This window comes from Liquorilactobacillus sucicola DSM 21376 = JCM 15457, assembly GCF_000612445.1.
GTDB lineage: Bacteria > Bacillota > Bacilli > Lactobacillales > Lactobacillaceae > Liquorilactobacillus > Liquorilactobacillus sucicola.
On record NZ_BALC01000001.1, the window covers coordinates 346,029 to 461,371 of the forward strand.

At 36.5% G+C, this 115,343-nt stretch carries 107 protein-coding genes, 1 tRNA gene, 11 pseudogenes and 1 riboswitch (1 of these 120 only partly in view); of the genes and pseudogenes, 71 read left to right on the forward strand and 48 right to left on the reverse strand.

Annotated features, from left to right (window positions below; translation table 11 throughout):
• Positions 1-381 carry the 3' portion of an ATP-dependent chaperone ClpB gene (clpB, locus tag JCM15457_RS01745; RefSeq protein ID WP_034986928.1) on the forward strand. 2,226 nt of this gene lie to the left of the window's left edge, so 381 of the gene's 2,607 nt are visible here — the last part of the coding sequence; its start codon lies off the left edge, out of view; its stop codon occupies positions 379-381.
• A 45-nt stretch (positions 382-426) separates the two neighbouring features.
• Here clpB and JCM15457_RS01750 read toward each other — a convergent pair whose 3' ends face one another.
• The gene (locus JCM15457_RS01750) at positions 427-612 is read right to left on the reverse strand and encodes a DUF2929 family protein (RefSeq protein ID WP_034986930.1); all 186 of its coding nucleotides are present in this window, start codon (positions 610-612) and stop codon (positions 427-429) included.
• Between the two features lie 153 nt (positions 613-765).
• Between JCM15457_RS01750 and dnaE the strand changes: the two genes are divergently transcribed.
• The 21 genes and pseudogenes from dnaE to JCM15457_RS01850 all read left to right on the forward strand — a co-directional run bounded on the left by dnaE (position 766) and on the right by JCM15457_RS01850 (position 22,425).
• Positions 766-4,110 carry a DNA polymerase III subunit alpha gene (gene dnaE / locus JCM15457_RS01755; protein ID WP_034986931.1) on the forward strand — a complete coding sequence of 1,115 codons (3,345 nt, stop codon included), beginning with the start codon at positions 766-768 and terminating at the stop codon, positions 4,108-4,110.
• A gap of 116 nt (positions 4,111-4,226) precedes the next feature.
• Complete coding sequence (gene pfkA, locus JCM15457_RS01760; RefSeq protein WP_034986932.1) at positions 4,227-5,189, forward strand: 6-phosphofructokinase; 963 nt, start codon at positions 4,227-4,229, stop codon at positions 5,187-5,189.
• 103 nt (positions 5,190-5,292) lie between these two features.
• On the forward strand, positions 5,293-7,053 hold the full coding sequence (gene pyk / locus JCM15457_RS01765) for a pyruvate kinase (protein WP_034986935.1): 1,761 nt from the start codon (positions 5,293-5,295) through the stop codon (positions 7,051-7,053).
• A gap of 394 nt (positions 7,054-7,447) precedes the next feature.
• Positions 7,448-7,900: pseudogene (locus JCM15457_RS01770) on the forward strand (DUF441 domain-containing protein); the annotation flags it as partial.
• 18 nt (positions 7,901-7,918) lie between these two features.
• Positions 7,919-8,794 (forward strand): CvfB family protein, encoded by an 876-nt coding sequence (locus JCM15457_RS01775; protein ID WP_034986942.1) that lies wholly within the window; start codon positions 7,919-7,921, stop codon positions 8,792-8,794.
• Positions 8,795-8,821: 27 nt separating this feature from the next.
• Positions 8,822-9,292 carry a ferric iron uptake transcriptional regulator gene (gene fur, locus JCM15457_RS01780; protein WP_034986945.1) on the forward strand — a complete coding sequence of 157 codons (471 nt, stop codon included), beginning with the start codon at positions 8,822-8,824 and terminating at the stop codon, positions 9,290-9,292.
• Between the two features lie 33 nt (positions 9,293-9,325).
• Positions 9,326-10,213, forward strand: coding sequence for a site-specific tyrosine recombinase XerD (xerD, locus tag JCM15457_RS01785; RefSeq protein ID WP_034987469.1), 888 nt, complete (start codon positions 9,326-9,328; stop codon positions 10,211-10,213).
• 84 nt (positions 10,214-10,297) lie between these two features.
• The gene (locus tag JCM15457_RS01790) at positions 10,298-10,657 is read left to right on the forward strand and encodes a GNAT family N-acetyltransferase (RefSeq protein ID WP_034986946.1); all 360 of its coding nucleotides are present in this window, start codon (positions 10,298-10,300) and stop codon (positions 10,655-10,657) included.
• Positions 10,654-11,205, forward strand: coding sequence for a segregation and condensation protein A (locus tag JCM15457_RS01795; RefSeq protein ID WP_235725504.1), 552 nt, complete (start codon positions 10,654-10,656; stop codon positions 11,203-11,205). Before JCM15457_RS01790 ends, JCM15457_RS01795 begins: the two co-directional genes overlap by 4 nt.
• Positions 11,169-11,405, forward strand: coding sequence for a segregation/condensation protein A (locus JCM15457_RS12270; protein WP_235725507.1), 237 nt, complete (start codon positions 11,169-11,171; stop codon positions 11,403-11,405). Before JCM15457_RS01795 ends, JCM15457_RS12270 begins: the two co-directional genes overlap by 37 nt.
• Position 11,406: 1 nt before the next feature.
• Entirely contained in the window at positions 11,407-12,009 is a 603-nt protein-coding gene (scpB, locus tag JCM15457_RS01800; RefSeq protein ID WP_034986947.1) for an SMC-Scp complex subunit ScpB, read from the forward strand.
• 1 nt (position 12,010) lies between these two features.
• A complete protein-coding gene (locus JCM15457_RS01805) occupies positions 12,011-12,724 on the forward strand; it encodes a pseudouridine synthase (RefSeq protein WP_034986948.1) in 714 nt (237 codons plus the stop codon).
• A gap of 74 nt (positions 12,725-12,798) precedes the next feature.
• Positions 12,799-12,919: riboswitch (FMN riboswitch) on the forward strand.
• A gap of 106 nt (positions 12,920-13,025) precedes the next feature.
• The gene (locus JCM15457_RS01810; RefSeq protein WP_034986949.1) at positions 13,026-13,604 is read left to right on the forward strand and encodes an ECF transporter S component; all 579 of its coding nucleotides are present in this window, start codon (positions 13,026-13,028) and stop codon (positions 13,602-13,604) included.
• A gap of 170 nt (positions 13,605-13,774) precedes the next feature.
• Positions 13,775-14,815 carry a helix-turn-helix domain-containing protein gene (locus JCM15457_RS01815; protein WP_034986950.1) on the forward strand — a complete coding sequence of 347 codons (1,041 nt, stop codon included), beginning with the start codon at positions 13,775-13,777 and terminating at the stop codon, positions 14,813-14,815.
• 44 nt (positions 14,816-14,859) lie between these two features.
• The gene (locus JCM15457_RS01820) at positions 14,860-16,314 is read left to right on the forward strand and encodes a RecQ family ATP-dependent DNA helicase (RefSeq protein ID WP_034986951.1); all 1,455 of its coding nucleotides are present in this window, start codon (positions 14,860-14,862) and stop codon (positions 16,312-16,314) included.
• Positions 16,315-16,410: 96 nt separating this feature from the next.
• Entirely contained in the window at positions 16,411-17,064 is a 654-nt protein-coding gene (locus JCM15457_RS01825; RefSeq protein WP_034986952.1) for a LysM peptidoglycan-binding domain-containing protein, read from the forward strand.
• Between the two features lie 40 nt (positions 17,065-17,104).
• Complete coding sequence (cmk, locus tag JCM15457_RS01830; protein WP_034986953.1) at positions 17,105-17,785, forward strand: (d)CMP kinase; 681 nt, start codon at positions 17,105-17,107, stop codon at positions 17,783-17,785.
• Between the two features lie 81 nt (positions 17,786-17,866).
• On the forward strand, positions 17,867-19,084 hold the full coding sequence (gene rpsA / locus JCM15457_RS01835; protein WP_034986954.1) for a 30S ribosomal protein S1: 1,218 nt from the start codon (positions 17,867-17,869) through the stop codon (positions 19,082-19,084).
• A gap of 107 nt (positions 19,085-19,191) precedes the next feature.
• The gene (gene der / locus JCM15457_RS01840; RefSeq protein ID WP_034986955.1) at positions 19,192-20,502 is read left to right on the forward strand and encodes a ribosome biogenesis GTPase Der; all 1,311 of its coding nucleotides are present in this window, start codon (positions 19,192-19,194) and stop codon (positions 20,500-20,502) included.
• Positions 20,503-20,748: 246 nt separating this feature from the next.
• Positions 20,749-21,024 carry a non-specific DNA-binding protein Hbs gene (gene hbs, locus JCM15457_RS01845; RefSeq protein ID WP_034986956.1) on the forward strand — a complete coding sequence of 92 codons (276 nt, stop codon included), beginning with the start codon at positions 20,749-20,751 and terminating at the stop codon, positions 21,022-21,024.
• Positions 21,025-21,159: 135 nt separating this feature from the next.
• Positions 21,160-22,425 carry a tetratricopeptide repeat protein gene (locus JCM15457_RS01850; RefSeq protein WP_034986957.1) on the forward strand — a complete coding sequence of 422 codons (1,266 nt, stop codon included), beginning with the start codon at positions 21,160-21,162 and terminating at the stop codon, positions 22,423-22,425.
• Between the two features lie 236 nt (positions 22,426-22,661).
• Here the strand turns inward: JCM15457_RS01850 and JCM15457_RS01855 are convergent, their stop codons facing one another.
• Both JCM15457_RS01855 and JCM15457_RS01860 read right to left on the reverse strand, forming a co-directional pair.
• On the reverse strand, positions 22,662-23,504 hold the full coding sequence (locus JCM15457_RS01855) for a site-specific integrase (RefSeq protein ID WP_034986958.1): 843 nt from the start codon (positions 23,502-23,504) through the stop codon (positions 22,662-22,664).
• 95 nt (positions 23,505-23,599) lie between these two features.
• On the reverse strand, positions 23,600-24,493 hold the full coding sequence (locus JCM15457_RS01860; protein WP_034986961.1) for a YitT family protein: 894 nt from the start codon (positions 24,491-24,493) through the stop codon (positions 23,600-23,602).
• A gap of 323 nt (positions 24,494-24,816) precedes the next feature.
• Here JCM15457_RS01860 and dapB point away from each other — a divergent pair, with 323 nt between their 5' ends.
• The 14 genes from dapB to rihC all read left to right on the forward strand — a co-directional run bounded on the left by dapB (position 24,817) and on the right by rihC (position 38,324).
• A complete protein-coding gene (gene dapB / locus JCM15457_RS01865; protein ID WP_034986963.1) occupies positions 24,817-25,605 on the forward strand; it encodes a 4-hydroxy-tetrahydrodipicolinate reductase in 789 nt (262 codons plus the stop codon).
• Positions 25,602-26,807, forward strand: a complete 1,206-nt coding sequence (locus tag JCM15457_RS01870) for a CCA tRNA nucleotidyltransferase (protein ID WP_034986966.1) — start codon at positions 25,602-25,604, stop codon at positions 26,805-26,807. Before dapB ends, JCM15457_RS01870 begins: the two co-directional genes overlap by 4 nt.
• Before the next feature lie 33 nt (positions 26,808-26,840).
• The gene (locus JCM15457_RS01875) at positions 26,841-28,742 is read left to right on the forward strand and encodes an ABC-F family ATP-binding cassette domain-containing protein (protein ID WP_034986969.1); all 1,902 of its coding nucleotides are present in this window, start codon (positions 26,841-26,843) and stop codon (positions 28,740-28,742) included.
• 24 nt (positions 28,743-28,766) lie between these two features.
• Positions 28,767-29,723 carry a thymidylate synthase gene (locus tag JCM15457_RS01880; RefSeq protein ID WP_034986970.1) on the forward strand — a complete coding sequence of 319 codons (957 nt, stop codon included), beginning with the start codon at positions 28,767-28,769 and terminating at the stop codon, positions 29,721-29,723.
• A gap of 29 nt (positions 29,724-29,752) precedes the next feature.
• Positions 29,753-30,259, forward strand: a complete 507-nt coding sequence (locus JCM15457_RS01885; RefSeq protein ID WP_034986971.1) for a dihydrofolate reductase — start codon at positions 29,753-29,755, stop codon at positions 30,257-30,259.
• A gap of 354 nt (positions 30,260-30,613) precedes the next feature.
• Positions 30,614-31,468 carry an SGNH/GDSL hydrolase family protein gene (locus JCM15457_RS01890; protein ID WP_161633652.1) on the forward strand — a complete coding sequence of 285 codons (855 nt, stop codon included), beginning with the start codon at positions 30,614-30,616 and terminating at the stop codon, positions 31,466-31,468.
• A gap of 3 nt (positions 31,469-31,471) precedes the next feature.
• The gene (locus JCM15457_RS01895) at positions 31,472-32,095 is read left to right on the forward strand and encodes a YpmS family protein (RefSeq protein WP_034986975.1); all 624 of its coding nucleotides are present in this window, start codon (positions 31,472-31,474) and stop codon (positions 32,093-32,095) included.
• Positions 32,096-32,121: 26 nt separating this feature from the next.
• Positions 32,122-32,346: a YozE family protein gene (locus JCM15457_RS01900; protein ID WP_034986978.1), complete on the forward strand. Its 225-nt coding sequence runs from the start codon at positions 32,122-32,124 to the stop codon at positions 32,344-32,346.
• A 31-nt stretch (positions 32,347-32,377) separates the two neighbouring features.
• Complete coding sequence (locus JCM15457_RS01905; protein ID WP_034986980.1) at positions 32,378-33,838, forward strand: S41 family peptidase; 1,461 nt, start codon at positions 32,378-32,380, stop codon at positions 33,836-33,838.
• Between the two features lie 230 nt (positions 33,839-34,068).
• Positions 34,069-34,824, forward strand: a complete 756-nt coding sequence (locus tag JCM15457_RS01910; protein WP_034986982.1) for a hypothetical protein — start codon at positions 34,069-34,071, stop codon at positions 34,822-34,824.
• Positions 34,825-34,837: 13 nt separating this feature from the next.
• Positions 34,838-35,542 carry an AAA family ATPase gene (locus tag JCM15457_RS01915; protein WP_051993217.1) on the forward strand — a complete coding sequence of 235 codons (705 nt, stop codon included), beginning with the start codon at positions 34,838-34,840 and terminating at the stop codon, positions 35,540-35,542.
• A gap of 148 nt (positions 35,543-35,690) precedes the next feature.
• Entirely contained in the window at positions 35,691-36,002 is a 312-nt protein-coding gene (locus JCM15457_RS01920; protein WP_034986984.1) for a hypothetical protein, read from the forward strand.
• 154 nt (positions 36,003-36,156) lie between these two features.
• On the forward strand, positions 36,157-37,377 hold the full coding sequence (locus JCM15457_RS01925) for a NupC/NupG family nucleoside CNT transporter (protein WP_034986986.1): 1,221 nt from the start codon (positions 36,157-36,159) through the stop codon (positions 37,375-37,377).
• 26 nt (positions 37,378-37,403) lie between these two features.
• Positions 37,404-38,324 (forward strand): ribonucleoside hydrolase RihC, encoded by a 921-nt coding sequence (gene rihC / locus JCM15457_RS01930; RefSeq protein ID WP_034986988.1) that lies wholly within the window; start codon positions 37,404-37,406, stop codon positions 38,322-38,324.
• A gap of 167 nt (positions 38,325-38,491) precedes the next feature.
• Here rihC and JCM15457_RS01935 read toward each other — a convergent pair whose 3' ends face one another.
• A complete protein-coding gene (locus JCM15457_RS01935; RefSeq protein WP_034986989.1) occupies positions 38,492-39,820 on the reverse strand; it encodes a replication-associated recombination protein A in 1,329 nt (442 codons plus the stop codon).
• Between the two features lie 203 nt (positions 39,821-40,023).
• Between JCM15457_RS01935 and JCM15457_RS01940 the strand changes: the two genes are divergently transcribed.
• The 3 genes from JCM15457_RS01940 to JCM15457_RS01950 all read left to right on the forward strand — a co-directional run bounded on the left by JCM15457_RS01940 (position 40,024) and on the right by JCM15457_RS01950 (position 42,383).
• Positions 40,024-41,211, forward strand: coding sequence for an AbrB/MazE/SpoVT family DNA-binding domain-containing protein (locus JCM15457_RS01940; RefSeq protein ID WP_034986990.1), 1,188 nt, complete (start codon positions 40,024-40,026; stop codon positions 41,209-41,211).
• Between the two features lie 99 nt (positions 41,212-41,310).
• Positions 41,311-41,844 (forward strand): GNAT family N-acetyltransferase, encoded by a 534-nt coding sequence (locus tag JCM15457_RS01945; RefSeq protein ID WP_034986991.1) that lies wholly within the window; start codon positions 41,311-41,313, stop codon positions 41,842-41,844.
• Between the two features lie 56 nt (positions 41,845-41,900).
• Entirely contained in the window at positions 41,901-42,383 is a 483-nt protein-coding gene (locus JCM15457_RS01950) for a GNAT family N-acetyltransferase (protein WP_034986992.1), read from the forward strand.
• A gap of 591 nt (positions 42,384-42,974) precedes the next feature.
• Here the strand turns inward: JCM15457_RS01950 and JCM15457_RS01955 are convergent.
• Positions 42,975-43,047 (reverse strand) — tRNA-Ala (locus tag JCM15457_RS01955).
• A 217-nt stretch (positions 43,048-43,264) separates the two neighbouring features.
• Here JCM15457_RS01955 and JCM15457_RS01960 point away from each other — a divergent pair.
• The 4 genes from JCM15457_RS01960 to JCM15457_RS01975 all read left to right on the forward strand — a co-directional run bounded on the left by JCM15457_RS01960 (position 43,265) and on the right by JCM15457_RS01975 (position 47,364).
• On the forward strand, positions 43,265-44,212 hold the full coding sequence (locus JCM15457_RS01960) for a methyl-accepting chemotaxis protein (protein WP_051993218.1): 948 nt from the start codon (positions 43,265-43,267) through the stop codon (positions 44,210-44,212).
• A gap of 456 nt (positions 44,213-44,668) precedes the next feature.
• Entirely contained in the window at positions 44,669-45,226 is a 558-nt protein-coding gene (locus tag JCM15457_RS01965; RefSeq protein ID WP_034986994.1) for an RBBP9/YdeN family alpha/beta hydrolase, read from the forward strand.
• Positions 45,227-45,469: 243 nt separating this feature from the next.
• The gene (locus JCM15457_RS01970) at positions 45,470-45,898 is read left to right on the forward strand and encodes a universal stress protein (RefSeq protein WP_034986996.1); all 429 of its coding nucleotides are present in this window, start codon (positions 45,470-45,472) and stop codon (positions 45,896-45,898) included.
• A gap of 257 nt (positions 45,899-46,155) precedes the next feature.
• Positions 46,156-47,364 carry an MFS transporter gene (locus JCM15457_RS01975; protein ID WP_034986998.1) on the forward strand — a complete coding sequence of 403 codons (1,209 nt, stop codon included), beginning with the start codon at positions 46,156-46,158 and terminating at the stop codon, positions 47,362-47,364.
• Between the two features lie 106 nt (positions 47,365-47,470).
• On the opposite strand, the gene msrB is transcribed toward JCM15457_RS01975, so the two are convergent.
• The 3 genes from msrB to JCM15457_RS01990 form a co-directional block, all read right to left on the reverse strand.
• On the reverse strand, positions 47,471-47,902 hold the full coding sequence (gene msrB, locus JCM15457_RS01980) for a peptide-methionine (R)-S-oxide reductase MsrB (protein ID WP_034987001.1): 432 nt from the start codon (positions 47,900-47,902) through the stop codon (positions 47,471-47,473).
• Positions 47,903-48,025: 123 nt separating this feature from the next.
• Positions 48,026-49,003: a Gfo/Idh/MocA family protein gene (locus JCM15457_RS01985; protein WP_034987004.1), complete on the reverse strand. Its 978-nt coding sequence runs from the start codon at positions 49,001-49,003 to the stop codon at positions 48,026-48,028.
• Positions 49,000-49,674 (reverse strand): ribose-5-phosphate isomerase A, encoded by a 675-nt coding sequence (locus JCM15457_RS01990; RefSeq protein WP_034987008.1) that lies wholly within the window; start codon positions 49,672-49,674, stop codon positions 49,000-49,002. Before JCM15457_RS01990 ends, JCM15457_RS01985 begins: the two co-directional genes overlap by 4 nt.
• A 212-nt stretch (positions 49,675-49,886) precedes the next feature.
• Here JCM15457_RS01990 and JCM15457_RS01995 point away from each other — a divergent pair.
• The 11 genes and pseudogenes from JCM15457_RS01995 to hslU all read left to right on the forward strand — a co-directional run bounded on the left by JCM15457_RS01995 (position 49,887) and on the right by hslU (position 61,605).
• Positions 49,887-50,728 (forward strand): annotated as a pseudogene (locus JCM15457_RS01995) (MurR/RpiR family transcriptional regulator).
• A gap of 581 nt (positions 50,729-51,309) precedes the next feature.
• Positions 51,310-51,870: a GNAT family N-acetyltransferase gene (locus JCM15457_RS02000; protein ID WP_034987011.1), complete on the forward strand. Its 561-nt coding sequence runs from the start codon at positions 51,310-51,312 to the stop codon at positions 51,868-51,870.
• 317 nt (positions 51,871-52,187) lie between these two features.
• Positions 52,188-53,021, forward strand: coding sequence for a peptide-methionine (S)-S-oxide reductase MsrA (gene msrA / locus JCM15457_RS02005; RefSeq protein ID WP_034987474.1), 834 nt, complete (start codon positions 52,188-52,190; stop codon positions 53,019-53,021).
• 192 nt (positions 53,022-53,213) lie between these two features.
• A complete protein-coding gene (lepB, locus tag JCM15457_RS02010; RefSeq protein ID WP_034987476.1) occupies positions 53,214-53,762 on the forward strand; it encodes a signal peptidase I in 549 nt (182 codons plus the stop codon).
• A gap of 15 nt (positions 53,763-53,777) precedes the next feature.
• Positions 53,778-54,629 carry a ribosome biogenesis GTPase YlqF gene (gene ylqF / locus JCM15457_RS02015; RefSeq protein WP_034987014.1) on the forward strand — a complete coding sequence of 284 codons (852 nt, stop codon included), beginning with the start codon at positions 53,778-53,780 and terminating at the stop codon, positions 54,627-54,629.
• 28 nt (positions 54,630-54,657) lie between these two features.
• Positions 54,658-55,434, forward strand: a complete 777-nt coding sequence (gene rnhB / locus JCM15457_RS02020; protein WP_034987017.1) for a ribonuclease HII — start codon at positions 54,658-54,660, stop codon at positions 55,432-55,434.
• 52 nt (positions 55,435-55,486) lie between these two features.
• Positions 55,487-56,356, forward strand: coding sequence for a DNA-processing protein DprA (gene dprA / locus JCM15457_RS02025; protein ID WP_034987020.1), 870 nt, complete (start codon positions 55,487-55,489; stop codon positions 56,354-56,356).
• Between the two features lie 74 nt (positions 56,357-56,430).
• Positions 56,431-58,529 (forward strand): annotated as a pseudogene (gene topA / locus JCM15457_RS02030) (type I DNA topoisomerase).
• 113 nt (positions 58,530-58,642) lie between these two features.
• Positions 58,643-59,541, forward strand: a pseudogene (locus JCM15457_RS02035) (tyrosine recombinase XerC).
• A gap of 64 nt (positions 59,542-59,605) precedes the next feature.
• Positions 59,606-60,151: an ATP-dependent protease subunit HslV gene (gene hslV, locus JCM15457_RS02040; protein WP_034987023.1), complete on the forward strand. Its 546-nt coding sequence runs from the start codon at positions 59,606-59,608 to the stop codon at positions 60,149-60,151.
• A gap of 32 nt (positions 60,152-60,183) precedes the next feature.
• Positions 60,184-61,605, forward strand: a complete 1,422-nt coding sequence (gene hslU, locus JCM15457_RS02045; protein ID WP_034987026.1) for an ATP-dependent protease ATPase subunit HslU — start codon at positions 60,184-60,186, stop codon at positions 61,603-61,605.
• A 139-nt stretch (positions 61,606-61,744) separates the two neighbouring features.
• Here hslU and plsY read toward each other — a convergent pair whose 3' ends face one another.
• A complete protein-coding gene (gene plsY / locus JCM15457_RS02050) occupies positions 61,745-62,374 on the reverse strand; it encodes a glycerol-3-phosphate 1-O-acyltransferase PlsY (protein WP_034987028.1) in 630 nt (209 codons plus the stop codon).
• Positions 62,375-62,596: 222 nt separating this feature from the next.
• Here plsY and parE point away from each other — a divergent pair.
• Both parE and parC read left to right on the forward strand, forming a co-directional pair.
• Positions 62,597-64,595: pseudogene (gene parE / locus JCM15457_RS02055) on the forward strand (DNA topoisomerase IV subunit B).
• A complete protein-coding gene (gene parC, locus JCM15457_RS02060; RefSeq protein WP_034987030.1) occupies positions 64,595-67,063 on the forward strand; it encodes a DNA topoisomerase IV subunit A in 2,469 nt (822 codons plus the stop codon). The pseudogene parE and the gene parC overlap by 1 nt, the downstream one beginning before the upstream one ends.
• A gap of 145 nt (positions 67,064-67,208) precedes the next feature.
• On the opposite strand, the gene JCM15457_RS02065 is transcribed toward parC, so the two are convergent.
• Positions 67,209-68,909, reverse strand: coding sequence for an Rqc2 family fibronectin-binding protein (locus JCM15457_RS02065; protein WP_034987032.1), 1,701 nt, complete (start codon positions 68,907-68,909; stop codon positions 67,209-67,211).
• 229 nt (positions 68,910-69,138) lie between these two features.
• Here JCM15457_RS02065 and JCM15457_RS02070 point away from each other — a divergent pair, with 229 nt between their 5' ends.
• From JCM15457_RS02070 to lepB (JCM15457_RS02090), 4 genes and pseudogenes are all read left to right on the forward strand, one after another.
• The gene (locus JCM15457_RS02070; protein WP_034987033.1) at positions 69,139-69,561 is read left to right on the forward strand and encodes a MarR family winged helix-turn-helix transcriptional regulator; all 423 of its coding nucleotides are present in this window, start codon (positions 69,139-69,141) and stop codon (positions 69,559-69,561) included.
• Positions 69,562-69,670: 109 nt separating this feature from the next.
• Complete coding sequence (locus tag JCM15457_RS02075; RefSeq protein WP_034987034.1) at positions 69,671-70,537, forward strand: DegV family protein; 867 nt, start codon at positions 69,671-69,673, stop codon at positions 70,535-70,537.
• Positions 70,538-70,622: 85 nt separating this feature from the next.
• Positions 70,623-71,489, forward strand: coding sequence for a sugar phosphate isomerase/epimerase family protein (locus JCM15457_RS02080; RefSeq protein WP_187325783.1), 867 nt, complete (start codon positions 70,623-70,625; stop codon positions 71,487-71,489).
• 659 nt (positions 71,490-72,148) lie between these two features.
• Positions 72,149-72,746 (forward strand): annotated as a pseudogene (gene lepB / locus JCM15457_RS02090) (signal peptidase I).
• Positions 72,747-73,351: 605 nt separating this feature from the next.
• On the opposite strand, the gene JCM15457_RS02100 reads toward lepB (JCM15457_RS02090), so the two are convergent.
• From JCM15457_RS02100 to JCM15457_RS02110, 3 genes are all read right to left on the reverse strand, one after another.
• Positions 73,352-74,503, reverse strand: coding sequence for an IS30 family transposase (locus JCM15457_RS02100; protein ID WP_034987040.1), 1,152 nt, complete (start codon positions 74,501-74,503; stop codon positions 73,352-73,354).
• A gap of 330 nt (positions 74,504-74,833) precedes the next feature.
• Positions 74,834-75,421, reverse strand: coding sequence for a site-specific integrase (locus tag JCM15457_RS02105; protein WP_034987042.1), 588 nt, complete (start codon positions 75,419-75,421; stop codon positions 74,834-74,836).
• Positions 75,422-75,470: 49 nt separating this feature from the next.
• Complete coding sequence (locus JCM15457_RS02110) at positions 75,471-75,860, reverse strand: MerR family transcriptional regulator (protein WP_034987046.1); 390 nt, start codon at positions 75,858-75,860, stop codon at positions 75,471-75,473.
• A gap of 123 nt (positions 75,861-75,983) precedes the next feature.
• Between JCM15457_RS02110 and JCM15457_RS02115 the strand changes: the two genes are divergently transcribed.
• On the forward strand, positions 75,984-76,649 hold the full coding sequence (locus JCM15457_RS02115) for a YczE/YyaS/YitT family protein (protein ID WP_051993219.1): 666 nt from the start codon (positions 75,984-75,986) through the stop codon (positions 76,647-76,649).
• 382 nt (positions 76,650-77,031) lie between these two features.
• Here the strand turns inward: JCM15457_RS02115 and JCM15457_RS12275 are convergent.
• Both JCM15457_RS12275 and JCM15457_RS02120 read right to left on the reverse strand, forming a co-directional pair.
• Positions 77,032-77,343, reverse strand: a pseudogene (locus JCM15457_RS12275) (hypothetical protein).
• Between the two features lie 261 nt (positions 77,344-77,604).
• Positions 77,605-78,795, reverse strand: a complete 1,191-nt coding sequence (locus tag JCM15457_RS02120; RefSeq protein WP_034987049.1) for an MFS transporter — start codon at positions 78,793-78,795, stop codon at positions 77,605-77,607.
• Between the two features lie 164 nt (positions 78,796-78,959).
• Between JCM15457_RS02120 and JCM15457_RS02125 the strand changes: the two genes are divergently transcribed.
• Entirely contained in the window at positions 78,960-79,796 is an 837-nt protein-coding gene (locus tag JCM15457_RS02125; protein ID WP_034987052.1) for a helix-turn-helix transcriptional regulator, read from the forward strand.
• Between the two features lie 652 nt (positions 79,797-80,448).
• Here the strand turns inward: JCM15457_RS02125 and JCM15457_RS12280 are convergent.
• Genes JCM15457_RS12280 through JCM15457_RS02140 form a run of 3 tightly spaced genes read right to left on the reverse strand, consistent with a single transcriptional unit; the run spans position 80,449 to position 82,418 of the window.
• On the reverse strand, positions 80,449-80,763 hold the full coding sequence (locus JCM15457_RS12280) for a hypothetical protein (RefSeq protein ID WP_051993220.1): 315 nt from the start codon (positions 80,761-80,763) through the stop codon (positions 80,449-80,451).
• Positions 80,764-80,785: 22 nt separating this feature from the next.
• The gene (locus JCM15457_RS02135) at positions 80,786-81,226 is read right to left on the reverse strand and encodes a very short patch repair endonuclease (RefSeq protein WP_034987055.1); all 441 of its coding nucleotides are present in this window, start codon (positions 81,224-81,226) and stop codon (positions 80,786-80,788) included.
• A gap of 49 nt (positions 81,227-81,275) precedes the next feature.
• Positions 81,276-82,418: a DNA cytosine methyltransferase gene (locus JCM15457_RS02140; RefSeq protein ID WP_034987058.1), complete on the reverse strand. Its 1,143-nt coding sequence runs from the start codon at positions 82,416-82,418 to the stop codon at positions 81,276-81,278.
• Positions 82,419-82,582: 164 nt separating this feature from the next.
• On the opposite strand from JCM15457_RS02140, the gene JCM15457_RS11550 reads away from it, so the two are divergent.
• From JCM15457_RS11550 to JCM15457_RS02150, 4 genes and pseudogenes are all read left to right on the forward strand, one after another.
• A complete protein-coding gene (locus tag JCM15457_RS11550) occupies positions 82,583-83,320 on the forward strand; it encodes a restriction endonuclease PLD domain-containing protein (protein ID WP_051993221.1) in 738 nt (245 codons plus the stop codon).
• Positions 83,292-83,543: pseudogene (locus tag JCM15457_RS12555) on the forward strand (restriction endonuclease PLD domain-containing protein); the annotation flags it as partial. The gene JCM15457_RS11550 and the pseudogene JCM15457_RS12555, both read left to right, overlap by 29 nt.
• A gap of 111 nt (positions 83,544-83,654) precedes the next feature.
• Entirely contained in the window at positions 83,655-83,816 is a 162-nt protein-coding gene (locus JCM15457_RS12285; RefSeq protein WP_235725510.1) for a hypothetical protein, read from the forward strand.
• 2 nt (positions 83,817-83,818) lie between these two features.
• A complete protein-coding gene (locus JCM15457_RS02150; protein WP_034987060.1) occupies positions 83,819-85,666 on the forward strand; it encodes a Z1 domain-containing protein in 1,848 nt (615 codons plus the stop codon).
• Between the two features lie 186 nt (positions 85,667-85,852).
• Here JCM15457_RS02150 and JCM15457_RS02155 read toward each other — a convergent pair whose 3' ends face one another.
• From JCM15457_RS02155 to JCM15457_RS02220, 15 genes are all read right to left on the reverse strand, one after another.
• Positions 85,853-86,434, reverse strand: a complete 582-nt coding sequence (locus JCM15457_RS02155) for a hypothetical protein (RefSeq protein ID WP_034987063.1) — start codon at positions 86,432-86,434, stop codon at positions 85,853-85,855.
• A gap of 10 nt (positions 86,435-86,444) precedes the next feature.
• Positions 86,445-87,596 carry a phage tail tip lysozyme gene (locus JCM15457_RS02160; RefSeq protein ID WP_034987066.1) on the reverse strand — a complete coding sequence of 384 codons (1,152 nt, stop codon included), beginning with the start codon at positions 87,594-87,596 and terminating at the stop codon, positions 86,445-86,447.
• Positions 87,597-87,657: 61 nt separating this feature from the next.
• Complete coding sequence (locus tag JCM15457_RS12105; RefSeq protein WP_156406586.1) at positions 87,658-87,828, reverse strand: hypothetical protein; 171 nt, start codon at positions 87,826-87,828, stop codon at positions 87,658-87,660.
• A gap of 128 nt (positions 87,829-87,956) precedes the next feature.
• On the reverse strand, positions 87,957-89,681 hold the full coding sequence (locus JCM15457_RS02165) for a CD3337/EF1877 family mobilome membrane protein (RefSeq protein ID WP_034987069.1): 1,725 nt from the start codon (positions 89,679-89,681) through the stop codon (positions 87,957-87,959).
• A gap of 17 nt (positions 89,682-89,698) precedes the next feature.
• The gene (locus JCM15457_RS02170) at positions 89,699-92,194 is read right to left on the reverse strand and encodes an ATP-binding protein (protein ID WP_034987072.1); all 2,496 of its coding nucleotides are present in this window, start codon (positions 92,192-92,194) and stop codon (positions 89,699-89,701) included.
• Between the two features lie 13 nt (positions 92,195-92,207).
• Complete coding sequence (locus JCM15457_RS02175) at positions 92,208-92,507, reverse strand: hypothetical protein (protein ID WP_034987075.1); 300 nt, start codon at positions 92,505-92,507, stop codon at positions 92,208-92,210.
• The gene (locus JCM15457_RS11560) at positions 92,504-93,004 is read right to left on the reverse strand and encodes an antirestriction protein ArdA (protein WP_051993223.1); all 501 of its coding nucleotides are present in this window, start codon (positions 93,002-93,004) and stop codon (positions 92,504-92,506) included. The genes JCM15457_RS02175 and JCM15457_RS11560 overlap by 4 nt, the downstream gene beginning before the upstream one ends.
• The gene (locus JCM15457_RS12560) at positions 93,004-93,414 is read right to left on the reverse strand and encodes a TcpE family conjugal transfer membrane protein (RefSeq protein ID WP_034987078.1); all 411 of its coding nucleotides are present in this window, start codon (positions 93,412-93,414) and stop codon (positions 93,004-93,006) included. Before JCM15457_RS12560 ends, JCM15457_RS11560 begins: the two co-directional genes overlap by 1 nt.
• 6 nt (positions 93,415-93,420) lie before the next feature.
• On the reverse strand, positions 93,421-93,669 hold the full coding sequence (locus JCM15457_RS02190) for a TcpD family membrane protein (protein ID WP_034987080.1): 249 nt from the start codon (positions 93,667-93,669) through the stop codon (positions 93,421-93,423).
• A gap of 1 nt (position 93,670) precedes the next feature.
• Positions 93,671-94,690 carry a conjugal transfer protein gene (locus JCM15457_RS02195; RefSeq protein WP_034987083.1) on the reverse strand — a complete coding sequence of 340 codons (1,020 nt, stop codon included), beginning with the start codon at positions 94,688-94,690 and terminating at the stop codon, positions 93,671-93,673.
• A gap of 11 nt (positions 94,691-94,701) precedes the next feature.
• Positions 94,702-95,919 carry an XRE family transcriptional regulator gene (locus tag JCM15457_RS02200; protein ID WP_034987086.1) on the reverse strand — a complete coding sequence of 406 codons (1,218 nt, stop codon included), beginning with the start codon at positions 95,917-95,919 and terminating at the stop codon, positions 94,702-94,704.
• A gap of 167 nt (positions 95,920-96,086) precedes the next feature.
• On the reverse strand, positions 96,087-97,487 hold the full coding sequence (locus tag JCM15457_RS02205) for an FtsK/SpoIIIE domain-containing protein (RefSeq protein ID WP_051993224.1): 1,401 nt from the start codon (positions 97,485-97,487) through the stop codon (positions 96,087-96,089).
• 10 nt (positions 97,488-97,497) lie between these two features.
• Entirely contained in the window at positions 97,498-97,893 is a 396-nt protein-coding gene (locus tag JCM15457_RS02210; RefSeq protein ID WP_051993225.1) for a DUF961 family protein, read from the reverse strand.
• A 1-nt stretch (position 97,894) separates the two neighbouring features.
• On the reverse strand, positions 97,895-98,206 hold the full coding sequence (locus JCM15457_RS02215) for a DUF961 family protein (protein ID WP_051993226.1): 312 nt from the start codon (positions 98,204-98,206) through the stop codon (positions 97,895-97,897).
• Positions 98,207-98,275: 69 nt separating this feature from the next.
• On the reverse strand, positions 98,276-98,743 hold the full coding sequence (locus JCM15457_RS02220; RefSeq protein WP_034987088.1) for a GNAT family N-acetyltransferase: 468 nt from the start codon (positions 98,741-98,743) through the stop codon (positions 98,276-98,278).
• Positions 98,744-99,179: 436 nt separating this feature from the next.
• Here JCM15457_RS02220 and JCM15457_RS12565 point away from each other — a divergent pair, with 436 nt between their 5' ends.
• Positions 99,180-99,257 carry a putative holin-like toxin gene (locus tag JCM15457_RS12565; protein WP_152537261.1) on the forward strand — a complete coding sequence of 26 codons (78 nt, stop codon included), beginning with the start codon at positions 99,180-99,182 and terminating at the stop codon, positions 99,255-99,257.
• Positions 99,258-100,175: 918 nt separating this feature from the next.
• Here the strand turns inward: JCM15457_RS12565 and JCM15457_RS12710 are convergent.
• Both JCM15457_RS12710 and JCM15457_RS02235 read right to left on the reverse strand, forming a co-directional pair.
• A pseudogene (locus JCM15457_RS12710) lies at positions 100,176-101,139 on the reverse strand (IS30 family transposase); the annotation flags it as partial.
• 331 nt (positions 101,140-101,470) lie between these two features.
• Entirely contained in the window at positions 101,471-102,352 is an 882-nt protein-coding gene (locus tag JCM15457_RS02235; RefSeq protein WP_034987095.1) for an alpha/beta hydrolase, read from the reverse strand.
• A gap of 315 nt (positions 102,353-102,667) precedes the next feature.
• Here JCM15457_RS02235 and JCM15457_RS12570 point away from each other — a divergent pair.
• Positions 102,668-102,850: pseudogene (locus tag JCM15457_RS12570) on the forward strand (winged helix-turn-helix transcriptional regulator); the annotation flags it as partial.
• 230 nt (positions 102,851-103,080) lie between these two features.
• A complete protein-coding gene (locus tag JCM15457_RS02245; RefSeq protein WP_051993227.1) occupies positions 103,081-103,350 on the forward strand; it encodes a DUF4865 family protein in 270 nt (89 codons plus the stop codon).
• Between the two features lie 38 nt (positions 103,351-103,388).
• On the opposite strand, the gene JCM15457_RS12490 is transcribed toward JCM15457_RS02245, so the two are convergent.
• The 5 genes from JCM15457_RS12490 to JCM15457_RS02260 all read right to left on the reverse strand — a co-directional run bounded on the left by JCM15457_RS12490 (position 103,389) and on the right by JCM15457_RS02260 (position 106,536).
• Positions 103,389-103,514 (reverse strand): hypothetical protein, encoded by a 126-nt coding sequence (locus JCM15457_RS12490; RefSeq protein ID WP_268870091.1) that lies wholly within the window; start codon positions 103,512-103,514, stop codon positions 103,389-103,391.
• Complete coding sequence (locus tag JCM15457_RS02250) at positions 103,511-103,780, reverse strand: DUF961 family protein (RefSeq protein ID WP_051993228.1); 270 nt, start codon at positions 103,778-103,780, stop codon at positions 103,511-103,513. Before JCM15457_RS02250 ends, JCM15457_RS12490 begins: the two co-directional genes overlap by 4 nt.
• Positions 103,781-103,864: 84 nt before the next feature.
• Complete coding sequence (locus JCM15457_RS02255) at positions 103,865-105,034, reverse strand: cation:proton antiporter (protein ID WP_034987096.1); 1,170 nt, start codon at positions 105,032-105,034, stop codon at positions 103,865-103,867.
• A 457-nt stretch (positions 105,035-105,491) separates the two neighbouring features.
• A complete protein-coding gene (locus tag JCM15457_RS12110) occupies positions 105,492-105,647 on the reverse strand; it encodes a hypothetical protein (protein ID WP_156406588.1) in 156 nt (51 codons plus the stop codon).
• 514 nt (positions 105,648-106,161) lie between these two features.
• Positions 106,162-106,536, reverse strand: a complete 375-nt coding sequence (locus JCM15457_RS02260; protein ID WP_034987098.1) for a carboxymuconolactone decarboxylase family protein — start codon at positions 106,534-106,536, stop codon at positions 106,162-106,164.
• 70 nt (positions 106,537-106,606) lie between these two features.
• Between JCM15457_RS02260 and JCM15457_RS02265 the strand changes: the two genes are divergently transcribed.
• Entirely contained in the window at positions 106,607-106,981 is a 375-nt protein-coding gene (locus tag JCM15457_RS02265) for a MerR family transcriptional regulator (RefSeq protein WP_034987099.1), read from the forward strand.
• Positions 106,982-107,185: 204 nt separating this feature from the next.
• On the opposite strand, the pseudogene JCM15457_RS02270 reads toward JCM15457_RS02265, so the two are convergent.
• From JCM15457_RS02270 to JCM15457_RS02305, 7 genes and pseudogenes are all read right to left on the reverse strand, one after another.
• Positions 107,186-107,589: pseudogene (locus JCM15457_RS02270) on the reverse strand (HIT family protein).
• Between the two features lie 365 nt (positions 107,590-107,954).
• Positions 107,955-108,431: a GNAT family N-acetyltransferase gene (locus JCM15457_RS02275; RefSeq protein ID WP_034987102.1), complete on the reverse strand. Its 477-nt coding sequence runs from the start codon at positions 108,429-108,431 to the stop codon at positions 107,955-107,957.
• Positions 108,432-108,569: 138 nt separating this feature from the next.
• Positions 108,570-108,977 carry a hypothetical protein gene (locus JCM15457_RS02280; protein ID WP_034987104.1) on the reverse strand — a complete coding sequence of 136 codons (408 nt, stop codon included), beginning with the start codon at positions 108,975-108,977 and terminating at the stop codon, positions 108,570-108,572.
• On the reverse strand, positions 108,958-109,185 hold the full coding sequence (locus tag JCM15457_RS02285; RefSeq protein ID WP_034987106.1) for a helix-turn-helix transcriptional regulator: 228 nt from the start codon (positions 109,183-109,185) through the stop codon (positions 108,958-108,960). The genes JCM15457_RS02280 and JCM15457_RS02285 overlap by 20 nt, the downstream gene beginning before the upstream one ends.
• Before the next feature lie 1,084 nt (positions 109,186-110,269).
• Positions 110,270-112,555, reverse strand: a complete 2,286-nt coding sequence (locus JCM15457_RS02290; RefSeq protein WP_034987107.1) for an ATP-binding cassette domain-containing protein — start codon at positions 112,553-112,555, stop codon at positions 110,270-110,272.
• Entirely contained in the window at positions 112,548-112,979 is a 432-nt protein-coding gene (locus JCM15457_RS02295) for a MarR family winged helix-turn-helix transcriptional regulator (protein ID WP_338040126.1), read from the reverse strand. Before JCM15457_RS02295 ends, JCM15457_RS02290 begins: the two co-directional genes overlap by 8 nt.
• Before the next feature lie 883 nt (positions 112,980-113,862).
• Entirely contained in the window at positions 113,863-114,195 is a 333-nt protein-coding gene (locus JCM15457_RS02305) for a TetR/AcrR family transcriptional regulator (protein WP_034987112.1), read from the reverse strand.
• A gap of 100 nt (positions 114,196-114,295) precedes the next feature.
• Between JCM15457_RS02305 and JCM15457_RS02310 the strand changes: the two genes are divergently transcribed.
• On the forward strand, positions 114,296-114,589 hold the full coding sequence (locus JCM15457_RS02310; RefSeq protein ID WP_034987113.1) for a YciI family protein: 294 nt from the start codon (positions 114,296-114,298) through the stop codon (positions 114,587-114,589).
• Positions 114,590-114,728: 139 nt separating this feature from the next.
• Here the strand turns inward: JCM15457_RS02310 and JCM15457_RS02315 are convergent, their stop codons facing one another.
• The gene (locus JCM15457_RS02315) at positions 114,729-115,166 is read right to left on the reverse strand and encodes a GyrI-like domain-containing protein (protein WP_034987114.1); all 438 of its coding nucleotides are present in this window, start codon (positions 115,164-115,166) and stop codon (positions 114,729-114,731) included.
• Between the last annotated feature and the right edge of the window lie 177 nt (positions 115,167-115,343).

Genomic DNA, 115,343 nt, shown 5'->3' on the forward strand with positions numbered 1-115,343 from the left:
CAGGTCATGAAATTAGCGCAGACTCATTTTAAACCCGAATTTTTGAATCGTATTGACGATATTATTATGTTTGCGCCTTTGAGCATACAAGCTATAACTCAAATCGTCGATAAGTTTATTGAATTACTTTCGCAACGATTATCTGAACAAGAGATCAAGCTTAAGATTGGTGCGGCTGCCAAAGAATGGATTGCACATGAAGGTTATGATCCGGCATATGGTGCGCGCCCATTGCAGCGTTTTATTACAAGTCATGTTGAAACTCCACTAGCTAAACAGATTATTGCGGGGAAAATCATGCCTCACTCGATAGTAACGATTGATCTCGGAGGACATGATGAACTTGTTTTCAAAGCTGAGGAAAGTAATGGATTAGTTTAAAAAGTGATGAAAAAAGCGGCTAGTCAAAAACTAGCCGCTTTTTTGCTATTTGTTTGTTTTGGGTGTTTTTACGAAGAAGCTAAGGGCATTTATAGCGATAAAACCAACGATCATTGCAGTAAGACCGCTAGATAATGCGGAAAAAGTTGTGCCTGACAAGGCCGAACTTATATAGCCGATAACTTCACCGTAAACAAAGCCCCAAAACAATATGGTCAATTGTTTTGACATATGAACAACACCTCGCAATACAACAGTAGTTTAGCATATTTTGGACGGCTTTTGAATTTTTTTTAAATCTGGCTGAATAGATTACTGTTTTTTAATAGGAAAGTGTTGCTATAATGTAGGTAGTATAAGAGAAGCAGGAAGGTGGGGGCAGTAGTGTTTGGAGTTTTGCAGATTATCAGCAGTTATAGTTTGCTTCAAAGTACGATAAAAATCCCACAGTTGGTAAGAGAAGCAAAAAAGAAGGGTTATCAGGCATTGGCATTGACGGATGTTAATGTTATGTATGGAGTGATTGAATTTTATCATGAATGTTTAGCTGCTGGTATTAAGCCGATCTTGGGTTTAACTTTAGATCTTGGTCCTAAAGACCAGCTCTTACTGCTCGCACAGAATGAACGTGGTTATCAAAATCTGATGCATATTTCAACGCGGAAAATGCGCTCGCTCGCAGAAGGAGAGGAATTTTTCAAGCTGGATAAGGAAGACGAGTTGCAGGAATTGTCAATCATCACTCCGCCGCAAAATAGTTATGTTGAAAATTCAGTTTCACATGGGAAGTTGACAAATGCCAAGAATTATCTTGAGAAGCTGTCAGCGTTAGTTGGCACTTCTAAAAATATTTACATTGGAATTTCTTTGGCGATGGAAACTGCTCTACAGACAACACTTGGACAGTTGGCAGAACAATTAAAAATCGCAACGGTTGCAGTTGAGCCGGTAAATTATTTAGAACAAAGCGACTTGTTTGAGTTGCAAGTGCTTGAGGCACTTAAAGATGGTAAGCAGCTGAGTGCAGAACAATTAAGTGTAGCGGGCAAAGCTAAGGGCAATGCTTGGCTTCGGCCTGTACAAGAAATCCAAGCCGAGTATTTACGGCGCGGTCTGCAGGCTCCTTTGACTGCAATGCAGAAGCTGTGCCGAGAGAATAAACTGCAACTGCATTTTTCTGCGCCTCGCTTACCGCATTTTAAGACGCCTGGAAATGAGACTGCGCAAGATTTTCTACGTAAATTATGTGAGAATGGTTTAGAAAGAAGACTAAAAAAAATGTCAGTGGCCGATGTTTCGGCCTACGAAGAGAGATTGGATTATGAATTAGCTGTGATCCATCGCATGGGTTTTGATGATTATTTCTTGATTGTGTGGGATGTTACTAATTATGCACATCAAGCTCAGATTATGATTGGACCGGGTCGTGGATCGGCAGCAGGGTCACTCGTAGCATACGCCCTGTTTATTACAGATGTTGATCCGCTACGCTATGAGCTGTTATTTGAACGCTTTTTGAACGAAGAACGCGCTCAAATGCCTGATATTGATCTGGACATTCCAGACAATCGCCGGCAGCAGATTATTCGCTACGTGCATCAAAGATATGGGGCCGAACATGTAGCTCAAATCATTACCTTTGGCACTTTGGGAGCTAAGCAGGTTTTACGCGATGTTGGACGTGTTTTCGGGATGCCGCAGTTTGAGATGAATGTATGGAGTAAGACAGTTCCTAGTGTTTTGCATGTTACGCTAAAAGAGGCTTATAAGAATTCTCCGAGCTTGCGTGACCTAGTTGCGGATAGCGAAAAAAATAAGCTGCTTTTTAAAACAGCACTTGCTCTTGAAGGCTTGCCACGTCACTTTTCAATCCATGCTGCTGGAATTATTTTAAGCGATAAGAATTTAGCTGATGTTGTTCCCTTACAAGTGGGCAATGATGAAACCCTTCTGACACAGTATACTAAGGATACTGTTGAAGAAGTCGGTTTGCTGAAAATTGATTTTTTAGGTTTGCGGAATTTAAGCATTTTAGCCAATGCAGTTAAATGGATACAGAGTGGATATCAACAAAAACTTGATGTGCATAATATATCCTTGGATGATGAAGCCACCTTAAACCTTTTTCAGTTGGCTGATACGACAGGTGTTTTTCAATTTGAGTCTGCTGGCATAAAAAATGTTTTAAGGCATCTGCGACCCAATTCATTTGAAGATATAGCAGCAGTTAATGCTTTGTACCGACCAGGCCCGATGGAAAATATTGATCACTTTATTCGTCGACGCCACGGTATCGAAGAAACGACGTATCCCGCAGAGATTTTGAAACCGATTCTGAAAAAAACATACGGAATACTTGTATATCAAGAACAAGTTATGCAGGTAGCATCCGCGATGGGTGGCTTTACACTTGGGCAGGCTGATTTGCTACGTCGCGCAATGAGCAAGAAAAAGGGCGCCGTTATCGAACAGATGAAAAGCCGTTTCGTTGTAGGAGCTCAAAAAAAGGGCTTTACAGTTGAAGTGGCAAACCAAGTATATGCATATATTGAAAAATTCGCTAATTATGGGTTCAACCGTTCACATGCTGTGGCGTATACTAAAATGGCTTTTCAGCTTGCCTACATCAAACAGCATTACCCAGCTGCTTTTTTTGCATCCTTGCTTAATGCAGTAATTGGTAATAGCAGCAAGATGAAGGATTATCTACTTGAAGCAAAGCAGCACCACATAAAGATTCACGCTCCTGATGTAAATGAGAGTCAGTTGCTCTTTATTTTGCATAAGCGCAGCATATATTTCGGATTGCAGAATGTCAAAACGATTAGAAGTGACTTTGCCAAACATATTATTGCTGAAAGACGACTGCATGGTAATTTCCGTGATTTTCAATCCTTTTTGCAAAGAATTGATAACCGCTATTTGAAAAAAGACCCGCTAGAGGCACTGATTTATGCTGGTGCATTTGATGAGTTAGGGCAAAATCGGGCAACTTTAGTGAAAAATCTTCCTAAAATGCTGAGTAATATTGAATTGAGCGGCAGCAACGTCGAATTGTTTGAAGCCTTGGCACCACGGTACGAGACTTTCACTGAGATAGGTTTAGAAGAGCGCTTGCAAAACGAAGAAAAATATTTAGGTGTTTATCTTTCCGTTCATCCAGTTGAACAGTTTAGTGAGGTGGCACGGCAGCAAAATACGACTGTGATTTCGAGAATACCGGAGCAAAAAGAAACGTTGCGGTTTTTAGCCTACATTAAAAAGGTAAAAGTTATCCGCACTAAAAATGGACAACAGATGGCGTTTGCAACTGGTGAAGACCAAACTGGTCAAATAGATATTACGATTTTTTCGGACTTATACAAGAAAGTTGCGGATGTACTAGCAGAAAAGGTGGTAATGCTTGTCAGTGGTAAAGCGGAACAGTCTAAAAGAGGCTTGCAGGTAGTAGCTCGCCAAATGATCCCTGCAAGCGAAGTGAAGCTGGAGCAGAAAGCTATATACTATATTCGGCTAACTAATAAAATTAGCAAAGATACACAGAAGCAAATGCTCAAACTGATGATGCAAAATCACGGACGAACTCCAGTTATTTTATTTGAAGAGGTCACAGCAAAAAAAGTGATGCTCGACAAGCGTTATTGGTTGCAAAATGAACAAAGGGTCGTTGTAGCGTTATCAAAATTGCTAGGGCAAGAAAATGTAGTTTTACGAAATGAAAACAAATGAAAACATATTGTGATAAAGTGAATTAATTTGTATTTTTGCAAGACATATACTTATAAAAGTGATAAGATAGGCAATGGAGAATGTGTTGTTCCATAATATTTACTTGAGGTGAAAAAATGAAACGCATAGGTATTTTAACAAGTGGTGGCGATGCAGCAGGAATGAATGCATCAGTACGTGCAATTGCGCGCTCCGCAATCTCAGCCGGGCTCGAAGCTTATGGCATTAATTATGGCTTTGCCGGTTTGGTTGCTGGAGACATCCATAAATTAGAGTCTATTGATATGGACGGGATCATTTCACGTGGTGGTACGATATTGTACTCTGCACGTTTCCCAGAATTTGCGGAAGAAAAAACACAGCTCAAAGGTATTGAACAACTCAAGAAATTTGGAATTGATGCTTTAGTTGTTATTGGTGGGGATGGCTCATATCACGGGGCAGAACGATTGACACAACATGGTTTCAATTCTATTGGTATGCCTGGAACTATTGATAACGATATTCCAGGGACTGATTTCACCGTAGGTTTTGATACGGCTGTCAGTGTTGCACTTGACGCACTTGATCGTGTTAACGATACGGCAACATCTCATCAAAGAACTTTCATTGTTGAGCTAATGGGTCGCGGCGCCGGTGATATTGCTTTATGGGCCGGTGTAGCTGCTGATGCCGATGCAATTGTTATCCCTGAACGGGAATATGATATTGAGGCAATTGCTGAGAAGATTAAGCAGAACCGTAAAAACGGTAAGGATCATAATCTTATCGTTTTGGCTGAGGGCGTAATGTCTGCTGCCGAATTTAAAGAAAAGTTGGATAAATTCGGAACACTTCACACACGTGCTATTACGTTAGGACATATCCAACGCGGTGGTAGTCCAACTGCACGAGATCGTGTTTTGGCCAGTCGTTTTGGTGATTTTGCAGTTAAGCTTTTGCTTGAGGGCAAGGGTGGACTTGCAATTGGTATCAGAGATAACAAGCTTGTTGCTTCTGACATCATTGATACATTGGAAAATCACAAGCACATAACAGATGTTTCACTGCAGGATTTGAACGACAGGTTGCGTTTCTAATCCACGAAATATTTTAGACAGGAAACATTTCGCACCAATTAATTTAGGTAAAGATTAGACATTAAAGTCATCTTTAAAATTATTCAAAGGGGAGATTTTACTCATGAAGAAAACCAAGATTGTAAGCACACTTGGTCCAGCTAGTTCAGATCTAGATACAATTGTAAAATTAATCGAGGCAGGAGCTAACGTATTTCGCTTTAACTTTTCTCATGGCGACCATGAAGAACATTTAGAACGGTTAAATATCGTCCATGAAGCAGAAAAAGTTACCGGCAAGATGGTTGGTATCATGTTGGATACTAAGGGTGCCGAAATCCGTACTACGGTTCAAAAGGAAGGTAAAATCCAGTATGAAATCGGCGATGAAATCCGTATTTCAATGGATGCTTCAATTGAGGGAACTCATGATAAAATTGCCGTTACTTATCCAGGATTGATCGATGACGTTCATGAAGGCGGACATGTTTTGTTTGATGATGGATTGATCGACATGCAAGTCGAGAAAATCGATCGTGAAAACAACGAATTAGTATGTAAGGTATTGAATGCTGGTGTTCTTGGATCACGTAAGGGTGTTAATGCACCTGGTGTTTCAATCAACTTGCCAGGGATCACAGAGAAAGACTCAGACGATATTCGTTTTGGATTGGATCATGAAATCAACTTTATCGCTGCAAGTTTTGTACGTAAACCAGAAGATGTTTTAGATATTCGTGAACTTCTTGAAGAGAAACATATGGAACACGTACAAATCTTTCCTAAGATTGAATCACAAGAAGGAATTGATAACTTCGATGAAATTATCAAAGTTTCTGACGGTTTGATGGTTGCCCGTGGTGATATGGGTGTTGAAATTCCGGCTGAAAATGTTCCTTTGGTTCAAAAAACTTTGATTAAGAAATGTAACGCCTTAGGCAAGCCCGTTATCACAGCTACTCAAATGCTTGATTCGATGCAGGAGAATCCACGTCCTACACGTGCTGAAGCATCTGATGTTGCTAACGCTGTTTTTGATGGAACAGATGCAACCATGCTTTCAGGTGAAAGTGCTAATGGCGATTACCCTGTTGAATCAGTTGCAACAATGGCTCGTATTGATATTAAGGCTGAAAATGCTTTACGTCAGCATAAGACATTCTCAATCAATGACTTCGACAAGACGGATGTTACAGAAGCTATTGGTCGTGCTGTTGCCGAAACAGCTGATAACTTGGGTATCAAGACAATTGTTGCAGCTACTAAGTCTGGTCATACTGCTCGTATGATTTCTAAGTACCGCCCAGATGCAGATATTTTGGCTGTTACATTTGATGATCGGACACGCCGCGGCTTAGCAGTTAACTGGGGTGTATATCCTGTCCAAGCAGAAGCACCTGCTTCAACGGATGATATGTTCACACTTGCAACAGAAAAAGCTAAGGAAGCTGGATTTGCTAAGGAAGGCGATTTGATTCTGATTACAGCTGGTGTTCCTGTTGGCGAAAAGGGTACAACTAATGTTATGAAGATTCAACTTATTGGTTCAAAATTAGTTTCTGGCCAAGGCGTTGGTGACGAAACAGTTATTGGTAAAGCAGTTGTTGCAACATCAGCTGAAGAAGCTAATAAGAAAGCCATTGAAGGCGGAGTTTTGGTAACAAAGACAACTGACAAGGAATATCTTCCAGCTATTGAAAAATCAAGCGCATTGATTGTTGAAAATGGTGGTTTGACATCGCATGCTGCTGTTGTCGGTATTTCGATGGGAATTCCTGTTATTGTTGGTGCACAAGATGCAACAACTTCGGTTTCAGATGGTGAAGTTGTTACAGTTGATTCACGTCGTGGAATTGTTTACCGTGGTGCATCAAACGCACTTTAATATTTAATTAGTGGAAAATAGTTAGTTTTCTAATTGAATGAGGAAGAGAGTGTGACATAAGTCGGGAAAATTTGAGTAATAACTCGAAATTACGCACATAGCGAGTACTTTGTTATGAGTAATTCGAAGCTAGACAGAGAATTTTGACTTATGGAACACGTTTATACGGAATAAAAGAGGGGCTGTGCCAAAATTTCACTTTTGGCACAGCTCCTTTTTGTTTTAAGTTCTATTTTAGTAATTAATCTGTTTTAGTAGTTTTGCTACAGACGGTAACGTTGAATAGCTATAAGAAAACAATGCATATTTACAGCTTAATGAGAGAAGTTAGCATTTTGAAACACTTTCAGTTAGAATAAGAAGGTATACAGAGTAATGGAGTGGGAAAAATGGAAGTTGGCTTTTTTTAGGATTAATATTGTTAGTAGCGTTAATAGTTAAGAATGCTTCACTGTCATTTGCGGCAGCTGCTGTATTGTTGATCAAGTTGATTCCATATACCAGCAAATGGCTGCCGGTCATTCAAAGCCGTGGCATAAATTGGGGTGTGACTGTCATTTCAGTTGCAATTTTGGTGCCAATTGCGACTGGTGAAATCGGTTTTCGTGAATTAATCGGTGTTTTCAAATCACCAGTCGGAGTGATTGCGGTTGCATGTGGCATTCTAGTCGCAATTTTATCGCGAAATGGGGTTTCGTTGTTGGCAAGTTCGCCGCAAGTTACCGTAGCCTTGGTTATTGGGACTATCATAGGTGTGGTTTTCCTTCATGGTGTAGCTGCGGGACCGGTTATCGCTTCAGGAATTGCATACTGTATTATCAGTTTATTACATATCAGTTTTAATTAATCACAGAGGAGAAACAAGATGGAGAATGAATTGAAAGAACTGCTTGGCAAAACGATAAAAGTAGTTGTAACAGATGAGAACGATGTTTTTTATTTTGCCCAACAAAAGGGTTTGACGTTCAAAATTGACAAGAGTGAATTTGAGCATGCTGTCGAAAAGGGAACGGAAGTTACAGGTTTTGCCTATGAAAATGCCGATCATGAGTTACAGGTCACCCAAAACATACCTAAAAGTGGAATCGATCAATATGGATTTGGGGAAGTTGTTGCTGTGCGCCGTAATTTAGGCGTTTTCGTCGATATTGGTCTGCCTAATAAGGATATTGTTGTATCATTGGATGACTTGCCGGAAGTTACCAGAATATGGCCTAAAAAGGGTGATAAATTGCTGGTTGGCTTGAAGAGCGATAATAAGAATCGCTTGTGGGGAGACTTGGCATCAGAGGACATTTTTCGCGGTCTGGCAGCTAAAGCGGATGCTAAGATGCAGAATCAAGATGTTTTTGCGACTACCTATCGAATGAAGATGGCTGGAACGCATGTGTTGACAGATGATTATTACTTAGGTTTTATTCATCCAAGCGAGCGAGATGAAGAACCACGTTTGGGTCAAAGACTAAAAGCACGAGTTATTGGTGTTAGACCAGATGGTATTTTAAACCTCTCCTTGCGTCCGAGAGCTTATGAGGCCATTAGCGATGATGCACAAATGATATTGGCTGCTTTAGAACATCAAGGGGGGCAGCTAAGTTATACTGATAAGAGCTCTCCTGAGGATATCAAAACCTTTTTTGGTATCAGCAAGGGGCAATTTAAAAGAGCTGTTGGACATTTGATGAAAGCAGGCTTGGTCAGACAGGAGAATGGCAAGCTGATTTTGAATAAACAACAATAGAATTTAGAATAAAAGAGGTTATGCTGTATGGTCTTTCAAGAGGAACATATTACTGAAATCGGTAAAAAATTGCACCAAGCAGGAATGAAATTAACACCTCAGCGACGAGCGACAGTCAATACACTTTTGAAATATCAAACAAAGCATCTCTCAGCAGAAGAATTGTTTACGCTGATTAAATTGGAAGAACCAGAGATTGGTTTGGCAACTGTTTATCGGACGTTGGACTTGTTGACAGAGTTGCAAATCGTTGAACGGGTTACCTTTGACGATGGAGTTGCACGCTATGATCTACGCCGTGCCGATCAGCAGCATTTTCATCATCATTTATTGTGCAGTGTTTGTGGCAAGGTTGAGGAAATACATGAAGATCTGCTTGGTGAAGTTGAAAACGAAGTACTACGCAAATACGGTTTTACAGTTCAAGATCATCGTTTGACTTTCCATGGTGTCTGTGAGGCCTGCAGCAGAAAAGAAAGGTATCAAGATCAGGGTTAACTAATACGCTGAATGTTTTAGGAGGTGAGCGTAATTAATAATCTCATCGAAGATTACCTACATTACCTAACAGTTGAACGCGGTTTATCGAAAAATACTGTAATGAGTTATCGCAATGATTTAATACAATTTGCGTCCTTTTTGCAAAAACAGCAAATTAGCAGTTTTAACAACGTTAAGCGTCAAACGGTTATTGACTTCATGCAGCAGGAAACGACCCAAAAAAAGGCCACAAGTTCGATTGTGCGCTCAGTAACGAGTCTGCGCAAATTTTTTCAATACCTGATGGAGGAAGAAAGAATTTTGCAAGATCCAATGCAGCTTATTGATGCCCCGAAGCGTAAAGAACATTTACCAGAAGTTCTTTCAACAAAAGAAGTTGAGAAACTACTTAATTCACCAGATACGGAAAAAAAACTTGGATTACGCAACCGAGCGATTCTGGAAGTTATGTATGCAACAGGACTGCGCGTGAGTGAGATCGTTAATTTGCAACTTGCTAATTTGCATTTGAGCATGGGGTTAATTCAAACCCTAGGTAAGGGCAGTAAAGAAAGGATTGTTCCCATCGGTGATCAGGCGATCAAGTGGGTGGAACGTTACTTGCAAACTGCTCGGCCAGAGCTACTGGGCAGGCAAAGAAGCTCATATCTTTTCTTGAATAATCATGGACATCAGTTAACGCGACAAGGTATTTGGAAAAATTTAAAAGCAGAAGTAAAAAAAGCCGGAATCAATAAAAATGTGACACCACATACTTTAAGGCATTCATTTGCAACACATATTTTGGAAAATGGAGCGGATTTGCGAATTGTCCAAGAGTTGCTGGGACATGCTGACATAGCTACTACACAGATTTATACACACTTGTCCAAAAAAAGATTGGCTGATATTTATCAACGTTATCATCCTCGAGCATAGGCTATTTGTGTAATAGTTTGAATTATGGTAAAGTAAGTGCAAGTTTAGCAAGCGATAATTTGTTGGGACCACAGGAGGTCGAACATGCTTTACAAGTATAAAAATGATTATGAAAAAATCACGATGGGTTTGCTGTCATTCATACCTGATTTAAAAGAAATTTCTCATCTGAAAGCTGAGCTTAAATGGTACGCCAGCGAAGAAGAGAGAAGTTTATTTTTATGGAAAAATGACGACGGTGATTTTATTGGTGTTATTGGAGTCGAGATTAGCGATAGTATCTTGATGGTGCGCCACATCTCAGTAACGCCAACTGAAAGAAATGAAGGGGTCAGTTTCCAAATGCTGGATGCACTTGCGGAATTGTTTAAAAACTGCAAAATTATGGGTAGTTTTGATACCTCTAAGATAATTGCCAAATGGGAGCGAAAAAATGACAAATGAAACCTGAAGAAGGGCGCCAGTTGGATTCTTCAAAGCTGACGTTTAAATTAGCTGCATTTGAAGGTCCACTTGATTTATTGCTTCACCTTATTAAACAAAATAAAATGGATATCTATGATATCCCAATGGTTGAAATTACTTCTCAGTATATTGAGTATCTGCATAAAATGCGGGTCATGTCACTTGACATTGCTGGGGAGTATTTAGTTATGGCTGCAACACTAATAAATATTAAAAGTAAAATGCTTTTGCCACAGCATCCTGTAGTAGTTGAACCAGAACAGCAGGAAGATCCACGCGCTGAACTTGTGCAGCAGCTATTGACGCATCAATGTTTTCAGGAAGTTTCTAAGCAGCTTGATGAACTTGCACAACAACGGGCCAAACATTACACTCGTGATCAGGAGGAGGCCCCGCCTGGATTGCAGGATCACCTGGTGGGCACGGGGACCCCGTTAAAATGCAACAGGCTTTGCTTCGTTTGTTCAGCAGACATCGGCTGCACAAAACCGTGGCTCGGCGCGTTGGTAAAGAAAGATATACGCTAAGGGAAGAAATTACTAAATTAGAGGGAAAATTACAAAAAGCAAAAGAACCTATTAATTTTGAACAGTTGTTTGATGAACAAGCCGAGCTTGAACATGTTGTGACAACATTCTTAGCTTTATTAGAGTTAATGAAGCGTGGAGCGGCGACTATTGTTCAAACAGAAGTTTTAGGTCCGATCTGGGTAAGAGGTGTTGCGTAAGATGTTAGCAAATTTAGCCAAAGTTGAAAGTTTATTATTTGTAAGTGGAGCTGAGGGGATTTCACTGCAGCAGCTCACAGACTGTACAGGAATGATGAAGCCGGCTGTTAAAGAGCAGATATTACTTTTGCAGAAGAAATATGAGAATGACGACGAATGCAGCCTAGAAATAATCTCAACAAAAGAACGGTATCGTATTGCAACCAAGAAAAAGTTTGCAACGTTGTTGCAACATTTTTTTGAGGAGCCGAACATAACCGCTCTGTCGCGAGCATCTCTTGAAACACTAGCGATCATAGCTTACTATCAGCCTGTGACACGAATTAGAATTGAAGAAGTCAGAGGTGTTCAGTCTAGTGGACCGTTACACAAACTTTTGGCTTTTAATCTAATCAGTGAAAAAGGGCGATTGGACGCTCCTGGGAAGCCAATTTTATATGAAACAACTGAAACATTCTTGGACTATTTTAATTTGAAGAGTCTAGCAGACCTGCCGCAATTACCAGAAAAAAATGAAGTGCAATTGGAAACTGATGACCAAAATTTAATGGAGCTCTTTGATGAAGCATTGCAGGATGAAGACCAAAAGAAAGAGGGAGCCTAGGATGGAAACCGAACGTTTACAAAAGGTTATGGCAAACGCAGGTGTCGCTTCACGGCGAGCCTCTGAAAGACTGATAACAGAAGGAAAAGTTCAGGTCAATGGCAAGACCGTTAAGGAACTTGGCACTAAGGTGGAGCACCAGGATATTATCACGGTTTCAGGACGAGTGGTCGAACGTGAAAAAAAAGTTTATTATTTGTTCTACAAACCGCGCGGAGTTATTTCAGCAGTATCTGATGACAAAGGGCGAAAGGTCGTGACTGATTATTTTACCAGCATTTCAGAACGTCTCTATCCAGTGGGGCGCTTGGATTATGACACCTCAGGACTACTGATCATGACTAATGATGGCGAGTTGGCAAATAAGCTAATGCATCCGCGATATAAAATCGATAAAACATATCTTGCCAAAGTAAGTGGAATTCCTGGTAATGAGGCTTTAAAGAAGTTGCGTCTAGGTGTCAGAATAGATAAATATAAAACAGCTCCAGCAAAAAGTAAAATTATTTCAACTGATCAGAAAAAGAAAAAAGCACTGGTTTCTTTGACGATCCATGAAGGTCATAATCATCAAGTCAAAAAAATGCTAGCTGCAGTTGGGTACCCAGTTGAAAAATTACGTCGTGATTCTTATGGCTTTTTAACGCTGCAAGGGCTGACATCTGGTGATTATCGGCCACTGACACGTGACGAAATTGAGCAGTTGAAGAAATGAGTAAGTTGTAAGCAAAACTGATTTCTTGCAATATGGTGTTCAATATGGTAAATTCAATATGTTAAAAAATAATAGTTTGTCTTCAGGGGCAGGGTGAAACTCCCGACCGGCGGTAACAGGCCGCGACCTACAGTGATGTAGTTGAACTGGTGTGATTCCAGTGCCGACAGTATAGTCTGGATAAAGAAGATAGGGCTTATTTGATGGTATAATACAAATAAACTCTGTTGGTCCTCTGATCAGCAGAGTTTTTAATTTTCAATAAGCACCGTGAAGATGAACATCAATGGAGGTTTTTTTGATGTCATATTCTGGTTCACGCAGATATATTATTGCTGCTTGTCTGGCGGGAATTTCGTATTTGTTAATGTTTGTTTCTTTTGCTGTTATCCCAATTGTACCGTACATGAAAATTGATTTCTCTGATTTGCCAATTATTTTTGGAATGCTGGTACTTGGACCGCTAGGCGGAATAGAGATAGCTCTGTTGCGTTCTGTACTTTACTTTCTCATTTCAGGGCCTTCAATTGCAAACTTAATAGGAGTCTCGACCAATCTCATTGCATCGCTAGCTTTTACGCTGCCGCTGTTCTATATTTTAAAGAGAGACCAGCAGGTAACCTCGTTGAACATCGTCAAGTCGACGGCTCTAGCTACAGTAAGTCTGACAGTGCTGCTCTCACTTGCTAACTGGTTAGTAATCACACCGCTTTATATGTCAGTCTTAGGGATGAAACTCTCACTGCCGTTAGCTGAGATTGTTTTGTTTGGAGTGGTACCATTCAATCTGATTAAGGGCGTGCTGGTTAGTGGGGTTTTCTGGATTGCTTTTGCTAAAATGCGTTCATGGTTAAAAAAAAGGTCAGTTGTATTTCGCTGACTCTGCGAAAAGATTATGCAAATAAAGTAATAAAAAGCGAGTGTATTGCTATGCGTTTTTCAAAGTTATGACTTTGAATTTATGCACGCAATGACTCGCTTTTTGAGTGAGAACGATTTTTTTACGTATTTATTTTGAGTCACCATTACACCAAGAGGAGGGATAAAACGATGGATGAGTTACTCTATTTTTTTTCAAAGACTCAGCCTAGAAGACCAACAGTAGTTCGACAAGTGCTTTCAAATAAACGAACAGTATCAAATCTTTTTTGGGGGATGCGCTATGGGATTATCGACTGGCTTGCGGTTTGTCCGCGATTTGAGCGGGCAAAATTCGACGGTGAGATCAAGGAACTGATTAGGAGAGGACGACTCATTGAGACTGGGGATAGAGAGGTTCTACTAACGGAAACAGGGGTAAAACAGTGTACTGCTTTTGAAAGTCAGCATTACAGAATCAAAAAACCAGCCATATTTGGCGCTCTTAAAACACAACTCTGGCAAGAGCTTTTGCGCCTTTTGGTTCAAGTGATCTCTGAAGCAAGTTATCATAACAGGAGGTATTTTGTTGTTGCCTCTTCATTTCAAGCGCAGACAATTATTAAGCGGTGGTATAAAGAAAATCGGCAATACGATTTAGGCCGAGTTTTGGGAGAACAATTACTCTTGTTTTTGGAAAATGTGGATAGACAGCATGCCGATATTTTTATGCAGCTTTTTTCCGGGCATGATGTCATTGCTAAAACGATAGAACAAGTAGCCGCTGACACTAATTATTCAGCATGTGATGTACAATTTCTGTGGGAGGATTTAAGTGCAAGTTTAGCAGCATTTTTGTATAATGGATCCAGTATCTTTAAAAGCCTAGTGGCACCACTTATGGCTTCAAGTCGGCTTTCAAAAAGTGCGGCTGCAACATACGGCTTGTATGAGAGTGGCTTGCCGCTTTCTACAATTAAAACTAAGCGCAGGTTGAAAGAAAGTACAGTAATTGAACATCTCCTTGAGGCAGCTATCTTTGTACCAACTTTTGATTTTAAACGACTGCTTTCAGTAAAAGATTATTATGTGTTAAGACAGCTTTTTCAGGGGAATATTGACAATTGGAGTTATAAAAAACTTGAAAGTGTTGAGCCTACTGTTTCGTTTGCCAAGTTTCGATTATATCAGATCGAACAAACTAGGTTGAACGCGGACAATATTTCAGATTAAGCAAGCCGTTGTTAATATAGGTTCGGAGTGAGGTGGTGAAAAAAATGAAAAATTCTGATGAAAGATTGAAAGCAGCTTTAAAAAAATATTTTGGCTTTTCTGAATTCAGAAGTGGACAAAAGGAAATTATAGATAATCTGTTAGCGCACAAGTCAACGCTTGCGATTCTGCCAACGGGTACAGGAAAATCTTTATGCTATCAATTGGTGGGAAAAATAAGCAGGAAACCAGTAGTTATTATCTCACCTTTAATCTCCTTAATGCAGGATCAAGTTGAACAATTGCGATTTGCCGGTGAAAAAAAGGTAGTGGCATTGACATCTGCTTTGCCATTCACGCATAAGCAATATGTGGTCAATCACTTGGCTCAGTTTGATTTTATTTATCTTGCGCCTGAAATGCTGAACAAAGAAGAACTTGTTGCAGCCTTGCTAAAATTAGACCTGGCCTTACTTGTTGTAGATGAGGCACACTGTATTTCAAAATGGGGACCAGATTTTCGGCCGGACTATCTTGCACTGGGTGCATTACGCAAGTACTTACATTTCCCAGTGACGCTGGCACTGACGGCAACAGCAACCAAAAAGGTCGCAGATGATATCAGGAAAAGCCTTTTTGAAACGGAAAAAATCAGCGTAATCAGGCACTCGGTAGATCGACCAAATATTTTTCTGGCTGTTGAAAAGGTGACAAGTCAAAATGCAAAAAATCTGAAATTGATTCAGTTGGTGAAACGCCTGAAAACACCTGGACTGATCTATTTTTCAAGCAAGAAAAAAGCTGATGAAATTGCGGATTTACTTCGGCAAAAAACTAGATTGAATGTTAGTTCATACCATGCTGGGCTGAGTGGAATTGACCGCTATGCCATCCAACAGCAATTCATGCGGGGAAAATTGGATATAGTTTGTGCCACCAGTGCTTTTGGCATGGGTGTTAATAAGAAAGACATCCGTTATGTGATTCATTATCATTTGCCAGCGGATCTTGAGAGTTATCTGCAAGAAATAGGACGAGCCGGACGAGATGGTGGACAAAGTATTGCTGTTCTTTTGTATCAAAAGAGTGATGCAGACCTTCAGCGTAGTTTGATAGAGAAGACTTTGCCTGAAAATGAAATGATCCAATATTACATGGATAACGCGCAAAGGTTGACGGGACGTGTTGGCGAGCAAGGCGAGTTGTTGGACTATTACCGTAAACAGGGGTTGTCTAGTGAAAAAATCAAGCAACTATTTTCAGAACGGCGGCGTGATAGGAAAAGCAACTTGAGTGAGATTTTAGCCTATATCAATACCGTTGGTTGCCGGCGTGACTACATAAAGAAGTATTTTGGAGAAAAAAGCAAAAGCCAGCACAACGCTTTGTGTTGCCAGTTGATCGGGGATCAAATCCCATTTGAACAATTAGCGTTGACCAATAGTGAAGTCCTGACTGGCAGCAAAGTCTCCCAAAATGGTGGATACAATAGAATTATTAAAAAACTTTTTAATTTGTAAAAAATATAAAAGGAATTAATGGTTATCAGCAACTCTGCTATCTGGATAATTGTACTTATGGTAAAATAAATTATAATAGTTTGGGGAGGGACAGGCATGAGTCATAAAAATGAAGAGCAAAAAGGTGAGCAGCCTTGGGCAAAAACGTTTGAAGATGAACGTGATGACAGTGGAAATTATTCACGAACGGCTAATCGGAAGAAAACACGTACTAACACAGTACTGACAACATCATTATTGATAATCTTTATTGCAATCATAATTGGTACTGTGGCAGCGTATTTTTTTTCGCAACGAAGTTCGATGCAACCATCGTCTGAAGGGGATAATGTTAATGTGGTTGCTTCAACTTCAAAGAAAAAAGCAAAGAAAAGCAGTTCGAGTTCACAGGCAAGTCGAAAAAAATCGGGGTCAGCTGTTTCTAAAGCGAGTACGGGTGCCTCCAGTACAAACTCTAGTATAGAAAGCTCAAGTGCTGCAAGCAGCGTAGCGGAAAGTCAGCCAGCTAGCTCAGACACGAGCTCACAAGTTGCTGAATCCAGTTCCAGTACACAAGCTGAGTCTTCGTCTTCAGCCGCAGCTAACAGTTCAAGTGACGGTGGTGGCAGCTATGTTACAGTTGGTGCTGGTCAAGGAATATACCGTGTTGCGGTTAATAATGGTTTGACCGTGGATGAGTTGCTACAGCTGAATCCATCTTTGGGTAGCGGATCAACTTTGACTCCGGGTCAATCTGTACGTGTTAAGTAAAAAAAGAATTTTATTCATATGTTGTTAGGAGAGTTTTGTCATGAATGATTTATTGCAAATTGCAATTGATGGCCCAGCTTCTGCAGGGAAAAGTACCGTTGCCAAAATGGTTGCACATGAGTTAGGATACATCTATTGTGACACTGGTGCGATGTACCGTGCGGTTACATGGGCAGCCATTAAAAGGGGGATAAAGCTGGATGATAATTTGGCTCTGGAGCACATGCTTTCGCAAATAAAAATTAGTTTCGCACCTTCTGTAAAAGGGCAACGAGTTTTTGTTGACCAAGATGAAGTTACAGACGATATTCGACTGCCTGAGATAGCCAATAATGTTTCAACAGTGGCGGCCCAGCTCAGTGTACGAGAAGCATTAACCAAACGTCAGCAGGAAATTGCAATTAATGGCGGAATTGTAATGGATGGGCGTGATATTGGGACGACTGTGCTGCCTGACGCGCAAGTTAAGATTTTTTTGGTGGCGAGCGTCAAGGAAAGGGCTTTGCGCCGTTTCAAGGAAAATAAAGCCAAGGGAATAAAGGTGAATTTAGAAACATTGGAACAAGAAATAGCAGAACGTGATCGCAAAGACTCAACACGGGCTGTCTCGCCACTTGTGCAGGCAGCCGATGCAATTAAAGTCGATACGACTATATTATCAGTTGAACAAGTTGTTGCAAAAATTATGAAAATAATACAAAAAAAGGCAAAAAATGGCTAAAAGTGCATTTTCACTGGAATTTATTGTTAATTTCGGCTAAAATGGTACTTAGAGTTATAGTCGTTAAGGAGGACATAGTCCATGAGTGAAGCAGATGCAAATAAGGATTTATTAGAAGCGTTAGATAGCGTCAGTGAGGTTAAGATTGGCAATGTTGTCAAAGGAGAAGTTTTGGCACTTGATGATTCCAAACAGGTTATTGTTGGAATTGAGGGAACTGGTGTTGAAGGTGTAGTACCCTTTAAAGAATTAGTTACTAAACCTGGTGAAGAAATTGAAGATACGGTTAAAGTCGGAGATGTTCTTGATCTTGTTGTTATCTCAAAGATTGGTTCAGATAAAGAAGGCGGCAGTTACCTTTTGTCGCAGCGCCGTCTGGAAGCAAGAAAAGTTTGGGATGAGATTGAGAAGGAATTTGAGGCTGGTGAAACAATTACGGCCCCTGTAACGCAGGTTGTTAAGGGTGGTTTAGTTGTTGATGCCGGTGTCAGAGGTTTCATTCCTGCTTCAATGGTTGATGATCGTTTTGTTGAAGATTTGAACCAATATAAGGGTCAAACACTTGAATTGAAGATCATTGAGATTGAACCAAGTGAAAATAGATTAATTTTATCGCATAAGGAAATTGTTAAAAAAGCACGTGAGGCTAAGAAGGCTGAGACATTATCTAAGTTGGTCGTTGGTGATGTTATTGAAGGCAAGATTGCTCGTTTAACAAGTTTTGGTGCGTTCATTGATCTTGGCGGTGTTGATGGTTTAGTTCATGTTTCAGAAATTGCTTATGAACGTGTTGAGAAACCTTCTGATGTACTAAAAGTTGGAGAAACCGTTAAGGTTAAGGTTTTAGCAGTCGATCCTGAAAAAGAAAGAATTTCACTTTCGATCAAGCAGACATTGCCGCAACCTTGGGATGATCTTGATCAAAAAGTTGCCGAAGGAGATGTTCTTGAGGGAACTGTAAAAAGGTTAACAAGTTTTGGTGCGTTCGTTGAAGTCTTCCCAGGTGTTGAAGGTTTGGTTCATATTTCACAAATTTCACACAAACATATTGCTACACCAAACGAGGTGTTAACTTCAGGCGAAAAAGTTAAGGTCAAAGTTCTTAACGTACACCCTGAAGAACATCGTTTAGCTTTGTCAATCAAAGCACTTGAAGAAAAGCCAAGTCCTGCTTCAAGTGAAACAGAGGAAAAGCACACTGAAAACAATAGTGCTAAGGCGGAAGCCCCAGAAGAAAATACTGGATTTACGCTTGGTGATCTTGTAGGTGACCTCAAGGATGACGAAGAAGAAAAATAGTTTCTGATTGAAATCAATCTGGCTGGCTCAAAAGAAAAAACTTTTGGGTCAGTTTTTTGCTGAAATACTATTGGAATTAATGATTTTTTGAAAGCGAGGTGTTTTAATTGTCCAATCCTGTAGTTGCAATTGTAGGTCGACCTAATGTAGGTAAATCAACAGTTTTCAACCGAATAGCTGGTGAGCGTATTTCAATTGTTGAGGATATTGCTGGGGTAACACGTGATCGTATTTATACACACAGCGAGTGGCTAGGTCAAAAATTTGATTTAATTGATACTGGCGGTATTGATATTGGTGATGAACCTTTTTTAACCCAGATAACAGAACAAGCTGAGATCGCAATTAACGAAGCAGATGTTATCGTGTTTGTCGTTAGTGTTAAGGAAGGTGTTACGGATGCTGACGAAAAAGTTGCTCATATTTTATATCGTTCAGATAAACCAGTAATAGTGGCTGTAAATAAAGTGGATAATCCCGAGCTAAAGGGAGATATATATGATTTTTATTCCCTAGGCTTTGGAGAACCTGTTGCCATTTCAAGTACGCACGGAATTGGAATAGGAGATTTATTAGATCAAGTTTGTCGTTCTTTCCCTGAAATGAATGAGCAAGAAGAAGACAATGAAATTAAATTTAGTTTGATTGGCCGTCCGAATGTAGGAAAGTCTTCCTTGGTTAATGCCATTCTGGGTGAGAATCGAGTAATTGTTTCCAATATTGAAGGAACAACACGAGATGCGATTGATACCCCATTTGTTACGGAGTCGGGTGATGAGTTTAGTGTAATTGATACAGCTGGTATTCGCAAAAAAGGAAAAGTGTACGAGAATACAGAAAAATATGCAGTACTTCGTGCTATGCGTGCGATTGACCGCTCAGATGTCGTGCTTGTTGTGTTGAATGCAGAAGAAGGAATTAGAGAACAAGATAAGCGTGTCGCGGGTTATGCTCATGAAGCTGGCCGCGGTATGATTATTCTGGTCAATAAATGGGATACGGTCAAGAAAGATAATCGGACGATGCAAGAATTTGAAGATTTGATTCGCCGTGAGTTCCAATACTTGAGTTATGCACCGATTATCTTTGTTTCTGCTGTGACAAAGCAACGCCTAGATAAGCTGCCTGCTTTGATTAAACGCATTAATGAGAATCATGAACGTAGAATCAGTTCATCTGTGCTCAATGATGTTATCATGGACGCAATCGCGCGGAACCCTACACCGACCGACAATGGTAAAAGACTGCGTATCTATTACACAACGCAGGTTGCTGTTAAGCCGCCAACGTTTGTTATCTTTGTTAATGATACTGAACTAATGCACTTTTCATATGAAAGATTTATTGAGAATCAAATAAGAGAAGCTTTTGATTTTGTGGGAACTCCAGTACACATTATTGAAAGAAGACGCAAATAATGTTCAATTTGAAGTTAAGATAGTTACTCTTTTTTGAGTTTTAAAGTGCAATGAACTTGAGAGATTTTTTCGCTTCTTTAGAGTTTAAAAAAAAGCGAAAAACCTTGTTATATTGGGCTTTATATGCTATCTTAGTAGGAGAGATAATGATTTGTTAGTCATTGTTTCATCATTTTGATTCATTCAAAATGGAAGCTCGCAGATTAAATATCTGTGTATATATCTTCGTATGAGGAGGTGAAACACATGGCAAACAAAGCACAATTGATCGAAACAGTTGCAACTAAGACTGGTTTGACTAAGAAAGATGCAACTTCAGCTGTTGATGCTGTTTTTGAAACAATTCAAGACACATTAGCAGAAGGCGAAAAGGTTCAATTAATCGGGTTTGGTAACTTTGAAGTACGCCAACGCGCAGCTCGTAAAGGTCGTAACCCACAGACAGGTAAGGAAATTCAAATTCCTGCAAGCAAAGTACCTGCTTTTAAACCAGGTAAGGCTTTAAAGGATTCTGTTAAATAGATAGTGAATTACTATTCGTCTGAATGAAGTCGGGACTTTAGTCCTGACTTTTTTGTTGCAGGTGTGAAAATTAGCCATGTTTTTCATCAAAAAATACTATTTTTATAACAATGATTAACAAAAAAGGATGATTTTATGAGCTATTCAGCTAAAATAATTTCGATGATCGAAATGGGAAAGTTTGACGATGTTCAGTCAGAATTTGAAAAAGCTTTGCAAAACGACAGTGTTGATCTGATATATAGTTTAGCAGAAGAGCTCTATTCGATGGGCTTTTCAGAATTAGCTCAACGTGCATACCAATTTCTTTTGAATAAGTATCCGCAAGAGGATCAATTACGGACAGCTTTGGCTGATATTGCGATAAGTGAGGGGAACAATGATCAGGCGCTTAACTATCTAGCAGCAGTAAAACCTGATTCTGATGCGTATTTGAACTCGTTGCTAGTAGCAGCGGATCTATATCAGACACAGGGATTATTTGAAGTTAGTGAACAGAAGTTATTGGACGCAATTAGAATTGCCCCAGAAGAACCTGTTGTTATTTTTGCTTTAGCCGAGTTTTATTTTGATGTAAAAAAATATCATCAAGCTATTCCGCTTTATTTAAAACTGGTCAAATTGGGCATTGCTGAATTTTCACAGGTAAAGTTGGCACAACGGTTAGGTTTCTCATATGCGGTCAGCGGAAAATTTGAACAGGCACTTGGATATTTGGAACAGGTTCATGAGGATAATATTGATCTTGATACACGATTTCAATTGGCTTTCACAGCGCTTCAGCTCAAACAATATGATGAGGCTATTAAAAACTTTACAAAGTTAAAAGAAAGTAGTTCTGACTATACAACTGTTTATCCGTATCTTGCTGAAGCATATGAGCAGCAAGGTCTGCTGCAAAAGGCATTAGAGGTTCTTCAAGAAGGTCTGCGTGTCGATCAATATAATATTAAATTATATCAATTGGCTAGCTCAACGGCGCTTAAACTGCAGCAGCCTAAGTTAGCGGAACAGTATCTTCGTTCAGCCCTTGACTTGGATCCCGATAATGCGACACTGCTTATTCAGCTTAGTAATCTGTTAGTTGAACTAAAAAGATATCATGAGAATATAGATTTGTTGACGGATTATCTTGAAAAAGGTGAAATTGATCCGCAATTGAATTGGAATTTGGGTAGGTCATATGCCAAAATTGAGGATGATAAAAATGCACTTGCAAACTATCAGCTTGCAGAGCAGACCTTCAATAATCAGCCCGATTTTTTGCGCGAAATAAGTTTCTTCTTCCGTAAGATCGGCAAGTTGTCAGCTGCTGAGAAGAGCGTGACAGCATACTTGAATATTGTTCCTGAAGACTTGGAAATGCTTGATTTACAAGATGAGTTACGAGATTTAAACTAGACTTAATAAATTAGTTATAACTATGATTATTTTTAGTAAATGCAGAATTAAAGCACCTTGCAAGAGTGGAATATAAGTCAGTAAATTTGAGTACTAACGCGGAATTACGAACAAAGCAAGTGCTTTGCTATAAGTAATTCGGATAGACAAAAATTTTGTCTTGTGGCCTACGATTACATGAAATAAATAGCGGAGCTAGGTTAAAAGCAATTTTTAACCTAGCTCCTTTCCTACGTTTAGTCAAATTTTTCTTTAGAGTCCTTAAAACGCCAATTGAGCTGGCGATAATAATTAAGTGATGGGGGAGTCAAACGCAATTTCAGTATAAGCTCGTTATCACTAGCATGTTGATGATTAGCTAAATATTGACAAACTGCATTTTGATAAAGTTTTTGTGGGCCGAGTAAAAAATCGCATTTAGGTTCGTCACTTTTCAAATACTTATGCAGAGCCGGTGAAGTTAGCTGAGGGCTAAGGGGGTCAAAACGCTGTTTAAGAAAAATATCGGCTGTATTTTGTTTTTGTTGCAAAGGTTGAATAAAAGTGTGGAATTGAAGCATGAAGTTGCTTTCAAAATTATTCAACTTCTCTTTTTTTAGAACTGTATAAAAATTCGGCTGTAAGAATTCGTTAATAGGATAAAAGTGCGCACAAAGAAGCAATGTTAATCTTGTATAAAAACTCAAATCATTATTAGCGAGTAAAGATTCGAGTTTATCTGACCAGTTTAGTGAGTCAATGAGCGGCTTAAAATTTTGTTTGCCCGTTAAAGTGAGCGTTGGCAATGATCGAATTAAGTTTTCATGAAATAGATATTCAAAGTAACGGTTAAGATGGGATAGAACTTTATTATAAGTTGAATATTTAGCTGAACGTTTTATGAGCAGCATCGAGAGATAATCACGAATATCACTTTCTTGCAGAAGGTTAACAGATGGTTTTTCTTGATAATTAAAATTGAAGTGTCGTAAATAATTAAAAAAATCATTTAAATCGTGGCGATAGCTAGTGATAGTCGTTAAAGCCAACATTTTTCTGACTAAATATTGTTCGAAACGATCCTGATATGGATAACTCATTTTTTTATCCTCCATTTGAAAAATGTAAAATCTTACTTTAACTTATTATAAACAAAAAATTGACGCTGCACAAACCGCAGCGTCAAAAACAATATCTAAAGTCGCCGTCTGAAAAATGATTTTTGGGGTTGAGCGTAGGTAAAGCCTTCACCAATTGCTTCATTTACAGTTAGCACTGATACAAATGCACGTTCGTCGATGGATTCGACTATCCTTTTAAGCGATGTTAATTCACTCGGGCTGACAACACAGTAAATCGCTTGTCCTTTTTCTTTGGAAAATGCACCAGTTGTTTGAATATGACTTACACCGCGACCAAGGCGGTTAATTATTTGCTGAGTGATTTCTGGATAAGCACTGCTAAAAATGATGACTCCCCGAGCGGCATATGCGCCTTCTTGAGTAAAACTAATTATCCTTGAAAAAACATAAGAAGCCAAAAGGGTATACATCATTTGCCGAATACTAATGTAGCTCAAAGAAAGACCCAGTACCACGCAGTCCAGTGCTAAAAGAGTTTTCCCCATGGCAACTCCTCGTTTCTTTTCAAAAATACGCGCGACGATATCGGTTCCGCCTGTTGTTCCGCCGAAACGGTATATTAGACCGGAACCGACGCCACCAAAAAAGCCGGCCAGCAAACCAGCAATGAACATATCGTGGCTTATATTAATAGTTACAGGAACACGCTGCCACAGCCAAATAAAAAATGACAACGAAATAGTTCCATGGACGGTATAGACAAGGGCATTTTTTCCTAAATAACGCAGAGCGATAATAATCAATGGAACATTTATGATAAGTGTGGAATAAGCGGGATCAATATGCAGCCAGTATCTAATAATAAGAGTGATTCCAGTAATACCACCTTCGGCCAAGCTATTGGCTATGTTAACCTTAACTAAACCAAAAGCATAAAAAGCACACCCGAGAGCGATCATAGTAAAGTCGACCAAGCGCATCTGTAACTTATTTTTTGTTTGGTACATTTTTTCATCTCCTATTATAATATTATTCGAATAATGGCGAAAATTTTGTCAGAAACAAATGCTGTGTTATTGTTTCTGTGTAAGCTCAAGCGAAAAGCATTCGATTTTAGAGCTTAAGTAAAAGTGATTTTTAACACGGATCCGTGACAGATCCTAGAAAATAATAACACAAGTTGAAGCGTGAAGTCAGTAATTGAATTCTTTATTTTAATAAAGTCATTAAAGACGGTTTATAATAATAAAGCTCACCTAGAAGAGGTGCAAGAAAATAAACAATCTGTTAGAATAAATTAGTATAGACTCGAATGAAAAGGATGATATAAATGGTAAAGGTTATCGTGGCAGGTTTTAAGGGACGTATGGGAAATACAACTACGCATATGGTCATTGAGCACAAGAATTTTGAACTTGTTGGTGTATTCGATCCAAGAGCCACTGAAAAGCTTTTGAGTGAAAGTAATGAGTTCTCAGGTTTGGATGTCCCAGTAGCTTCTAAATTAGAAGATATCGACACAAACAGTGCTGATGTTTGGGTTGATTTTACGTCTCCTTCATCAGTTTATGGGAACGTTAAATTCGCAATTGAACATGGTATTTCACCTGTTGTTGGTACTACGGGAATGACCGATGACCAAGTTGCTGAGCTGCAAAAGATTGCACTGACTAAGAAAATAGGCGGTTTAATTGCACCAAACTTTGGTATTTCAGCAGTTCTTTTGATGCAGTTCGCGCAACAAGCTGCTAAATATTTTCCAAATGTTGAGATAATTGAAATGCATCATGATAATAAATTGGACGCTCCAAGCGGAACAGCGATCAATACGGCCAAATTAATTGCAGAAGTTCGTACTCCAAAAGAGCAAGGAAACCCAGAAGAAAAAGAAACATTAGCTGGGGCTCGTGGCGCTAATTATGAAGGGATGCATATTCACAGTGTTCGGTTACCTGGATATGTTGCGCATGAACAAGTTTTGTTTGGCAGTGAAGGGGAAGCTTTGACGATCCGGCAAGATTCGTTTGATCGCAGTTCATTCATGTCTGGTGTGGCAGTAGCCATTGAAAAAATTCAAGATCACGATGAGTTACTGGTTGGGCTTGAGCATATTTTATGATAATCAAAAATTTACCTGTTGAATTTGAAGAAGCAAAGGAAGTTTTAGGAGCTATCCAGCAGGCTGGTTTTGAGGCTTATTTTGTTGGCGGCAGTGTCCGCGATACGATTTTAGGCCTTAAGATTCATGATGTTGATATCGCAACAAGCGCTTATCCCTCCGAAGTTAAGAAAATCTTCAAAAAGACAGTCGATACTGGTATTGAGCATGGAACGGTCACAGTTCTTGACCATGGGCGTGCATACGAGATAACGACTTTTCGTACTGAATCGACATATCAGGATTTTCGTCGTCCGGATCATGTTGAATTTGTGCGGTCACTTAGAGATGATTTGAAACGGCGTGACTTGACGATAAATGCACTCGCGATGAAGCCCAACGGTGAGATCATTGACTTATTCGATGGTCTTGATGACTTAAAAAGGGGAAGAATACGTGCTGTCGGTGTGGCTGAGGAAAGATTTCATGAAGATGCTTTGCGAATGATGCGCGCTGTTCGTTTCGCTAGTCAGCTTGATTTTATAATTGAAGAAAATACACTTAACGCAATTCAGCATCACGCTCCTTTGCTTGCAAAAGTTGCTGTCGAGCGAATTCACGTTGAGTGGGTAAAATTACTATTAGGCAGAAATCCTCAAGCCGGTCTAACAGACTTTTTAGCGACGGACTTGTATCTCTACTGTCCACTTTTTGATGATAAAGAAGCAGTCTTCAGGAAAATTTTGCAGCTTAAAACGCTTCAGATCAGGAATGAAGAGTCAGCTTGGACATTATTGTGCTATTTAAGTAGCTTATCTTCCAGTTCAGTTAAGAAGTTGCTGCGTGCATGGAAAAGTTCTAATGGTTTAATTGATAATGTCATAGTCGCAACGAGATTAGTTCCTATGATAAAACAGCAAAGGCTGGATACTTGGACTTATTATAAAAGTGGTCTTCTATGCTTGAAAATTGCCAATGACGTAGCTACGATTCTAGGTTTTGGCATCAACCAAGCTATTTTAGAAAAAAAATATGCAGCTTTGCCGATTAAGAATAAACATGAGTTAAAAGTTAACGGCGGAATCTTGATAAGAAGTTTAAAAATAAAACCAGGGCCACAACTAGGTGAAATCTTAAGAAAACTTGAATTTAAAGTTGTTGTCGGCGAGATTGAAAATCAGCAGGAAGTACTGTTGGCAGCGGCTGCTGAATGGGTAAAATGAGTAAAAGCAATTTGAAGATGAGAGTGTGGATTTATGCAAACCTTACGCGTTGAGAACTTATCCAAAACATACGGTGAAAAAACACTGTTCGCAGATATCGAGTTTATGATAAATGAAAATGACCGAATTGGGCTGATAGGTACTAATGGATCCGGCAAGACATCCTTACTGAACGTTCTGACAGGTTTAGATGCAGCTGATAATGGGGAAATAATTAAGCCTAATCAATATCGAATCAGTTATCTAAAACAAATTCCTGAGCTTGATCCTGCAGCAACAATCATGAATGCTGTTTTTGAGGGATCTGCTCCTATTTTTCAAACGATTCATGAGTATGAACAGGCACTCACGTTGTATGGGCAGAATCCTGAGAATGCAAAATATCAACAGCGTTATGTTACTGCTGAAAACAAAATGAACCAAGAAGATGCTTGGAGTGCTGAGAGCGATGTCAAGACGATTTTAACCCAACTGCATATACGCGATTTGAACCAAAAAATCGACAGCTTGTCAGGAGGACAGAAGAAACGTGTAGGGCTAGCACAAGTCCTTATTCAAGCTCCAGATTTGTTGGTATTGGACGAACCCACTAATCATCTTGATTTTGATTCAATCAAGTGGTTAGAAAAGTATCTTGCAGGTTATAAGGGTGCCTTACTGGTAGTGACACATGACCGGTACTTTTTGGATCAGGTAGCAACAAGAATCATTGAGCTCTCTTTTGGTAAAATTTACACATATCAAGGCAACTATCAGGCTTTTGTCAGTCAAAAGGCGGATAGAGTTGAACAAGAAATTAGTGCGGAACATAAACAACAGCAGTTGTATAAGAAAGAATTAGCTTGGATGCGTACTGGTGCTAAGGCAAGAACGACAAAGCAGCAGGCACGAATCAACAAATTCAATGACCTCAAGAAAAACTTAAACAAACTGCAAGTTGATGATGATATTGATATTTCATTAGGACAACAGCGGTTAGGCAAAAAAGTTCTTGAAATTAAAGAGGGCACATTGGATATTGCAGACCACCACATACTTAAGAATTTTAGCATGTTGGTTCAGGCTCACGACCGAATTGGTATTACAGGTGTCAATGGTGCCGGTAAGTCATCACTTCTGAATGTATTAGCTGGTGAACTTCCATTGGATAAGGGAAATGTTGTTATTGGAGATACTGTTAAGCTAGCTTATTATCGCCAACAAACCGAAGATATCCCTGAAGATGAACGGATGATTAGTTATCTTAACAAAATTGGTCAGAATGTTGTCGATAAAAACGGTCAGCGTATCAGCACTACACAATTATTGGAACAGTTTTTGTTTCCCCGTTCCATGCATGGTGTTCTTATCAGAAAACTTTCTGGCGGTGAAAAACGCAGGCTGTATCTTTTGAAACTGCTAATGTCTCAACCGAATGTTTTGCTGCTTGATGAACCAACTAATGATTTAGATATTGGTACTTTGACCGTTTTGGAAGACTATTTAGACAATTTTGCAGGCACAGTCATAACTGTTTCCCATGATCGCTACTTCTTGGATAAAGTTGCGGATAAGCTGCTTATTTTTTCAGGTAACTCACATATAGATAGGTATGCAGGTGTTTTTACCGACTATCTGAAAGAAAATGAAGCACATAACAAACAGAGCCAAAAGACTGTTAAGAAAAATAAGGTTCGGGCTAAGAATGAAGAAAAAGAGGTTCAAAGCAAGAAAAAAACTAAATTAACTTATGCTGAAAAAATTGAATTTGGCAAAATTGAAGATGAGATTGATCAACTAGAGAAGGAAAAGGCTTCATTTCAGAAGCAACTAACGCAAGTCGATGGTGCAGATTACGAAAAACTAGCTGAATTGCAGCAGAACATTGATGTAGAAGACAAGAAAATAGAAGAAAAAATGAAGCGTTGGGAATATCTGAGTCAGTATAATCAATAATTTTAAAATGGAGCAGTGGTACTCATGGCAATTTTAGAACAACCATATTTGCAGTTGATAAATGATATTTTGGAAAAAGGGCATTTAAAAGGTGATCGAACGGGGACAGGAACTCATAGTTTGTTCGGGTATCAGATGCGTTTTGATTTAAGTAAAGGGTTCCCACTGCTGACCACTAAAAAGGTTGCATTTGGACTAATAAAGAGTGAGCTACTGTGGTTTTTGCGCGGTGATACTAATATTAGATTTTTGCTGCAGCATAAAAACCACATTTGGGATGAATGGGCCTTTAAAAAATGGGTCGAAAGCTCAGAGTATACTGGGCCGGATATGGCGGATTTCGGACACAGAGCCTTAAATGATCCTGCTTTTAAAAAGGTTTATTTGAAAGAGAAAAAACGTTTTTGCCAAAGAATTTTAGCAGATGATACTTTTTCACAAAAGTATGGCAATTTGGGCGATGTGTACGGCGCGCAATGGCGGCATTGGAAAACACGTGATGGACAGGTAATTGATCAAATCCAAAACGTAATTGATGATATAAAAAACAAGCCTAACTCACGTCGCTTGATTGTTACTGCCTGGAATCCAGAGGATGTTCCACAAAGCGCATTACCGCCTTGCCACACATTATTCCAATTTTATGTTATTGATGGGAAATTGAGTTGTCAACTTTATCAACGAAGTGCAGATGTTTTTCTAGGTGTGCCTTTTAACATTGCAAGCTATGCCTTGTTAGTTCATCTGATTGCACGTGAGACGGGGTTAGAGGTAGGCGAATTTGTCCATACTTTAGGTGATGCTCACATTTATAACAATCATATCGAACAGGTTAAAACACAGCTGGCGCGTGAGCCTAAGGATGCACCGACGATATGGCTTAATCCTGAAAAAAAGAGTGTTTTTGATTTTGAGATGGAAGACATTAAAATTCAGGGTTACGATCCGGCACCTTCAATTAAGGCACCAGTAGCAGTTTAACTTTTTGAATAATAGAGGGGTGAAGGCTAATGTTGGCATATATTTGGGCGGAGGATGCGGAACAGCATATTGGGTATCAAGGACATCTTCCTTGGAAACTACCTTCAGATTTAGCTTATTTTAAAAAAAAGACGGCCCATCATCCAATTGTGATGGGCAGAAAAACTTTTGAAAGTTTTAAGGGCTTTTTACCACAGCGGCAGCATATTGTACTAACTACATCGACTGAATTTGCAAAAAAATACAACTATGATGAGCGTCTGACAGTTGTTCATTCGATAACCGAATTGCGCAAAATGATAAGTGACAAAGATGAAGTGTTTTTTGTTATTGGTGGGGCTGCGTTATTTGAACAGTTGATGGACGACGTCGACTACTTATATGTTACTAAGATTAAAGCTGTTTTTAAAGCAGATACGAGTATGCCGCCAGTAGATTATGGTGATTTTGAGCTAGTTGCCAAAAGTGATGGACCGCGAGATCAAAAGAACTTGTACGATCATGAGTTTAGGGTGTATCGCCGCAAGCAATCTTAAGAAAAGTCCCAACGATTTATGCGGCAGCGATCGTTTGGGGCTTTTTGTTTTTGACTGGTAAGACTTGGATCAAGGTAACAAAAAATATCTGTAGCAGATATGAGATTTACTTAATCGTAATTATTCACTAAATTATGATTAAGTAAAGATTAAAAGAATGAATAAAGGAATTTTCTTTGCTATACTAGTGTCGTTTATAGTTATTTTGATTGAATAATAATTTTCTTTTAGTGATAATGTCGTTAATTTAATTCAAGGCGGAGGGAAAATAAATTGCTATATTTAAAAAAAACTCTTACCATTGTAGCAGTTTTTGCTATACTAACCTGTTTTTTTTACGTTGGATTAAATAAATTGGCCAGTAAATCACTACCGCATTCTGATGTCGGAACAACAAAAAAGACTCAGACAGATAAGAAACTTGAACAACCAAAGGTCAATTTGGTTGCTTTGGGGGATTCACTCACACAAGGTGTTGGGGATACTACTCAGAATGGCGGGTATGTATACCTGATTAAGCAGGTATTAGAGAAGCGTTTAGACGCTGCAGTTGTGACGAGAAATTACGGCAAAGCAGGAGACCGAAGTGATCAAATTCTGAAAAGACTGCAACAGCAAGAAAAAATGCAACAGGATTTGAAAAAAGCAAACGTTATCACAATGACGGTTGGCGGCAATGATCTGATGCAGACTTTACAGAAAAATTTTAATTCGTTATCGGCAAACCAGTTAGCTGAATTTATGCCGACAGCACAAAAAACTTATGCGCGTAAACTGGATGAGCTGTTGAGGACTGTGCGGTCATATAATCCAAATGCCCCCATTTTTTTGTATACAGTATATAATCCATTTTATGTCTATTTCCCAGCTTTAACACAGTTACAACAATACACTACCCAATGGAATACAGTTGTACGCCAAAAGGCTGCAGAGGACAAGAATATCTATATTGTTAATGTGGAAAGAAGGCTTTCGGAGGGGCAATATTATGATCATGGCAGTAACCTTAAGAAAACAACGGTTACTGATTATAATGAACTTTCTGGTGACAAATTGGCTAAAGTATTAAATAATCAAAAGGAAAAGAATGCGTATTTGTCACCAAATGATCATTTTCATCCTAACTTAAAAGGGTATAAGTTTATGGCGGCTAAATTATATCAGGTTATGATAGAGCATAAGAAAACATGGCTCAAGATGGGAGGCTAGTTTATGCAACGTTCAGATGCTAGCAATAACAAGCAGAAGAAGAAAATAAATTATTGGAAATGGGCTTGTATAGTATTAATTGCCTTTTTAGCAAGTTTCGCTCTTTTTATTTTTAAACAGACAACAACGCAAAGTCCAGTTCAAAGAAATGTTAGTAAAGCAGCAGATGAAGTTACAAGCAATCATACTTCAATTGATGTAAGAATGAACAAAAAGCAATTAAACGGCACAATCAATTATTACCTGAAGCAGCAGCAAAAGGGGCAAAAAATAAAATATCGTTTCTATGTAGGTGATGCAGCAATTTTAATGGGCACAACTAAGATTTTAGGGCAGAATGTTTCGTTCTCACTGTATACGGAGCCAACGGTAACAAGTGAAGGAAATATCAGGCTGCACGCAAAATCTGTGGCAATAGGATCCTTAAGTGCACCTACTTCTTTTATCCTAAGTTATGTTAGAAACAATTATAGTTTGGGCAACGGAGTGACTATCAACAGCAAAAAGGAAACAATAACTTTAAATCTAAGCAAATTGACTAATAAACAAAAAATAACGGTTAAAGCCCAAAAAATAGATTTGAAAAAAGATGATTTTCGCTTTAAAGTTGATGTACCATTAGATTGATATTAGGAATGCAAGAGGTGAGGAAGATGTATCGTAAAAGCTTTTATCAGTATTTAATGACTGAACGAAATCCAGACAATACTGACGAAGTTGCACAGTTTGCGAATAACGCTTTTTATGATCAAAGTTTTCCCAAACATTCGCAGAGTTATGAAGAAATCTCGCAATACCTTGAATTAAGTGGTGAGTATCTGCCAAGCATGACAATCTTTGATCAAGCTTGGCAGATGTACCTTGAAAAAATGAGTTAGAAAATTAAAAATAGTTAGAGGGAAAGAGCCTATGGTAAAGAAGAAGGAAAGAGAAGAGACAGTACCCGAAAAAAAGAACGGAAGGTTTAAAAAAAGATATAGCATACTGACAGTGTTCATTGTCGGTTTGCTGGCTTTGCTGATAGGCAGCGGTTCAGTTTTTTTCATTATGGATCAAAAATTAACAGCTGCACGTCAAACTAGCAGGTCGATGGCCAAAATAGAGGCAGTGTACTCGACCTTATATAATAACTATTATCGCCACGTGAGCCGTCAAAAATTAGAAAATGGTGCGTTAAGTGGCATGGTGAACTCTTTAGGAGATCCGTTTTCTGAATACATGTCAAAAACAGAAACACAATCCCTGAATGATACTATTTCTAGCAGTTTTACTGGAATCGGAGCAGAAGTTAGAAAAAATGGGGATAAAATTCAAATTGTTTCACCCATTGATGGAACCCCAGCTGCTAAGGCTGGTCTGAAAGCTAACGACGTGATAGAAAAAATTGATGGAAAATCAATGTCAGGTGTTTCTTTAAGCAAGGCTGTTTCCAACATTAGGGGTAAAAAAGGTACCAAAGTAACATTAACCATCAAACGTGATTCTGAAACCTTTACAAAGACCTTGGTTCGAGACACGATACCTGTTAAAACTGTAACGGGAAGATTGGATAAGGATCATAAGAGTGTTGGTTATATCAGAGTTTCAACTTTCTCTGAAAAAACAGCTACAGAGTTTAAAAATGAAGTGAAAAAACTGCGTAAGCAAGGGGCAAAATCCTTTGTGATTGATATGCGTGATAATCCTGGTGGCTTAATGGATCAGGCGTTAGCAATGTCCTCAATGTTCCTTGAGAATGGCAAGACGATTATGCAGGTCCAAGCACGTGATCAAGCACCACAAGTCTTTAAAGCTGGCAAGAAGTATGATGATGGCTTCAAAATCAAAGAAAAGACGGCTGTTTTAATTAATGGCGGTAGTGCCAGTGCGGCAGAAATTTTTTCAGCGGCTCTTCACCAATCAGCTAATATCAAGCTGATCGGGACAAAGTCGTATGGGAAAGGGACTGTTCAAAACACTGTTCCCTTTAATGACAAAACAGAGCTCAAAGTTACAATTGCAAAATGGCTGACACCTGATGGCTCGTGGATACATCATAAAGGAATTCAGCCAACTGTGAAGAAGGATTTCCCTAGCTATGCATATCAAACAGCAATTGATACGAAGAAAACTTATCAAAAGGGTGAGGTTTCTGACCAAATCAAAAAAGTCCAGACGCTCTTAAAAGCGTTAGGTTATGGCCCAGCAAATGCTAACGGTTATTTCGACACAGATACACAAGATGCTCTTAAAAAATTCCAGGCGGATAATAAGCTGCAAGAAACAGGTTCGGCTGACAAAGCAACGATTGAAAAGCTTGAAGATAAGATCACTGCGAAGGTTGCTGCTAGTGATGATGCTTACAAAACAGCGATTGAGTATGTTAAGTAGTAATGTTAGTAAAACCGGATTGTGTTTTTAGGTAGCGGATTTAAAAATGCAATTAGATAATTCAAGGATCTAGATCAAAATAACTTTTGATCTAGATCCTTTTCTATATGAAGAACATTTTTTTGTTTTTAACTCATGCAAACTATCCAATAAGTCAGGATAATTTATGTTAAATGATATGCTATAATTAATTCGAATTACATTTTAGCAGAAAAGAAAGAAGGTATTTCGTGGGAAAGTTGAAAGCATTGGGTAAAGTCTATATTATAGACGCATTTGATAATAAATTTGTCTTTATTTACACGTTATTATTTCCGGCTCTTTATTTTATATATGTGAATTTTGAACAAATAATACAGCGTAATCAGTATTCAGCAAGTACGATCGTTGCAACATTCCGTCCATTCTGGGCTTATATTGTTTTTATTGCATTGCTTAATATGGTAATCATAACAACTATTGATCAGAGAGAGTCAGGGTACTACAAGGAATTTTACTTTATTGTAGGTTCCAAATGGTTGATTTTTATTGCAAATTTCATTGTGCAGAGCATTTTTATTATATGTGAGCTGACAGTGTTTACTATTTTTGGGATGATAGCATTGCGTAGTTGGTACTTCAGTATTTTGATAAGCGGTCTTTTAACCGGTATTTTGGCAGTTATTCCTGTAACAATGTTTTTAAGCGTACTTTTTATTTTTAAAGTTAAGCAACAATCGTTATCTATTATAGGAACACTGCTTGTCTGTGTTCTTATTTATTTAGCGGGACTACCCAGCAGAACATGGCTGACAGATTTGATCTTGCTATTAAATCCGTATAAGTACATTCTAGTACTGTCAAATTGGATAACTAGTTTTACCGTTGATGGGAGTTATGATTTCAAATCGTTATTTCAATTATTGTTTGTGACACTATTTTTTTGCCTGAGCGGAGTGAAAGGTTTTTCAAAACTAGACATTCTCCCACTGCTAGATCGAGTCTGAGGAGGAAGCTTTAATGGAAATTAAACATTTATCTTTTTCGTATAAAGAACGGTCAATCTATGATGATTTGAATATTAAATTCAGGGCAGGAATACCTAATATTATCATAGGACCTAACGGGGTTGGTAAAACAACGCTGCTAGATACACTTGCACACCTGAATTCACCAGCTACATATGCTGCTTTGATTGATGTTCCTAACGCAAACGATGTTGGTTATCAGTTACAGCGGACATTTTTTTATCCGACATTGACTGTAAAACAGACATTAACCATGTATAGAAAAATAGATCACGCAGGCGGAACGGCTCCAACAGAACTAATGAATAAGGTCTACACAGCTGTATTGAAACCAATCGAAACAATTAAAATGGGGCAGTTATCTGGTGGTGAAAGGCGAATAGTGTTGACGTATGGTACATGCCTACTCGAAAGGAAGATGTATCTTTTTGACGAACCTCTGAGTGGAGTTGATCCAAGTAACGCAGCTTTGATCATGGATATTATTTGTTCACTTGCTGCGGAAAAACAAGTAGTGGTGACAACGCATCAGTTGGGACAGTTGAAAAACAAGAAAGCTCAAATTATATGTGTTAACCAAGGTAAATGTGTATTTAACGGTACCTTTTCAGATCTGTTAGAATTAGGGAAAACTAAAGATATAGATGAAGCGTACAGTAAGTTGATAAACAGCACTAGAGGCGCGATTAATTATTAGTGTGGAAGACAATAATAAGAAATTGGCTTAAAATTAACTAAATGTTTAATACATATTATCTGGATAAAGCATCTTTTTACTAAATAAAGAGCTTACAGAATGCTATAATCAAGAGGATAATAAATTGGTCCATTAAGGAGGGGAAGTCATGAGCAATGAGAGCAGCAGGGCAAGTCTTATTCAGCAAACAAAGGTGTTGCAGCGGGAAATAAAAATACAGCAAAACGAGATCTTAAAAAAATATAATGAACTAAACAAGTTGTATCAAAAGCTAGAAACCGAACAAGTTTCAGTCTCAAATGATACAGAAAGCTTGAGTGGTCATCCCTATGAAGAAAATAGAAAAAAGACGAGTCTTGAAAACACAAATACAAACGCTTTCTCCCAAAAAACGATAGACGGATTAAAAAAGTATAAGGCTCCTGAGCGAGTAAAGTGGTGGCGTTTTTTCTGGAAGTGAATTTTATGGCTGACAATTTCCACAACTCAGTGTGTTAGCTTTTTGAGCAGTTACATTTTAATTTTTTAATGATAGAAAAGAAAAAATATAATGTTGGAGCTAAACTTGTTATACTGATAAAGGATCTTATTCTTAGATAGAGGAGATTAAAACAGTGTTTTTAATAGTTAATATTTTAGGATTTTTTGTTTTCTTGGGCATAGCTTTTTTGTTTTCTAATGACCGCAGATCCATTGATTGGAAGTCGGTTTTGATTGTGATTTTTCTAGAAATCTTCCTTGCATGGTTTTTCATGAAATTCAGCATTGGACGGGAAGTGGTTCGTGCGGCAGCTGATGGTTTTAACTGGTTGGTAGCTGTGGCAAACAAGGGGATCGCATTTGCTTTACCTGACTGGCTGAAACCTACGACCGGTTCGCCAAACTTTGTGACTAGTGCGCTCTTGCCTATTTTGCTTGTTGTACCGCTGTTTGACATTTTGACATACATAGGTTTACTTCCTTGGCTTGTAAAATGGATCGGACGCGGGTTGTCATTCATCACACATCAACCGCGTTTTGAAGCGTTTTTTTCAGTAGAAATGATGTTTCTCGGCAATACGGAGGTATTAGCGGTTTCTAGGGATCAACTGCAACAAATGAGTGCTAAGCGTAATTTTACATTAGCAATGATGTCTATGAGTTGTGTTACATCAGCAATTATTGGTGCTTATATCAAAATGGTACCAGGACAGTATGTTTTGACGGCAATTCCGTTGAATATACTGGGTTCAATCGCAATTGCAGCCATCTTGAATCCTGTTAGTCTCACGCAAGAAGAAGATGTTATAGTTTCTGGCAACAAGGGTGAAAAACGCGAACCATTCTTTTCATTTCTAGGGGATTCGATTTTGAATGCAGGGAAGTTGATTTTGATTATTACTGCAACCGTAATCGCGTATGTTTCGCTTGCTGCCTTAATAAACCAATTGTTTAGTTTGACTGGATTGAGTTGGCTGACGCTCGAAAATATTTTCGGTATTATTTTATTTCCGTTTGCTTGGTTGCTAGGTTTTGATGTTCATCAAGCATTTCAAATCGCTCAGTATATGGGAACTAAGCTAGTTACTAATGAGTTTGTCGTTATGGGTGAAATTACCAAAAATATAATGACACAAAAGGGTTTGTTTGCAAATGAACATGCACGGGTCGTTTTGACGGTCTTTCTGACAAGTTTTGCCAATTTTGGAACTTTGGGGATGATTATCGGGGCGTTCAAAGGGCTAGTATCGAAGGAAAAGACAGATTTTATTTCGAGTAGAGTACCGCAAATGCTCTTGGCAGGCGTTTTAGTTTCATTGCTGTCAGCTGCCAGTGCAGGATTGTTTGCATGGTAGGAACAAAAGTTTAAGGAGGTTTTTATATGGCACGTTCGGTTATATTGGATATGGATCCAGGAATAGATGATGCGGCAGCGATTGCTGTTGCACTCAACAATCCAGGACTTGATGTTAAACTGATCACGACTGTGGCAGGCAATGTCAGTGTTGACAAGACGACAGTGAATGCGCTGAAGCTAGTAAATTTCTTTAATAAAAATGTTCCGGTTGCACGTGGGGCAGCAGCACCACTCAAAAAAAGATTTGAAGATGCCGGCGCAATCCATGGGGAATCCGGCTTACCGGGATATGATTTTCCAGAACCTAAAAGTCAGATCAGTAAGTTAACGGCGATTGACGCCATTGCGCATGCACTAACCCAAAGTGAAAAGCAGTTAACACTCATTGCCACAGGTGCTTATACAAACATTGCACAGTTTATTCTGCAATATCCCGAATTACTATCAAAAATTGATGAATTGATTTTGATGGGCGGGTCAATTTCGGGTGGTAATGCTACTTCTGTTGCTGAATTTAATGTTTTTACTGACCCTGATGCGGCTAAGATTGTTTTTGAGAGTGGACTGAACATCACAATGATCGGACTTGATGTTACACTCAAGGCGTTAATAAGCAAACAGACGTCAGACAGACTTGCTGAATTTGGAGAAGCGGGGCGCATGCTTCATGGTATTATCAATGCGTATGGGGACGTTCATGAAGGCGGCAAGCCGATGCATGATGTTATTACTGTCTTATATGCGTTGCATCCAGAAGTTATCAAACTGCAAAAGGAGCATATTGATGCCGTTACTGATGGACCAGCCATTGGGGCAACGGTAGCAGATGTTTTGCATCGTTGGTACGAAAAAAATGATTATAATGCTGAAGTTGGTGTTGATATTGATGCTGCCTTTTTCAATGATTGGTTTCTTAAACAGGTCAGCCGGATGAGTAATAGATAAGTAGTTTGTAGCTGAATAGAAAAACTATATTAGAAATAAGCAGGGTTGAGTACTTGTGACAAAGAATTTTTGTTGCAGATCCTCAAACCTGTTTTTTTTACAGCAAGGAAGATGTACCAACTTAACAATTTTTGTACAAATGGGAAATTAATGGAAAATTAAAATAGTCAAATATCATCATGCTTGGTGTGCCATGATCTGATATACTCTAAGCGCTTTTTAAAGCGATCTTCATGTCCTTGTTCACTTGGAAAGTAATATTCATGATTTCGAAGAGAAGGGGGCATAGTTTTCATGGTCGTGAGTTTATCTTCCTTTTTATGTGCATATTGGTAATCGGCTCCGTAACCAAGGTCACTCATTAACTTTGTTGGTGCATTCCTGATTTGAAGAGGAACCGGTTCATTACGTGAAGTTTTAACATCTTGAGCCGCTTTAAGCCGCGCCTTATAAACAGCATTTGATTTTGGGGCCAGTGATAGATAGATGACAGCTTCAGTTAAGTGAACGTCACATTCAGGCATTCCGAGGTAACGGCATGCCTGAAAAACATCAATAGCCAGATTTAAAGCTTTTGTGTCCGCAAGTCCAATATCTTCACTGGCAAAACGGACTAAACGGCGTGCAATGTAGACGGGATCCTCGCCGCCATCAAGCATACGGCTAAGCCAATAAATAGCTGCATTTACATCACTATTGCGCATTGATTTATGAAGGGCGGAAATAATATTGTAGTGTTCCTCACCTTTTTTGTCATACAGAAGAGATGTACGGTTGATTAGCTGTTTCAGGCTGCTGGGGGTGACAGTTATTTTATTACCGCTTTTATCTCCATTTAAAACTGCCATTTCAAGGGTATTAAGTGCAATTCTAGCATCCCCATTTGAAAAAGTCGCGATGGCATCTAAAGTGGTATCCGCAATCTTGAGATCTAAATCTCCAAAGCCATCCGAGCTGTTGATAGCATTTTTTAGAAGAGTATTAATATCATCATTTGTTAATGGTTTTAAGACAAAGACTTTACAACGTGACAAAAGAGCTGAATTAATTTCAAAGGATGGATTTTCGGTGGTTGCACCGATAAGAATAATGCTTCCTTGTTCAACATAAGGTAAAAAGACATCCTGTTGGGCTTTGTTAAAACGATGAATCTCATCAATAAAGACAATTGTTTTTTGACCTAAATCTTGATCTAGTTCTGCTTGTTTCATTATCTCACGTATTTTACGAATACTGCTTGAGACAGCGCTGAATTGGACAAAGTGTGCCTGTGAAAGTTTAGCAATTATTTTTGCTAAGGTTGTTTTGCCAACCCCTGGAGGTCCCCAAAAAATGAGCGATGTTATTTGATCACTCGCAATCAATTCTCGTAAGATTTTGCCCTTTCCAAGAAGCTGTGGCTGACCAACGAATGTGTCTAGGTTTTTAGGACGCATCCTGCTGGCTAGCGGCTGACCGCTTTTTTTATTGTCCGCGAATAAAGATTCTTGTTTCATTTTTTACCTCCTAGTATATAGTTAGCTGACGTTATTGCCTAGTCTCATAATAGAGCATTTATGTAAAAAAAGCAGCGGAATTGTTTGTTCCAGCGTTATAAATCAGTATTTGTGTATCGCATATAAAATAATGTATAGTAAAATATAAGGTGTTGCAAAATAATAAACTAGTACATTAAAGAATATATGAAAAAGGTGTCTATATGGAACAAGATCAAAGTGGTTCAAGAATAGTGTTACCTACACAGGTCGTAGAAAAGCTGCATTTAAAAAGAGGTGATAAAGTAGAGATTGCTTTTTCAGATAAAGCTGAGAACCAAGTGGTGGTGCGCTCCGTAAAAGAGACACAAACAGGTGGTAAACAGTCAGTTCCTATTTTGCGATTTTTTATTCCGTCTGTTTTATCGACGATTGCCTTTTTTCTTTATTTTTTTTGGGACAAAAAACAGCAAATTTCACTTGCGGGTGATGAATCAATTGCTACCTTAACGATTATTTTAGGAATTTTTAGCGGTTCTTTATCCTTTGTCTTTTTTTACCTTAAAGATCGCAAAAATATTCAAAACTGGTTCGGAAAGAAATTATATTGGCGCAGTTTTTTGACTATTTGGTTGTCATTTACGACTATTTTGGCGATTAGTTTGCTCGCATTTTTTTGGTTGATAGAGATACTTTTTAAAGGTTCGTCATTTGATTTGTTCACTTCTTCTTACATGTTTTTGCTATTCAGCAGCATTATCAACTATCTGATGATTTATTCAGCAACTAATATGTCTTCCACTGTAATTTTTAAAATACTGATTCTTGTAATTGTCGGTGGTGCGTTGGCATCAATGATTACTAACAGTAACAAGAGATGGTGGGAACACAATATAAGCTTTCTTGGAACAGATCAAGCAAGTAATAGTTGGCAATTTAATTTAACACTGGTTGTGTCGGCATTACTCCTTATGGCCTTGGTAGACTTTATTTTTGCGTCGTTGAAAGAACAATACGACAATAGTATTCGGTTGCTTATTCTTAAATTTCTTCTGCTCTTTTTTTCTATTTTTTTAGCTGGTGTCGGTGTTTTTGCAAATAACGGCACGGGTTTGTTGCATACACTCCATACACAATGCGCCACTTTTCTGGTATATTTATTAATTATCACGATAACGTCGATACATTACTTATTGCCAAATATTACTAATGAGTTCAAGGTCATTTCTTATGCAATTGGTGGAGGGCTGTTGCTTACAGCTATTTTATTCCAATTTATTGGTTACCTCTCATTGACTGCTTTTGAACTAATTGCTTTTATCTTGGCGTTTAGCTGGGTACTACTTCTACTGCAAATTCTTCAAGAAATGACGCAAATTGAAAAAAACGTTTTTGAAATCAAAATACAGTGAAAGATGTTAAACTAGGAAAAATGTTAGCATGACGATGACGTTAAATGATAAACACTTATAGTAATTCAAAAGTAAGAAAGAGTAAGGGAGAAAAGTATAATGAGTGTTAAGTTTGTTAGAAAAGCTGTTAAGAACGATGCAGCCGCAATTATGAACATCATCCAGAGAGCTAAAAGATTGCTAGCTGATGAGAAAATCCCTCAATGGCAGAATGGGTATCCAGATTTAGAAGTAGTCGAAGATGATATCAGTAAGGGCTACACATATGTCCTTATTGTAGCTGATAAAATCGCAGGTGTTGCGACTCTGCTTCAAGAAGAAGATCCTAACTACCACAAAATTTATTCTGGAGAATGGTCACACAAAAGTGACAAAAAGAACTATGTGTCTATTCACCGCATCGCCATAGATTCTCAGTACAGTGGTGAGCATCTTGCAGACTTTTTCTTCAGTAACCTTTGCACTATTGCATACCTGTTGGGTTTTAGACAGGTGAGGATTGACACACACGTTCTAAACAAACGAATGCAGCACATTATTGCTAAAACAGGTTTTGAGTATGCAGGTGTCGTCTATATGCATGATGATCCTGAAGATAGACGAAATGCTTACCAGCTTTTTTTAGCTGATTAGGATTTTTTAGAAAATAATTGTGCAGTCGAAAGGCACAGGATTTTAAAGGAGTCGGTATGAGATTAAGAGAAATAACCAAAGAGGATAATCAGCAAATCAAACATATTATTCAAAAGACGTTAAGCGAGTTTGAGGATGCTAAACAAGGCTCAGCGTATTTTGATCCGCAGTTAGATTATTTAGCTGAATACTATACAGAACAGTCTGAAAAAGCAGCTTACTGGGTTATTGAAGATGAGAATACAGGCAAAATAGTCGGTGGCGGCGGAGTCGGACCGTTTACAGAGGAAATAGCAGAGTTGCAAAAAGTATACTTTTTGCCAGCGGCGCGTGGGCAGGGTTGGGGTAAAAAAATAATTATTCTAGCAGAAAAAGCAGCAAAGCAATCCGGTTATAAAAAACTTTATATAGAGACTTTTGCGAATTTAGATCGTGCGGTTCGCCTCTATAATCATATGGGTTTCAGGCAGTTAGAAGAACCATTAGCACAAACACAGCATAGTGCATGTGATTTGTGGTTTGAAAAGAATTTGGTTTAGTCGTTTTTAAAAATTAAAAGACAGCGAACATCAGTTAGTTCAGAGGCTCCACAAGTGAAGTAAAATGATGTTCAGTGTCTTTTTATTTTAATGATAAAATCTTACAAGAACAAGTAACTTTCCACACCTATAAACTGTATAAGCAAAAATAAGAAAGCGTGTAAAATCTTGCTAGTTATTTTTGCGGGGAATGTTTAAACTTTTATCACTATATTAATGTGTCGTTTGAAGTGCTATGTATTAATTATATACTAACCATGTGTCCCTCACGAACAGTGTAACCATCCCTAATTACTGTGTTTGTTTGGCTCGGTTAACTGTTTTTTTATATTGTAATAATGCTAGTTTTTTAAAGGAGCCCGTTTTTTGTACAAAAGAGGAGCTGTTCCAAAAGTGAAATTTCGGCACAGCTCCTCTTTTATTCCGTATAAACATGTTCCATAAGTCAAAATTCTCCATCTAACTTCGAATTACTCAAATTTTACCGACGTATGTCACACTCTCCACTTGCCATAGCATAAAAATTATAGATTTCGTTTCTGTGGTTCACTAAAAAACGGTATCACCACTCTTTTGCAAGTAAATAATCAATGGATCATGCCGGACTTGAACCGGCGACCTCCTACATGCGAAGCAGGCGCTCTCCCAACTGAGCTAATAACCCGAATACGATGTCCATTTTACCACATATGTTTGTTGCAGGCAAAAAAATAAGTATTTTTTAAACAACGCGTGTATAGAACATATAATAAAATTATAGTTACCATATGTTTAAATCTTCCTTAAAACAACCGATTAGTAGTCATAGAGGTTATGATAATTATTTGTTGTGTCAATAATTTAAAACAGAGATGCTAATTAGCTGAGGGAGTTTTTTTAATATGGAAACTGATAAAATAATCGAAACCGCAATTTCAACTGCTTTTTCAAAAAAACTGGCAATTATACTTTTTGATACGAGACGTAAAGTTATCTATGCAACACCACTTTTTGCCAAAACTTTGGGGTATAGTGTCTCCGAATTACTGGAATTGCACCATCAGGATCTATGTTTTCCCGAATTCTCAAAAAGTGAAGCGTATCATACTTTTTGGAGCAATCTGCTCAATGGAAAAAGTTTTCAAGATCGAATCATTCGTAGAAGCAAAAATAATAAAAAGGTGTATTTAGAAGCAAATTACTTTCCTATTGCTGATGAAAAAAATAATGTTATTTCCGTAATGAAGGTCTGCTTTGATATCACAGAACGAACAAGAAAATCAAACTCAGCATTGGAGATAGTTCAGAATATTTCTTCAACATTGAATGATCTTTCAAAAACTGGTCAGAGCAAATTGTCGTCCTTGCAGCAGGATATGCACGAAATAATGGAGTTTTCTGAAAAAAACAAAGAAACAAGTGCTGTCCTATCCAAGCAAGCTGCTCAAGCAGACGGAATTATCAACGCTATTCGTGAAATTTCACGACAAACAAATATGTTAGCAATAAACGCGGCGATTGAAGCAGCACGCGCCGGTGAACAAGGGCAAGGGTTTAATGTTGTTGCCAAAGAGATTCGCGAACTATCATCGCAAGTTCACGAAGAGGCTATTAATATTCAAGATCGTATTGGAAATATTGCACAACAAGTTCAGAATATTTCGACTAGCTCTGAGAAAACACTCAATATGATATCTTCGACTCATCATATAATGGAAGACAATAAAAGTTCTTATGATGTTCTGACAGATGAATCATCACAGTTGCGGAGGTCGGTTGATGCTTTAAATGAATTATTTACTGTCAGTCAGGGAAATGATATACAAAAAAAACTATCTGCAAACGAATAAAGTTATTTGCAAAACAAGAAAGTGGCTAATAGCCGGTAAGCTTCGAGCATTAACGGCATGGTTGGGTAGAAAAGACTGACTATGCTATATTTCAATTTAAAATAATGGACTGTGTCAGAAATTACTTTTGACACAGTTTTTTGCTTTATTATGCATAAAAAACATTACTCATAGTTGAAATTTCTCCATTTAACTTTAGATTACTCATAACAAAAATTGCTGTGCTAAGGCCTTCAAATGAGTGCTGAGAGCTTACCACTCCATCGTATTGCATATGTACATTGCCTGAGTACATGATATCTTGACCGTAATTTTTTTCGTGGCAGCAGCTGGTATACTTTTGGTACTTGAAACAAAAGTATCGTTGCATTACACAGTAATTATGGTAACATGTACCTACTATAATTGAGTTAAAGTATTGTTTTCAACAATAAACTAGCAAAGGTGGTTGAGAAAATGACTAAGAAAAAGCTTTATGTTCTCCATGGTTATACTTCTAACAGAAATGCTAATTGGTTTCCATGGCTCAAGCAACAAGTTGAAGAGAAGATGAAAAAGCAGGTCAAGGTACTACAGTTGCCAAACGCTGATCATCCCAAACCAGCAGAATGGGATCAAACATGTAGTCGTAAAATCTCATCTGAAAACGGGATAACACTTGTAGGACATAGCTTGGGTTGTATTGAGGCGCTACGCTTTCTAAGCCAGCATGAGATAAAAGATGTTAACCTTGTCTTAGTATCTGGTTTTGATGAGAAACTACACACTTTACCAGAACTAGCAGAATTCACGGAGCCCTCAATAAATTATGCAGAGGTTCTTCCTAAACTGAAGAGGGTAGTTGTTATTTCAGCGCTTGATGATGACATAGTACCTTATGAGTATAGTGAAACACTAGCACGTCACCTACATGCTAAGTTTATCTTGATGCCTGAAGGAAAACATTTTATTGATGCATATGGGACAGTGAAACTGCCTGTAGTTTATCAAGAACTTGCTGCGATGCTTGCTTAAGCTCTTGTAGCTGGATGGCTAGTAAATCTGGTTTAAAGCAAATACATTATATATATGACGAGGTTGTTATACACGGCATTTTTAAATAAAAATGTTACAATGAAGTCAAATGATAGTTTGGTAATTATCTAAGTAATTGTTGTGATGTTGCTTTTTCGATGTGGCTAGGTTTATTTCTAAAAACTGCTGATTAGCAGGTTCGTTTAGGATTAGGCTGTTTCCCGTCAATAAGGAGGTTTTTTTATGGCTTACAAACGCATTTTGGTAGGTTTGGATGGTTCAAAGCAAGCAGATCTTGCTTTTGCAGCAGCAACTGATTTAGCACGTGTATTTTCGGCAAAACTTTATTTACTGTGGGTAGTTAATCGTGATCGTGGAATGGATTTATCTTTCAGGGTCAGCGATGATTTTTATCAAGATCAAGCACGAAAAGCTGAGGAAGATATTAAAAAGTATGTTAACAAGGCTGAGAAATCAGGGACAGATGTTACAGGTACAGTCATTATAGGGAATACCAAGACCATTTTAGCAACTTCTTTCCCACAAGAAAACGACATCGATTTAATTGTTTTAGGCGATACGGGCTTGAATGCACTTGAAAAAGTAGTGGTTGGATCACATACGAGCTATGTTCTAAGAAACTCAAATTGTGCAGTTTTAGTGGTGAAATAGGACAAGGGAGAACAGGCATTTACAAAACTTTAATATTACAAAGGTATTGCGGCATAGTTTTAAGTGGCCGCAATTTTTTTCGGCAATTTTTATAAACTCAAAACTATTTATTGAGGAGATTAGTTGAAGCAAAGGCGAAATTATTGAATTGTAGGGTTGACAAGACACCCCTCGGTAGTGTTTACTTAAACTACAGTTTCAGGGGATGTCAAGACATCTTCTGGCACTGGTTTATCTATTTTATAGGGGGTTAGGAAATGTTGGAAGAAAAGCATACACCTAGATCATTGCTTATTGCGACTGGTTTGGCGTGGTTGTTTGATGCAATGGATGTTGGGATGCTTTCATTCGTGATAGCTGCATTAAAAAATGAATGGAATCTCAGTGAAATTCAATTAGGTTGGATCGGAAGTGTAAGCTCGATCGGAATGGCACTTGGAGCTGTTGTCTTTGGCATTTTGGCAGATCGTTTAGGAAGAAAAGATGTACTTATTATGACGTTGCTGATTTTTTCAATAGGAACAGGCTTATCTGCATTAACGACAGGTTATTTGATTTTTATTATTTTACGTTTTTTTGTTGGTGCTGGACTAGGTGGCGAGCTCCCGGTTGCTTCTACATTGGTTTCGGAAAATGTACCTGTTGAAAAGCGCGGGCGGACCGTTGTTCTTTTGGAAAGTTTTTGGGCCGGTGGTTGGCTGGTTGCTGCTATTATTTCATACTTTGTTATTCCGACGTGGGGTTGGCGAATCGCATTGCTACTTTCCGCTTCAACAGCATTCTATGCATTATATCTTCGTTACGGTTTACGTGAGTCGCAGAGTTATGTGAAAAAAAATGTTCTTATAAATCGTCCTAGGATAATGGATTCACTGCGGGAACTTTGGACGCCTAAATATGCAAAGGCGACACTTATGCTCTGGGTTGTTTGGTTTATGGTTGTCTTTTCATACTATGGAATGTTTCTGTGGCTGCCAAGTGTCCTAGTTCTGAAGGGACATACAATGATTCATAGCTTTGGCTACACGTTAATAATGACACTGGCACAACTACCAGGTTACTTTGTTGCTGCTTGGCTGGTTGAAAGATTAGGACGCAAATGGGTTTTATCGCTATTTCTGTTGGGTACAGCAGTCAGTGCGCTCGGTTTTGGGAGTGCGTCCAGTGTAGCATCCCTTCTATTATTTGGAATATTGTTATCTTTCTTTAATTTGGGGGCATGGGGGACCCTCTATGCTTACTCGCCGGAACAATATCCGTTAGAAATTCGTGGTACGGGGACTGGAATAGCAGCGGGGATTGGACGTATTGGAGGAATACTTGGCCCGCTCATGGTGGGAACTTTAATCAGCAAAGAAATTTCCTTTACAACTATCTTCGGTATTTTTTGTGCATCAATTGTTGTTGCTGTCATTGCGATTATTATCTGGGGGCATGAAACAATGGGTACAGTATTAGATGATTAGCATAAGTATTCTAGTCTGAAATAAAAAAGATCAATCAAAAGAATCATGCTTGTATGAGAAAACTTACAAGCATGATTCTTTTATTTCTCGTCTATTTTTCTTTTCGTCAACCAAATAAAAAACGGTATTCACCGTATCCGGCTTGCTCAAGTTTGTTTGCAGGAATAAATTTCAAAGCAGCTGAATTTATACAATAACGCAAACCCCCATCAGTAACAGGACCATCCTCAAAAACGTGACCTAAGTGTGAATCTGCCTTTTGACTTTTAACTTCTGTTCGTGTCATTAAAAGTGAAGTATCAGTATGTTCAGTTACGTTGGCTTGATTAATAGGTTTAGTGAAAGACGGCCAACCACAGCCAGCATTATATTTGTCTGTGGAGCTAAAGAGTGGTTCACCACTCACTATGTCGACGTAAATGCCGTCCTCATAAAAGTCATCATACTTACCGGAAAAGGGACGTTCAGTAGCTGCATGCTGGGTCACCTCGTAGGCTTCTTTTGAGAGCCGATTTTTTAAATCGTCTTTGTTATCCATTTGGGATCACTCCTTTGAAAAAAACAGATTGGAACAAACCTAGTATATTTTATATGCTACTAGAATATAAAGAACACGCAAATAATCAGCTCACCAATATGTCTAGATAAAAATTTACACAGATTAAGAAGGAAACTTTAATCCCCATGCAGTACGAACGGAATCTAAAATATGGGCAACATCATGTGATAATTTTAGTTGGCCTTCATCATGCCCATTTTCAATGTAACGCTGCATATCTGCCACTTCATAGCAAAGAGCTTTATCTGATGCACCAGTTGAAATTGTTTCCTTTTCCTGCGTGTGTGCATCCGCTGTGTATGTAAATTCAGCAGACGTAGCACGAGGATAATCATTTATTTCAACATATCCTTTAGTTCCAGAAATTATACCACGTTTTGGCTGTTTGGCGCGCATTGATAAGGAGATAACGGCAAGTTGTTCTTGGCTATTTTTCAGGATAATTCCTGACTGTTCGTCAACACCTGTTTCAAAAAATTTGACAGTTGTAAGGGCTGTATTTGGTTGCTCAGTTAGGAAGATGCGGGCAAAAGCTACTGCATAGCCACCAATATCAAGCAAAGCTCCACCAGCAAGTTCTTTATTGAAAAAACGGTTCTGAGGGTCATAATCCTTAAGGCTTCCAAAATTGACTTGAATTAGTTTAATTTCACCTAGCTTATTTTCTGCGATTGTTTGAAGGACACGTTTGAAAAGCGGCATATGGTATAAGGTGAATCCCTCAGATAGAATTAGCCCTTTGCTGGTAGCAAGCTGTTCAACTTCATCAAATTGTTGTGCATTAACAGTGATTGCCTTTTCACAGAGGACATGTTTACCTGCATTCAAAGCTTTTTTGATGAAATCATAGTGGTATGTATGCGGTGTAGCAATGTAAATAACATCAATATCGGGATCGGCAATCAGCTCTTCAGCTTTGAAATAGTACTTGTGGACGTGTTTTTCTGCAGCAAATTTTTTTAATTTACTTTTATTTAAAGCAGTGACAGCGTAAATCTCACCATTAACTTTATTTAAAGCATCAGCCATTTCATGTGCAATCCAGCCAGTGCCGATCATTCCCCATTTATATTTTTTCATTTTAAATCACCTTTTCTAATTAGTTTGACTTCTTTGTTATCTAAAGTAGTTATAATGGCGGTAGCTGTATTTGAAAAGTATGAAGTGCCGACAACGCCGTTAAATTGTCTGAGCTCAAAATTAAGGTTCTCTATATTTTGCCAAGAAACAGCATAACAATCAATCAGTCTATTCCCATTTGGTGTGCGTGCAAAGCTGGCAACTGTTTGATCCTTACGTTGTTGAGCTTTTAATCCGAGGTGAGATGTTAACTGCAAGACTTGTGAAACAGCGTCAGCAAGTACTTCCAGTGTCAATGGAACTCGATGATCTAATTGAGGTTTTATTCTAGAGAATGGTGTTAAAATGATGTACTCAGTAGCAGTTTGTGCATAAATTTTTTCGAGCGTATGAATGCCACCATTGCTTTTTAATAAATTAAGTTGATAATCAGCACTATCGCATCCATCAAATGCAAAGTCAACACTAGTAATTTGGGAGAGAGGGCTAACACTCAAACCAAGTTGCTCGCATTTTAGTTTGGTTAATTCAGAGGGAGTACAGATTGTCAGCGGTAAGTTGTGAACAGTGGCGATTTCTTGAGCTAATTTACTAACGTTACTGCCGCCTCCTAGACTGATAGTCATGTGAGGGCGTAACATAGCCAACGCAGCATCGATGATAGTTTTCATTCTTACTCCTTTTGAATATTTTTTTCTTATTATTTATAAAAAAGAAAATTATTTACAAGGGAATAATAGCTCAGGTTTTGCTTGCTGTCAATAATTAACGAGCCCACGTTGACAAACATATGGACTTTGGATACATTTGGAATAAATATCTCTGCCAAAAATAAGCATGAACACTTTGAAAATGAGTGGGTATTTTAGTTTGGAGGATAAAAATGAATGGGAAAGTAAACATTGTTGATACCATTTACAGTAGAATCAATGGAATGACTAAAACTGATCAAAAAATAGCTCAAGTAGTGGTAGGTGCGCCGGATAAAGTCATTAATTATACAATTTTAAAATTGGCTGAAATTGCTCAGGTTAGCGAAGCATCAGTCTCTCGCTTCTGCAGAAATCTTTCATTGTCAGGTTTTCATGAGTTCAAGATTGAGTTGGCTAAAGTCGCCAATGATGAGAAAAGTTATTATAAAACGATTGATAATCAAAATAGCGGACAAGCACTCGAAAATATTAGGGATAACAAGATTGCTGAGATCTCAAATACATTAACCCAGTTTTCTTTGCCAGTGGTTAAGCAGATTCTGCAATTGCTGGAAAAAGCTAACATTATACAAGTAGCCGCAGAAGGCGACACATTCCCAGTTGCTGCAGATGCTGTCTACAAATTCAATCAAATTGGTTTCTTGACTATTGGGACGGAGTATGGGAAACTTCGGTTGCACAGACGCTGAATCTTGATGATAAGGCCGTTTTACTAGTGATTTCTAACTCTGGCGAAGCACGCTCATTGCTAAAACAAATGGATGTTGCCCATAAAAAAAGAATGTCAATTATTGCAATTACCAATCGTCCTGATTCACCAATTGCGCTAAAAGCTGATTTACATTTAACAACGGCTGTACGGCAAAAGGTACTGCAATCTGAATACTACTTTTCACGCGTTGCAGCATTGACTGTAGTTGAAGCTTTATACTTATTGTTATTGTCAAATGATAAAAAGCGGCTTAGTAAGATTAGAGAACATGAAGATATTATCTCAGATAAAAAAGTTTAACGATAGATAAAACTAGAGGTAAATACAAATTAACCTAATAAAATACTTAACCAATTATTTGTATAATGCAAAAAAATAATTGCAATATGCAAAATAATTGAATGCTATTTAAATCAAAAAGAAACCACAGCCATTGAAGGGGTACTTCCAAGGCCATAGTTTCTAAATACGGTTTTCCCATAAATGGAATATAAGCTAACGATTATCAAGTGCCCTTTTTGAGGGTAAAACTGATTTCACCGACGCACCGGGTCAGTTTGAGAGCTGGTATACGGAAAATGCGAGTATCGAGTATATAGTGAAAGACACAATTAAAAGATACTTCACACTTTAATTGACACGCTAAACTACTAAAGTTAGACTCAACCGATAGCTTACAAGCTTATGTTACCTAAAATGCGTTGATTGTGCAATAATTATTAATTAAAAATTGCAGTGATACAGTATAAGCAACTATTATTTATAGATTTTGAAAATGTTTTAACAATAATTTGCTTAAATTATGAATGAAATTCCCTTATTTTTTTTTAATCAAATAAAGGATACAATAAATATAATTTAGTCAAACGGGAGTGATTGATATGATGTCTTATAGAGTAGAATCCGATCTTTTCTTAGCTGTACCACGGCCAAAAAAAGATGCAGCGGAATTGTTTCGGTTGATAGAAAACGATCGTGGATCGATGAGAAAGTTTTTGCCATGGGTTGACAGTCTTAAAAAAATTGGGGATGAAGAAAACTTTCTTGCGCAGGTGAATATTAATTATGCCAAAGAGGACTCTTTAAATTTAGTTATTTGGTACAGGCAAAAAATAGTTGGGATGATCAGTTTTAATAGCTTTGACAAACTGAATAATGTAGCGGACATCGGATATTGGCTTGGACAAAAATATCGTGGACACGGTATTATGACGAAAGCTGTTAAGGGCATATGTGCGATAGGATTTAATGATTACGATTTACATAGAATTATTATTCGTGCAGCTACTGATAACGAAGCAAGCAATGCGGTTGCTAATAGAGCAGGTTTCATTCATGAAGGAATTCTCAGAAAAAATGAGAAGCTGCATGATGGGTATCATGATGAAAATATCTTTTCACTATTGCGTGATGAATGGAACGTAATATCAGACAAGGACTAGAGTAGCTAAATAGTTGAATTTCTAACTAAGCAGTTATCAGGCAAGAAACGGTGCTATTTAAATAATAGGAATGGCAGGTTTATTTGTTTTCAAGCTATCAAATGTTACTTAAGCATTGAATGGGGTATCATATTATGTAGTGAAGTGGTAACAGTTTTAAGTGTGAGTATATAAGATAGTATGTATTTGGGGTAGATGGACAGTGTATGAGTGGGTGTTTCCCCTTGAAAAAGAGGAGAACATCAAGGAATACTGTAGACTTTTTATTTTTGTTATAGAGGGAATTTAAGTTTTAAAGTATGAAGGCTGGTGCAGAGATGAAGAGTAGCCAAGAAGAGATAGTGAATGATATCTATAACTTAATACTCAACCCTGCTACGCGTGCGTGGGAGCGTTCATTGCTAGTTAAGGCAAAAAACGCTCTTAGCACCAAACATGATTTTAGTGTCCAAATCGAAAAACTTGAAGTTGCACTACGTCCATTAGCCTTAAGAGACAATTTAACCCCAGATGTTATGGATCTTTACATGAAAATAACAGATGGACAAACGAAACGTTTCGACATCGCTAAGCACTACGCGGAAAACCTGCCGCAACGTGAGCGAGCCATTTTTGCAGGTGGGTGTTTTTGGTGTATGGTCGAGCCATTTGAAACAAGAAGAGGAATCATTTCAGTTCTTTCTGGCTATACAGGGGGCTATACAGATAATCCCACATATGAACAAGTTATGGGCGGTTATACTGGACATGTTGAGGCGGTTGAAATCATTTTTGACCCGAAAATTATTCGGTATGAAGAGCTGGTTGAGCTTTATTGGAAGTTGACGGATCCAACAGATGGCCTTGGACAAGTTGCCGATCGCGGCAGTAATTATCGGCCAGTTATTTTTGTTGATAACGAACAGCAGCGGCAAATTGCTGAAAAATCAAAGAAACGTCTGGCAAAATCACATCAGTATAAGCGGCCAATTGTTACAGCAATTGAAACTGCAGGTGTGTTTTGGCCAGCGGAAAACTTTCACCAGCAATTTTATAAAAAGAATCCTAAGAGGTACAAGCGGATGAAGCAAACACGACAGCAGTATTTAGCATTTCTAGCCCTTCAAAATAAAGTTTGGAGTGTTTTAAACAGGTTTAGGGGGAAGCGATGAAAGGCACTTCCTTTTGGAAATGATTAAAAAGCTCTTAACAGGTCAGAATCTTTTTTAGAAGTTGTTAAGTAAGTTAAGGGATACTGGTGAGCTTATCGACCAGTAGTGCTTTTTTTGTTACAGTATACTATGGGAGTGAGCTTTAGACGGATGGATTCTTTATTATCCTCAAAGGGAGAAGGAAAAAAACAAATGAGCAGACTGAAAGGTATTCGCTGGGGCTACTGGATACCGCTGGTTTTTATAGCAACAATCTGTGCCCTTTTTGTGCGATCTTTTTTGATCGTTCCGCTTGAGATTGATGGGAATTCGATGGAACCGACGTTGCATTCGCGAGAAAAGGCACTCGTCCAGAATTTCGGTAGAATTCGACGTTTTGACGTTGTCATTATTAAAATGCCGGACGACAAGACGTATATTAAACGTGTGATAGGTATGCCAGGTGACACACTCGCATACCGCAATGATAAATTGTATATAAATGGACAGCATATTAGAGAAAACTTTCTTAAACGCGTGATAAAGCAGGATTCCAATCAGACATACACGTCTGATTTTTCACTGAAAGAACTGACTGGGTCGAATCATGTTCCACAGGGGCAGTACTTTGTTTTAGGTGATAATCGAAGGATAAGTAAAGATTCGCGTACTTTTGGAACAGTTAAATCCAGTTGGGTGACCGGCAAAGCAATTATTGTTTATTGGCCACTATGGAACTTTAAATGGATAAGCAGAAATTAGGAGGAGAGCAGCAAAATGACAGTTATACAGTGGTTTCCAGGGCATATGGCTAAAGCGTTGCGCCAAGTTAAGGAAAATATCAAGAAAGTTGATATTGTACTAGAATTGGTAGACGCACGTCTCCCAGAATCGTCACGCAATCCGCAGCTTTCTGAAATTCTGCAAAATAAGCCAAGTATTATTATTTTGACTAAAAAAGATTTGGCTAATGCTGCAAAAACGAAAGAATGGGTTAATTATTATGAAGAAAATGGTAATCCAGCACTTGCGGTCAACAGCCTGAAAGATAGTTTAAAAAGTATAGAGCGAAAGATTACGCAGGTACTAAGTGCTAAATTAGCAACACAAAAAGAACGTGGCATTGTGCATAAGCGTATCCGAGTAATGTGTATTGGAATACCTAATGTGGGTAAATCGACTCTTTTAAATCATTTGGTCAAGAAAAATGTTGCACAAGTTGGGAACAAACCAGGGGTTACCAAAGCACAGCAATGGCTTAAAGCAGGGAAAAACTTAGTATTATTGGATACACCAGGAATTCTCTGGCCTAAATTTGAAGATCCACTTGTAGGCAAAAAGCTGGCCTTGACAGGCGCGATCAAGGATACGCTATACGCTAAAGATGATGTTGCACTCTATGCACTTGAATATTTTCTGGAAAACAGTTCGGAAAAACTGAAAGAGCGTTACCGTCTTGAAGAGGAAGATCTACAAAAAACAACAGTTGATCTTTTGTTGGTGCTTACACAGAAAATGGGATTTAAGGATGACTATGACCGTGCCAGTGAGCGATTAATCTTAGAATGTCGTAAGGGAAAACTTGGAAGTTACACACTTGATGAAATTCCAGCGAAAACAGCAGAATGATAGAATATGATATGCGAGAGTGAGAAAGATGACTAGCAAATTGACGATTTCAAAAATAAAGACGATCTTAAAGCAGAAACCGAGTCCAGAATTTATCAAAAAATTAACAAATGATCAGCGTAAAGGTGCACAAGCACAGTTAAAGAGCTACTTACGCAGGCTAGATAAGATTGAAAAAAGAAAAGTTTTATTTGAAGAACGCTTTTCTTTTGAAAAAGAATATTGGAATGAGGGCTTCTCTTATGTTGCGGGAATAGATGAAGCTGGTCGAGGGCCACTTGCTGGCCCAGTTGTTGCAGCAGCAGTTATTCTACCGCATAATTTTGACTTGTTGGAAGTCAATGATTCAAAACAGCTCTCGGCTGCTAAAAGAGAATATCTTTATGGAAAAATCTTAGAAAAAGCACTCGCTGTTGGGGTCGGTTTTGCTGATAACAAGCTAATTGACGAAATCAACATCTATCAAGCGACACGCTCGGCCATGAAAGAGGCTGTTGCTGCTTTAACAATTCGACCGCAACAGTTGATTATAGATGCTATGCAAATTGAGACAGAGATTCCACAATTAAAGCTTATCAAGGCGGATGCAAGAAGTGTTAGTGTTGCAGCAGCAAGTATTATTGCCAAAGTTAGTCGTGATCATCTGATGAGTTACTATGACACATTATATCCAGCGTACGATTTCAAGGACAACAAGGGATATGGAACTGCAAAACATCTCGGGGCACTAGCAGCTTATGGTGTAACTCCGATTCACCGCAAAACATTTGAGCCGATCAAATCAAAATTTGCGGAAGAAGCCTAATATTCTGACTTTTGCGTATTTTCAGGTAACTTATGCTTAAGGTGGGATTAGTGTGAAAGTACAAGAATTTATTGTCGCGCTGCATTTATGCAGACACATTGGAAGGCGGGATGTGCGACGAATCTGCCAATGGATATCAAGTCATGAAATGCGTATACCTGAGGAAAGTAAGCTCGATGAACTATTGGATTATCCTAACGTGAAAAAGGAGCTTTTTTGGCGTGAGTTTACAAGCTCTGCTCTACAAAAAAAGCTCGCACAAAACTTGTATTATAGCGCGGCAGTAACTATTATTGATGAAAAGTACCCGCAACAATTGTTAGAAACTTTTGACCCACCGGCAGTTCTTTTTTACCAAGGCGATATGACATTGAGTAATTACGCAAAACTGCTTGCAATTGTGGGCGCACGTCAGAATAGTTCCTATGCGATTACGGTCTTGAAACAATTATTGCCAGAAACCATTTCTTCTGGTATTGTAACTCTGAGCGGGTTGGCACGAGGAGTTGATAGTCTTGTGCATAAATTAACAATGGGTTGTCATGGAAAAACAGTCGCTGTTATTGGAACTGGGATAGATATTGCTTATCCTAAGTTTAATGCCGCACTGCAGCAAAAAATTGGAACTGAGTGTCTTTTGATAACTGAGTATGGCCTTGGACAAGCACCTAGGCAGTATCACTTTCCCGCACGTAATAGAATTATTGCTGGATTGTGTCGCGGTGTACTAGTTATTGAGGCACGTCAGCGCAGTGGTAGTTTAATAACTGCTAACCTTGCATTGCAGGAGAATCGCAATGTTCTAGCAGTACCAGGAGCAATTAGTGCCCCGCTGTCGATGGGGACAAACGAACTGCTTTTGGCAGGTGCGAAACCCGTTTTAAATGCTAGACACATCATTGAAGAATTTGATTATACTTGACAAATGTTAATCACATGACCTAAGATAATTAGCGATTTTTACAATTTGAAAATGTGAATAAAGGAGTTTGGTAAATGCCAAAGATCCAGAGAAAAAAAACGAAGAGAAAAACAAAGAAGAAATTAGTGATTGTGGAATCACCTTCAAAAGCAAAAACGATCGAAAAATATTTAGGGTCGCGTTATAAGGTAATGGCCAGTTTAGGGCATATTCGCGACTTACCCAAGAGTACGATGGGAGTTGATGTGGAAAATGATTACGCGCCGCATTATATTTCTATCAGAGGTAAGGGCGACATCATAAAAGAGTTGCGCAAAGAGGCCAAAAAAGCGGATAGTGTTTATCTTGCAGCCGATCCCGATCGTGAAGGAGAAGCAATTGCATGGCATTTGTCATATCTGTTGGGATTGGATACTGATGATAAAAATCGGGTTGTATTTAATGAAATAACAAAGGATGCTGTCAAAAATGCGTTCAAGACACCACGAACTATTGATATGAATCTTGTTGATGCACAACAGGCGCGTCGTATTTTAGATCGTTTGGTCGGATACTCGATCAGCCATTATTGTGGTCTAAGATAAAGAAGGGGTTGAGTGCCGGTCGTGTGCAGTCGATTGCTTTAAATTTAATCATAAAACGCGAAAAAGAGATTCGTGAATTCAAACCGGAAGAGTACTGGACGATAGACTCGCAGTTTAAAGCAGGTCGCTCCAAGTTTGATGCAAGTTTTTATGGGTATAAGGGTAAAAAAATGGCTCTTCATAATAATGATGATGTCGTTAAAATAATGCAGAAATTAGAACAAGACAAACCGTTCAAAATTACACGTGTTGAACGCAAAGAACGCAAGCGATTTCCTGCATTGCCGTTTACAACGAGTACAATGCAGCAAGTTGCTAACAATGCGCTGCGGTTCAGGACGCAAAAAACGATGATGGTCGCTCAGCAACTGTATGAAGGCATTAATATCGGCAAAGGCGGTGTGGTCGGGTTGATTACCTATATGCGTACGGATTCGACCCGTATTTCATCGCTTGCTAAGCATGAAACAGCTTCTTTTATTCATGAGAGCTATGGGGCTGAATATGCTGCAATTAAACCGCGTAAAGGGAAACTGGCTGAAGGAGCGCAGGATGCGCATGAGGCTATTCGTCCATCGTCTGTCTTGCGAACTCCGGATTCGCTGAAAGATTATTTGAACAAAGATCAGCTAAAACTTTACACTTTGATTTGGTCACGTTTTGTGGCAAGTCAGATGACACCGGCTATCTCTGATACGATGAGTGTCAATATTGAGCAAAATGAAGTTCTCTACCGTGCGAAGGGCTCGAAAATGAAGTTTCCGGGTTTCACAAAAGTTTATGCTGAAAGTAAGAAAAAAGACAATGAGCTTCCAGAACTTAAGCAAGATGATGAAGTTTTGATGGTAAAAAATCAGCCAAATCAGCATTTTACGTTACCGCCAGCCCGATATAGCGAAGCCACTCTAATAAAGACATTGGAAGAAAATGGTGTAGGACGGCCTTCAACTTATGCACCAACCTTAGCCACTATTCAAAAGAGGTATTATGTCAAGCTCGTTTCACGGAAATTTGAGCCAACGGAGCTAGGGGAAATTGTTAATGAAATGATTGAAAAATGTTTCCCTGATATTTTAAATGTTGATTTTACTGCACAGTTAGAAGATCATTTAGATGAGATCGAAGAGGGAAAGCAAAAGTGGGTCAAAGTTGTCGATAGTTTTTATCAACCATTTTCAAAAGAAGTTGTGGCAGCTGATGCTAAGTTGGCTAAAGTGCGCATCAAAGATGAACCTGCAGGGATTAATTGCGATGTGTGCGGGGCTCCTTTGGTTATCAAGTTGGGGCGCTATGGCAAGTTCTATGCTTGTAGTCGTTTCCCAGATTGTCATAACACCAAACCAATCATTAAGGAAATCGGTGTTACATGTCCAATATGTCATAAGGGTGAAGTAGTTGAACGCAAGTCTAAAAAGAATCGGATTTTCTATGGATGTTCACGGTATCCAGACTGTGATTTTGTTTCTTGGGATAAGCCGGTTGGGCGTGACTGTCCTAAATGTAATCATTATTTGATTGAAAAGAAAACCAAAAAGGGTAAACAGGTCAAATGCAGTAACTGCGATTATGAAGAAGAGATTCAAAAGTAGTACTTGCTGTAATACTCATAAAATTGTTTTAGTTCTTTCTAAGATTAACGTTAATAGTATACTGACCTCTATTTTTTATGCTAAAGTAAAAGCATTAGAGTGGAGGTTTTTTGATGGAGCAAAATTGGATCAAAGAATTTAAACAATATTTAGTGATTGAAAGACAATACTCAGATGAGACACTGAAAGCTTATTCTGAAGATATCCAACTGTTTTGTGATTTTTTGCAGGAAAGCGGCAGCAGCACGTCTTTCGGAGAAATCAAGCGGCTTGATGTACATGCGTATATGAATTTTCTTTATGACAAACAGTATCAAACTACGACAATCTCGCGTATGGTCTCGAGCTTGCGATCACTCTATCATTTCCTTGAAAAAAATGGATATGTCACTAATAATCCTTTTTCTTATGTACAGCTGAAAAGACACCCGCGTGCTTTACCGCGCTTTTTTTATGAAAAAGAAATGCAGGCACTTTTTGATGCAACACAAGGTGACGATCCCATGATTATCCGCGATAATGCTTTGCTAGAGGCTCTATATGCCACAGGGATGCGTGTCAGTGAATGTACTGGTTTGACATTGGAAGCAATCGACAGCGAGGTGCGAGCGATGCTGCTGCACGGTAAGGGCAGTAAGGACGCTATGTACCCTATGGCAGATATTGTCAACGGGCACTTGATCGCTATTTTCAGGAAACAAGAACACCACTGCTTGAAAAATATCATAAAGACCATGATTATGTTTTTATTAATCATTATGGTGACCCGTTGACAGCAGCAGGAGTTACCTATATTTTGAAACAAATTGTTAAGAGAAGCAGCCTTACGACTGAGATTCATCCTCATGAGATTCGCCATACTTTTGCGACACATTTGATGAGTAATGGAGCTGATTTGAGGGCTGTTCAGGAATTGTTGGGGCATAGCAGTTTATCGACAACGCAGATATACACTCATGTTACCAAGGAACATTTACAAAATGACTATCGTAAGTTTTTTCCACGCGCTTAAAGTCGTGGGCAACTGCTCAAAGAAGAATAAACCAAGCAGTTGAATTGAAGGAGGATATTATATAATGGCAGGAGTATCATTTCACGCAACGACAATTTGCGCAGTTCGGCATAATGGACATATGGCAATGGCTGGAGACGGACAGGTCACAATGGGAGAAAAAGTTATTATGAAAGGAACAGCACGCAAAGTTCGGCGCATCTATAATGATCAGGTCGTTGTCGGCTTTGCAGGAAGTGTCGCAGATGCCTTTAACCTTGAAGAAAGATTTGAGAAAAAATTAAGTGAGTATAGCGGCAATTTACCTCGGGCAGCAGTCGAACTTGCACAGGAGTGGCGTAGTGATCAAGCTTTACAAAAACTTGAAGCACTGTTGATAGTGATGGATAAGAAAGATCTTCTGATGGTTTCTGGAAGTGGTGAGGTAATTGAACCAGATGACGATATTTTAGCAATTGGTTCTGGCGGAAATTATGCTTTATCCGCTGCAAAGGCAATGAAGGCTCACGCAGAGGAAATGTCAGCGGGTGAGATTGCTAAGGCAGCTATCAACATTGCGGGTGATATCGATATATTCACAAATCATAACGTTATTGCAGAAGAACTGTGATTTTCTAAAGCAAACTAGAGAGGAACCTTTATATGAATTCAAGTGATAAAACACCAAAACAAATTGTTTCAGACTTAAATAATTATGTTATCGGCCAAGACAAAGCGAAAAAGGCAATTGCAGTTGCTTTGCGTAATCGTTATCGGCGAATGCAGCTTTACGGTGAGATGCAAGAAGAAATAACACCTAAAAATGTTCTGATGATTGGTCCAACTGGAGTCGGAAAAACTGAAATCGCACGTCGTCTTGCTAAAATCGTTGATGCGCCATTTATAAAGGTTGAAGCAACGAAATTCACAGAAGTTGGCTATGTAGGACGTGATGTCGAGTCAATGGTACGCGATTTAGTTGAAGTTGCTTACAAAATGGAAGAAGAGGAGCAATTTAAGCAAGTTAAATCACAGGCTGCTCAAAGAGCAAACAAGCGCTTGGTGAAACTACTAGTACCTGCCAAAAAGAAAGAACAGCGAAAAAGTAATGAGCAACAGAATTTTATGAAAATGTTGCAGGATATGCAGAATGGCAAAATGCCTAATATCGGCAATGCACAGCCAGTTGAAGAGGAAGTTACGGATCAAGTGCGTGATGAAAGACTTTCAGTCAGTGAACAGCTTAATCGCGGTTTGCTTGAAAATCAGGAAGTTACGATCTCAATGGATGATCCAACTCAAAAAAATAAATACCAAAACAATATGCTGGGGCAGATGGGTATTGACCTGAATGATACATTGGGTGCTTTGACTCCCAAAAAGAAAGTCAAGAGGACGATGACCGTTGCTGAGGCGCGCGAAGTGCTAACACGTGAGGAATCTGCAAAGTTAGTTAATGAAGCTGACATAGCTGATTTAGCAGTTAAACGAGCTGAAAATACGGGAATTATTTTTATCGACGAAATTGATAAGATTACATCTAAATCGCAAAAAAACAGCGGCGAAGTATCACGTGAAGGTGTCCAGCGGGATATTTTACCGATTGTTGAAGGCTCGCAGATTCAAACTAAATATGGTCTTTTAGATACTGATCATATTCTTTTTATCGCTTCGGGTGCCTTTCATGAAAGTAAACCAAGTGATCTGATTGCTGAATTACAAGGAAGGTTCCCTATCAGAGTAGAGCTAGATGATCTTCGGGTTGAAGATTTTGTCAAAATATTAACTGAGCCAAGCAACGCGCTTGTTAAGCAGTACATTGCTTTAATCGGAACTGATAATATCAAAGTGACTTTCACTATCGAAGCTATTCAAAAGATTTCAGAGATTGCTTTTCAGGTCAATCATGAAACGGAAAACATTGGAGCCCGCCGTCTGCACACCATTTTAGAAAAGCTGCTTGAAGATTTGCTTTATGAGGGGCCTGACATGCAGATGGGTGATATAACCATCACAGAAGCCTATGTCGATCAAAAAATCGGTAATATTGTTAAAAACAAGGACCTCAGCCAATATATTTTATAGAGAAACAAAAAAGTTTAATGCGATATCTCTCATTATGGGATGAGGGGGATGCTGTGCTCTGAAATAGAGCCTGCGGTTAACTTTTTTCAAAATAAAAAGCAGCGAACGTTTTGGCGTTTCACTGCTTTTTATATGCGTGTTATTTTTTCTGCTTTTGTTTTTTCTTTTTTCTAGCGTAAACAAGACCAAAATGCACTAGATTCTCGTTACCATTGCGAATACGTTTGAGATTTCCTTTGTGTCGATAGAACACAAAAATCGTCAAAATAAGAGCAATAATCGTCAAGAAGGGATCATGGAAGCAGAATGACAAAAGCGTAATTAAAGTCATCCCGACCATGCTGGCAACACTTACCATGCTAGATAAATAAAGTGAGGTTAGGAAGATAATCCACGCAACGATAAAGAAAATTGGGCTATAAGCAAGCAAGATACCAGCGCTTGTTGCGACTGCTTTCCCACCTCGAAAACGTGCGAAGATTGGGAAGACATGTCCTATAACTGCAGCGCACCCAATCAACAAAACATTAATATGGACATCGAACAGGTAAGGTTGACAAGCAGCCAGCGTCCCCTTTAACATATCCATTAGCAAAACGATAAAACCGGCTTTTTTCCCAAGAACGCGAAATGTATTCGTTGTACCGGTATTTCCGCTGCCAAATTCACGGATATCCATTTTGTAGAAAATCTTGCCGATCCACACGCCAGATGGAATTGAGCCTAATAAATAGGCGATTACTAACATTATGATGATAGTAGAGTTCACACTGGATTGACCTCCTTAGGTTAATACGATTTATTTTAGCACTGTTTATACCACCGCTTCAAATCATTTTTTTGTGCTATGCTTATTACTGATATAAAACATTTGCATAAATGCTACTTTACATTTTTTAACTTGAGGGTTTATGATATTTAAGTCACAATTTAAAAACATAAAACAAAATTTATTTAAATAATACTCCAAAAACAGAAGGGGTTTGAATTCATGGCAAAAGAAAAATATAATGATGAATCTATCCAAGTCTTGAAAGGCCTGGAAGCGGTCCGAAAAAGACCAGGGATGTACATCGGTTCAACTGATAGCAAAGGACTGCATCATCTTGTCTACGAGATCGTTGACAATGCAGTTGATGAAGCTCTATCAGGCTTTGGCGATGAAATCAATGTCATCTTGCACAAAGATAATAGTGTGACTGTAGTCGACCATGGGCGTGGTTTGCCTGTCGGAATGCATGCACTAGGGATACCGACTGTTGAGGTTATCTTCACGGTCTTACACGCAGGTGGCAAGTTCGGTCAAGGGGGATATAAGACGTCAGGGGGCCTGCATGGTGTTGGGGCCAGTGTTGTAAACGCCTTGTCTACAAAAATGACTGTTAATACAGTTCGTGACGGAATTGAATATGAAGAGGATTTTGAAAATGGCGGTCATCCTGTTGGAACTTTGCGTAAGTTGGGGAAAACACGTAAACGAACTGGGACGCGTGTTACTTTCCATCCAGATCCTGAAATTTTTACGACAACACATTACAACTATGATACTCTAGCAGAACGGTTACGAGAATCTGCTTTCTTACTCAAGGGTGTTACCATCACTTTAACGGATGAACGAACAGATCAAGAAGACATCTTTAAATTCGATGAAGGCATTAAAGAATTCGTGGCATATCTAAACGAGGACAAAGATACTTTAGGAAATATCATGTATTTTGATGGAACTAAAAATGGTGTCGAAGTCGAAGTCGCTGCACAATACAATGATGGGTATTCCGAGAACATCATGTCTTTTGTCAACAATGTTAGAACCAAGGATGGTGGAACGCATGAAGCAGGTATGAGATCTGCTTGGACCAAAGCCTTTAATGAGTATGCACGGCAGGTTGAATTACTCAAAGAAAAAGACAAAAATCTTGAAGGAAGCGATGTTCGTGAAGGTTTAGCGGCAATTATTTCAGTACGTATTCCTGAAGAACTACTTCAATTTGAAGGACAAACCAAAGGCAAGTTGGGAACACCAGAGGCACGGTCAATTGTGGATAGTGTTGTGAATGAACAACTTAGGTTTTATCTAATGGAAAATGGTGAGTTTGCGCAGGATTTGGTGCGCAAATCTCTCAAGGCTAGGGAGGCACGAGAAGCTGCACGCAAGGCTCGTGATGAGAGTCGTACCGGCAAAAAGAAACATCGTAAAGAACGACTTTTATCAGGGAAGCTGACTCCTGCCCAGTCTAAGAACGCCAAACGCAATGAACTTTTTTTAGTCGAGGGCGACTCTGCTGGTGGATCGGCTAAACAAGGACGTGATCGAAAATTCCAAGCTATTTTGCCTTTGCGGGGTAAGGTATTAAACACAGAAAAAGCAAAAACTGCCTGAAATTCTGAAAAACGAAGAAATCAACACCATGATTTACACGATAGGTGCAGGTGTTGGAGCTGACTTTGATATTAAAGATGCCAATTATGACAAGGTAATCATTATGACTGATGCTGATACCGATGGTGCGCACATTCAAACTTTACTGTTGACATTTTTTTATAAATACATGCGGCCAATGATCAATGCAGGACGTATTTATATTGCCTTACCGCCGCTATATAAGCTGCAAAAGAAGGTCAAGAGTAAATTGGTAGTCAAGTATGCATGGACAGACGACGAACTGCAGTATGCAGTAGCTAAATTAAAAAAGGGCTATACACTGCAACGCTTCAAAGGTTTAGGTGAAATGAATGCTGATCAGTTGTGGGAAACAACCATGAACCCTGAAACACGCACGCTGGTTCGCGTCAAAATTGAGGACGACGCGTTAGCTGAAAAGCGGGTTACAACTTTAATGGGTGACAAGGTCGAACCGCGTCGAAAGTGGATTGAAAAGAATGTCAAGTTCACGCTCGAAGAAGATGGAAGTCTGCTGGATAATGCAGTTGTTGAAGGTGCACATGGTGAAAACGCAGCATCAGATTCTGACAAAGGAGATGAAGGCTAATGGTTGAAAATCAAGAAGAAAACAGTAATGTACAGGAGCTGTCGCTTGAAGCTGTTATGGGAGAACGCTTTGGAAGATACTCTAAGTATATTATTCAAGAGCGTGCATTGCCTGATATTCGCGATGGATTAAAGCCAGTGCAGCGTCGTATTTTATATGCAATGAACCAAGATGGAAATACATACGATAAAGCTTTTCGTAAGTCTGCCAAGTCTGTCGGGAATGTAATGGGTAATTTTCATCCTCATGGGGACAGCTCAATTTATGAGGCAATGGTTCGCCTGAGTCAATCCTGGAAATTGCGCGAGCCGTTAATTGAAATGCATGGCAATAATGGCTCAATGGACGGTGATCCCCCTGCAGCGATGCGTTACACTGAGGCACGGTTAAGTAAAATTTCTGGAGAAATGTTACGCGATATCGAAAAGGAAACGGTTGAATTTGTTCCGAACTTTGACGATACGGAAAATGAACCGACCGTTTTACCAGCTCGTTTTCCTAATTTACTTGTAAATGGTGCAACAGGTATTTCTGCGGGATATGCCACCGAAATACCACCGCATAATTTGCATGAAGCGATTCAAGCAGTCATCTATCTTATGGAACATCCTAAGGCAAAACTTGATAAATTAATGGAATTTGTTAAAGGGCCAGATTTCCCTACTGGCGGAATTGCTCAAGGGATAGATGGGATCGTAAAGGCCTACACTACGGGACGTGGACGGGTAATGCTTCGTTCAAAGACCGAAATAGAGCAGCTGAAGGGAAACAAGGAACAAATCATTGTTACTGAGATACCATATGAGGTTAATAAGGCTCTGCTGGTTAAGAAGATCGACGAATTGCGATTGTTAAAGAAAGTTGAAGGAATTTCTGAGGTTCGGGATGAGAGCGACCGCGAAGGACTGCGGATAGTTATTGAACTTAAACGAAATGCCTCAGGACAAGGAATTTTAAACTATTTATTCAAAAACACAGACTTGCAAATTTCATATAATTTCAATATGGTTGCAATAAATAACAAACGACCTGAGCATGTTGGGCTTAAAGCAATACTAAGTGCATATTTGGAGCATCAAAGAACAGTTACAACAAAACGAACACAATTCGATTTGAGAAAAGCACAGGAAAGAAAGCATATAGTCAGTGGCTTGATTAAGGCATTATCTATTTTGGATCAAGTCATTAAAACGATTCGGGCCAGTAAAAATAAAAAGGATGCAAAAGAAAACTTGGTTGCACAGTATGACTTTACCGAAGCACAAGCTGAAGCGATTGTGTCCTTGCAATTATATCGTTTGACTAATACCGATGTGACGGCGCTTCAGGCTGAGTTCGAGGACTTGCAGCAGAAGGTTAAAAATTATCAAGAAATTTTAGCTGATCCAGGCAAACTTGATAAAGTAATAAAAAAAGAATTACGCGCTATCGATAAACAATATGTTTCACCGCGTAAGACAGTGATCCAAGACCATGTTCAACAGCTTAAAATTGAAACTGAAGTTTTGGTTGCTCCTGAAGATGTGGTGGTAATGGTCAGTCGAGATGGCTACTTGAAACGAAGTTCGTTAAGATCCTTCAAGGCCTCGGGCGAAGCTGACAATGGGTTAAAGAGTGACGATCTTGTGATTTTTCAGTCCACGGTCAATACGCTTGATCATCTTTTTATAATGACAGATAAAGGAAATGTAATTTATCGGCCAGTGCATGAAATACCTGAGTACAAATGGAAGGATACGGGAAAACACCTGTCTCAAACGGTTAGTTTAGATAAAGATGAAAAAGTCATCCATGCTTTTAGTTTTCATGATCTTAAACAAACGGGCAACTTCCTCTTTGCTTCTAGGGAGGGCTTTATCAAGCAAACAACCTTTGCAGATCTGCGGCCTGGGAGGACATATAGAAGTCGAGCGGCCCAGTGTATGAAGCTTAAAACGAACAGTGATCGTTTGCTAACTGTGGCCTACTTGCCTGAAGAAGATGTGAAAAAGGATACACTATTTATCCTTGCATTGACACATGGCGGCTACGGACTGAGGTACAAATTGAATGAGGTCCCTGTTAATGGTGCAAAAGCAGCTGGCGTCAAGGCAATAGATTTGCGTGAAGATGTTCTGGCAGCGGTTCTTATTGTAGACGAAAAGTCACAAGTTGGTATTTTGACGCAACGTGGAGCCTTTAAGCGTATGAAAGTTTCCGAGATAACAGCGACTGCGCGTGCAAGACGCGGGGTACAGATCTTGCGAGAATTAAAACGTAATCCGCATCGTGTCATCCTCTCGCGGGTACTGAAAACTGGAGAAAACTTGAGTGTTATAACGGATAAGATGGAAACAATTGTTATTAATCCATTTGACCATCCTAATGTCGACAGATATTCAAACGGCTCGTTCATTATCGATACAGATGAACTTGGAGTACCGCTGTATATTAAAATGCAAATCTCCGATGGAGAAAGTGAAAACTGAGATCGATGTTGGATGTTAGATCCTTATTCTGATTTTAGAATGTGTTGACTACTTATTAAACAGACCAAAAAAGGCTGTAGCAAGTTGAGAAGTTTCACTTGCGACAGTCTTTTTTTAAAGTTTAAAGTCAGGCGGAGTTTCTAAGCTAGCCTTTTTTTAAGGAATCGATCAGCTCTCGTTGAGGTGTCACAAAAAGGGTTTTTTGTCCTTCGTAGATGACAAAACCAGGTTTAGCACCATTTGGCTTGCGAATTCTTTTAACTTGCACGTAATCAACTGGCACCGATGCTGAATCACGGGACTTAGAAAAATAAGCAGCTAAATTAGCAGCTTCAAGTAAAGTTTGCTCGCTAGGTTCGTTTGAATAAATGATGACATGTGAGCCGGGAATATTCTTGGCATGCAGCCAAATGTAGTCTTTTCGAGCTGTTTTTAAAGTCAGGCGGTCATTTTGAAGATTATTTTTTCCAACAGCAATTTTTGTATTATCGCTTGAAAAGTAGATAGCGGGTTGGCTGACTTTTTCTTTACGGACTTTGCCGTGTTTTTTTTGCTTTTGGGCCTTGAGATAACCTTGCTGCTGTAATTCGATTTTAATGTCAGGCAGATCCTGTGGATCTGCAAGCTCGATTTGAGCTTGGAGTTCCTCCAGATAATTGATTTCTGATTGAGTCAGCTCAATTTGCTGTTCAAGAAAAGAAACGGCATTTTTTAACTTCTGATATTTTTTGAAATACTTTTGCGCATTTTGAGAAGGCGTCAACTGGTTGGAGAGTGCAATTTTGACCATTTTACCGTCAGCATAATAATTCGGGAGCTCGATTGTCGTCATGCCACGTTTTATCTGGAAAAGGTATGTCGTTAGCAACTCTCCTTTTACTCGATATTGATCTGCTTTAGCAGTTGAGTTTAATTCTTTTTGCAATTTTTTGAGCTTTTTGCGATTTTTATGCAGATTGTTCTTGATAACATGAATCAATTGACTGCCTTGTTGCTGAACACGATCAGAGGTAGCCTTGTCACGATAAAATGTGTCAAGAAGCTCACTCAAAGTTGAGAAAGTCTGCTTAGTTTTTTTGACGGGATATGCAAAACAAGTGAAGAATGGTCTCTTTCCCACAACAATGCTAGGGACAGGAGCAGCAGTTTTACTTAAAACCTGATGCCAGCCAGCTACGGGATCCTGGGCATGCTGGTGCAGACATTCGGCTAGATGAATTGCGTGTTCCCTAGCTACACCTTGATAAGTTTTACTCAATTCATCTGCAAGAACTTCTCGGTTAGGATATTCTTCAATCAGTTTAAGGTAACGTTTAGAGTCATCTGTAAAGGGATCTAAACGTTTTTGCTTTGGAGGCTTGTTATACGGCACACCTGGTAAAAGCGTGCGAAATCGATTTTGATCAGGTCCAATATGTTTAATCGTGTCGATGATCAAATTCTTAGTTTGGTTAATCAAAATGACATTACTATAGCGACCCATGATCTCAATGCTCAATAACAAAGGCATGCGATCACCGAGCTCATTTCTTGTTTCAAAGCTTAAATAGACAACACGATCGTTTTCAAGCTGCTCAACCTTGATTAATTTTGCACCTTCAAGGTATTTACGCAGGGTCATTGTAAAATTAGTTGGTACAGGTGGGTTCTTGTATGGCATGTCTGATATCTGAATACGTGCATAATTTGGATGTGCTGATAAAAGCAACGGGAAATTATGTCGTTGAGCCCGGATGGTAATTATTACCTCGTTAGGGAAAGGCTGTGAAATACGTCCCACTCTTCCAGAAACCAGCTTTTGGAGCTCATGGACCATTGCATGTGTAAATAGACCATCAAATGGCATGGAGACCAACTCGCTTTCTTAATAAATTAGTATTATTAATCTTGTTTATTCGCTATTTACAGCTGTTTATAATTGTACCTTTTATGCAGGAAAAGAGCAAAAAGCCAACTTAAGCATGACGGTTCAAAATAGTTATTTTTTTATATTGCCATTGGGTTCTAAATATAACATAATGGCTCTGAGGGGTAATTACATATTACACGTACATTCATTTGGGGAGGAAAAGTATATGCGTTCATCATTGGATAGTCTTTTGGTACTTGAAAAAAAGTATCATAATATTTTGAATAAAGTAGCGCAACAGCACGGTTTAACAATTGCAGAGTGGCAGCTGCTTATTAAGATAAGTGATGGAGCGCAAACGCAAGAACAACTTGCTCATATAACGAAACTCAATATTTCAACTTTAAGTCGGCAACTAACACGATTAGAGACGAAAAAATTCGTAATTAAATCTCCCACTGCGGGGAAACGTGGCAGAGGCTATTTTGTATATACGGAAACAGAGAAGGGGAAAGAAACGATGCAAGAGATGGAAACTGCCATTAAGACTCTAGAACAGAGGCTTTTTATGCGCTGGTCCGATGAAGAGACTAAGTTATTGCAAGTGTTACTGAATAGGCTTGTCCAAAGCATGAAACGATTTGATTGACTGCAAGGTTATATAGCAGCGATACGCCACGTGCTGGCTGAAAAAAACGTTTTGTGTTATGATTACAATCGTAAGAATTTCCCATAAACATAAAGTAGGTGTAGGATTCATGAAAATTGCTGTTGTTACCGACAGTACGGCTTATTTAACCGATAAGCAGATCAACGATTACAATATTCACGTAGTTCCAATACCTGTAATTATTGATAACAAAGTGTATAAAGAAGGCATAGATATTTCTACAGAGGATTTCTATCAGAAACTCAAAACTGCTGATTCTTTCCCGAGTACATCGCAGCCGCCTGTAGGGGAACTGATATCTTTATACGAGTCCTTGGGTAATCAAGGATATGATGCTGTAATAAGCATTCATTTGGCAAGTACGATTTCGGGATTCGTTCAAACGCTGACCAATATTGCCGGGGAGGTTCATAATATCAAGGTAGTTCCCTTTGATTCTCAAATTACCGTGATGCTGATGGGCAATATGGTAATCGCTGCGGCCAGAATGGCTTTAGCAGGAGCTAGTGTTGATGAAATATTAATGCGATTAAGAGAACTACGCGCTACTACTAACGAATATTTTATCGTTGATGATCTGCAAAATCTCGTTCGTGGCGGTCGTCTGTCCAATGCATCAGCCTTTATTGGCAGTGTTTTGAAAATCAAGCCATTGCTGACTTTTGATCGCGAAAATCATAGAATTGTGGCTTTTGATAAGGTTCGTTCTAGAAAGAAAGCAATCAAGCGAGTAGAGAACCTTTTTGATAAAGAGCGTCAAAAGATAGATTATCCGCTTCGACTCATCATTATTCATGCAAACGATGAGGAGGCAGCCGCTGCTTGGAAGGATCAACTTGTGCTAAGATATCCGAATTATCCGATAGATATCAGCTATTTCGGTCCCGTTATCGGAACACACTTAGGTGAAAAAGCTCTGGCATTAGCGTGGATGAAGGATATAGACAAAGAATAAAAATAATTTAGGAGACTGACAGGGCTACTACGACAGTCTCTTTTTTGTTTATTTTCAAAGTAAAAATGTGGAAAGCAGGTTTATAATGAGCAATTCTATAAGAAAACCAATATTGGGGCTTAAAGCTGGGACTGACGCTAAACAAATAAGGAATCGTTTAAAGTATTCGCCAACTGTTTTCGAGTTTTTTACAAATGAGGATGATTTTACTCCAGAGGGACTGAAAAGACTGGAATATGATATTCAATGGGTTAAGTCAGAAGCAACAGCAAAAATAATTTTGCATCATCCAATGCGGTTTAAAGGCGAGTTTACGGAACTGGTGGCCCCTTCAAAAAAATTTCCCGAATTGCACAATTTCATTTATCAAACAACTGAGGATCTCTTGCAGTTTGCCTTTGACTATGATATTCAGACATTGGTTCATGGTTCGTATGCGCGGCGAACTCAATTCTTTATTGATATGTATCCTAACCTGTCAACAGCACGAAAAGAAGTTTTTGCACAGTTGGATGAATTAGCCGAGTGGGGACAGGAGCATATCATGTTTGAAAATTCTATCTCGCCGATTTTTTACTATGGCAATGAGGATGAAGAAAATGATATTTTAAAGCATAACTATCGCTTAGCATTTGATACAAGCCATTGTTTTATCAAATGTCAGGGAAGCAATGAACTCCTTAAAAGAGCTCTTAAGCATTTGAAATCAAATGTGGTTCATTACCACTTGGTTGATTCAATGGGGAAAACTCACGACAGCTTGACTTTAGGTCAAGGAAAAATTGATTGGAAAATGGTGTTGCCTTTATTAAATCCAGCGGCAACAAGTATTTATGAAATAAACCTTGCTAATCAGGAGGACGCTAAGGAACAGGTCGAAAGCCACTATTTTTTAACCGAGCTCTATAAAAAAATCTCCGATGATCTTACAATTATGCCTAAAAATAGATAATAAATTTAAAATTGGTTTAAAAAAACTTGTTAGGGTCTGATTTCGCTGTTTCAAATTTAGACGATGGGTTACAATAGCTCTCGGGACTATTGGAATCTTAAGGCAAACATGTTGCAGGCAGGCATGTTGTGAGGGATGGTATGTTTTGAACAAGTTTTTAAATATTTCAGTTGGAGTATTAGGTACTCTATACTTTCTTAATGATATATGTTTCAGGATAATGGTCAACTTGTACCAGCAGCAAGGCTATACCATTCAAAAAGCTAATAAAATTGCGAATATTGTAGACGTTGTTCCTATTGTCATTGTAATAACACTATTATTGATTTTAGTGGGGTTATTCGCGCTAATAAGCAACATGATTTTTTTTGCTGATGGCAATTTTATTTTGCGAGTCGTGATGAATATTTGCTGTATCTTGATGCCTTTTTTATATAACAGTAGAATCTGGTTCCTTTTTTACGAAATTTTAGCCTGTATATTGTTCTTTGTTTATTTATACGTATTAGACTCTAGATATGATAATGATGACAATGTCGGCTTGGACAGTTTTTAAGTTCAATAATTATATGTCAGCAAATGATTTATTGAAGTAGGTTGCGTTATAGTGGTATATTAAGACCAAGACAAAAATAAGTTTAAAGTTTGAAGGAGAAAAAATGAAAGTTTTTAGAGAAATAATGAGCTGGATACTCCCAATAGTTATTGTTGATAATCGCACTGCTCGTGAAACAGTTTTTCTTTTCATTGGTGAGAGTTGATGGGACATCGATGTATCCCAATCTGCAAAATAATGAGCGTGTAATGATGTTGCGGCAAGCACACATTAAACATGATACAGTGATTGTGTTTAATGCACACGGGGTTGATAAAAACTCGCCATCAGTCACGGAAAAAACGAAATATGTTAAACGGGTTATCGGTATGCCTGGAGATAAAATCGAGTATCGCAATGATGGACGCGTATTCGTAAACGGTCACGAACAGTCTCAGAGCTATATAACAGCATCGCAGCGTCGAGAAGGAACTCTGATGCTGAGTTCGAGTCTGCCAGAAGCAACTGGCGTAACTTTAGGATCAGGAAAGACATTTACTGTTCCTAAGAATAAATATTTTGTTCTCGGTGATAATCGGAAAAATTCAAATGATAGTCGATACTATGGTTTTGTTCCTAAAGATAAAGTAGAGGGTGTCGTTAAAGTTACTTTCTGGAATGATAAAAGCGACGTAATTAATTCATATGGACAAAAAAATTAACGCTCTTAAAATAAAAACAATTTGCATTTTCGATTTGAATGTAAGTTGTTTTTATTTTTTATATTGTGGCATAATATTTTGAAAAGTTAAAAATTGTTAAAATAGTCATTTTTAATTTAGAACTCAATACAAAATGGATATGTGTAATAAAATCAAGCAAGATAGTGAAAAGAGCTTTAATTAAGATTAACACTACTTTCGATAATATATATTATGTAAACTAGACAAAAAATGGAAATTGTCAAGTCCGAATTTTAATGGTCTCTCTCTCTTCGATTTATACAGCTTTTAAAATGCTGTTAAAACAACGTTTTAACAGCATGAAAAAACAAAAAATAATTTTGAAAAAGAAAAATAAATTCAAAAAAATTGCAAAAAGTTACGAAAAAAATCAGTCACATAAATTTATGACCGGCAAAATTTCTTCAAATCGCTGGTAAAATTTTTGTGGCTGATTTTGATTTTCAAGTTTAAATTTGTCATTTTATTAGTTTGTTCAGTGATTTTGAGTGATTTACAGTTGATTTTTGCTTAAATTATGTCAATTAGTAATAATCATGTATTTTCAAAATAATTAAAGTTTTGCTATTGAATTCGCTTAAAGATCAACGTTTCGAAGTGTTTTTGGAGCTTCTTAAATGTCGTTTATAGCCGTATGTACGGTCAATTTCTTGTAATTTACGTCTAAAGACGTCTCTCGGCGTCTTATAATTCAAAACTGCTTTAGGTCTGCTATTGATTTTATGCAAAGAACGTCTTAAATCATCATTTGTAATGTGTTCAAAATGTGTTTTCTTTGGAAAGTACTCGCGCAGCATTCGATTGGCATTTTCATTAGAGCCACGTTCCTCAGGACTATATGGATGTGCAAAGTACGCCATGATCTGAAATTCCTTTTGAACTTTGTTGATCACAAAATGATTTGTAAATTCAAATCCATTATCAAATGTGAATGATTGAACAATGTGTTTGGAACGCTTTCCAAAAAGATGCATAAACTGATCCAAAACTTTACAGACTGCTTTTCCTGATTGTGAATCCGTTTTTAAAGCAATGTAGTAACGCGTTTTACGTTCACAAAACGTCACAAAAACTTTTTTATAGCCCTTTTTCGGCAAAACACAGTCAACTTCCCAATGTCCGAATAAGCGACGACTATTCACCGCAGGTGAACGTTCCTCAATCGAATGTTTAATTGGTCTGATTACCCTTTTTTCTTGTTGTTTCACCCTTCTTTCCTGAATTTTTAGTTCTTCTGCCTGTCGTTCTTTGGCACTCATCTCAAGTAAGCGCGTTGACTTTCGACGTTTAAAACGTTTTTGATAGCGTAAATTATCTTCTGAGACTCCTGGAATCATGCCGCGATAAATCCAGTTATAAATCGTGTTGCGGCTCAATTTAAGTTCCTTATGCGTTTCTGCAATCATCTGTGGTGACCACTTATCGTCTAAGATTCGTCTAGCGATAATTCGGGCTTTTTTCTTGGTATATTTCTTTTTAGTTCCGATTCGACTTTGTCTTAAGTTGGCATATTGCTGGGCTTCTTCTGCGTTGTAGCGATATGCTCGCCATTTACGAGGCATAAGATGATAATCTGAGTAGCGTTGACTTCTGCGGAGTTCATTGTTGATCGTCATAACAGTCCGATGTAAGCGGCGTGCAATCTCAGCTTGATTATGGATTTTTTCAATATTCCAGAGATAGTCGATTTGACCACGTTCAAATGCTGTTAAATGTTTATTCCGTTTATTTTTCATTAAATGCCCCTTTCTTACGAAATAAAATAGCCATCATTAAAATGATGACTATTTAAATTATATAATTTATCTACTTATATTTAGGTTTCATTTTCATTACGACTTGATTAAAACGCTTTGTTTTTGATATTAAATTACTATCTGCTTGTAATGATGGTGTAAATATTATGTGTCTTATGGATATTTAATATCAGCAATAGTAAAATATTTCGTCTATTTCTGCGCTAATTAATTACCTGTTGAACTGAAAACGTTCAACTAAACTTCAAAAGTAAAATTAATTGTTCGCTACGCTCCAAAGAACTTTACTTTTGGAGTATATTTGAAGGATTAGCCAAAATCTATTTGATCCAGCATCTGTTCGCGGCTTACTTGGTCTAAACCTAGATATGCTAAAGTCATCACTTCATTACTATGATTCAGTAGCTGCATAACTAGTCCGATATTGTAGTTAGTTTGTGTATACACTCGATAAGCACCTGTTTTGCGCATTGTGTGAGTGCCTAAGTAGTTGATTCCTAATAAATCCCCTACTTTTGCTATAATTTTATAAAATTGCTTTTCAGTAATATGTCTTTCGAGGTGTTTAGTCGATGGAAACAACCACTCTGAACGTAAATTGTTTTCAAGTAACCATTGACGATATTTGATTAAATCAACTTCAATTGGTTTTAGATAGAGAGTATTCGGCTTATTTGTCTTTTTGTCGCGAATAAAAGCATTAGATTTGATCGATCCGTGAGGATCGTAGACATCAGCATACTTTAAACGCATTACATCACTTACACGCAATAACGTAGCCTTGCCAAACTGAAAGACCATATAATTACGTTGACCAGCTTTGAAAGCTTCTAGCAAGCAATTCTGAACTTGTTGTAAGACATTTGAATCTTTGATTGGTAGAACTATTTGTTGCATAATAAACTCCCTTTAATTAAGAACAAAAAAACACAATAAAAATGTTCTGTCAGTACCTGTTCATGTTTTTTTGCTCAGTTTGTAATTGAATATAACGATCATATCTTGCTACTTTAGCTTCAATCGCTGCCATTGATTTTTGAAGCATTTTCTCCTGTTCTTTAATGTTCTCTCTGTGTTCAAGTAACATTTTCCGCCTAATAGAAATTGTTTCAGCATTGAATCTCATTTGAGAAAATTGTTTTATTTTATTGATAGACATACCAGTTTGTCTAATATTCAATAAAAAAGTTAACCATTCAATATCTTGTTTAGTATAAACTCGGTAACCTTTTGAATCACGCTTAACTTTTGGAATCAACTTCTCTTTTTCATAATAACGTAGTGTGTATTTACTAAGTCCGGTTAGTCGACTAGTTTCAGTGATTGAATAATTCATAAAAATCTCCTTGCATTATAGTGCACTCTAAGCTGTATGATAGATTTGCGCTATTTTTTAGACCATTGTTCACTAATTTTATTCATATTGTAGCGTACTATGAAAAAGAAAGGAAGATATAGATTGAATACTAAGAAACGTTTTAGTTATTTCCGCCTAATACTATATATCGGAGGTTTAAATGTTTTAGCTTTGGGAACAGTGCTATTTACTTGTGGTAAATTAGGTGTTAGTGCTTTAGTATCTGTTCCACAGGTTCTGTCACTTTTTTTACCAGTTACCTTAGGTCAAGCTACTACGCTAACTTTTGTTATTTTTGTTCTTATTGAACTTTGTTTATTACACAAAATTGAGTGGCAGACAGTCTCTCAATTATGTGTGGCGTTTGTATTTGGCTGGGTTGTTGATTTTTACGGATTAAGAATTGGTCTTGAAAAAATTGTGTTAGATACTTTATGGGAACAAATTTTAATTACCTTGCTAGCAATTATCTTTACCTCTCTAGGGGTCTTTATGATGATTAAAGCTAATTTTATTTTGAATCCGCCAGATGGAGTTGTTAATGTGATTTGTATGAAGTTAAAATCTACATTTGGAAAAGCTAAATTTGGTTTTGATTTAGCAATGATTGTTATTTCAATTAGTTTGAGTTTAATATTTATTGATCATATTACTGCTATCGGTGTTGGAACTATCTTAGCTGTGCTGTTAGTAGGACCATTAGTCAATTTATGGGAATATTTTTTTGTGACTAGGAAAACAAAATATCTATCTGACACAATTGATTAAAAATCATTTTATATGGCGTACAAGTAATAATAAAAAATCACCCTTTTTAGGGGTGATTTTTGTTGCATATATAGTTAGGTACTAAACTTATGTTATTAAAAACACATCAAATCAGTAGTATTAATAATATTTTTGCTTTTATATCTTTTTAATAGACAATCAACTGATTTTTAAAATTATCTTTCTGTCAAATGTTTTTATTTGGATCACCAAATGTTTCAAGATGATCGATTTCATTACGAACAATATAATAATAATATATGGGATTGCCCGTGTTTCTATGGGGTAAAAAATGGTAATATTCATAATTTAGTGTTAATAATACTGGGTAAAATACTAACTTTGATTGTTGGAACATCATTTGAGCTAAAAGTTCCTGGTTCTAACTGTTTTTCCCTCTTTTTAGACAGTAGAGAAGATATGGGTTAAATATATACCTAAACTTAATCCTAATTAATTTACCTAATTTATTAAAAAGCACTGTCTTATTCTTAAGAAAAATTTCTCCAACCGTGTATCCATATTAAGAAAGTTCTTTTTTGTAGTTTAAAAAAGAATAATCAAGTTCGATTCCAGATATAATTTTGATTTCTTCAAAACTTAGCCTGATTGACGATTCATTCCTGTTTTCAAAATATTCCCATAAGTGATTATATTTACTCAAAGTTATCACACTTCCACTTTTTTTAATCATATTAATTATATAAAAGAAGAACAAGAATTAAAAAAATCAATTCTTGAGATGTTTTTACTACAGATAGGTGAATTTTTCTGATAGGTTCATGATATTTTAAGACGCCTTTTCATGAGATTTTTGCTAACATAGACTCAATTTCTTCTGATTGGACTGTGTCAAAAGTTATTGGGAGGAGATTTTTATATCTATTTTTAAGTAATATACGAAAATGATTCTAAGAATATGTTTGTATTATAGAACTATCCCTGACTAATTTTTTTAATTATTTATAACTCTAAAATGCACATATAAAGCAATTAGTTGGCTAAGTAATCCAGTGAAGCATACACCAATCCAACCAAAATATTGAAAACTGAAGGCACCTAACCATGAACCCAATGCACCACCTAAAAAATATGATACCATGTAAATGGATGTTACACGATTACGGGCCTTATCACTTAATTGATGAATACGCGTTTGATTGCTGACGTTACTTGATTGAACTCCTAAATCTAACAAAATAACCCCCACAATAAGGCCCCATAATTGGAATCCCCAAATGATAAATACTACATAAGCTGCTATAATGATGAGAATGTTTATACCTACTGTAAAACGTGCACCTTTTTTGTCTGAAAGTTTGCCTGCAGTTTTAGAAAATAATGCCCCCACAACACCAACTAAACCAAATAATCCTGCCACATCAGCTCCCATATGATAGTGTGATCCTTGCAATAAAAAAACAAGCGCTGTCCAGAATGTACTAAATGCAAGAAAACCCATGGCTCCGATAATAGAAGATTCTCTTAAAACAGAGAATTGCTTAATTAATCCTATCATTGATTTTAATGATTCACTATACTTCATAGTAGAATTCCCATAACTTTTTGGGAGTGCAAAACGTAAACATAGCCAAAGTAAAAGCATAAAACAAGCGGCTATAAAATACATGGCTTTCCATGTTATATATTTTCCAATGAGACCACTGACTACGCGTGAAAGTAAAATTCCAATTAGTAATCCTCCAATCAGACTGCCAATTACTCTCCCCCTTTCATAAGGTTGACTCAATTGCACGGCAAACGGTATTAGAAGTTGCGGTACAACTGAACAAAAGCCAATTCCCAAAGAAGCAAATAATGCAATTGATATAGTTGGTGCCAAAAAAAATAACAATAAAAAAGTAGCGGCTCCTAGTAGCATGGTTAGAATTAAGCATCGTTTTTCCAAGATATCCGCCAACGGTAAAATTAATAACAATCCTAAAGCGTACCCAATTTGTGTTAGTGTAGCCAATAAACTTGAATATCCTTCTGCCACATGATAATACTGCGCAATTTGTGCTAATAAAGGTTGAATATAATATATATTTGCTACTGTTAATGCTCCTGCAATTGACATGATTGAAATCAGATGTTTATTTAAAGTAGTTGAGTTATTAACAGTTTTTTTATCGTTTATTTGCATTAGTTTTTATCCCCCATCTCTGAATTGTACTTTACAAAAGAACTGATTTTAGTATATTCTGAACCTTATACTGTTACTAGATAAGCATTTATAGTAGTATAAATAATACTGGTCTAATCTATGGTTTACTTCTGCTACACTTTATTAAAAGGAGACTGTTTAAGATGAAAGAACCGATGTCAAGATATAAAGAACTTGGTGATTTTTTAAAAACACGGAGAGCAAAAATTTCTCCTTTACAAGTTGGGTTGCCCGAAGGCCTGCATCGTAGAACACCTGGTTTAAGGCGTGAAGAGGTAGCCACTCTTTCAGGTGTTGGCATTACATGGTACACGTGGTTGGAACAAGGAAGAAAAATACAAGTTTCAGCACAAGTATTGGAAAGTTTGACACGAGTACTTATGTTAAATGGAGAAGAAACGCGTCATTTATACATCCTTGCAAACCAACCTGCACCTATCAATATTCCTCCGCATTACCAAATTATTAATCCTATGCTTCAACGAATATTGGATAGTCTGTCATACTCTCCTGCTTTGATTCTCGATACTCGTTGGAATCTTATTGCTTGGAACAATGCTGCAAGAGTAGCTTTAATTGATTTTGATGCTATTAATGTTGAAGATCGAAATTGTGTGTGGCTAATGTTTACCAATTCTCACTATAAAAAAAGATTTGATAATTGGGAAAACCAAGCACAAGGTTTAGTTGCACGTTTTCGAGCAGAATGTAGTAAATACATTGAAGATCCTTGGGTAACTGAATTTGTACAAAAACTAAAAAAAGAAAGTTCAGATTTTTCTAAATGGTGGTCAATGCATAATGTTGAACAGGAGAGAGAAAACTATAAGGTTTTCAATCACCCTACAGCAGGAAAATTAACATTTGAACATACTAGTTTTTTTGTAGCAGATAATATGAACCTTAAACTGTTTATTAATGCACCTGTTCCGGGCACAAACACAGAAAACAAAATGAAAAATCTAATAACCTTGTTGTAAAAGTGATTTTATACAGGACACGAGTAACAAAAAATCGCTCCTTTTTAGGGGCGATTTTTGTCATATATTCAATTAAGTGTGCCAATTGTGTATACTATAAATTCTTTATGCTGATAAATTAGTATTTTTTAGGGGTTATAACAGATTTATAGACCCTAGAATTATTAATTGAATTTAATTTCTAGAACTTTTTTAATATTGTATCAGTAGAAGAAATTCACTGCACTTCAATTTTATTTACAGATGTTTCATTTATTTGATTGAACCAATTTTTTAATTTTTTTGAATCACCTGATGACTGTAAATTTTAGCATAAATATTGTCCTGTATATACTGTGTGCTGCTTTCTACTTTAATTTTGGTTAAAAAACAGTAAGTTGATTTAGCATTAAATTCATTGCAGTGTACTTCTTTACCAAAATTAGAATAGTAAAAATTAAACCTTACAACTCTATTTCGAGAATTGGTATATCTACGTGTTTCACAGTCAAATTTGGTTTGGAGAAAGTTGCTATAAGATGATTACCCTTCTTTGGGGTTTTGATATACTATTCTCTTTTTAATGATCAATACCTGGATTAGAGAATGCAATAATGTCAATTACTTTTATCATTCAAAAATACAAATCACTTTTTGAACTTGTTTCCACAATTTATACAAATGAAAATATTTTTTCCCCAGTCTTACCGATAAAACCCGCTAAAGCACCAACGCCACCAGTTAAAACTGTTCCAGCGACAGCTTTATCAACCGAAAAGCTTTTTCTATTGTTGCCTGCAAACTGTATATTAGAAGACCCACATTTGGGACATACAAGCTTATTAACAGCTTTTTTCTTATCATGACCAGTTATATGGTTTAATGATGTTTTTTTATTAAAATTATCTACTTTATTCGAAAAATCATTTAATTTTTTATTGAACTCATTGAATTTCTTTTTTTTCCTCTTTATAAAATAGTATCTCAAATTATTAAAGCACAACCAGAAATCAATTTTTTTTAGCTTTTTTATTGTTTATTGAATTTAAAATAATTTTGACACAAAAATCTGGATCTTTTAAAACTTGATGCTTTTCCCAGAATCTTATTACTTCCCATCCTATTTTTTCAAGTTCTTTTTCTTGCTTTCTATCTCTGGCAATATTTTTTTCGATTTTAGGTATCCAATAAGAACGATTATGGTGAATTCTTTTTTCTTTTTGAATTTTCCAATTATAACCGTGCCAAAATTCACCATCTACAAAAATTGCGAGTTTATATTTAGTTATTGCTATATCAGGTTTGCCTGGTAGTTTTTTATAATTTCTTCTATATCTTATACCTTGATGCCACAGCATCTTTCCAAGCATAACCTCAGCTTTTCCGCCTGTCGATCTTATTTTAGACATCATTTTAGATCGGTATTCTTTTGTTTCACTATATTTTGACATTCAAATCACTCTTTTAAAAAATGTAACTTTAAGCAACAACACTAAAAAATCATGATTTAACAAGGGTTGCCACTTCAGAACCAGAAACATTGAATAAAACTTCAGGTTGTAATCGTCGAGTAGGCTCAACATATTTATATTCAATACCTGCAAAAGTTTTGAGCACTGCAAGCAATATGTGACGCATGCCTCGCGGTGGAATTGCCATTCCTATTTGTTTTCGTACAGATTCCTTTCCTCCCATAAAATGGAAATTATCTGGAAACGTTTGTAAACGTGCCCTTTCTCTATTAGTTAAAGCACGATTCTCTGACCAATGATACATATGAGTTCCTCCACCGCCAGAACCAGTAACTGTATATGAAGGTTTATTGCGGGCTAATCGTTTATATATGTTAGAAAGCTTTGCTCCTTTTACATTCAATCGCAAGTCTTCTGGAATAGATAATGACCATGCATTTCCTCCTTCCGGAATGTGCGACAGCATTTCAACAGTTCGTAAATTATGATTAGTTTGCTCATTATTAAAAGCATCTATAGGAATTGGCGGGACAGTGATAGCTTGCTCAGCTGTTATATAGTCTTCTGGATTAGGAGTTGTGGGAGCTGGAACACGAAATTTAATACCCTTTTCAGCTATATCATTTCGAATACCTACTATTATTATTCGATGACGAGCTTGAGGAACTCCATATTCTTCAAATTTATAAAAATTAGGTGTTAGTGTATATCCGGTTTTAGAAAGTGACTTAAGTATTCGAATGAATGCTTCCCCATCGTTTGCTGACGTTAAACCTCCTACATTCTCAGCTATAAATACTTTCGGCTTATATTCTTTTAATGTTTTAACTCCATATGTGTATAAAGGACCGTAATCACCGGAAAGTCCCTTTTGCTTGCCAACTACAGAAAAATCATTACAAGGAAAACCAAAAATTAAAGCATCAATAGCACCAAGCAATTCATGATTTTTTATATCGAACTTGCGTACATCTTCACAATAAACAGTAGACGCATTCGGGTTGTTTAATATATTTTCTTTATATGTTTCAACAGTATCAGGATCGAATTCATTTGCCCAAGCGTGTTGGAAGCCCCATTTTTTGCCGCTTTCATCAATTAATTTACTTGTTTTAGCAGCATATGCACCCCCTCCTGGACCAGCAAAAAGTTCAGCAGTTTTAAAAATCATAGTTAATTCCTCCAATCAGTCGAACGTACGTTTTAGCATATGCCTATGCTAATAATATTACACTATTATAAATCATATTCAAGCAATAATTTTATGAGTCCTTTAAACAAATAACAAAATTGTTGTATTATAAAGTTAATTATCATAACTATAGGAGGGCAAAAATGAATAATCTATACTCGAAAGTACCACCAATACCAGAAATTACAGGAACAGAATTAATAGTTGATGCTATTGAAACGGCTATGAAAAATTCAAATGAGTTAAAAATAGCAGTTGGCTATGTTTCTGTTGCAGGATTAGACAAACTTGATAAATTAATATTTGAAAATAAGATTAAAAAAATTCAATTGGTTGTTGGTATGTACAAATCTTCAGGCATTCCTAAAAGTATATACAACAAAATAATTGAACTGCACGAAAAATGGACTAAGCTAGGGATTGGTAAAATATATTTTGTAAACAATATGAATTATCATGGCAAGGTTTATGTTTTTTTAAGAAACGGAATACCTTTTGAGTTTATTGTTGGATCATCTAATCTTTCAGTGCTTTCACCTGAAGGTCAAACATTAAGACAATATGAAGTTGCAGTAAAAATTAAAGATTCAACATCGTGTAATGAGATATTGAAGCATATCGAATCGGTTATAAAAACCAGTACGAACACAGCTGATGATCTACAAGATTTTGAAATCATAAATGAGCGTATTGCAGCACTTAATGACATTGAAAATGTTATTGATATTACACCTGCAGAATTAGAAATATATACTAAAAAACAAGAAAAAATACAATTCCGTATTCCAATAAAGGCACCCAAATTCTCCGAACGTTTTTTCAAAGAAAAGCAATGCCTATGCACATTCAAATATAAATGTCTGTTATGGGAAAGGACGTAAAAATTCAAAAAGTGGTAAAATTGAACGTCGAAACTGGTATGAGACTCAAATAACAGTTTCAAAAAAAATTACATCAGATCCCGATTATCCTAAAGGAGATCCATTTTATTTAATTACCGATGATGGATATAAGTTCTTAGCTCATTCTACAGCACAAAATAATAAGCAGCTGACAGCATATGGAAATTTAGGCAATGACCGAGTTTTTGGTCGTTGGATCAAAGGACGTTTAGCAACAGCAGGATACATTAAACCATATGATAATGTAGATGACGATAAAAATGGTGATGGTATCGTAACTTCTGAAATGCTTGTTAAAGCAAATATGCAGGTAATGGTATTAACAAAGACAGCTACCAAAGAATATGGTAAAGTGTACAAACGATTATCTCCTTCTGCTAAAAATAAAAAAGGTGCTTTGGATAAAAATCACTTTGATTATAAACTAGTTGATGTTTGGACAATTCATTTTGAAAACTTAAGGAATGATAAATAATAATGATATATTTGGATGAATATTTAAAACAATTTGAAGTCAAGGGACAACATGAGTTAGCATTATCAATTAAAAAAACTGCTACTGAGGTAGGTTCTAAATATTTAAGTCAATTTGATTACATCTCCAACAAAATAGGATTGTTATTTGGCAATATACAGTCTGGAAAAACAGGTCACATGTTTGGTATAGCTAGCGAAGCCGCAGATAGGGGTTTTCCATATTTCCTGTTACTAGAAACGGATAGCAATTTATTGCAACAACAGACCTATTCTCGTGCAAAAAGAGATTTAACTGAATTTGTAGTTTGTGATGAAAATGAAGAACAAAAGTTTCGTGACCATGGTTCTAAGCCTGTTATGGTAGTACTTAAAAAAAATAGCAGAGTACTTAAAAGCTGGGTTGATCGTTTTAAAAACTCTCAAATGTTAAAGGGAAATCCTCTTTTTATTTTAGATGATGAAGCTGATGCTGTATCCCTTAACACAAAAATTAATCAAAAGAAGCAGTCTACCATTAATAAATATTTAGAAATGATTCGTGATACAGCCCTATCAAGCATTTATTTGCAAGTAACCGGTACACCTCAATCGATACTTTTACAAACACAACAATCGAATTGGAATCCAATGTTTACATATTATTTTAATCCTGGTAAAGATTATTTAGGTGGAGATTTCTTTTTTCCAAATGCTGATAAAACACCAAACTTTGTGCAATTAATTGATGAAAGAAGTCCTCTAAAAGTCGCGGAAGATGCTGTTTTGAGACACTTAGTCGTTTCTGCACAAGTATTATTATCAGGTAATAAAGTTTCCAATTGTATTGTACATCCTGGAATTAAACAATCAGATCATGAATCAGCTCGTAATGATATTGAAAAAGCATTGATTTGGTGGACATTTCACCATAGTGATCAAAATTTTATTGATAACTTCAAGCGCGAATATGATTTAATTTCACCTAGAAAAAGTATTAAACAACCATATGACAAAATATTAAACAAAGTGTTGGTTATGTTGGAGAAACATCTTTATTCGACTATTGTACTGAACGGTACTACAAATGATGGTAGTGATGAATACGAAACTGGCTGTAATTTTATTATTGGTGGCACTAATTTAGGACGTGGTGTAACATTTGGACAATTGAATACTTTTATTTACACAAGAACTAGCAAAAGCCCTCAAGCTGATACTATGTGGCAACATTCAAGGATGTTCGGATATGATCGAGATCCCGGATTAATATCTATATATTGTTCAAAAAGGTTGTACAATTTATTTGCACAAATAAATGATACAAACAATTCAATCATAAATCAGGTTCGAAGAGGTTTAAAAATTAAGATTGCTTACCCTGGTGATCTTAAACCGACTAGAAGTAATGTTCTTGATAAATCACTCCTAGATATTTTGGTTGGCGGTTCAAATCATTTTCCGTTTGAACCACAAAATGATACTTATGAACAGATTGAAGAATTATTGTCCAATTTCACAGACACCAATCCAGCACAAAAAGTATCATTAAATTTTGTAATAGAGGTCCTTAAACATATTAAAACTGAAAAAAACTTTAATATGGCAGGATACATTAACATAATTAAATCTGAACTTGCTAGCAATTCGTTAGAACAAGGATATTTGCTTGTAAAACGAGATCGTGATATTACACATGGGAGCAGAGCGTTACTCTCTCCAAATGATTGGGACGAAACAAATAAGCATGAAAATAGCTTTGTTCTAACCATGTACAGAGTTCTTGGTCAGAAAAGCAAAGGTTGGAACGGTGAAAAAATATGGATACCAAATATTAAATTACCTAAATCAAAAAATTTTTATATCATTTAAGTAATAAGTAAAAAGTGTGAATAGAAAACCAGAGATTGAACCGAAACTTAGGTTTTGATAATTTCTGGTTTTTCTTGCTACTATCCTAGTATTCGGTGCATAAACATTTAGACGTTTGTGTCATAATTAAATGACTAGCATGAGGCCAATTATTTTTAATTCTGTAATATTTTCATTTTTACTCTCCTAAAATGTTGATATTTCAATAATTTTCCTTTGCTTGGTGTCATAAGTAAATTGGTATTTAACGTTATTTGTTGTCTGATTACCTGAACTAGTTGTTTTGACTATTCCGATAAAGATTCCTTTAATCTCGTTATCTGCTGGTTCTTGTTCAAAATATATATTGGAGCTTGTCAGCTGTGATGTTGCATTTAACTGTTTTAATTGGTTGACAGCTATTGATTTATTATTATTTGATTGACCACCAAGGTTTGCTAGAACATTATCAGTGGCATATTTTACGACAGTTTGTTGTTTTTCTAACCAGTTGTCTGCATTCCAAGTATTTAGGCTGCTAAACAATTGGAATGCTGTTTGTTCTGCTTTCTTATTAGGGTTAGTTTTTGTGGTTGTTGTTGAAGCAACGCTGTTTGCAAAAGTAACTTGCTGAGCTGTTAATTTTTTATTTTCGGCTTTTAATTTTGTTATCTGAGCTTTTTGCTTTGCGTTTATGCTATCTTGTTCTTGGTTACTAAAATTTAGTTTATAAAAAGTACTTAATGTTAAGATTCCTATTATAACCAAGATTATTTTATTTCTATTCAATTTACTCACCTCATTTATATTTAGCTGGTAATATACTTTCTTTGATGCGTCCATAAGATACTTTAGTCCAAGTACCATATCCTGAGTTATTTGCTTCCCAGACTTTTTCTTTCCTGATACCTGCACCTTGTTGATCAATCATTTGATTGTTTCCAATATAGATTCCAACGTGGCTGTAACCAGCGCCAGCACCGCTATCAACAGGATCATAAAAAAATACTAAATCACCCGCTTTAGCATCTCTTTTTTTGACCTCATCAATATTTTGATTCCATTGAGTTTGTGATGTGCGAGTCAGGGGAATACCTATTTTGTTGAAAGCCCAGTAGGTAAAGCCTGAACAATCAGTCGCTCCCTGGATTGCTTTAGCAGTAGCTGCATTATCTAAATTAGCTGGATTTCCACCTAGTGAATAGTTATTTGGAGTTTGATCGGCCCATTTGTTTGCCCATTTAGACAGATCATTCCACCACTTAGTAGTTGAGCCATTTACTTTCAAGACTCTACCGGCTTCTGTATCACAAGTTTCACTAGTTTCAGTGATAGTTGTCATGTTTGAGTTAGAACTATCAACTTTAGTATCTTTGAACTTGTTGTACCAGTATTGAGCGTATTGAGCTCGCCCTGAATTATTGGCTTCATTTTCACCGGCTCTTTCGAATCGTAATTGCCATTGAATGGCTGCAATTGCTGGGTCAGTTGAGTTCTTAGCATAATCACCCAAGTTAGCTTTTTCAGTGCCATTAGCTTCCTCGTACAGAAACATAACCTGTGCTTGAATACTATCGGAATTTTTATTGTGAGCTTTCGCAAAACTCTTTTGATTGGTTGAACGACCGTTTAACCATTGTGCAATTCCATGTGCACCAGAACTTGGATTAGTTGAAGTTGGGTCAATATTTGATTCTTGTTGTAAATTTCCAAGAACACCAGCGACTGCAGCTTTGGTCCAACCTTTATCAACAAGATAGTTCCAAATAATTTGGGCGTTTTTTTCTGTATCTTTGGAAACTTGATTTCCAGCAAGATTTAGATTGTTGGCACAGTCTAGATTTGATGTTGTATCTCTATCATTTGAGTTGTCAGCACTAAAGATAAAAACAATGATAATAACTACTAAAAAAATCGGAATCATTAAGATTCCGACAGGTTTAAGCTTCATATGATCACCTTTTTTATAAACATTTTTATTTCTTACTAGCGTGGAAAAGTGGTGGGACTTTTTATGTCTTCAAATGTACGAAAACCATCGGTTCTGGATAAATTGCCCCACGCCAGTTACAAGCTTTACTAAGTGCTATATTATATTTTTCCACAGCTAATTGATTTAACTCTGCTTTGTTTTGAGCTTCTAGATAGACATTCAGTGAAAAATATCCCACCATCTGCCACATTATCTTTCACCTACTCTCTCATCGATTCAATTCTTTCTTGTAGTTCATTGGGGTTTATCTTGCTTTCATGAAGCTTTTTCTTGGCTTTATATGTTGCTTCGTCTAATCTATCAACGCTCTGTTCAGTTCTAGAATTGATTTTTAGTTTTCGTCTTTGCTCGATATCTTTTATTTTTTGAGGATCGGGAACTTTTTTCTTTTTGCCCTTTTTCGTAATGATCATTAATCTTGATAATACGGTCTTTTTCGCTAACCTCTGAATTATTTCTTTGCGCCTTATCTTGTTTTTGTTTATTATTTTCTGAGCTATTTGTTTCATTTTTCTTTGTTAATGATTTTTCTATCCCGTTTTGTTGCTTATGCTGTTTAACTCGTTTGTTTTTTAGTTTTTGTATAAGCGATTGAGATTCTGTGTTTTCTTGTGGTGTACGCTCGGACTTATCGACCTTTTTTCTTGATTCAGCAACATCATTTGATACTTCGTTGTTAGAATTTCCATTGTTAAAGAGATTAACAACTTTGCCACTTGAGTTTCGAATAAATTGATTGGTATTTACTAAACGATCATTAGCTTCGTGAGCACTCTCAACAATTTTTTCTTTCTGATTATTAACTGTTTGCATAATCTCTGTTGAAGACTTAATTCGTCCGCCTGAAAATCTTTTAATTAAATAACTTCGGTTTTTCCAACCGAGAAACATAATTAACCATAGAACTAAAGCATTGACAAAATAACCAGCATAGGAACTTGGTGGAATAATAATATCGACAACTTGTTGACAAATATTAATTGCCAGAATTCCTAAAACTAAACAAGCTTTTGAGAAAAATAAAAGTATTACGTCAGATAATCCTTTAAATAAACTACCTGAATATTTAGGTATCAAACTAATCAAAGCCATGACTGGTAGAACGAGTGATAAAACAAGGGCAAAAATCTGCACACAAAGATTCATGAAACCAATCGCGAATAGTGGTATGCCGTAGCTGATGGACACCAGCGGTGACATTAAACTAATCAAAACTTTGTAGTACATATAGTCTTCTTTAAGATATTTGTTATCGCTAGCGTTGACTTTTTCGTTGATTTTATCGGAATCTTTATCATAATCAGTTGAGAGAAATTCATAAGGTTTTTCTTTACTTTTGTTAACAGCAGGAATACTTGTTTTGCCATAATTCATCAAATAATATGGACGCTCAATTGATTTTTCAAAAAATGCTTTTCTGACAATACTAGTTGCATCAGCATTTTTTATAGCTTGAGAGTTGTCTAAACTCATTAAAGAACTTTGTGCTGTAGTTGAAATCGAGTTGAAAGTTTGTAGCATATAACTTGAGTTTTTAAACCAAACTGCCGAGAATCCAACAATCACTAAAGTGAATAAAATACGTTTCAAGCCGTCACGCTCATTTTTAAAGGCAGCAATATAAAATGCACTGAGAATAGAGACCACAAATAAAATGATCCCAAATTTACCAAACAGATTATCCCAGAGCTGTCCTGAAAGCCCAGCAATCTTATCAATTAAGTTATTAATAGAATTATTAACGGCCGTAGCACCAAACATCATGTTTAGGGAAAAATCGAAGATTTTAAAGACAAAGCGATTAATTTCCCAGAAGAAACCGGTTAAAGCTGAAATGGCTTTTAAAGTGACATTGGTTAAACTGGCTTTTTCCATATAAGGATTAAATGAATCAAGTGTTGAAAGAATTTTACTCATTTCGTAACCAGTTAAAACATCTTTAACCGAAGTTTTTGAATCCGCAAAGACAGCTATTCTGTATATAAAAAGACTAATTAGTGGAATGACACCAATTAGTCCTAGTTTCTTGTACTTAGTTTTCAAACACTCACCTCCTAGTTTTAGTGATATAGTTCCTCACTTTCAGATGAAGCTGATTTATTAATTGTTTTAAATGAACTGGTCATTTCATCAAACAAGGAATGGATAGCAATTTTTCCAACCCGACCATAAATATCCCGAAACAAACATTGACCTTTAATCATATTTGCCAACCAGCTTAGGTTTTGTTCATTAATTGGTAGTTGAACGTGTTCAAGAATCGCTTCACGTTCGCTGGGTTCGTCAAAAGCAAAAAGCACTCCAAACTGTCCGTGATCTTCCTGGTCCGAAATGTCGGCAACTGATTGAGTCGCGTATAGCAACATATTATTTTGCGACCTTCCGACACGTTTCATAGATTTTAGAATTTTTTTACCACTTTTAGCGACATTAAAAATCCAAGCTTCATCAAAAATTTCAGCGGTATAGCTGTTAGTGTCATTTGAACCAAACTTCTCACAGAATTTACCAAGAGGAATCATCAATGCAACCGACTTCTTTTCCAGATCTGAATAATTGTCAGGATTGTCTCCCTCTTTTGGCAACTCTAAGCCAGAAACTTCTAGGATATTGATCCGGTCCTCTAAGTTGACCCCATTATTTGAGCCATCCGAAAAACCTAATTGCAAAACTGAACCAGTCACCATCTCGTAAAGTAAATTCCCAGCACCTTTAATCTCAAGGTCATCAGATTCTTTTAAAATCTCAATCACATGCAGCATACCAACTTGTTCGCCTAACTCACGTTGGCTAATTACTGTTTTGATAGCTTTTAAGATAGCAGTTTTAGCCATATCTTTATCTTTTGTAGAGTAAATCTGTTCGATCATAGCTTCAGCAGTATCTTTGGCGTCTGCACCTTTCAAGAAAATGATTGGATCAAGGACACCCCAATTTCTTGAATCAGCAGCGTCTAGAGTCACATAATGAAAATTCTTTAGATGATTGACAAATAGTGGATAACTTCGTTGCATGTCCTCATTTTCAATGACTTTGTTAAACCAATTGCGAATTTCTTTTTTAGGATCGACATATAAAAGCTTAGCTTTCATGAAAGACATATAGATAAAAAGAAGTTTGACGAGAAATGATTTTCCTTTTCCAGTTTCACCAGTAACCGCAATGTGTGGGCTATCTGTTTTAGCTCCTTTAATACCTTTATTTGCAATCGTTGGATTAAACAAGACAATTTTACGACTGGCATATATGGACTGTTCCAATGACTGGCTTTCGGTTAAGTCATCAATACGTCCGATATACCAACCAACATTATTGCCTAGACGATTACTCACTGCGAATAAGTTTTCTGCAAAGCCTTCATTGTTTGTTACTTGTAGCCAATTTTTGTTGCCATTTAGCGAATTTCCTTGTAAGAATCTGTAAAATAAATATAGCTGATCTGTATTTGGACGATATGCTTCAATTTCTCTTAAACCTAAGCGATTAATTAAGCGATCAGAGTGTGTTTTAACTTCTTCTTTACTATTTCCCGAAATAACAAAACAAGCCAACCATTTAAGAATTGACTTACCATCTTCGATATCATTTTGGAGTTCATCTATTAAAAGTTGATTAGTTAAGTTGCGTTGACTATCTCGATCGCCAGTTTGTTGTGCCTCTTGAGTCGTACTTTTGAAGCGCCTGCGTAATCTAGATATTTTAGAGTTGAGTCCATTTAAACCATCAATTTCTTGATATTGAGATTTAATTTGTAGTTCAACAGGAAATTTCATACTTTGCGCAACTTCAAAAAGATGAGAAAAACTTATATTGTCTGGTAAAGCTCCAATCGGAATAAAAGCTAAATAAGAGTTTCCAGTATCATTTTCAAGTTTTAAAAATCCCTTTTCGGTTGGATCTAAAATTGTATCAGTTAATTTGTAGAAGTTGTGTTCTTGGCTTTCTTGCAACACATCGTGTTGCATATTGCGAATGAAGTTATATCTAATTAAATAAGCCAATTCATCGGTTTTCAGACTTTCGCCTTTAATGCTTCGTATGACAGAACCTAGTTCCTCAATTTCATTAGCAAACTTTTTAAAATATGTTTCGTCAATCACAGTTTCATACCCTAAAACAGCAAACGCTTTTTGAAGGAAAAGATCATAACTTGAGGATATAGCGCCCTTAATTGTTTCAGAATATTGAAATGATTTTAACTTAACTCCAAGAATAAACTCTTCACTGGTGATTGTTCCTAGCTCATATTCAAGTTGTTTGACTGTTTCATTAGCGTAGTACTTAGCAATCGGTAAAGCTTCATCAGCAAAATCTTTTCCTAACTGGTTAAAACGTTCAGTTAAATTCATATCTTTTGGTAACATCTGTAAGTGCAGTTCACTATACTTTGAAAGTGTACCATAAACAAAAGCTAACATACGTTTATTAAGTTCCTTTTTTTCAATGTCATTGGTAGCTATACTTTCGGGTTTGATTTTATAATAAGCCCAAATGTCGCCAGTCTTGGTTAATAACAAGTTGTTCTTCATTAATTTAAAGGGTGTTTGTAACTCCATTGAATTCCTCCTTTCAATAAATCATCAGTAATTCGTTTAGTAAACGTTGCCTAAAATTCCGTTTACGTGCTCTAATAATCTCGATGGCGTAGTTCTTTGGTAGTTTGTCATAATGCAGGTTAGCGTACTTTTTGAAAGTTCTTAATTCGTCAACTTTAAGCATAAATGCAGTTGTAAATCCGCTGGCTTCATGATCACGAAATTCTCCCACTTTCCTTAACGGCATTGATCTAACAGCTTTATCTTTAGCTAACTGCTTATCTACCCAACTCAGATAAGTTTTGATAGCTTGTTCCTGTTTAGTGTAGATCATGCGGAGATAAAGAATCCTGTCTTAGCATAAAAGCCATCAGTGCTAAAACGGTAATCTTGACCATATTTGCGTGTGTCAATATACCCCGTTAAAACATCAGGCACTTCATGCCAGTAATTATTTTCGACTAAATAATTACCTAAGTCAGTATCTTCAAGAATGTTGGGAAGATAGGTAACGCGTTCAGGATCATTGATTAAATCTTCGACACTATCGTAAATACCACTGCCAAGAAGATCTTGTAAGTTTTCCCAGAGGTAATCGGGAATATTTTCTATTTCTGCAGCTATTCGGTTAAGCTTATTAATATTGTCATACTCTCCAATGTCAAATGGAGCTTCATAGTCAGTGATAATCCATTCTTCTTCTGTTTCATTCAATCCAATTTTTTGAGCAATTGTATTAAACGGTACTGGTAAAGTGAACCAAGCACCCTTAGTATTACCTGTGTTTTGCCGTGCTAGATTTTCAACAAAGATACTAATATGGTTGTCCATTATTTGTCCTTCTTTCTGTAGCTAAACTCGTCAAAAACGACCGATTGATCAATATAATTAACTTTAGTATCATGGCAAATTTTCTTTTTAGGTTGAAGATACTCAAAGTAAAAGCTTACATAATCCCATAAGAACCAGAATATATTCTTGCCGTCCGGTTGAACTTTTTCGATTAGGCGTACCATAAGGTATGGAACCCCGATGTAAAACAGCATAGTAAAGAGCGGAACATAACTACTTATGAATGAAACAATTGAGTGAAACAAAACAAAAATTAAAAATATGGTTATTAGATAAATCAAAATGTCTCTTAATTTAATAAAATACGGTAAAGAAAAGTTTTGTGTCAGTTGCTTAATTTTTATTGGTTCGTTAAAAACATTACGGTAGTTATAGGTCCTTTTTTGCACTTATTATCAACTCCCAAAGATAGTTTTAAAGATATTACCGATCGCAGTAAAAACAGTTTGTGAGTTAGAGATCACGAACCAAGTTAAACCAGTCAGTAGTGCAATTCCAATTGCACGGCCGAGTTCTTGCCTGAAAATAAATTTGACCAACAAGATCACAATGATAATTGTGATTGCATACTTTCCTTGGGTTACAACCCAATCTGAGACATTTCTTAATGATGGTAATTCTGAAGCTAACAAGAAAGGTTTCATACTAATTTCCTCCGATACTATGATTAAATTCGTCAACAAAATATGTTGTTCGCTGTTTTGAGAGTTTGAGTGAAACATTTTCAGTGTGCTTGATGTCTGAATCGATTTGTTTGAAAGTCACTAGACACTGCACAACTGGTTTATTTTTAGTCCCGTAAACATGTAAGTTTTGGACGCTTGAGACCTCATATTCTCCCGCTAAGCCTGTTGGATTAGCCATGATAAACTTCATTTCATTTGTTTTTGAAGCAGCATATTTTTCCAAAAATGATTTAGTAAAATAAACGGCTTTATTATTTAAATTTGAAGAAGCTACTGATTTATCTTTACTGTATTTACTTTGAAGCTGACCAATATGACCAACTGGATCGATCTTTTCAGAGAAATACGGATAACTAACGACCGTGAATTTACTATTTTTTACCTTAAAAGAAATATTTAAATAACCCGATTTTTGAGTAACGTCTTCAACTGTCTTGGTTTCTTTTTTGCCATTTTTTTCTGTGGTTTCTTCTCGAGTAGTATGAATTAAATATTCTACATAATATTGTGCAATCTTAACTCCTTTTCTGTTATAAACACTCTGAATGCTTGCTTTATCAAAAGTTTGATAATCTTGACCAGCTTGATCGTTAATGTTTAAGTTAATCGCGTAATAAACTGCAAGATTTTTATTACGCTGATCCATTTCAGTAGTGTCGTTTGGGTAATTCAAATATGTTGCAAGAAATTCTTGCATGTAGTTATCTAACAAAGGGCTGTAACCACTAATGTTGGTTGAAGCTTGTTCTAGTTTATTCTGGTAGGTCTGCACCTCTGCTTGTAGTTTTTGATTTGTCTGTGCGACATTACTAGCTTTAATGAAAGCAAAGATACCGCTAGAAAAAATAAAGACCATTGTTATCCAAACAATGATCTTAGCTGACTTCATATTTACTTTTTTCTTTTTGCGTGGAATTCTATTAACTTGATGTTTAGAACGTCGTTTGAATTCAAAATCTCCAATTTTAATAATTTTCACCTCTTTTTGATTTATTCGATAATGGAATTATTTGGATTAATTACACTTTGAATTATTTTTTTATGCCGTTCACCAAGGTTTGCTTCTGCTAACATGGTTTCAATTTCTTCTGTTTGAAAAGTATCATCGATTATTTTAAAGGCTTTTAGAGTTGGCATAACTTGATTTTGTAACCATGTTTTAGTACGTTCAAAAGATATTTCTTTGGGATCGGTTACAAAACTTATTTTACTGACGCCACCTAAGAATAATGACCATGCGGGATAAACTAACCAATGCTTTTTATTTTTGGCTTTTGAAGGCAGTAAAAAAGTAATGTACTCCTTCATATAACCAAAAACTAAATCACAGATATCAATTGGATTTGGGGGATCTGTTAGTTGATGAACAATTTGGTCGGATTTGTTTCCACTGAATCTTAGTTCATAACGATTTTTGATGGGAACTTCGCACACCTTAAGGTGTTTTTTCTTAGCAACCTCGTAATTCTTTTGATAGAAACACATGTAAAAGTCACTTTGCATCGAACCAAAGTAGAGGCTGATGCCAGAAGCTTTAGTTTTATCTGTTATTTCATCAACTTGTGTCCCCCAATGAAAATGACTTGTTTTAAACTTTGATTTATATTCTTTGCGCTCCATTTTGTGCAGCATACGTTTCAATGGCAAGGCCTCTTTGTAGTCATTTACTGCTATATCAATTCGCGTGATATTGGCTTGATAGGCAAAACAATCTTTTAGGAACTCTAGCCAGCTACGTTGTTGTTGCTGTAAAAAAGATTCAAATTGACGACAACCTTGCCCTGAAAGCTCAATTAAAATTCCACGGTTGTCATCAGGAACTGATTCATAAATTTGAATCTGATCAATGCTGTAACGACCAATATAGCCATAGCGTTTAACCTCATCAACGACAAAAGCTTGTCGTTTAATTTTTAAAACATTTTGAAAAATAGTATCAAGATCATGAAATGGTAACCTTATTCTTAAATAATCAATGATTACGTCCATTTCAGTTTTATGTGATAATCTTTTTGTGAAATAATTTTTTATTTTTAGTTCGTTTTCCTTTCGCAATTTTTGAGTTCCTAATTCAAATGATGTATATGTCCGAGTACTAATTCCAATTGATCTGGCAATTTGTTGTTGCGTTAAACCGTGGTGAAGTCGAAGGCTTCGCACGTAATCATTTGACCATTCATAGTTTTTTCTGGTTAGCTTATTTTCCAAAGCCTCACTCTCCCGTGTAATTTGCGCATTTTGTTTTTTGATACGCAAGTTTCAAATCAGTTGTTTTGCTCAGTATATCAGCGTTCAATGTTACCTTGATTGACTTGTTTGCGTCCTTGTTACCCCCCTGTTAGCAATTGGGGGTAAACACTTGGCGCTCGGAGCTTTCAGCTCCTCACGCCAGACTTCGCCCGCGCTGCTTCGCTGGGCGTTCCCCGCCCCCGCTCCGCTATCGCCTGTCGGCTCTGATCGCTCAGCTGCGAGGGCTCGTCTTTACTGAGTAAATAATTGTAAAATGAAAACTCTGGTGGTACAAAGGGTGCAAAAAAGGCTCGAACATAAGCTCCACCAGTGGAAGCATAGCCCCATCCACGTACCTTGTCACTTTGAATTTTGAAATTTTTGTCGGATTCACCAAACATCATAATGTAACCAGAACGTGACATTTGACCTAGAGAAACTCTTAGTCCGAACTGATCCCGCATACCATCTTCAAAATATTTAGCATCGGGTCTTTGCATACCAGCAATCAAGAAGAATCCCAATTGTCTGCCTAACAAAATAATTTGTTTCATGTATCCTAGGGTTTTCTCCTGTTCTTTAAAGTCTAAATTGCTCATGTGGGCTACATATTCATCAAAGAATAAGACCTTCGGTTGCATATTAAAACTGCGATAATCTTTGCCAATTTCACCCGCTTTCCTTAATAATTCTTTGTACTCTTTTTGTCTTTCAACCATTTGTTCATAGAACACACGGACACACTTATTGATTTGTCCTGTACTTGAAAAGACCTTCTCTTCTAAAATTGGCACTTGATCCAATTGTGATAAATCAGACATCTTTGGATCACAGATGTAACAGTCAGCACCTAAATCAATAAATGATTTTAAGAGAGCTTGAATAAAATAAGTTTTCCCACCTCCGGTAACACCACTAATCAAAGCATGTGGGAACTTATTATAATCCCACGTAAAACCATGCATTAGTTTTAGTTTTACGCCATCAGGTTTAATGTTAGTAATGTTAATCCTATTTTGAATAGGATTATTGATTAATTTGTATGCTTTAAACCCTTTTTCATCAACAATATCAAAAAGATCAGCAAACAATGCTTGTTCAAGCTGTTCACCAATCCGATTAAACTTATCTTGATTTTTTTGAAGATCCATTGGGAATCTAACCGTAATAATCAACTCCTTATAGTGATAGTAAACTTTGGGAAAATAGATAATCTTCTGTCGAGGATTATTACGATTTCTATTTTTTGCAAGATACAATTTATTATCAATAATCATTCTGGCAAGTAGTTGTCTATGTTTTACCCGAGTAAAAAAGCCATTGTGATTGTCGCTTCTTTTGTATACTGCAAAGCTGATAATTGCGCCACAAAAATCAAAAATAGCAGCAGTCAATGTAGCCCAAATAAGTTTATCTGAACTTCTAGCATAAACAAAATAGAGAAATGAAATTGAAAGTAAAGTAAAAGGCAGTGACATCAAGGATAAGTAGATAAACACAATATCCCGATGAAACCGCCTGATGCGAATTCCTTTATATTTGAACATTTAAATCACCCTATTTTTTTAATGGATTGGTTGTTGGTTTACTTGGTTTTGTTTCGATAACCGCTCCCTTATCATCTAAAATAATATCATCAGCTGTTACTCGAATTCCGGCATCAACATATCGGCCATTTGGGATAGCATAATTTTCAACTACTGGATTGATTAATTTAACCGTTGAATTGAACGGAAATTCTTTCTCTTCAGTTTCGGCTGGTAAGACAACTGTAAAGGAATCATGTTGCAGCTTAGACAAAATATCATAACGCCGATCTTTAATCTCTCCGGTTGGTTCACCATCTTCACCCAAGATCAATGACGGGGATTTCTTATCCAAAAATTTTAATTTTCCTAATGATTTTTCTTCATCAATTTCAATACCATTGCGCAATTTTAAGATCTTAACCATACTACTTGTCCCCCTTCTTCTTGATGTTTTCGGCTGTTAATTTCCACGATGCGATTGCTTCGTCACCTGTTGAACGACCAGTGGGTTCAAGTTTTGGATTAACCAACTCAATCTCAGTATCAGTTTCAAAGGTTTTAGAACCAGCTCTTGCTGGGATTTGAACCTCGATTAATTCAGCTTGTTTTTCTGACAAGAGGTTATAAACTACTCCTGTCGCAATCCGAGAACGACCACCAGTAACTTCACGATCTTTTCCTTCAAAAGTTAATTTGCCGAAAGTTTCGACAGTTGGGATAACATATTTTAATGGCATATTTAATACCTTCCTTTCAAATTTTCAGTAATAAAAAAGCAACTCTTTGTGATAGAGTCGCAAATAATTTTATAAGATTGATTTACTAAAAATAAGTTGAATTCCTTTTTTTCCAATATAAGTTTTTGCTTTTTTTTCGAATCCTGCTTTTTTGTAAAGATTTTGAGCAGCTAAATTTCTCTTGTTTACACCTAAAACAATTTCTTGAATGTTAGGATAATTTGTTTGAACATATTTAGATAATAAGCTCAAAGCTGAAAAAGCATATCCCTTTCTTAAAAAACGTTCATTAGTTGAAAAACTTCTTAATAACAAGCTATTTATATTGCTCGTATATTTGAATTTATCATCTCCATAATCTAATACGAAAAATGTATAAATATCGTTTGACTCATTAACTAGCAGTATTGGATGGTAATCTTTATTTTTTTGAGAAATCTTGATAGCATTCTGTGGTAACCCAGTAAAAATGATATTTTCTACTTGATAAGTTTTTATTTGGTTTTTAAATTTATTGTTATATGTGACTAATTTCAATGGCTGGCCCCCAATTAAGGAAAAAATAATCCTATCAATTAATTAACTGTTAATGTAGTCTTAAAACGAGTTTAAAGCAATCGAGGTAAATCTTTAACTGGCCTATGAATGCCAGATGATTCAAATAATACAACCAGCTCATTAGCTGTTATTTTTTTGTCTTTAGTGTAGGTAATCAATTTATCCATCTTCATAATTGTATTAATTAATCACCATTAATATACTCTTAACGAGAACTTAAAACAATAGAGAATCTCAGTTGCTATCACTAATTTTAAACGACATATAAGTCACTAAACTATTTTTTGTGAGTAATTTCATTAAATTTTCTGTATGGTGGAATCTTATAAAGAAATTAAAGTGGTGACGCTTCTTGATTGGAAATGGTGCCTTTAGTAGTGTTAAAAACTTAGATTCCACAATTCTAATGTAACTGATGATTGTTTTCTGTACATTTACTATTACTTTAATTGTATTGGTTGTTAAGTTGATTAAAAAACAACAAAATAAATAACAACCTATAACTTTGACCAGTTAGCAATTATTTAACACCATTCTGCATCATTTCCTAATAGCTCTGCAAGAGAAGTTCTATTTGAGCAGGGCTTCTTTTTATTTCTGCAAAGATTATAACACTATTCAAAATTATTTGGCTATTTTAAAGTGTTAATAAAATACTTAAACTAGCTTTTCTTGTTTAACATCGCTTCCCAATTTCTTGGATCATCGCGCTTCGCACCCAACATTGCTGGCATGTGTAGGTCACTGACCAACGAGCCTCTCAGAGACGTAGCACGCATTGTTTTTATCCATGACTAACTTTTGAATCTGGTAATCTAACCATTGAAGTATAACTTCTACTTCGATATGCAGTTGTCAAAGTGCAAATACGAAAGTTTATACATGAAAGTGAATGAATAACTTATAAGTCTAAAAGATTGTTCTTTTCATAAAAGACCGATTCTTTTCATGAAAACAGGCAAAATTCAACTAAACAATCAGATAGTCTAATTGCTGCTGTGGTATATGTTTAAAGCCCTTTCGTATATTGCTATTTTGACATCTGCGGTCAAGTCCGAATTTTAATGGTCTCTCTCTCTTCGATTTATGCAGCTTTTAAAATGCTGTTAAAACAACGTTTTAACGCATGAAAAAACAAAAAATAAATTTGAAAAAGAAAAATAAAATTCAAAAAAATTGCAAAAAGTTACGAAAAAAATCAGTCACATAAATTTATGACCGGCAAAATTTCTTCAAATCGCTGGTAAAATTTTTGTGGCTGATTTTGATTTTCAAATTTAAATTTGTCATTTTATTAGTTTATTCAGTGATTTTGATTGATTTACGGTTGATTTTTGCTTAAATTATGTTGATTAGTAATAATCATGTGTTTTCAAAATAATTAAAGTTTGCTATTGAATTCGCTTAAAAATTAACGTTTTGAAGTGTTTTTGGGGCTTCTTAAATGTCGTTTATAGCCGTATGTACGGTCAACTTCTTGTAATTTACGTCTAAAGACATCTCTCGGCGTCTTATAATTCAAAACGACTTTAGGTCTGCTATTAATTTTATGCAAAGCACGTCTTAAATCATCATTTGTAACGTGTTCAAAGTGTGTCTTCTTTGGAAAATACTCGCGCAGCATTCGATTAGCATTTTCATTGGAGCCACGTTCCTCAGGACTATACGGATGCGCAAAATACGCCATAATTCGAAATTCTTTTTGAACTTTGTTGATCACAAAATGATTCGTAAACTCAAATCCATTATCAAATGTGAATGATTGAACAACATACTTGGAACGTTTCCCAAAAAGATGCATAAACTGATCCAAAACTTTGCAAACTGCTTTTCCAGATTGTGAATCCGCTTTTAAAGCAATGTAGTAACGCGTTTTACGTTCACAAAACGTCACAAAAACTTTTTTATAGCCCTTCTTTGGCAAAACACAATCAAACTTCCCAATGTCCGAATAAGCGACGACTATTTACCGCGGGCGAACGCTCCTCAATCGAATGTTTAATTGGTCTGATCACCCTTTTTTCTTGTTGTTTCACCCTTCTTTCCTGAATTTTTAGTTCTTCTGCCTGTCGTTCCTTGGCACTCATCTCAAGTAAGCGTGTTGACTTTCGACGTTTAAAACGTTTTTGATAGCGCAAATTATCTTCTGAGACTCCTGGAATCATGCCACGATAAATCCAGTTATAAATCGTGTTGCGACTCAATTTAAGTTCCTTATGTGTTTCTGCGATCATTTGTGGTGACCACTTATCGTCTAAGATTCGTCTAGCGATAATTCGGGCTTTTTTCTTGGTATATTTCTTTTTAGTTCCGATTCGACTTTGTCTTAAGTCAGCATATTGTTGAGCTTCTTCTGCGTTGTAACGATATGCTCGTCATTTTTTTAAGCGTCTAAAACAATATCATTAGTAGTTACTCGAATTCCAGCATCAATCTAGCGACTATTTAGAATAGCATAATTCTCGACAACAGTATTGATTAGTTTAACTGTAAATGTCATAACGCCGTCTCCGGTGGGTTCACCATCTTAACCTAAAATTGATGAAAATGACTTTTCTTCATCAATTTTAATACCATTCTGGAATTTTAATATCTACTTATCCCCCTTTTTTAATATGTTCAGCTGTTAATTTCTATGAGGCAATCGCTTAAAATTAATTCTTTATCCACCCAAATCGCTCCAAAGAACTTTACATATGAAAGACATTATAGATGTTTTTGTAAAAATTTTAATGCTAATTTTCCCCAAATGGAGATATTTTTTTCTGAACCATCTGGCATAGAATTATAATTTGCTAGGGATAGTCCATGCTGGCCATTTTCAAAAATGTGAAGCTCATAATTAAGACCAAGGTCGCTTAGTTTTTTAGCAAAATTTAACAATTGCCCTGTGTACATCATTTCATCATCTGAGGTCCCCCATAAAAAAAATGGTGGAACATGTTTTGTAATGTGACTTATTGGACTTGCTGTTTCTAATTGTGCTATTGTTGCTTCTTTCCCTATACCTGTTTCCAATGCTTTTGATAGAAAAGAATTTTTCTGCATATTTACTAATGGCAAAATTTTTTCACGATTTTTATCTACTTTAAGCATTTTTCTTTGATACACAAAATCTAATAATGGGTAACTTAGTATCACCGCATCAGGTCGTAACATGCTACTGGATATACCAATTTTTTCAGATAAGTAAGTTTTTTGCCATTCGGTTGCTAAAGAACCGCAGACTGCTCCACCAGCTGAAAAACCTAAAATCGCAATTTTTTTTGGATCGATATTCCATTCTAGAGCACGTGTACGGACAGTTGCTATCATTTTTGCTAGGTCAAATAAAGGGTTGGGATAGCTACCGTCTCCAGTTGATTTGGTCGTGTAATTTAGAACAAATACTTGATAACCTTGGTTTAAAAAATAAAATGCAGCTGGTTCCTGTTCTCTGGAAGTAATTCGTGCAAACCCTCCTCCACCACAAATAATAATCGCTGGGTGTTTTCTTTTTAATTCGATATCAACTGAATTATCCATTAAATAAGCACAATAATTAGCTTTTGAGCCATTTGACCACAAAAATTTTTTTTCTAGTTTCAAATTTATTCCTCCTGCTGAATATGTGATATTTGATTTTCTCTTCCTTTCAAATTATACTAAGTTAGATTTCAACAACAAGTACGCAGATTAATTAAACCAAGTATAAAAAAACATACTAAAGGATGTTAACAGTGGAAAATAAAACCAGTAAGTATTATGGAAACTTCATGAAAAGTCTCAAAGGTTTTAAAAGCGATACTAATTGTCCAGTGTTTCGAGCATTATCAATTTTACAAGGGAAGTGGACATTGCGAGTTATCTTTTTCTTGATGGAGAATAACAATTTACGTTTTGGTGAAATAAAAAAAGAAATTACCAAATGTAACAAATACTATGCTTACTGCTACTTTAAAGGAACTGGAATCAGATGGAATTGTTTTACGCACACAATTCAATGAAATTCCACCACGGGTTGAGTATTCATTGACAAAAAAAGGAAATACTCTTTTGCCGATTTTTGTTGAGCTAGGTAAATGGGAGAAAAAATATAATTCTTAATAAATTACATGATTTTATAGGAAATTTAAGTATTCAAATATAAGCAATCGTTCCAAGTAACTTTATTTATGGTGTTATATTTAACCGAAATCAATTTGATCCAACACTCGTTCTCGACTTACTGATCTAAATCCAAATAAGCTAAGGTCACGGCTTCACTACTATGATTCAGTCTAATTATTGTATCTAGTTTGTGTACACACTTGATAGGTACCTGTTTTACACATTATATGTGTACGAGTGAGATAACTACAGTAGTTAAGTTAGAAAAAAATTTTAAAAAGAGTAAATATGTCATTGAGAAAGTTGATGATATTTTACCAGAAGATACATTGCAAAACGTTAACTTAACTGCTACTTTAAGTGGTACAGAATCAGGTAAACTGGTCATATATAATCCTGATAAATGGAAAAAAGTTACTTTTTCTTTTTCTGAAGCAAGACCCAAAAAGGAAAATAATATCAGGTGTTTTGAAATTTTGCATATCTCAACACAGTAATTAGAAACATTCAATTTACCAATTATTTTATAACGCAGCTATTTCTTTTCTGGAATAGTTGCATTTTTGGTTGATGAAACTTTGTTCACTAAAATGATATCATCAGCAGTTACTCGAATTCCAGCATCAACGTAACGACCATTAAGGAATAGCGTAATTTTCATGAGGCAATCGCTTCATCACCTGTTGAACGTCCAGTCGGTTCAAGTCTTGGATTAATCAATTCAATCTCAGTGTCAGTTTCAAAATTTTTGGAACCAGCTCTTGCAAGAATTTGAACCTCAATTAGTTCTGCTTGTTTTTCTGATAAAAGATTGTAAACCACTCCTGTAGCAATCCGAGAATAACCGCTAGTAACCTCGTGATCTTTTCCTTCAAAAGTTAATTTGCCGAAAGTTTCGGTAGTTGGGATAACATACTTTAATGACATGTTTAATACCGTCCTTTCAAATTTTGAGTAATAAAAAAATACCAGACGGTTAAGGCGGTACTTGCTGATAATTTTATAAACAAATTAGTTGATTTTTCTTAATTTTTTCAATGACCAACGTAACAGTAATGGTGCTAATAATGTCGCTATAACAATCACAAATATGATGTCTATATATAAGTTTTTATCAAGCAAATGGGCATTAAAGCCAATTTGGACTGTAATTAGAGCCATTTCACCACGCGCAATCATACCAGTTCCGACTACTCTTCCGCTATTTTTATCAAAACCGGCTAATAGTGAACCAAATTCACCACCTATCCATTTAGTTAGAATAGCAAGAATTGTCATAATCATGATAAAAGGCAATGAAGTAAGAAAATTATCAAATGAAACACTTAGTCCGATACTAACGAAGAAAACAGGAACAAAAAGTGCATTACTGATCGGTTCAATATTAGTATCAACAATTTTTTTAGTAGATGTTTGCCCAATTGCAATTCCTGCAAAGAAGGCTCCAATTGCACCGGATAAGCCAACTAATTCAGCTAAATACGCCATTGACAAACAAATAATCATGGCTGAAATAGTTCTACTAGTTGGGATTAATAATTTAGTACTCAGGTACATGATACCAGGTGCAACCCAACGAACAAGGAGAAAAACTCCCGCAAAAAAAAGTCCTTGAAAAGCTAATTGCAGCAAAATATTATTAGAGTTTCCATAACCGCCTGTTCCACTACTACTTCCTACAAATGCTATCATTAAACTCAATAATAGAACCCCCAAAATGTCATCAGCGACTGCCGCTCCAAGAACTGTAGCCCCTTCTTTACCGTTTAGTGCTTTAAATTCACGTAATACAACTACGGAAATGCTGACAGACGTAGAAGAGAAAACAACACCTATGAATAAAGCTTCTTGAAAATGATATCCAAACCATAGGCTGGCTGCACCCATAACAATTACAGGTAGTAAAACACCAGATAATGCAACTGATAGAGCTGGTTTAAAGTATTTTCTTAGTTGCTGCATGTCGCTCTCTATGCCTGCCATAAACATCAATAAAATTACACCAATTTCAGCGAATTGTTCTATTAGTTCTGTTGGATGGATAAAGTTTAGAACCCCAGGTCCAATTATTATACCAATCAGGAGTTGACCTAAAACTGCTGGAATCCCAGCTCTTGCAGTTAAATGACCTGCAAGAGTTGTAGATAACAAAACAATAATTAACGAACCAATAAAAGACATCAAATACACTCCGTTCAAAAAAATAAGTTGATTTACAAATAACTGTCACGTGTAAGTTTACCATTTTGTTTTTCTTGCCACTAATAGTATGAATTAAAGTGTTTTTTTGCAGGCTAGTTAGAGACAGTCTTTCAATATCCATGGTTATAGATCTTGCCGAGCAATTTCAGCTTGATTATGAATTTTCTCGGTATTCCAAAAAAATCGATTTTATTACGCTCAAATGGTGTTAGATGTTTATTTCTTTTGTTTTTTATCAGATACTCCTTTCTTGTGAAGTAAAATTGGGCTGTGCCATAAGTCCCTCAAAAAATAAGAGATTAGCGAAAATTGTTCTTTGATGTTCACTAATCTCTTATTTGGATGTGATGAATTTTTCTTGTTATTGGGGTAATTGTAGCATTCCAATTTAATACAATGGCTCCAATATTGATCACTGTACAGCCAACTAGAGAGCTTAGTGCGGTAAGGCATGCGGAAAAAATATTGTTGCGAGAAGTGAGATAACAGCTGAGGTAATGGCTGTGGTGCGCATCCATGGCTGATTAGTGTATAAGCCAAAAACAGTCGCAACGAACCCTATTGTAGCTACTCCAAATAGTAATGCTGCCATTACGCGCGTGGTGTTCCATCAAAAAACCATGAATTCAGACTTGTTGTTGGTGATTCCCAGATTATCCTAATGGCAGGTCCCCACCCTAATATATGTCTAATGCCGTGAGCACCAATGACGATTGCAATGATCATGACTAGATTTATAAAAATATTCTCTTTTTTTTAATGTTTTGTTCTTAAAATTAATCATGCTTTAGCAATTACATTGCCCTTTTATAATCTCCAGTGTTGGCAACTGTTGCAAAAAATACAAATTGCTCATTGCGATGACATTCTTTGGCTGAGACACTGAATTCTTGATTTTTTAGATATACTTTTCTTTTTCAAAAGCTGGTTTAACTATTTTTGACCAAACTCCTGCGTTTTCACTTGGAGTGATTAGATAATCAAGAACTTCTTTGATGCCAACGGCAACGGATGTGTAATGCTTAAAGCAATATAGATCGCCTCTCAAAGTAATACAAAAGCAACTCTTGAATTTAGAGTTGCGAATAGATTTAATATTAATTAGACTATTTTCTTGAATTAAATACTTCCTTTGCGGTACTTATGGCATTAAGTACTTTTGGAAATCCAACGTATGGAATACATTGAACAAAAGTTTCAATAATCTCATTTCGGGTTAATCCTACATTTAAAGCACCATTAATATGAACTATTAATTGATTATGCGTATCTCCCTGTGTTATTAGACTACTTAGAGTAATCATTTCTCGTTGCTTTAAGTCTAATATCTTTCTTTCATAAATATCACCAAAAGCAAACTCAATAATAAATTGACCAGTTTCTGGAGAAATATTTTTTAATGAATCTATGACCTTTTTTCCAATTTCACCATCAATTTTATCAAGATTGCTGATTCCTTTTCTATAACGTATATTGTCCATTAGTAAAAACTCCTTTGATTTGATACTATTAATATAAACTATCAAGTTAACTTTATAGCAAGGAGAAATCATGTACAAAATTCACCAATTTTCTAAATTAACAGGTCTTTCAGTTCCAACTTTGAGATATTATGAAGATATGGGCATTCTCAAACCAGCTAGATCAAAAAATAATTATCGTGAATTTACTGATTATGATTTAAATTGGATGATGTTTATATTAAGACTAAAACAAACTGGGATGTCATTAGAGAACATTTGTAGATACTCTTGTTTAAGAGAACAAGGAGATCAAACAATTGAGGAACGAATCAAGCTTCTTGACGAACAACAAAGATTATTGAATAAAGAGTTTTTGAAATTACAAAAACAATTAGAGTTTCTACAAAAAAAGAAAGAAACTTACAATGATATGTTAGCTAAGCGAAACAACAATGATAACTAATACTTTGTTGTTTCTTTATTCAACCATCCCCCTTTTAAATGATCAAAATTCCAGCCATGCATATTTAGTTTTGCTTCTTTTTTCCATTTTCGGTAGTGCTATATGTTTCTAAAGAGCGATGAATCGCAGCAGCATATTTTTGGATAACCTTTTTCATAATAATAAAGCATGAAAAAATCGCTTCTTTTTAGGGCCTATTAGGTTTTATTGGTCTTTCAATTTTAGCAGATAATTAGTTATTCCTTTTCTTAACTTATCATGTTTTTGAGGATCATAGCTGTATTTAGGGTTAGACTAATGTTCGGGACTATATAGCCAAACTGGTTCCTTTAATCTTTGTGGATCCTCCGTTGAATATCTTGGAAAAACATGAGCATGAAGAAAAGTGTCAGTATTGCCTAATACATTATAATTAATTTTTTTGCTTTGCAGGCATAGAGAATCGCATCGCCTAAGATACTCATATCGCGTAAAAAATAAGTTCTTTCCTTTATATTCAAATCATTCAAAGATGAAACATTTCTTTTGGGCAATAACACAGAATATCCTGGTAAGAATTGAACGTCACCAAAAACCGCATAGCCACCATTTAGTTCTGCCATAACCATTGGATTAGTTCCATTAATAGCAGAACCAACTCGATCTTCATACCATTTGGGAATTTTAATCACTCCTTGAACATTCCAAGTTTTTGTTAAAACTATGTACGTTGTTCAACACTGATCGAAAGTACTTGTTATGCTTAAATTAGTGATTTCATTCAATTTGTATTAAACACATAAATCTTTTTCATAAGACTGTAGCAATACCCAAATTCAGCATTCTAGCATGTTTCTTATGTCTATATCGCGGAGGTCTTTTAAAGCGCCGATTTATTCTTAATTTTTTTCTTCCACAATGCTTGCCCCTATTTTCTTTAAAAGATTAGATTTATCTTGGTAAGTAAATTGTTTTTTAGTCTCGATCAATTTCTTTAATTGAATTTCTCCAGTCGATAAAGCTGTTCATTATCAAGAGATTTTTTGCCATTTTTAAAGTGATATCCCATTCTTTGATAAAAACCTAGTCCAGTAATTGAGGCAGGAATTTCAATCCTCTTGGCCCTTTTAAAATAGATATCACTTTCTAATGCGGTAATGAGCTTACGTCCAATTCCTTTACTTTGATATTCAGGCAGAACAAAAATGTTAAAAAGACTGCTTTCATCTTTTTTTCCCCAATAAGGACCAATTGATCCAACTGCAACAATTGTATTATTAGTATCATCAGTTAGAACATAACAATGAAAATACTTAGCGTTCTCAATGAAATTTTGGGCAGTAAGATCTTTAAGATAATTTTCTAGATATTTTTTAGAATAATCTTTTATATTGGTAGTGTACATTGTTTTTTTTACTAAACTAGCGACTTCTTCTGCATCAGAATTTTTAAAAATACGGTATGTAATCATTTTAGTTTCTCCAGTCGATTAAAAATAAGTAGCATTAGAGTTATGGTAATTGTTTTTTCTTATATCAATTATCTAATTTGATATATTTGCTTTAATTATAATTTTTACTTGAGCGTTAATCATAAAAAAATATCAACGTTATTTTTGATAATATCTATAATGATTATTATAGATAAGAATACTTGAGATAACTAATGCGACTGTCCCCCCACAAACAAAAGCAGCCCAGATACTACTTGGGATTACTAAGATGAATAAAGAGCTAAAAATTAAAAATTCTAATACAAAATAAAATGCCAATCTTTTTCTGGAAATCTTGGGTTTATCTTCAATAGCAGTAGTCACCTTTTGAGATAGGATTGAAAGAGAGATAACACCAATCATAAAACTAACCCATAAAGGGTTGTGTAGGTTAAGCGTCTTCCAAATGTTTTTAAAAGATTCATAAACTAAAACCAAAAGAACGAAAAGGTTTTCAATTATGAATGATATCTTAAAATTCTTAACTAACTGTCCTTTGAGTCTTTCATCGTTGACTTTCTTCATGTTTAAATTCCTCCTCATCTAACCAGAAAACTTCGTTCAAAGTTTTGTGAAGTCTGTAACAGATCCTTAAACAAAGGTTGATTGTCGGATTATACTCTCCCTTTTCGATCAAGCTCATTGTCTGACGAGTTACACCTACAGAAAAGGAAAGCTCCTTTTGAGACAGGCCATTTTTAATTCTAAACACTTTCACTTTGTTTTTAAGCATATAATTAAAGACACCTTCTTAGGTAAATTATATATTACTTAGATAAATTATATATTACTAAAAACGTTAAGTAAATAAGAAATAAGGGTTCTCAGCAATTAACAGATCAATCAATTCATTTAGGACTCTAGCTAAAATTGATCCAGCGTTAATGGACGAATTACAAAAAAGATCAGGTTTAATGAATAATTTGTTGGTATCATTACTAGATGAAAAAATTACTAAGGAGGAACAGTTTTTATTAGGAATTAAAGCTATTATAACTGGCTGGAAATAGATATAAATCAAGAAAAATTTGCAACGAATCGAAAAAAGAACAAACTGCAAATTTACAGTTTGTTCTTTTTAGTAGTGTTCAATCAAATCATGGAAAATTGACAAATAAAACTGTATTAACCTAATTTTTTTGGTAAGTATTAGCAACTAACCGCTGTAAATTTAGTGATTTGAAGAATAGTTCTTACACCAAAGAACTCTATTTAGAAAAGACTTGTCTTGCTGAAAGCATGGTAAAGCCAGCAGTCGCAAGCTTTATTGCGTAATCAATAACGTATTTTTTGGATAAAGTGGGATGTAAGATGCATCTAGCTACTTTGGAAAAATATTATTAATAACCCCAACTTGTTCAGTAAAAAATTACTGGAACTAATTTTTTAATAAACTGAATCCGAATTAATATTAGCTTGATTATTAGCAATAAAAGCTAAGTTGTTATCTCTAATAGGCAATGATAATTGTCTTTTTATGCAACACATTTTTATACTAAGTGGCTAAAGGCCCTCTTTTTACTACTTTAATAAAAACTTAGTAACTGAGGTCAGCCTATTACTATGCCCAAATGAGAGCAACATTTCACCAGCACATCCTGTAACCATGCAAAAAAGTGCTATATTTCTTTGTTAAACAGCTTAGAACAATTTGTTTATGGTTGCCCCAAAGGAGTTCTTTTACTCGCCCACTGTCCTTCCAAATTATCAAAACTCCAGCCATGCATTTTATTAGCCTTCAAAATAATGCATCGCTTCAAGTAAAACAATTGCTTTTGAAAGATATTTAAATTCATCTGCTTTATTAACATTATCAACTAGTGGTTTTTATCACACTCTTCTGAAAAATATGCTTGTAATGCCTGAACAGTTAAATTGCTTTTTTGCTTAATTATTTCGCTTGGATATCCCTGAAATTGTACTTTGCCGCCATTTTTTCCCGCTAATGGGCCAATATCAATTAGCCAATCCGCCTGACCCATAACTCTTAAATTATGTTCTATAACAAGAATAGTTATTTCTTTATCTTTAATTAGATTTTTTAAAAGATCAATTAAACTTTGAATATTGGCTTCGTGCGACCCACTAGTAGGTTCATCTAAAACTAAAGTGTTACTATTGCTTTGAGATAAAAATTTGGCCAATTTAACACGTTGCAGTTCACCACCAGAGAAAGTGTCTAGACTTTGACCTAATTTTATATAACCTAAGTCAACCTTCGCTAGGTTTTTGAGAGCAATGTTTAGCTCACCTTGAAAAAGATTCTCTGCTTGGTTTACTGATAAATTAAGAACATCAGCAATGCTATGTCCGCGATACTTAAGACTTAACGTTTTTTTAGAATAACGAGTTCCCCCGCAAGCCTCGCAAATTTCTGATGTATCGCCCATATAAGCAAGGTCAAGCTTGATTACACCAGTTCCCTTGCAGACGGGACAAGCTCCTTTACCATTAAAACTGAATATTGAAGCTGATTTTCCTGTCGACTTAGAAAAAAAATGGCGTAAACTGTCAAAAACTCCCAAATAAGTTAATACGTTTGATCTTCTACTACTGTGAACTGGTCTTTGATTAAGAATAGCAGTGTTAGAATATTTTTCTTTAAAAATATCGATCAGTGTACTTTTTCCGGAACCGGCAACACCTGTGATAACAGTTAAAGCTTTTTTAGGAAAACGTACACAAAGATTTTTGATGTTAAATTTAGAAACATTTTCTAAGTTATAAAAGCTAGATGCTTTTTTTACTTCGTTGCTAGGGATAAGATGTCCCTTATCGCGTAAATATTTTCCTGTTAGGGTATCAGAAGAAAGTAATCCTTGAACACTACCTTGATAAGTAAGCAAACCCCCTTTTTCACCAGCAAGTTCACCTAGATTGAAAATTTGATCAGCGATTTTAATTATCTCTGGATCATGGTCAACTATTGCTAATGTATTACCTTTATTACGGAGTTCAATAAATATTCGCTTGATTCCCTCCAAATCGTGCGGGTGTAGTCCTGTACTTGGTTCGTCAAAAATATACAATATATCATTTAAAGGGCTATTGAGATAATTTGCTAATTTTAATCTTTGAGCTTCGCCACCAGATAAAGTAGCCGTCTCTCGATTAAGGCTCAAGTATCCTAAACCAACAGTCTGTAAGTTCCTGATTTTAGTAATTAAATCTTCTGTGATTATTGAAATATTTGCACTCACATTGGTAATCTTCTTTAACCAATGATGTAAATTATTTAAAGACGTTGAGCAACATGCAGCAATGTTAGTATCCATGATCTTAGCTGAAAGTGCTTGTTGATTTAGTCTCGAACCGTGACAATAAGGACAAATAATTGTTTGTGTAATTTCTTTGATATTGGTTTTATACTGAGTATTTTCTTTTTGTAAAAATGTACTCTCAATTCTTGGAATAATTCCAACATACTTTGCTGTCTTGTGCCATTTGGCAGTGGGATTTTTAGGCTTTTGTTCTTTCCCATGAAGTAATAACTCCAGTTTATCTTTTGACCATGATTCTAAAGGTAGGTTGGAATCAAAAAAACCACTTTCTGTGTAACGCATCAGTCGCCAGCCACCAGGCTGAAAAGTGGGAAAATTAATAGCACCTTGATTTAGCGATTTTTCAAATGAAACAAGTTTTTCAATTTTAACCTTGTGTGTTCGTCCAATTCCTTGGCATTCTGGACACATTCCTTCGGGATTATTAAATGAATATTTCATAGAATAACCGATGAATGGTTTAGCTATCCTTGAAAATAGTAGGCGCAATCCGGTATAAATTTCACTATAAGTGCCAACCGTTGAACGTATGTTACCATTAAGTTGTTTTTGATTAACAACAATTGAAAAAGGAAGATTTTTTATGCTAGCAACATCTGGAGTTTCAAATTTAGGAAGCAATTGTTGAATATATGAACTATAAGTTTTATTTATTTGACGCTGTGATTCAGCAGCCAGTGTAGAAAAAACAAGTGAGGACTTGCCTGAGCCTGAAACGCCAGTAAACACCGAAATCTTGTGTTTGGGTATTTTTAAATCAATGTGCTTTAAATTGTGTGTGGTTGCGTCTTTTATAGAGATATAATCCATATTACTATTCATTTTTAATTCGTTCCTTACGTAAAGTAGTTACCAGTTTCTGTGACAAGGCGATAAATTGTTGCTGTTCTTCTTCAGAAAATACTTTTTGGGCGATTTTAGCTAGGTAGTTATGACCAGCATCTATATTATTCAACAAATCTTCCCCTTTAGGTGTCAAACTAGTAATCAGTTCACGATGATCTATTTTATCTGGATATTGTTTAATGTACATCATTTTTCTAAGGTTAACGAGATTTTTTGATAATTTTGAACGGCTTAACCCTAGGGAAGCACTTAGCTTAGAAGGCAATGAGGATTGTATTTGCAAGGCTGTTAAAATATCATACTGTGTCCATGTAATTTCCTTTGGATTTACTAAACTTCTTTCGGCAACTAGCTCACACTGTAAGTTTGTTAGTACATTAATCAATTTTTCTTCCATCATTTTCTCCTCCAATATAATTTCTATTTAGAAATTATATCATAAAAGAAACTATATTCAAAAAGGAATTAAAATAATATCCCATGAGATCACCTATATGAATTCCTATATATTTGAAAACCTAAGGTACTTTATCTTTTTATGGATTTATTAGTTAAGCACATATAAATCAATTGTTTCGTTAAAGGTTGAATATTCGGTTGATTCAAAGTGCTAGATTGGCTAATTCAACTTTAGTATCGGGTTTAAGAGTTGAAAACCGGCTCTTGCTAGAATTTAGACTTCAATTAATTTTAGATTTTGGCTACGATTGCTAAACCAAAGTGAGCTATTTGAGGAAATGGACGGAAATTTTGACCCATTGAACTTGATAGTTACATCAACTAGGTCTTCAGATATAAAGTGTAAGTGACGCTAGCAATAGTTCGAGAGCGTCCACTTACTTCGCAGCCGTTTCTTTTAAAAGTTGCAGCAGTTAGAATAGCATATTTTAATTGACGTATTTAATACTTACCTTTCAAGTTTTGAATAATAAAAAAGCCTTATAAGGGCTACTAAGGCAACATTACTGGTATTAGTGACATACTAACTGGCGAATTCAAGATATTAACTGATACTTATTTTAGTCAGATTGAACAGCCTTGTTATAAACTATTTAGATATTTTTTCAATAAATAGGTTCCTAGATCAATAATATCAATCTGTCCATTGTTGAAGCACCATGTAAGCATGACACCGCGAACAACAGATTCAAACTCTTGAAAAACAAGGTTAGTATCAAGTGATTTATTACTATTAAGCCTGCCCACAGTCTTTTTAATTTCATTTGGGAAAATTCTTTTTTTTAGATGGTTGCCAGGAATTTTCATATTAGTCTGTAGATTTGCTATAAAGCAATTGTAGTGACCTCAATGCCAACATTTTTTGCAAATTTCAGTTCTAAAATTCCAATTTCTAAAAGTGCTTTTTTGCAATCTAAATCAAGCTGATTAATTTTCTGAATGTTACCACACATATAGTTATTAAAATCTTCATAGTAAATAGCGCTAATGATATCTTCTTTTGATTTAAAATGAATATAAAAAGTTCCTGTGGATACATTTGCTTCTTTAGCTATATCTGTCACTTTGGTCTTTTGAACGCCCTTATAATTAAATAATTCAATTGCTGCTTGGAATAAGTTTTTTCTGGTTTGGATTTTTTGCTGGTCCCGTTTCATGTTAGAACTCCCTTTTGACATCGTTGTATTTATATCATACAATGAACTGGTTCAGTGAACTTGTTCAATAAATAATATAACATTTTTAGGAGTGGATATCTTGTTCTTTTTTAGTTTAACTTATAAGAAACCGTTAACAGAGGTTCAAAAGTTTTTGAGTGATCATAATCAATACCTAGATAAGTTTTATAAAGAAGGAAAATTTGTTTTTTCAGGGAGGAAAAATCCTCGTATTGGAGGAGTTATTCTGTGCAAAGCTGCCAATTTAAAAGAAGCTGAAAATATTTACCATAATGATCCCTTCTATAAGGAAAAAATAGTAAATTATGATGTTATTGAATTTCAGCCAACTAAATCTAATGCAATTTTTAAACAAATAATTAATGACAAGTAATACCGTTAAAAAGCTCTTCAAAAAATAGCCCCACCCCTTTAGAGGTGTGGTTATTTTTGGGGGCTTTTTTAATTATATCTGTAAGCAGTTAACTTTTAATCTAAGATTTAAGGCATACCTTGGTAGCCTTCTTTTAATATTATTTTACGGGAATTAATATTTCGCAATATCCATTATCAACCATGTTTTGCTGGTAGCGTTCAATAATAGGTTGGTTTAATGCGTGTAATTTGTATTTACGAATTATTTGAAACACGTTCGTATAAAACTCATTGATCGATTTTTCAGTATGGTTAATTTTAAAAACGGCATAGCTACCGCCTTTTAAGATTCTTTGCTTGATATTAGCCTTAAAACTATTCTTATTAGTTATAAGACAAACGTCGTATCGACATTTATTTTCAGGTATTAACTTGGGATCATCTAATGGAATTCCAAGAACAATTGATTTTTGAAAAAGGTTTTCAGATTTAAGCCAGTTTTTAAAAGAATCCATTAAGCTTTTATTTTCTATGCCATAAGCCCCTACTCGCCTAGAATAGACCACTTTTGTTGACTGCAAGTATACAATATTCAATTTTAGTTACCTCGCTTTTTACTCGGGCGCCCTGTATTACTAACATAACTCTAGTTAAAATGAAATGCAGCAATATTTTTAAAAAATATATATAATGAGACAATATTATCTTCAAATTAGTGCATTTTATAGCTGGATCTCTTACTTGTTGCTTATTGTTCATTGCATTTATTAATC

Excerpts from the sequence above, each read along its gene's own strand:
- JCM15457_RS02105 (WP_034987042.1), bottom strand. The coding sequence starts at position 75,421 with ATGCAACAAATAGTTCTACCAATCAAAGATTCAAATGTCTTACAACAA.
- JCM15457_RS01965 (WP_034986994.1), top strand. The coding sequence starts at position 44,669 with ATGACTAAGAAAAAGCTTTATGTTCTCCATGGTTATACTTCTAACAGA.
- parC (WP_034987030.1), top strand. The coding sequence starts at position 64,595 with ATGGTTGAAAATCAAGAAGAAAACAGTAATGTACAGGAGCTGTCGCTT.
- JCM15457_RS02305 (WP_034987112.1), bottom strand. The coding sequence starts at position 114,195 with ATGAAACGGGACCAGCAAAAAATCCAAACCAGAAAAAACTTATTCCAA.
- JCM15457_RS01775 (WP_034986942.1), top strand. The coding sequence starts at position 7,919 with ATGGAGAATGAATTGAAAGAACTGCTTGGCAAAACGATAAAAGTAGTT.
- JCM15457_RS02295 (WP_338040126.1), bottom strand. The coding sequence starts at position 112,979 with ATGATGGAAGAAAAATTGATTAATGTACTAACAAACTTACAGTGTGAG.
- JCM15457_RS02290 (WP_034987107.1), bottom strand. The coding sequence starts at position 112,555 with ATGAATAGTAATATGGATTATATCTCTATAAAAGACGCAACCACACAC.
- JCM15457_RS12110 (WP_156406588.1), bottom strand. The coding sequence starts at position 105,647 with ATGGCAGCATTACTATTTGGAGTAGCTACAATAGGGTTCGTTGCGACT.
- JCM15457_RS01970 (WP_034986996.1), top strand. The coding sequence starts at position 45,470 with ATGGCTTACAAACGCATTTTGGTAGGTTTGGATGGTTCAAAGCAAGCA.
- JCM15457_RS01935 (WP_034986989.1), bottom strand. The coding sequence starts at position 39,820 with ATGAAACAAGAATCTTTATTCGCGGACAATAAAAAAAGCGGTCAGCCG.
- JCM15457_RS01875 (WP_034986969.1), top strand. The coding sequence starts at position 26,841 with ATGCAAACCTTACGCGTTGAGAACTTATCCAAAACATACGGTGAAAAA.
- rpsA (WP_034986954.1), top strand. The coding sequence starts at position 17,867 with ATGAGTGAAGCAGATGCAAATAAGGATTTATTAGAAGCGTTAGATAGC.
- lepB (WP_034987476.1), top strand. The coding sequence starts at position 53,214 with ATGAGCAGACTGAAAGGTATTCGCTGGGGCTACTGGATACCGCTGGTT.
- JCM15457_RS12285 (WP_235725510.1), top strand. The coding sequence starts at position 83,655 with ATGGTATTAACAAAGACAGCTACCAAAGAATATGGTAAAGTGTACAAA.
- rihC (WP_034986988.1), top strand. The coding sequence starts at position 37,404 with ATGGCACGTTCGGTTATATTGGATATGGATCCAGGAATAGATGATGCG.
- JCM15457_RS11560 (WP_051993223.1), bottom strand. The coding sequence starts at position 93,004 with ATGGACAACCATATTAGTATCTTTGTTGAAAATCTAGCACGGCAAAAC.
- JCM15457_RS01985 (WP_034987004.1), bottom strand. The coding sequence starts at position 49,003 with ATGAAAAAATATAAATGGGGAATGATCGGCACTGGCTGGATTGCACAT.
- JCM15457_RS02210 (WP_051993225.1), bottom strand. The coding sequence starts at position 97,893 with ATGGTTAAGATCTTAAAATTGCGCAATGGTATTGAAATTGATGAAGAA.
- JCM15457_RS02285 (WP_034987106.1), bottom strand. The coding sequence starts at position 109,185 with ATGCTTAAAAACAAAGTGAAAGTGTTTAGAATTAAAAATGGCCTGTCT.
- JCM15457_RS02125 (WP_034987052.1), top strand. The coding sequence starts at position 78,960 with ATGAAAGAACCGATGTCAAGATATAAAGAACTTGGTGATTTTTTAAAA.
- JCM15457_RS01750 (WP_034986930.1), bottom strand. The coding sequence starts at position 612 with ATGTCAAAACAATTGACCATATTGTTTTGGGGCTTTGTTTACGGTGAA.
- JCM15457_RS01905 (WP_034986980.1), top strand. The coding sequence starts at position 32,378 with ATGGTAAAGAAGAAGGAAAGAGAAGAGACAGTACCCGAAAAAAAGAAC.
- JCM15457_RS01940 (WP_034986990.1), top strand. The coding sequence starts at position 40,024 with ATGGAACAAGATCAAAGTGGTTCAAGAATAGTGTTACCTACACAGGTC.
- JCM15457_RS01790 (WP_034986946.1), top strand. The coding sequence starts at position 10,298 with ATGCTTTACAAGTATAAAAATGATTATGAAAAAATCACGATGGGTTTG.
- JCM15457_RS02250 (WP_051993228.1), bottom strand. The coding sequence starts at position 103,780 with ATGTCATTAAAGTATGTTATCCCAACTACCGAAACTTTCGGCAAATTA.
- JCM15457_RS02255 (WP_034987096.1), bottom strand. The coding sequence starts at position 105,034 with ATGTCTTTTATTGGTTCGTTAATTATTGTTTTGTTATCTACAACTCTT.
- JCM15457_RS02070 (WP_034987033.1), top strand. The coding sequence starts at position 69,139 with ATGCGTTCATCATTGGATAGTCTTTTGGTACTTGAAAAAAAGTATCAT.
- JCM15457_RS02135 (WP_034987055.1), bottom strand. The coding sequence starts at position 81,226 with ATGTCAAAATATAGTGAAACAAAAGAATACCGATCTAAAATGATGTCT.
- JCM15457_RS12565 (WP_152537261.1), top strand. The coding sequence starts at position 99,180 with ATGATTGTTTTCTGTACATTTACTATTACTTTAATTGTATTGGTTGTT.
- JCM15457_RS01900 (WP_034986978.1), top strand. The coding sequence starts at position 32,122 with ATGTATCGTAAAAGCTTTTATCAGTATTTAATGACTGAACGAAATCCA.
- hslU (WP_034987026.1), top strand. The coding sequence starts at position 60,184 with ATGAATTCAAGTGATAAAACACCAAAACAAATTGTTTCAGACTTAAAT.
- msrA (WP_034987474.1), top strand. The coding sequence starts at position 52,188 with ATGAAGAGTAGCCAAGAAGAGATAGTGAATGATATCTATAACTTAATA.
- JCM15457_RS02120 (WP_034987049.1), bottom strand. The coding sequence starts at position 78,795 with ATGCAAATAAACGATAAAAAAACTGTTAATAACTCAACTACTTTAAAT.
- JCM15457_RS02150 (WP_034987060.1), top strand. The coding sequence starts at position 83,819 with ATGATATATTTGGATGAATATTTAAAACAATTTGAAGTCAAGGGACAA.
- JCM15457_RS02215 (WP_051993226.1), bottom strand. The coding sequence starts at position 98,206 with ATGCCATTAAAATATGTTATCCCAACTGTCGAAACTTTCGGCAAATTA.
- JCM15457_RS01975 (WP_034986998.1), top strand. The coding sequence starts at position 46,156 with ATGTTGGAAGAAAAGCATACACCTAGATCATTGCTTATTGCGACTGGT.
- ylqF (WP_034987014.1), top strand. The coding sequence starts at position 53,778 with ATGACAGTTATACAGTGGTTTCCAGGGCATATGGCTAAAGCGTTGCGC.
- cmk (WP_034986953.1), top strand. The coding sequence starts at position 17,105 with ATGAATGATTTATTGCAAATTGCAATTGATGGCCCAGCTTCTGCAGGG.
- JCM15457_RS11550 (WP_051993221.1), top strand. The coding sequence starts at position 82,583 with ATGAATAATCTATACTCGAAAGTACCACCAATACCAGAAATTACAGGA.
- JCM15457_RS02140 (WP_034987058.1), bottom strand. The coding sequence starts at position 82,418 with ATGATTTTTAAAACTGCTGAACTTTTTGCTGGTCCAGGAGGGGGTGCA.
- JCM15457_RS01960 (WP_051993218.1), top strand. The coding sequence starts at position 43,265 with ATGGAAACTGATAAAATAATCGAAACCGCAATTTCAACTGCTTTTTCA.
- JCM15457_RS01810 (WP_034986949.1), top strand. The coding sequence starts at position 13,026 with ATGTCATATTCTGGTTCACGCAGATATATTATTGCTGCTTGTCTGGCG.
- pfkA (WP_034986932.1), top strand. The coding sequence starts at position 4,227 with ATGAAACGCATAGGTATTTTAACAAGTGGTGGCGATGCAGCAGGAATG.
- JCM15457_RS01795 (WP_235725504.1), top strand. The coding sequence starts at position 10,654 with ATGAAACCTGAAGAAGGGCGCCAGTTGGATTCTTCAAAGCTGACGTTT.
- fur (WP_034986945.1), top strand. The coding sequence starts at position 8,822 with ATGGTCTTTCAAGAGGAACATATTACTGAAATCGGTAAAAAATTGCAC.
- scpB (WP_034986947.1), top strand. The coding sequence starts at position 11,407 with ATGTTAGCAAATTTAGCCAAAGTTGAAAGTTTATTATTTGTAAGTGGA.
- hbs (WP_034986956.1), top strand. The coding sequence starts at position 20,749 with ATGGCAAACAAAGCACAATTGATCGAAACAGTTGCAACTAAGACTGGT.
- JCM15457_RS02100 (WP_034987040.1), bottom strand. The coding sequence starts at position 74,503 with ATGAAAAATAAACGGAATAAACATTTAACAGCATTTGAACGTGGTCAA.
- JCM15457_RS02065 (WP_034987032.1), bottom strand. The coding sequence starts at position 68,909 with ATGCCATTTGATGGTCTATTTACACATGCAATGGTCCATGAGCTCCAA.
- JCM15457_RS02205 (WP_051993224.1), bottom strand. The coding sequence starts at position 97,487 with ATGTTCAAATATAAAGGAATTCGCATCAGGCGGTTTCATCGGGATATT.
- JCM15457_RS02160 (WP_034987066.1), bottom strand. The coding sequence starts at position 87,596 with ATGAAGCTTAAACCTGTCGGAATCTTAATGATTCCGATTTTTTTAGTA.
- JCM15457_RS02075 (WP_034987034.1), top strand. The coding sequence starts at position 69,671 with ATGAAAATTGCTGTTGTTACCGACAGTACGGCTTATTTAACCGATAAG.
- JCM15457_RS01950 (WP_034986992.1), top strand. The coding sequence starts at position 41,901 with ATGAGATTAAGAGAAATAACCAAAGAGGATAATCAGCAAATCAAACAT.
- JCM15457_RS02275 (WP_034987102.1), bottom strand. The coding sequence starts at position 108,431 with ATGATTACATACCGTATTTTTAAAAATTCTGATGCAGAAGAAGTCGCT.
- JCM15457_RS02000 (WP_034987011.1), top strand. The coding sequence starts at position 51,310 with ATGATGTCTTATAGAGTAGAATCCGATCTTTTCTTAGCTGTACCACGG.
- JCM15457_RS02245 (WP_051993227.1), top strand. The coding sequence starts at position 103,081 with ATGTGTACGAGTGAGATAACTACAGTAGTTAAGTTAGAAAAAAATTTT.
- JCM15457_RS02260 (WP_034987098.1), bottom strand. The coding sequence starts at position 106,536 with ATGGACAATATACGTTATAGAAAAGGAATCAGCAATCTTGATAAAATT.
- JCM15457_RS01915 (WP_051993217.1), top strand. The coding sequence starts at position 34,838 with ATGGAAATTAAACATTTATCTTTTTCGTATAAAGAACGGTCAATCTAT.
- JCM15457_RS01815 (WP_034986950.1), top strand. The coding sequence starts at position 13,775 with ATGGATGAGTTACTCTATTTTTTTTCAAAGACTCAGCCTAGAAGACCA.
- hslV (WP_034987023.1), top strand. The coding sequence starts at position 59,606 with ATGGCAGGAGTATCATTTCACGCAACGACAATTTGCGCAGTTCGGCAT.
- JCM15457_RS02175 (WP_034987075.1), bottom strand. The coding sequence starts at position 92,507 with ATGATCTACACTAAACAGGAACAAGCTATCAAAACTTATCTGAGTTGG.
- pyk (WP_034986935.1), top strand. The coding sequence starts at position 5,293 with ATGAAGAAAACCAAGATTGTAAGCACACTTGGTCCAGCTAGTTCAGAT.
- JCM15457_RS01850 (WP_034986957.1), top strand. The coding sequence starts at position 21,160 with ATGAGCTATTCAGCTAAAATAATTTCGATGATCGAAATGGGAAAGTTT.
- JCM15457_RS02080 (WP_187325783.1), top strand. The coding sequence starts at position 70,623 with ATGAGCAATTCTATAAGAAAACCAATATTGGGGCTTAAAGCTGGGACT.
- JCM15457_RS01885 (WP_034986971.1), top strand. The coding sequence starts at position 29,753 with ATGTTGGCATATATTTGGGCGGAGGATGCGGAACAGCATATTGGGTAT.
- JCM15457_RS12105 (WP_156406586.1), bottom strand. The coding sequence starts at position 87,828 with ATGTGGCAGATGGTGGGATATTTTTCACTGAATGTCTATCTAGAAGCT.
- msrB (WP_034987001.1), bottom strand. The coding sequence starts at position 47,902 with ATGGATAACAAAGACGATTTAAAAAATCGGCTCTCAAAAGAAGCCTAC.
- JCM15457_RS01825 (WP_034986952.1), top strand. The coding sequence starts at position 16,411 with ATGAGTCATAAAAATGAAGAGCAAAAAGGTGAGCAGCCTTGGGCAAAA.
- JCM15457_RS02170 (WP_034987072.1), bottom strand. The coding sequence starts at position 92,194 with ATGGAGTTACAAACACCCTTTAAATTAATGAAGAACAACTTGTTATTA.
- JCM15457_RS02190 (WP_034987080.1), bottom strand. The coding sequence starts at position 93,669 with ATGAAACCTTTCTTGTTAGCTTCAGAATTACCATCATTAAGAAATGTC.
- JCM15457_RS01945 (WP_034986991.1), top strand. The coding sequence starts at position 41,311 with ATGAGTGTTAAGTTTGTTAGAAAAGCTGTTAAGAACGATGCAGCCGCA.
- rnhB (WP_034987017.1), top strand. The coding sequence starts at position 54,658 with ATGACTAGCAAATTGACGATTTCAAAAATAAAGACGATCTTAAAGCAG.
- JCM15457_RS02280 (WP_034987104.1), bottom strand. The coding sequence starts at position 108,977 with ATGAAGAAAGTCAACGATGAAAGACTCAAAGGACAGTTAGTTAAGAAT.
- JCM15457_RS02265 (WP_034987099.1), top strand. The coding sequence starts at position 106,607 with ATGTACAAAATTCACCAATTTTCTAAATTAACAGGTCTTTCAGTTCCA.
- JCM15457_RS01860 (WP_034986961.1), bottom strand. The coding sequence starts at position 24,493 with ATGTACCAAACAAAAAATAAGTTACAGATGCGCTTGGTCGACTTTACT.
- dapB (WP_034986963.1), top strand. The coding sequence starts at position 24,817 with ATGGTAAAGGTTATCGTGGCAGGTTTTAAGGGACGTATGGGAAATACA.
- JCM15457_RS12490 (WP_268870091.1), bottom strand. The coding sequence starts at position 103,514 with ATGAAAATTACGCTATTCCTTAATGGTCGTTACGTTGATGCTGGAATT.
- JCM15457_RS01805 (WP_034986948.1), top strand. The coding sequence starts at position 12,011 with ATGGAAACCGAACGTTTACAAAAGGTTATGGCAAACGCAGGTGTCGCT.
- JCM15457_RS01920 (WP_034986984.1), top strand. The coding sequence starts at position 35,691 with ATGAGCAATGAGAGCAGCAGGGCAAGTCTTATTCAGCAAACAAAGGTG.
- JCM15457_RS01870 (WP_034986966.1), top strand. The coding sequence starts at position 25,602 with ATGATAATCAAAAATTTACCTGTTGAATTTGAAGAAGCAAAGGAAGTT.
- JCM15457_RS01855 (WP_034986958.1), bottom strand. The coding sequence starts at position 23,504 with ATGAGTTATCCATATCAGGATCGTTTCGAACAATATTTAGTCAGAAAA.
- JCM15457_RS02110 (WP_034987046.1), bottom strand. The coding sequence starts at position 75,860 with ATGAATTATTCAATCACTGAAACTAGTCGACTAACCGGACTTAGTAAA.
- JCM15457_RS01820 (WP_034986951.1), top strand. The coding sequence starts at position 14,860 with ATGAAAAATTCTGATGAAAGATTGAAAGCAGCTTTAAAAAAATATTTT.
- JCM15457_RS01990 (WP_034987008.1), bottom strand. The coding sequence starts at position 49,674 with ATGAAAACTATCATCGATGCTGCGTTGGCTATGTTACGCCCTCACATG.
- JCM15457_RS01895 (WP_034986975.1), top strand. The coding sequence starts at position 31,472 with ATGCAACGTTCAGATGCTAGCAATAACAAGCAGAAGAAGAAAATAAAT.
- JCM15457_RS01880 (WP_034986970.1), top strand. The coding sequence starts at position 28,767 with ATGGCAATTTTAGAACAACCATATTTGCAGTTGATAAATGATATTTTG.